The organism is Paracoccus versutus (assembly GCF_029909795.1).
GTDB classification, from domain to species: Bacteria; Pseudomonadota; Alphaproteobacteria; order Rhodobacterales; family Rhodobacteraceae; genus Paracoccus; species Paracoccus versutus.
Window position 1 is genome coordinate 115,343 of sequence record NZ_CP038197.1, and the last position, 111,028, is coordinate 226,370.

At 68.2% G+C, this 111,028-nt stretch carries 107 protein-coding genes, 2 tRNA genes and 3 pseudogenes (2 of these 112 cut by a window edge); 61 read left to right on the forward strand and 51 right to left on the reverse strand.

Features of this window, described 5'->3' with window-relative positions; translation table 11 throughout:
* A protein-coding gene (locus E3U25_RS11580) for a hypothetical protein (protein ID WP_147304538.1) crosses the window boundary here: on the reverse strand, positions 1 to 251 show its start. Its footprint begins 784 nt before the window's first position; the window shows 251 of its 1,035 coding nt (coding positions 1–251); the start codon lies at positions 249 to 251; the stop codon falls past the left edge of the window.
* Between the two features lie 374 nt (positions 252 to 625).
* On the opposite strand from E3U25_RS11580, the gene E3U25_RS11585 reads away from it, so the two are divergent.
* Complete coding sequence (locus E3U25_RS11585) at positions 626 to 1,030, forward strand: hypothetical protein (RefSeq protein ID WP_208861635.1); 405 nt, start codon at positions 626 to 628, stop codon at positions 1,028 to 1,030.
* 163 nt (positions 1,031 to 1,193) lie between these two features.
* On the opposite strand, the gene chrA is transcribed toward E3U25_RS11585, so the two are convergent.
* The 10 genes and pseudogenes from chrA to E3U25_RS11635 all read right to left on the reverse strand — a co-directional run bounded on the left by chrA (position 1,194) and on the right by E3U25_RS11635 (position 7,176).
* On the reverse strand, positions 1,194 to 2,393 hold the full coding sequence (chrA, locus tag E3U25_RS11590) for a chromate efflux transporter (protein WP_116222546.1): 1,200 nt from the start codon (positions 2,391 to 2,393) through the stop codon (positions 1,194 to 1,196).
* Between the two features lie 71 nt (positions 2,394 to 2,464).
* Positions 2,465 to 3,122 (reverse strand): annotated as a pseudogene (locus tag E3U25_RS11595) (IS5 family transposase); the annotation flags it as partial.
* Between the two features lie 101 nt (positions 3,123 to 3,223).
* Positions 3,224 to 3,370 (reverse strand): hypothetical protein, encoded by a 147-nt coding sequence (locus E3U25_RS11600; protein WP_281029307.1) that lies wholly within the window; start codon positions 3,368 to 3,370, stop codon positions 3,224 to 3,226.
* Between the two features lie 315 nt (positions 3,371 to 3,685).
* Positions 3,686 to 3,808 (reverse strand): hypothetical protein, encoded by a 123-nt coding sequence (locus tag E3U25_RS11605; RefSeq protein ID WP_276315846.1) that lies wholly within the window; start codon positions 3,806 to 3,808, stop codon positions 3,686 to 3,688.
* A 100-nt stretch (positions 3,809 to 3,908) separates the two neighbouring features.
* Positions 3,909 to 4,397, reverse strand: a complete 489-nt coding sequence (locus E3U25_RS11610; RefSeq protein ID WP_116222547.1) for a VOC family protein — start codon at positions 4,395 to 4,397, stop codon at positions 3,909 to 3,911.
* A 107-nt stretch (positions 4,398 to 4,504) separates the two neighbouring features.
* The gene (locus E3U25_RS11615) at positions 4,505 to 4,948 is read right to left on the reverse strand and encodes an SRPBCC family protein (RefSeq protein ID WP_116222548.1); all 444 of its coding nucleotides are present in this window, start codon (positions 4,946 to 4,948) and stop codon (positions 4,505 to 4,507) included.
* Between the two features lies 1 nt (position 4,949).
* On the reverse strand, positions 4,950 to 5,585 hold the full coding sequence (locus E3U25_RS11620; protein WP_116222549.1) for a TetR/AcrR family transcriptional regulator: 636 nt from the start codon (positions 5,583 to 5,585) through the stop codon (positions 4,950 to 4,952).
* A gap of 206 nt (positions 5,586 to 5,791) precedes the next feature.
* On the reverse strand, positions 5,792 to 6,016 hold the full coding sequence (locus E3U25_RS11625) for a hypothetical protein (RefSeq protein WP_147304539.1): 225 nt from the start codon (positions 6,014 to 6,016) through the stop codon (positions 5,792 to 5,794).
* Positions 6,017 to 6,030: 14 nt separating this feature from the next.
* Positions 6,031 to 6,225: a DUF1127 domain-containing protein gene (locus E3U25_RS11630; RefSeq protein ID WP_036757600.1), complete on the reverse strand. Its 195-nt coding sequence runs from the start codon at positions 6,223 to 6,225 to the stop codon at positions 6,031 to 6,033.
* 252 nt (positions 6,226 to 6,477) lie between these two features.
* A complete protein-coding gene (locus tag E3U25_RS11635; RefSeq protein ID WP_116222550.1) occupies positions 6,478 to 7,176 on the reverse strand; it encodes an ArsR/SmtB family transcription factor in 699 nt (232 codons plus the stop codon).
* 120 nt (positions 7,177 to 7,296) lie between these two features.
* Here E3U25_RS11635 and E3U25_RS11640 point away from each other — a divergent pair, with 120 nt between their 5' ends.
* The 3 genes from E3U25_RS11640 to E3U25_RS11650 all read left to right on the forward strand — a co-directional run bounded on the left by E3U25_RS11640 (position 7,297) and on the right by E3U25_RS11650 (position 8,748).
* On the forward strand, positions 7,297 to 7,995 hold the full coding sequence (locus E3U25_RS11640; RefSeq protein ID WP_208861636.1) for an MFS transporter: 699 nt from the start codon (positions 7,297 to 7,299) through the stop codon (positions 7,993 to 7,995).
* Positions 7,986 to 8,309 (forward strand): hypothetical protein, encoded by a 324-nt coding sequence (locus E3U25_RS11645; RefSeq protein WP_208861637.1) that lies wholly within the window; start codon positions 7,986 to 7,988, stop codon positions 8,307 to 8,309. The genes E3U25_RS11640 and E3U25_RS11645 overlap by 10 nt, the downstream gene beginning before the upstream one ends.
* A gap of 160 nt (positions 8,310 to 8,469) precedes the next feature.
* On the forward strand, positions 8,470 to 8,748 hold the full coding sequence (locus E3U25_RS11650) for an SH3 domain-containing protein (protein WP_116222551.1): 279 nt from the start codon (positions 8,470 to 8,472) through the stop codon (positions 8,746 to 8,748).
* A 315-nt stretch (positions 8,749 to 9,063) separates the two neighbouring features.
* Here E3U25_RS11650 and E3U25_RS11655 read toward each other — a convergent pair whose 3' ends face one another.
* Positions 9,064 to 9,309, reverse strand: coding sequence for a DUF6985 domain-containing protein (locus E3U25_RS11655; protein ID WP_420872916.1), 246 nt, complete (start codon positions 9,307 to 9,309; stop codon positions 9,064 to 9,066).
* On the opposite strand from E3U25_RS11655, the gene E3U25_RS11660 reads away from it, so the two are divergent.
* Entirely contained in the window at positions 9,297 to 9,671 is a 375-nt protein-coding gene (locus E3U25_RS11660) for a TOBE domain-containing protein (RefSeq protein WP_166435576.1), read from the forward strand. The two genes, E3U25_RS11655 and E3U25_RS11660, sit on opposite strands and share 13 nt — an antisense overlap.
* A 141-nt stretch (positions 9,672 to 9,812) precedes the next feature.
* Here E3U25_RS11660 and E3U25_RS11665 read toward each other — a convergent pair whose 3' ends face one another.
* Genes E3U25_RS11665 through E3U25_RS11675 form a run of 3 tightly spaced genes read right to left on the reverse strand, consistent with a single transcriptional unit; the run spans position 9,813 to position 13,017 of the window.
* Positions 9,813 to 11,195, reverse strand: coding sequence for a tripartite tricarboxylate transporter permease (locus E3U25_RS11665; protein WP_116222554.1), 1,383 nt, complete (start codon positions 11,193 to 11,195; stop codon positions 9,813 to 9,815).
* 1 nt (position 11,196) lies between these two features.
* Entirely contained in the window at positions 11,197 to 11,655 is a 459-nt protein-coding gene (locus tag E3U25_RS11670) for a hypothetical protein (protein ID WP_116222555.1), read from the reverse strand.
* 57 nt (positions 11,656 to 11,712) lie between these two features.
* Complete coding sequence (locus tag E3U25_RS11675; RefSeq protein ID WP_276330426.1) at positions 11,713 to 13,017, reverse strand: hydroxymethylglutaryl-CoA reductase, degradative; 1,305 nt, start codon at positions 13,015 to 13,017, stop codon at positions 11,713 to 11,715.
* Between the two features lie 141 nt (positions 13,018 to 13,158).
* Between E3U25_RS11675 and E3U25_RS11680 the strand changes: the two genes are divergently transcribed.
* Together E3U25_RS11680 and E3U25_RS11685 are read left to right on the forward strand one after the other, a co-directional pair.
* Positions 13,159 to 14,532: an aminotransferase-like domain-containing protein gene (locus E3U25_RS11680; protein WP_114536312.1), complete on the forward strand. Its 1,374-nt coding sequence runs from the start codon at positions 13,159 to 13,161 to the stop codon at positions 14,530 to 14,532.
* 53 nt (positions 14,533 to 14,585) lie between these two features.
* Positions 14,586 to 15,038, forward strand: a pseudogene (locus tag E3U25_RS11685) (beta/alpha barrel domain-containing protein); the annotation flags it as partial.
* A gap of 8 nt (positions 15,039 to 15,046) precedes the next feature.
* Here E3U25_RS11685 and E3U25_RS11690 read toward each other — a convergent pair.
* The 3 genes and pseudogenes from E3U25_RS11690 to E3U25_RS11700 form a co-directional block, all read right to left on the reverse strand.
* Positions 15,047 to 15,970: a BCCT family transporter gene (locus E3U25_RS11690; protein ID WP_338117760.1), complete on the reverse strand. Its 924-nt coding sequence runs from the start codon at positions 15,968 to 15,970 to the stop codon at positions 15,047 to 15,049.
* A 40-nt stretch (positions 15,971 to 16,010) separates the two neighbouring features.
* Entirely contained in the window at positions 16,011 to 17,027 is a 1,017-nt protein-coding gene (locus E3U25_RS11695; protein WP_116222558.1) for a membrane dipeptidase, read from the reverse strand.
* A pseudogene (locus E3U25_RS11700) lies at positions 17,024 to 18,463 on the reverse strand (aldehyde dehydrogenase family protein). Before E3U25_RS11700 ends, E3U25_RS11695 begins: the two are co-directional and overlap by 4 nt.
* Before the next feature lie 95 nt (positions 18,464 to 18,558).
* Between E3U25_RS11700 and E3U25_RS11705 the strand changes: the two are divergent.
* Positions 18,559 to 19,425, forward strand: a complete 867-nt coding sequence (locus tag E3U25_RS11705; RefSeq protein ID WP_116222559.1) for a LysR family transcriptional regulator — start codon at positions 18,559 to 18,561, stop codon at positions 19,423 to 19,425.
* Between the two features lie 1,023 nt (positions 19,426 to 20,448).
* Here the strand turns inward: E3U25_RS11705 and E3U25_RS11710 are convergent.
* Both E3U25_RS11710 and E3U25_RS11715 read right to left on the reverse strand, forming a co-directional pair.
* The gene (locus tag E3U25_RS11710; RefSeq protein ID WP_116222560.1) at positions 20,449 to 21,843 is read right to left on the reverse strand and encodes an HlyD family type I secretion periplasmic adaptor subunit; all 1,395 of its coding nucleotides are present in this window, start codon (positions 21,841 to 21,843) and stop codon (positions 20,449 to 20,451) included.
* On the reverse strand, positions 21,840 to 23,582 hold the full coding sequence (locus E3U25_RS11715; protein ID WP_116222561.1) for a type I secretion system permease/ATPase: 1,743 nt from the start codon (positions 23,580 to 23,582) through the stop codon (positions 21,840 to 21,842). Before E3U25_RS11715 ends, E3U25_RS11710 begins: the two co-directional genes overlap by 4 nt.
* A 160-nt stretch (positions 23,583 to 23,742) precedes the next feature.
* On the opposite strand from E3U25_RS11715, the gene E3U25_RS11720 reads away from it, so the two are divergent.
* Together E3U25_RS11720 and E3U25_RS11725 are read left to right on the forward strand one after the other, a co-directional pair.
* Positions 23,743 to 24,480, forward strand: a complete 738-nt coding sequence (locus E3U25_RS11720; RefSeq protein WP_116222562.1) for an MlaA family lipoprotein — start codon at positions 23,743 to 23,745, stop codon at positions 24,478 to 24,480.
* Positions 24,470 to 25,066: an MlaC/ttg2D family ABC transporter substrate-binding protein gene (locus E3U25_RS11725; RefSeq protein ID WP_072461900.1), complete on the forward strand. Its 597-nt coding sequence runs from the start codon at positions 24,470 to 24,472 to the stop codon at positions 25,064 to 25,066. The genes E3U25_RS11720 and E3U25_RS11725 overlap by 11 nt, the downstream gene beginning before the upstream one ends.
* A 148-nt stretch (positions 25,067 to 25,214) precedes the next feature.
* On the opposite strand, the gene E3U25_RS11730 is transcribed toward E3U25_RS11725, so the two are convergent.
* On the reverse strand, positions 25,215 to 27,545 hold the full coding sequence (locus E3U25_RS11730) for a transglycosylase domain-containing protein (RefSeq protein WP_072461901.1): 2,331 nt from the start codon (positions 27,543 to 27,545) through the stop codon (positions 25,215 to 25,217).
* A 259-nt stretch (positions 27,546 to 27,804) separates the two neighbouring features.
* Here E3U25_RS11730 and E3U25_RS11735 point away from each other — a divergent pair, with 259 nt between their 5' ends.
* Positions 27,805 to 29,250, forward strand: a complete 1,446-nt coding sequence (locus tag E3U25_RS11735; RefSeq protein WP_208861638.1) for an ammonium transporter — start codon at positions 27,805 to 27,807, stop codon at positions 29,248 to 29,250.
* A gap of 70 nt (positions 29,251 to 29,320) precedes the next feature.
* Here E3U25_RS11735 and E3U25_RS11740 read toward each other — a convergent pair whose 3' ends face one another.
* A complete protein-coding gene (locus tag E3U25_RS11740) occupies positions 29,321 to 30,322 on the reverse strand; it encodes a polyprenyl synthetase family protein (RefSeq protein ID WP_116222843.1) in 1,002 nt (333 codons plus the stop codon).
* A gap of 75 nt (positions 30,323 to 30,397) precedes the next feature.
* On the opposite strand from E3U25_RS11740, the gene E3U25_RS11745 reads away from it, so the two are divergent.
* The 3 genes from E3U25_RS11745 to E3U25_RS11755 are packed head-to-tail and all read left to right on the forward strand — an operon-like array spanning position 30,398 to position 31,584.
* A complete protein-coding gene (locus E3U25_RS11745; protein ID WP_024845043.1) occupies positions 30,398 to 30,610 on the forward strand; it encodes a putative signal transducing protein in 213 nt (70 codons plus the stop codon).
* Complete coding sequence (locus E3U25_RS11750; protein WP_116222563.1) at positions 30,603 to 31,361, forward strand: tRNA1(Val) (adenine(37)-N6)-methyltransferase; 759 nt, start codon at positions 30,603 to 30,605, stop codon at positions 31,359 to 31,361. The genes E3U25_RS11745 and E3U25_RS11750 overlap by 8 nt, the downstream gene beginning before the upstream one ends.
* A gap of 58 nt (positions 31,362 to 31,419) precedes the next feature.
* Positions 31,420 to 31,584: a YdcH family protein gene (locus E3U25_RS11755; protein WP_072461905.1), complete on the forward strand. Its 165-nt coding sequence runs from the start codon at positions 31,420 to 31,422 to the stop codon at positions 31,582 to 31,584.
* 99 nt (positions 31,585 to 31,683) lie between these two features.
* On the opposite strand, the gene phbB is transcribed toward E3U25_RS11755, so the two are convergent.
* The 3 genes from phbB to E3U25_RS11770 form a co-directional block, all read right to left on the reverse strand.
* On the reverse strand, positions 31,684 to 32,409 hold the full coding sequence (gene phbB / locus E3U25_RS11760; RefSeq protein WP_114536322.1) for a beta-ketoacyl-ACP reductase: 726 nt from the start codon (positions 32,407 to 32,409) through the stop codon (positions 31,684 to 31,686).
* Positions 32,410 to 32,495: 86 nt separating this feature from the next.
* On the reverse strand, positions 32,496 to 33,671 hold the full coding sequence (locus tag E3U25_RS11765) for an acetyl-CoA C-acetyltransferase (RefSeq protein ID WP_036758375.1): 1,176 nt from the start codon (positions 33,669 to 33,671) through the stop codon (positions 32,496 to 32,498).
* 289 nt (positions 33,672 to 33,960) lie between these two features.
* On the reverse strand, positions 33,961 to 34,788 hold the full coding sequence (locus E3U25_RS11770; RefSeq protein ID WP_072461906.1) for an EAL domain-containing protein: 828 nt from the start codon (positions 34,786 to 34,788) through the stop codon (positions 33,961 to 33,963).
* Between the two features lie 92 nt (positions 34,789 to 34,880).
* Here E3U25_RS11770 and E3U25_RS11775 point away from each other — a divergent pair, with 92 nt between their 5' ends.
* Positions 34,881 to 35,465: a DNA-3-methyladenine glycosylase I gene (locus tag E3U25_RS11775; protein ID WP_036758380.1), complete on the forward strand. Its 585-nt coding sequence runs from the start codon at positions 34,881 to 34,883 to the stop codon at positions 35,463 to 35,465.
* Here E3U25_RS11775 and E3U25_RS11780 read toward each other — a convergent pair.
* The gene (locus tag E3U25_RS11780; RefSeq protein ID WP_116222564.1) at positions 35,443 to 35,997 is read right to left on the reverse strand and encodes a TlpA family protein disulfide reductase; all 555 of its coding nucleotides are present in this window, start codon (positions 35,995 to 35,997) and stop codon (positions 35,443 to 35,445) included. The genes E3U25_RS11775 and E3U25_RS11780 overlap by 23 nt on opposite strands.
* A 22-nt stretch (positions 35,998 to 36,019) precedes the next feature.
* Between E3U25_RS11780 and argH the strand changes: the two genes are divergently transcribed.
* The 5 genes from argH to E3U25_RS11805 all read left to right on the forward strand — a co-directional run bounded on the left by argH (position 36,020) and on the right by E3U25_RS11805 (position 41,718).
* Positions 36,020 to 37,429, forward strand: coding sequence for an argininosuccinate lyase (argH, locus tag E3U25_RS11785; RefSeq protein WP_116222565.1), 1,410 nt, complete (start codon positions 36,020 to 36,022; stop codon positions 37,427 to 37,429).
* On the forward strand, positions 37,426 to 37,593 hold the full coding sequence (locus E3U25_RS11790) for a hypothetical protein (RefSeq protein WP_166435577.1): 168 nt from the start codon (positions 37,426 to 37,428) through the stop codon (positions 37,591 to 37,593). The genes argH and E3U25_RS11790 overlap by 4 nt, the downstream gene beginning before the upstream one ends.
* Complete coding sequence (locus E3U25_RS11795) at positions 37,574 to 37,849, forward strand: DUF2834 domain-containing protein (RefSeq protein ID WP_036758391.1); 276 nt, start codon at positions 37,574 to 37,576, stop codon at positions 37,847 to 37,849. The genes E3U25_RS11790 and E3U25_RS11795 overlap by 20 nt, the downstream gene beginning before the upstream one ends.
* The gene (gene lysA / locus E3U25_RS11800) at positions 37,849 to 39,114 is read left to right on the forward strand and encodes a diaminopimelate decarboxylase (RefSeq protein ID WP_116222566.1); all 1,266 of its coding nucleotides are present in this window, start codon (positions 37,849 to 37,851) and stop codon (positions 39,112 to 39,114) included. The genes E3U25_RS11795 and lysA overlap by 1 nt, the downstream gene beginning before the upstream one ends.
* A gap of 90 nt (positions 39,115 to 39,204) precedes the next feature.
* On the forward strand, positions 39,205 to 41,718 hold the full coding sequence (locus tag E3U25_RS11805) for a DUF4175 domain-containing protein (protein WP_116222567.1): 2,514 nt from the start codon (positions 39,205 to 39,207) through the stop codon (positions 41,716 to 41,718).
* A 56-nt stretch (positions 41,719 to 41,774) separates the two neighbouring features.
* Here E3U25_RS11805 and E3U25_RS11810 read toward each other — a convergent pair whose 3' ends face one another.
* Positions 41,775 to 42,758: a zinc-ribbon domain-containing protein gene (locus E3U25_RS11810; protein WP_116222568.1), complete on the reverse strand. Its 984-nt coding sequence runs from the start codon at positions 42,756 to 42,758 to the stop codon at positions 41,775 to 41,777.
* A gap of 124 nt (positions 42,759 to 42,882) precedes the next feature.
* Between E3U25_RS11810 and E3U25_RS11815 the strand changes: the two genes are divergently transcribed.
* From E3U25_RS11815 to E3U25_RS11835, 5 genes are all read left to right on the forward strand, one after another.
* The gene (locus E3U25_RS11815) at positions 42,883 to 43,557 is read left to right on the forward strand and encodes a cell division ATP-binding protein FtsE (protein WP_036760710.1); all 675 of its coding nucleotides are present in this window, start codon (positions 42,883 to 42,885) and stop codon (positions 43,555 to 43,557) included.
* Positions 43,554 to 44,483 carry a cell division protein FtsX gene (locus E3U25_RS11820; protein ID WP_072461914.1) on the forward strand — a complete coding sequence of 310 codons (930 nt, stop codon included), beginning with the start codon at positions 43,554 to 43,556 and terminating at the stop codon, positions 44,481 to 44,483. Before E3U25_RS11815 ends, E3U25_RS11820 begins: the two co-directional genes overlap by 4 nt.
* On the forward strand, positions 44,483 to 45,247 hold the full coding sequence (locus E3U25_RS11825) for a lysophospholipid acyltransferase family protein (protein ID WP_116222569.1): 765 nt from the start codon (positions 44,483 to 44,485) through the stop codon (positions 45,245 to 45,247). The genes E3U25_RS11820 and E3U25_RS11825 overlap by 1 nt, the downstream gene beginning before the upstream one ends.
* A 106-nt stretch (positions 45,248 to 45,353) precedes the next feature.
* Entirely contained in the window at positions 45,354 to 46,283 is a 930-nt protein-coding gene (locus tag E3U25_RS11830) for an ABC transporter ATP-binding protein (protein WP_114535742.1), read from the forward strand.
* A complete protein-coding gene (locus E3U25_RS11835; RefSeq protein WP_036760703.1) occupies positions 46,280 to 47,041 on the forward strand; it encodes an ABC transporter permease in 762 nt (253 codons plus the stop codon). The genes E3U25_RS11830 and E3U25_RS11835 overlap by 4 nt, the downstream gene beginning before the upstream one ends.
* A gap of 4 nt (positions 47,042 to 47,045) precedes the next feature.
* Here the strand turns inward: E3U25_RS11835 and E3U25_RS11840 are convergent, their stop codons facing one another.
* Together E3U25_RS11840 and E3U25_RS11845 are read right to left on the reverse strand one after the other, a co-directional pair.
* On the reverse strand, positions 47,046 to 47,354 hold the full coding sequence (locus tag E3U25_RS11840) for a hypothetical protein (RefSeq protein ID WP_116222570.1): 309 nt from the start codon (positions 47,352 to 47,354) through the stop codon (positions 47,046 to 47,048).
* Positions 47,355 to 47,402: 48 nt separating this feature from the next.
* Complete coding sequence (locus E3U25_RS11845; protein ID WP_116222571.1) at positions 47,403 to 47,876, reverse strand: hypothetical protein; 474 nt, start codon at positions 47,874 to 47,876, stop codon at positions 47,403 to 47,405.
* Between the two features lie 100 nt (positions 47,877 to 47,976).
* Here E3U25_RS11845 and rimO point away from each other — a divergent pair, with 100 nt between their 5' ends.
* The 3 genes from rimO to ettA all read left to right on the forward strand — a co-directional run bounded on the left by rimO (position 47,977) and on the right by ettA (position 52,009).
* Entirely contained in the window at positions 47,977 to 49,344 is a 1,368-nt protein-coding gene (gene rimO / locus E3U25_RS11850; RefSeq protein ID WP_036760716.1) for a 30S ribosomal protein S12 methylthiotransferase RimO, read from the forward strand.
* A gap of 75 nt (positions 49,345 to 49,419) precedes the next feature.
* The gene (locus E3U25_RS11855; RefSeq protein ID WP_243784952.1) at positions 49,420 to 50,280 is read left to right on the forward strand and encodes a sulfotransferase family protein; all 861 of its coding nucleotides are present in this window, start codon (positions 49,420 to 49,422) and stop codon (positions 50,278 to 50,280) included.
* 73 nt (positions 50,281 to 50,353) lie between these two features.
* A complete protein-coding gene (ettA, locus tag E3U25_RS11860) occupies positions 50,354 to 52,009 on the forward strand; it encodes an energy-dependent translational throttle protein EttA (protein ID WP_116222572.1) in 1,656 nt (551 codons plus the stop codon).
* 47 nt (positions 52,010 to 52,056) lie between these two features.
* Here the strand turns inward: ettA and E3U25_RS11865 are convergent, their stop codons facing one another.
* The 4 genes from E3U25_RS11865 to lysM form a co-directional block, all read right to left on the reverse strand.
* Entirely contained in the window at positions 52,057 to 52,875 is an 819-nt protein-coding gene (locus E3U25_RS11865; RefSeq protein ID WP_116222844.1) for a glycosyltransferase, read from the reverse strand.
* Between the two features lie 8 nt (positions 52,876 to 52,883).
* A complete protein-coding gene (locus tag E3U25_RS11870; protein ID WP_208861639.1) occupies positions 52,884 to 53,975 on the reverse strand; it encodes a glycosyltransferase family 61 protein in 1,092 nt (363 codons plus the stop codon).
* A 149-nt stretch (positions 53,976 to 54,124) separates the two neighbouring features.
* On the reverse strand, positions 54,125 to 56,011 hold the full coding sequence (locus E3U25_RS11875) for an acyl-CoA synthetase (protein ID WP_072461920.1): 1,887 nt from the start codon (positions 56,009 to 56,011) through the stop codon (positions 54,125 to 54,127).
* A gap of 139 nt (positions 56,012 to 56,150) precedes the next feature.
* Positions 56,151 to 56,675 carry a peptidoglycan-binding protein LysM gene (lysM, locus tag E3U25_RS11880; RefSeq protein ID WP_116222574.1) on the reverse strand — a complete coding sequence of 175 codons (525 nt, stop codon included), beginning with the start codon at positions 56,673 to 56,675 and terminating at the stop codon, positions 56,151 to 56,153.
* Between the two features lie 135 nt (positions 56,676 to 56,810).
* Between lysM and E3U25_RS11885 the strand changes: the two genes are divergently transcribed.
* Positions 56,811 to 57,350, forward strand: coding sequence for a CAP domain-containing protein (locus E3U25_RS11885; protein ID WP_243784454.1), 540 nt, complete (start codon positions 56,811 to 56,813; stop codon positions 57,348 to 57,350).
* Positions 57,351 to 57,488: 138 nt separating this feature from the next.
* Here the strand turns inward: E3U25_RS11885 and E3U25_RS11890 are convergent, their stop codons facing one another.
* Genes E3U25_RS11890 through tsaD form a run of 5 tightly spaced genes read right to left on the reverse strand, consistent with a single transcriptional unit; the run spans position 57,489 to position 62,041 of the window.
* Positions 57,489 to 59,291: an ABC transporter transmembrane domain-containing protein gene (locus E3U25_RS11890; RefSeq protein WP_116222575.1), complete on the reverse strand. Its 1,803-nt coding sequence runs from the start codon at positions 59,289 to 59,291 to the stop codon at positions 57,489 to 57,491.
* Between the two features lie 41 nt (positions 59,292 to 59,332).
* Entirely contained in the window at positions 59,333 to 59,758 is a 426-nt protein-coding gene (locus E3U25_RS11895; RefSeq protein WP_036756762.1) for an EVE domain-containing protein, read from the reverse strand.
* Positions 59,758 to 60,030, reverse strand: a complete 273-nt coding sequence (locus E3U25_RS11900; RefSeq protein WP_166435578.1) for a YciI family protein — start codon at positions 60,028 to 60,030, stop codon at positions 59,758 to 59,760. The genes E3U25_RS11895 and E3U25_RS11900 overlap by 1 nt, the downstream gene beginning before the upstream one ends.
* A complete protein-coding gene (locus E3U25_RS11905) occupies positions 60,030 to 60,974 on the reverse strand; it encodes an NAD(P)H-dependent glycerol-3-phosphate dehydrogenase (RefSeq protein ID WP_116222576.1) in 945 nt (314 codons plus the stop codon). Before E3U25_RS11905 ends, E3U25_RS11900 begins: the two co-directional genes overlap by 1 nt.
* A complete protein-coding gene (gene tsaD, locus E3U25_RS11910; protein WP_116222577.1) occupies positions 60,971 to 62,041 on the reverse strand; it encodes a tRNA (adenosine(37)-N6)-threonylcarbamoyltransferase complex transferase subunit TsaD in 1,071 nt (356 codons plus the stop codon). The genes E3U25_RS11905 and tsaD overlap by 4 nt, the downstream gene beginning before the upstream one ends.
* Before the next feature lie 64 nt (positions 62,042 to 62,105).
* On the opposite strand from tsaD, the gene E3U25_RS11915 reads away from it, so the two are divergent.
* The 6 genes from E3U25_RS11915 to E3U25_RS11940 all read left to right on the forward strand — a co-directional run bounded on the left by E3U25_RS11915 (position 62,106) and on the right by E3U25_RS11940 (position 69,453).
* Entirely contained in the window at positions 62,106 to 62,780 is a 675-nt protein-coding gene (locus E3U25_RS11915) for a uroporphyrinogen-III synthase (protein WP_036756754.1), read from the forward strand.
* A gap of 128 nt (positions 62,781 to 62,908) precedes the next feature.
* Positions 62,909 to 64,375 (forward strand): hypothetical protein, encoded by a 1,467-nt coding sequence (locus E3U25_RS11920; protein ID WP_166435579.1) that lies wholly within the window; start codon positions 62,909 to 62,911, stop codon positions 64,373 to 64,375.
* 10 nt (positions 64,376 to 64,385) lie between these two features.
* Positions 64,386 to 66,128 (forward strand): heme biosynthesis protein HemY, encoded by a 1,743-nt coding sequence (locus E3U25_RS11925; RefSeq protein ID WP_036756746.1) that lies wholly within the window; start codon positions 64,386 to 64,388, stop codon positions 66,126 to 66,128.
* A gap of 52 nt (positions 66,129 to 66,180) precedes the next feature.
* Positions 66,181 to 66,256, forward strand: a tRNA-Thr gene (locus E3U25_RS11930).
* Between the two features lie 178 nt (positions 66,257 to 66,434).
* Positions 66,435 to 67,949 (forward strand): hypothetical protein, encoded by a 1,515-nt coding sequence (locus tag E3U25_RS11935; protein WP_244295281.1) that lies wholly within the window; start codon positions 66,435 to 66,437, stop codon positions 67,947 to 67,949.
* A gap of 193 nt (positions 67,950 to 68,142) precedes the next feature.
* Complete coding sequence (locus tag E3U25_RS11940; protein ID WP_116222580.1) at positions 68,143 to 69,453, forward strand: MFS transporter; 1,311 nt, start codon at positions 68,143 to 68,145, stop codon at positions 69,451 to 69,453.
* On the opposite strand, the gene E3U25_RS11945 is transcribed toward E3U25_RS11940, so the two are convergent.
* The gene (locus E3U25_RS11945) at positions 69,450 to 70,841 is read right to left on the reverse strand and encodes a coniferyl aldehyde dehydrogenase (RefSeq protein WP_116222581.1); all 1,392 of its coding nucleotides are present in this window, start codon (positions 70,839 to 70,841) and stop codon (positions 69,450 to 69,452) included. The genes E3U25_RS11940 and E3U25_RS11945 overlap by 4 nt on opposite strands.
* Positions 70,842 to 71,045: 204 nt before the next feature.
* Here E3U25_RS11945 and E3U25_RS11950 point away from each other — a divergent pair, with 204 nt between their 5' ends.
* Together E3U25_RS11950 and zapE are read left to right on the forward strand one after the other, a co-directional pair.
* Entirely contained in the window at positions 71,046 to 71,651 is a 606-nt protein-coding gene (locus E3U25_RS11950; RefSeq protein ID WP_116222582.1) for a DUF6778 family protein, read from the forward strand.
* Positions 71,652 to 71,722: 71 nt separating this feature from the next.
* Positions 71,723 to 72,823 carry a cell division protein ZapE gene (zapE, locus tag E3U25_RS11955; protein ID WP_116222583.1) on the forward strand — a complete coding sequence of 367 codons (1,101 nt, stop codon included), beginning with the start codon at positions 71,723 to 71,725 and terminating at the stop codon, positions 72,821 to 72,823.
* Here the strand turns inward: zapE and pdxR are convergent, their stop codons facing one another.
* A complete protein-coding gene (gene pdxR / locus E3U25_RS11960; RefSeq protein WP_116222584.1) occupies positions 72,824 to 74,311 on the reverse strand; it encodes a MocR-like pyridoxine biosynthesis transcription factor PdxR in 1,488 nt (495 codons plus the stop codon).
* Between the two features lie 62 nt (positions 74,312 to 74,373).
* Positions 74,374 to 75,753, reverse strand: coding sequence for a hypotaurine--pyruvate aminotransferase Tpa (gene tpa, locus E3U25_RS11965; protein WP_116222845.1), 1,380 nt, complete (start codon positions 75,751 to 75,753; stop codon positions 74,374 to 74,376).
* A gap of 334 nt (positions 75,754 to 76,087) precedes the next feature.
* Here tpa and E3U25_RS11970 point away from each other — a divergent pair, with 334 nt between their 5' ends.
* The 8 genes from E3U25_RS11970 (at position 76,088) to E3U25_RS12005 (ending at position 84,193) form a co-directional block, all read left to right on the forward strand.
* Positions 76,088 to 77,299, forward strand: a complete 1,212-nt coding sequence (locus tag E3U25_RS11970) for an ABC transporter substrate-binding protein (protein ID WP_116222585.1) — start codon at positions 76,088 to 76,090, stop codon at positions 77,297 to 77,299.
* A 64-nt stretch (positions 77,300 to 77,363) separates the two neighbouring features.
* Positions 77,364 to 78,218, forward strand: a complete 855-nt coding sequence (locus E3U25_RS11975) for a branched-chain amino acid ABC transporter permease (protein WP_036756728.1) — start codon at positions 77,364 to 77,366, stop codon at positions 78,216 to 78,218.
* A 2-nt stretch (positions 78,219 to 78,220) separates the two neighbouring features.
* On the forward strand, positions 78,221 to 79,192 hold the full coding sequence (locus tag E3U25_RS11980) for a branched-chain amino acid ABC transporter permease (RefSeq protein WP_244295284.1): 972 nt from the start codon (positions 78,221 to 78,223) through the stop codon (positions 79,190 to 79,192).
* 1 nt (position 79,193) lies between these two features.
* Positions 79,194 to 79,961, forward strand: a complete 768-nt coding sequence (locus E3U25_RS11985) for an ABC transporter ATP-binding protein (RefSeq protein ID WP_036756714.1) — start codon at positions 79,194 to 79,196, stop codon at positions 79,959 to 79,961.
* Positions 79,958 to 80,662, forward strand: coding sequence for an ABC transporter ATP-binding protein (locus tag E3U25_RS11990; protein ID WP_072461935.1), 705 nt, complete (start codon positions 79,958 to 79,960; stop codon positions 80,660 to 80,662). The genes E3U25_RS11985 and E3U25_RS11990 overlap by 4 nt, the downstream gene beginning before the upstream one ends.
* A gap of 11 nt (positions 80,663 to 80,673) precedes the next feature.
* Positions 80,674 to 81,933, forward strand: coding sequence for a Zn-dependent hydrolase (locus E3U25_RS11995; protein ID WP_166435580.1), 1,260 nt, complete (start codon positions 80,674 to 80,676; stop codon positions 81,931 to 81,933).
* Complete coding sequence (locus E3U25_RS12000) at positions 81,930 to 83,414, forward strand: M81 family metallopeptidase (RefSeq protein ID WP_116222588.1); 1,485 nt, start codon at positions 81,930 to 81,932, stop codon at positions 83,412 to 83,414. Before E3U25_RS11995 ends, E3U25_RS12000 begins: the two co-directional genes overlap by 4 nt.
* An 8-nt stretch (positions 83,415 to 83,422) precedes the next feature.
* Entirely contained in the window at positions 83,423 to 84,193 is a 771-nt protein-coding gene (locus E3U25_RS12005; protein ID WP_072461938.1) for a FadR/GntR family transcriptional regulator, read from the forward strand.
* A 73-nt stretch (positions 84,194 to 84,266) separates the two neighbouring features.
* Here E3U25_RS12005 and ssb read toward each other — a convergent pair whose 3' ends face one another.
* A complete protein-coding gene (gene ssb, locus E3U25_RS12010; protein ID WP_116222589.1) occupies positions 84,267 to 84,773 on the reverse strand; it encodes a single-stranded DNA-binding protein in 507 nt (168 codons plus the stop codon).
* A gap of 209 nt (positions 84,774 to 84,982) precedes the next feature.
* On the opposite strand from ssb, the gene E3U25_RS12015 reads away from it, so the two are divergent.
* Positions 84,983 to 85,630 carry a lytic transglycosylase domain-containing protein gene (locus tag E3U25_RS12015; protein ID WP_036756703.1) on the forward strand — a complete coding sequence of 216 codons (648 nt, stop codon included), beginning with the start codon at positions 84,983 to 84,985 and terminating at the stop codon, positions 85,628 to 85,630.
* Positions 85,631 to 85,686: 56 nt separating this feature from the next.
* Here E3U25_RS12015 and E3U25_RS12020 read toward each other — a convergent pair whose 3' ends face one another.
* Together E3U25_RS12020 and hemB are read right to left on the reverse strand one after the other, a co-directional pair.
* Positions 85,687 to 86,259, reverse strand: a complete 573-nt coding sequence (locus E3U25_RS12020; RefSeq protein WP_084197151.1) for a lipid-binding SYLF domain-containing protein — start codon at positions 86,257 to 86,259, stop codon at positions 85,687 to 85,689.
* Between the two features lie 70 nt (positions 86,260 to 86,329).
* On the reverse strand, positions 86,330 to 87,328 hold the full coding sequence (gene hemB, locus E3U25_RS12025; protein ID WP_116222590.1) for a porphobilinogen synthase: 999 nt from the start codon (positions 87,326 to 87,328) through the stop codon (positions 86,330 to 86,332).
* 151 nt (positions 87,329 to 87,479) lie between these two features.
* Here hemB and E3U25_RS12030 point away from each other — a divergent pair, with 151 nt between their 5' ends.
* Positions 87,480 to 88,046 carry a hypothetical protein gene (locus E3U25_RS12030; protein ID WP_116222591.1) on the forward strand — a complete coding sequence of 189 codons (567 nt, stop codon included), beginning with the start codon at positions 87,480 to 87,482 and terminating at the stop codon, positions 88,044 to 88,046.
* 42 nt (positions 88,047 to 88,088) lie between these two features.
* Positions 88,089 to 91,553 carry a transcription-repair coupling factor gene (gene mfd, locus E3U25_RS12035; protein ID WP_116222592.1) on the forward strand — a complete coding sequence of 1,155 codons (3,465 nt, stop codon included), beginning with the start codon at positions 88,089 to 88,091 and terminating at the stop codon, positions 91,551 to 91,553.
* Positions 91,554 to 91,756: 203 nt separating this feature from the next.
* Here mfd and clpA read toward each other — a convergent pair whose 3' ends face one another.
* Positions 91,757 to 94,078 (reverse strand): ATP-dependent Clp protease ATP-binding subunit ClpA, encoded by a 2,322-nt coding sequence (clpA, locus tag E3U25_RS12040; RefSeq protein WP_036756693.1) that lies wholly within the window; start codon positions 94,076 to 94,078, stop codon positions 91,757 to 91,759.
* Between the two features lie 262 nt (positions 94,079 to 94,340).
* Positions 94,341 to 95,087, reverse strand: a complete 747-nt coding sequence (gene gloB / locus E3U25_RS12045) for a hydroxyacylglutathione hydrolase (RefSeq protein ID WP_116222593.1) — start codon at positions 95,085 to 95,087, stop codon at positions 94,341 to 94,343.
* Between the two features lie 51 nt (positions 95,088 to 95,138).
* Here gloB and E3U25_RS12050 point away from each other — a divergent pair, with 51 nt between their 5' ends.
* From E3U25_RS12050 to E3U25_RS12080, 7 genes are all read left to right on the forward strand, one after another.
* A complete protein-coding gene (locus E3U25_RS12050) occupies positions 95,139 to 95,921 on the forward strand; it encodes a methyltransferase domain-containing protein (protein WP_036756690.1) in 783 nt (260 codons plus the stop codon).
* A gap of 315 nt (positions 95,922 to 96,236) precedes the next feature.
* Positions 96,237 to 96,797, forward strand: coding sequence for a F0F1 ATP synthase subunit delta (locus E3U25_RS12055; RefSeq protein ID WP_181180853.1), 561 nt, complete (start codon positions 96,237 to 96,239; stop codon positions 96,795 to 96,797).
* Positions 96,797 to 98,332, forward strand: a complete 1,536-nt coding sequence (gene atpA / locus E3U25_RS12060; protein ID WP_036756687.1) for a F0F1 ATP synthase subunit alpha — start codon at positions 96,797 to 96,799, stop codon at positions 98,330 to 98,332. The genes E3U25_RS12055 and atpA overlap by 1 nt, the downstream gene beginning before the upstream one ends.
* A gap of 12 nt (positions 98,333 to 98,344) precedes the next feature.
* A complete protein-coding gene (locus E3U25_RS12065) occupies positions 98,345 to 99,217 on the forward strand; it encodes a F0F1 ATP synthase subunit gamma (protein ID WP_036756686.1) in 873 nt (290 codons plus the stop codon).
* Positions 99,218 to 99,234: 17 nt separating this feature from the next.
* Complete coding sequence (gene atpD, locus E3U25_RS12070; RefSeq protein WP_036756685.1) at positions 99,235 to 100,659, forward strand: F0F1 ATP synthase subunit beta; 1,425 nt, start codon at positions 99,235 to 99,237, stop codon at positions 100,657 to 100,659.
* 9 nt (positions 100,660 to 100,668) lie between these two features.
* Entirely contained in the window at positions 100,669 to 101,115 is a 447-nt protein-coding gene (locus tag E3U25_RS12075; protein WP_036756682.1) for a F0F1 ATP synthase subunit epsilon, read from the forward strand.
* 94 nt (positions 101,116 to 101,209) lie between these two features.
* The gene (locus E3U25_RS12080; protein WP_036756679.1) at positions 101,210 to 101,560 is read left to right on the forward strand and encodes an H-type lectin domain-containing protein; all 351 of its coding nucleotides are present in this window, start codon (positions 101,210 to 101,212) and stop codon (positions 101,558 to 101,560) included.
* Between the two features lie 6 nt (positions 101,561 to 101,566).
* Here E3U25_RS12080 and E3U25_RS12085 read toward each other — a convergent pair whose 3' ends face one another.
* Together E3U25_RS12085 and E3U25_RS12090 are read right to left on the reverse strand one after the other, a co-directional pair.
* Positions 101,567 to 102,337: an alpha/beta fold hydrolase gene (locus E3U25_RS12085; protein ID WP_116222594.1), complete on the reverse strand. Its 771-nt coding sequence runs from the start codon at positions 102,335 to 102,337 to the stop codon at positions 101,567 to 101,569.
* Complete coding sequence (locus tag E3U25_RS12090; RefSeq protein ID WP_036756673.1) at positions 102,334 to 102,933, reverse strand: 2-hydroxychromene-2-carboxylate isomerase; 600 nt, start codon at positions 102,931 to 102,933, stop codon at positions 102,334 to 102,336. The genes E3U25_RS12085 and E3U25_RS12090 overlap by 4 nt, the downstream gene beginning before the upstream one ends.
* 81 nt (positions 102,934 to 103,014) lie before the next feature.
* On the opposite strand from E3U25_RS12090, the gene E3U25_RS12095 reads away from it, so the two are divergent.
* Positions 103,015 to 104,034 carry a ribose-phosphate pyrophosphokinase gene (locus E3U25_RS12095; RefSeq protein WP_036756670.1) on the forward strand — a complete coding sequence of 340 codons (1,020 nt, stop codon included), beginning with the start codon at positions 103,015 to 103,017 and terminating at the stop codon, positions 104,032 to 104,034.
* A gap of 66 nt (positions 104,035 to 104,100) precedes the next feature.
* On the opposite strand, the gene E3U25_RS12100 is transcribed toward E3U25_RS12095, so the two are convergent.
* The 3 genes from E3U25_RS12100 to rlmB form a co-directional block, all read right to left on the reverse strand.
* Positions 104,101 to 104,553: a CoA-binding protein gene (locus E3U25_RS12100; protein ID WP_036756667.1), complete on the reverse strand. Its 453-nt coding sequence runs from the start codon at positions 104,551 to 104,553 to the stop codon at positions 104,101 to 104,103.
* Between the two features lie 184 nt (positions 104,554 to 104,737).
* Positions 104,738 to 105,079, reverse strand: coding sequence for a YHS domain-containing (seleno)protein (locus E3U25_RS12105; protein WP_275600366.1), 342 nt, complete (start codon positions 105,077 to 105,079; stop codon positions 104,738 to 104,740).
* 171 nt (positions 105,080 to 105,250) lie between these two features.
* Positions 105,251 to 106,048, reverse strand: a complete 798-nt coding sequence (gene rlmB, locus E3U25_RS12110; RefSeq protein WP_116222595.1) for a 23S rRNA (guanosine(2251)-2'-O)-methyltransferase RlmB — start codon at positions 106,046 to 106,048, stop codon at positions 105,251 to 105,253.
* Between the two features lie 174 nt (positions 106,049 to 106,222).
* Between rlmB and E3U25_RS12115 the strand changes: the two genes are divergently transcribed.
* From E3U25_RS12115 to E3U25_RS12135, 5 genes are all read left to right on the forward strand, one after another.
* A tRNA-Tyr gene (locus E3U25_RS12115) sits at positions 106,223 to 106,306 on the forward strand.
* A gap of 354 nt (positions 106,307 to 106,660) precedes the next feature.
* A complete protein-coding gene (locus tag E3U25_RS12120) occupies positions 106,661 to 107,656 on the forward strand; it encodes an ABC transporter substrate-binding protein (RefSeq protein WP_036756658.1) in 996 nt (331 codons plus the stop codon).
* Positions 107,657 to 107,730: 74 nt separating this feature from the next.
* On the forward strand, positions 107,731 to 108,612 hold the full coding sequence (locus E3U25_RS12125) for an ABC transporter permease (RefSeq protein ID WP_036756655.1): 882 nt from the start codon (positions 107,731 to 107,733) through the stop codon (positions 108,610 to 108,612).
* On the forward strand, positions 108,609 to 109,655 hold the full coding sequence (locus E3U25_RS12130; RefSeq protein WP_036756652.1) for a quaternary amine ABC transporter ATP-binding protein: 1,047 nt from the start codon (positions 108,609 to 108,611) through the stop codon (positions 109,653 to 109,655). Before E3U25_RS12125 ends, E3U25_RS12130 begins: the two co-directional genes overlap by 4 nt.
* Before the next feature lie 215 nt (positions 109,656 to 109,870).
* On the forward strand, positions 109,871 to 111,028 hold the 5' portion of the coding sequence (locus tag E3U25_RS12135; RefSeq protein WP_116222596.1) for a nucleobase:cation symporter-2 family protein. It continues 315 nt past the right edge of the window; the window shows 1,158 of its 1,473 coding nt (coding positions 1–1,158); its start codon is at positions 109,871 to 109,873; its stop codon lies off the right edge, out of view.

Consider the following 111,028-nt stretch of genomic DNA (forward strand, 5'->3'; position numbering starts at 1 on the left):
TTCGTTAAACGGTATCGCATCGGCGGTATGCTCAGGAAAGCCAACATTCTTGGCAGGTTTGCCGTACATTCGGAGGGTAGCACCAAAATGTGGAACCTTCCCGACCTTTTCTTCGTACCCTTTGATACAGGCGCCATCTTGCGCCGCGCGTCGCTGCCGGTTGGCGCCCAGCCTGAGCTCGAGGCGATCACGCTGGAAGAGGCCGAGACGGTGCGGAGGCCAACCCGGCGGGTGGGGCGGTTCCGCAGCATTCCTGCATCTCCTGTTGGCTTACCGGTTGATCGCCTGTTGGAGTGCCGCAATCCTAACAAGAATTTCACCGAACGATGGCGGAGCCTGATTGAACATCATCGGCGCCATCGCCCGATAGTCCGCGCGCAAGTCCTTGATCCGGGCGTCGTCCGGCATAAGCCGCAGCGTCCCCGGCCGAGCCGTGTCGTAGCTGGATCAGCCTGACCGAAAGAAGGTCGCCTTGTGCTTCGCCACCTGCGCCAACAGATCGAAGTTGCTGACAGCGGCCTGACCCTCCCCTGTGTCGAGGAGCATGGCCAGGTCGTAATAGTGCCGCGAGAAATACTGCGGCGTTGGCAACTGGGCCGGACGATGCGCTTCCGTGTGGAGGGCAGTGGCCTTCTATTATCATTTCCGCAGCAAGGACGATCTGATCGCCGCCTGGCTGGAGATGCGGGACCAGCCCAATCTGGCGGCTTTCCAGCATTGGTTCGCGAGGGCCAAGGGCGATCTGGCCGACAAGGTCCAGGTCATCTTCGACAATCTGGCCCGTTCCGCCCGCCGCCGCGCATGGAAGGGCTGCGGTTTCGGCCACATGCTCGGCCACGGCCTGCCACAGCGTTTCCTTGGTCGGAAAATGTCGAAACAGCGCAGCCTGCGTCTCACCCCAATTGCCGATGCGACCGCTCCTGTCGTCACCCGGTCCGGGCCGATCCCGTCGGCTAAATCCAGGACGGCAGCAACAATCTCGGCCTTGCGAAGCTCCGCTGACTTGCGCACGCGGCACCTCTTTATTTAGCGATCAATCACAAACATACTCAGGCGGACTCATGCGATGCGTCAATCATCGGGCATCTTCTTCTGCAAGAAAGAGGCCGGCCCGCCTCGGCCCTCGACGTGGCGAGTATTCAGCTTTGTTCGATCCATGCCCTCGGGCCTGACAGAATGAGCACGCCATCGCCTTACGTCGTCAGGCCAAGGGCAGCTCCACCCATGGCCGCCAGCAAAACCACAACCCACGGCGGAGCTTCCCAGGCCATCAGCGCCACGAAGCAGATCATGGCCAGTGCGAAGTCAGGCATGCCGCCGATCGCGCTTGTGAAGACAGGTGAATAAAGCGCAGCGCCGAGGATTCCGACGACGGCGGCATTGGCGCCCTGCATGGCCGACTGCGCCCATGTCGTACGGCGCAACTGATCCCAGAAAGGAAGTGCCCCGATCAGGATGAGGAAGCCCGGAAGGAAAAGTGCGGCAAGAGCGATTGCCGCGCCAGTGACGCCGTTCGGGGCCGGTCCCATGACCGCTCCGAGCCAGGCGGCAAAGGTGAAGAGCGGCCCCGGCACCGCCTGCGTGGCGCCATAGCCCGCGAGGAAGGCGTCATCCGACACCCACCCCGGCGTGACGGTTTCGGCCTGCAACAACGGCAGCACGACATGCCCGCCGCCAAACACCAGCGAGCCGGCGCGATAGAAGCTGTCGGCCAGCGCCCATCCCTGCGCCTGCCCGGCCAGGAGCGGGAGACCAAGCAGCAAGATGGCGAAGAGTAGAACGACCATGAGGCCGGCTGTCCGTGAAACCGGCACAGGCAGATGCCCGCCGGTCGCAACCTGCCCCTTGCTCAAGGCGAGCCCGGCGATCGCGCCAAGGAGAATGGCGGCCATCATACCCATGGCGCCCGGCGCCCAAGCGAGCAGAAGCACGGCTGCGACCGCGATCGTGGCGCGCTCTTTGTCGGGGCAGAGGTTTTTGGCCATGCCCCACACGGCCTGCGCGACGATGGCGACGGCGACGATCTTGAGGCCATGCAGGACGCCGAGCGCAAGCGGGCCTTCGAGGCGTGTTGCGGTCATGGCGAGGCCGAGAAGGATCAGGGCAGATGGCAAGGTGAAGGCGAGGAAAGCCGCAAAGGCGCCGCCCCAACCCGCCCGCGTCAGGCCAAGTGCAAAGCCAACCTGGCTGGAGGCGGGACCCGGCAGGAACTGGCATAGTGCCACCAGATCGGCATAGGCGCTTTCGCTCAGCCATTTTCGCCGTGTCACCAGTTCGTCGCGAAAATAGCCCAGATGCGCGATCGGGCCGCCGAAGGAGGTGAGCCCCAGCTTCAGGAAGACGCGGAACACTTCGGAGACGCTTGCCTGCGATTGCCGGGGGCTGTGGTTCATTCGGAAGGCCTCGTTGGTTGACCATTTTTGCGAGCGATGATGCATGATCGGCACGGTGGGCGTATTCAGGTGATCGTTATCCGGTTGCGCCGCCGATAGCGACGCCTGTCGTAGCGGATCGTCTTGCCGCGCGACTTCCGGCCGGGAATGCAGGGCTTTATCCCTTTGTCTTGCAATGCATCCCTGAACCGGCCGGCGTCATGGCCGCGGTCGGCGATCAGCCATTTGGCGGCGGGCAAGCGGTCCAGGAGCGCCGCTGCACCGGTGTAGTTGCCGACTTGGCCAGCAGTCATGAAGAAGCCGGGGGGGCGATCTTTTGCGTCCGCGACGGCGTGCAGCGTCGTGTTCAGCCCGCCTTTAGTCCGCCCGACCAGACGCCCGCGTTGATCGTCGAGCCCCCTTTTTCCGACCGCAGGCTCGAAGCCGTGCGATGCGCCTTCAGGCAGGTCGCGTCCATCATCACGACCTTCTCCTCGCCCCCTCGGAGGCTGATCCCTCCGTCATCCGGCCGAACACCCCCCTGTCGCCCCACCGTTTCCAGCGGTTGTAGAGCGTCTTGGGCGGGCCATGCTCCCGTGGAGCATCACGCCGCCGCAACCCATTGCGATTGATGAAGATTATCCCGCTCAGCACCCGCCGATCATCAACCCGCGGCTTGCCATGGCTCTTCGGAAAAAACGGCCGGGGCCGCTTCATCTGCTCGTCGGTCAGCCGGAAAAGGTTGCTCATCAGCACCCCGTCAGCTCGGGTGCTTGAATCATCCAGGCCCGGCGGCATCAAGAAGATCAATGGGGCCTGACCCTATGAGCGGGCGATGGTCCTATCTGGCCCTAGGCCCGCAATTCGCGAGCGGCCTGCAGCCGATCGCCATCGTGGTGGCGATGCCATTGTTGCTGATCGGCGTCATCCTGGGACTGATGATCGGATGCATCATGCTGATGGGGCTGGTGACCAAGAAAGGCATCCTGCTGGGCCATTTCGCCAATCAGGAGCTAGCACGGGCTGGAACGGATCGCTGCGCTGGTCAGCGCCGGCGTGGCGCGGTTCCGGCCGATCATCATGACGGCGCTCGCAATGATCTTCGGGATGATTCCCCCTGGGCATCGCCATTACGGGCGGCGGCGCACAGTGTGCACCGATGGGCCCATGTAGTGATCGGCGGGCTCATCAGTTCCACCACCCTGGCGCTGGTCGTGATGCCGGTGATCCTGTCCTATCGACAGCGTCCCGGTTCATCCGGCCTTGCCCGTCGAAAGCGCTTGATGATCACGAGCATGAGCAGGGTGGGATGTTCACCCGCGCCGCAAACCGTCCCGCCCTTGCGCATCGGGACAGCCCAGAACCCGACCGCCCATGTCCATGCCCAGGGCCGAACTCGACCCGGCCTTGCCGTCCTCGCCGGTCCAGATCGCCATCCTCAGGGCCTGCGGGCTGGCGTGCCGAAGCCGGCAGGGTTCGGTTTCGTGCCGCGGCAGGACAGCGATGCACGGTCGTTCGTCGCCGTCCCTTGCCCTGCTATTCCGTCCCGGCAGACGCGGCCGCCTCGATCCGGGCGATGTCGATTCTCCGCATCGTCATCATCGCCTCCATCGCGCGCTTGGCCTTGGCGCGGTCGGGATCGGTCGTCAGCTCCATCAGCCGCTTCGGGGTGATCTGCCAGGAGTGACCCCAGCGGTCCTTGCACCAGCCGCAATCGCTCTCCTGGCCGCCGTTTCCGACGATCGCGTTCCAGTAGCGATCGGTCTCTTCCTGGTCTTCGGTCAGAACCATGAAGCTGACCGCCTCGTTCGGCGTGAAGGCAGGACCGCCGTTGAGGCCGATGAACCTTCGGTTGAGGACGGTGAACTCGACGGTCAGCTCGTTGCCCGCCTGGCCGCCGGGATAGTCGGAGGGAGAGGCGTTCACCCGGTCGACATGGCTCTCGGGAAAGGTGGCGGCATAGAATGCGGCCGCCTTTCCGGCTTCGCCATGGTCGAACCACAGGCATGTCACGAGATCGGTCATCTCTGGTCTCCTTTGGTCTAGGGGTGTCGCGCAGGATCGAACGGGGTTTTCGTTTCCGGCGCCGCACGGTTTGCGCATGACGCTTTGCCGACGGCGATCCGTCGTCGCTATTGGTCGATTTCGGGCTGAACCAGGCTCGCAAGCTTGCGCAGGCTCTGCTGCCAGCCAAGGTAACAGGCCTCGGCCGGGATCAGGTCCGGCACCCCGGCCTGCTCGACGATCATCTTGGTGCCCACCGACACGGGCTTCAGCGTGACGGTGACCCGCATCTCGCCCGGCAGGTTCGCATCGTCGAACCTGTCCGTGTAGACCAGCCGCTCGCCGGGAACGAGCTCGACATATTCGCCGCCGAAGGAATGGCTGTCCCCGGTGGTGAAGTTCCGAAAGGACATCCTGTGCTTGCCGCCGACCCTGGCATCCAGCTCATGCACGGTGCAGAGGAAGCCGAAGGGCGGAAGCCAGCTGGCAATGGCATCCGGTTCGATGAAGGCCCGATAAACCTTTTCGGGCTTCGCCGCGATGACGCGGTGCAGGTTGATGGTGCTGGGCATGTCAGTCTCCTTTCGGGTTCGGGGTGTCGCCGCCTGCGCAGAACAGCAGCGTCAGGTAGCGGGTCAGATGGTCCATGCTGTCGGCGGCGACCTGTGGCCCGCCCTTCGCCTTGGCGAGGATGAAGGCGCCTTGCAGGACCGCCTGGATGTGGAGGGCGAGCGATTCGGGCGTCCAATCGGGCGACATGGCCCGGTCACGCATCGCCGCCTCGATATCGGCCTCGAGTGTCCTGGCATGGGTGCTGATGCTGCGGTCGCAGGCGTCGCGAATGGCTGGAGCCGTCTCATAGGTTTCCTGCACCATGGTGCCGACGAGGCAGGTGAAATCGGGCACGCCGCCTTGCAGCAAGGCCTTGCGGAAGGCGAGATAGCCGAGCACGCGGTCGAGCGGATCGGCATGGTCGTGATAGGGCGCAGCGGCGAACAGGGCGCCTGTCACCTCGGACCAATGCCCGGCAGCTGCGACGCCCAATTCGTCCTTGTTCCTGAAATGATGGAAGAAGGCGCCCTTGGTCACACCGGCGGCGGCGCAGAGCTCGTCGACCGTCGTGGCGGAATAGCCCTTGGCGCGGATCATCGACAGGGCGGCATCGAGCAGCTTGGAACGGGCATTGGGTTTCGCGGTCGGGGCGGGCATGTCACTCTCCTTGAGGATTAAAGATACCGACTGGTTGGTATGTAATCAAGGGTGAAGTGACGACGTGATGATGGAGAGACACCATGATGCGTTCACGAGCCGACTGATCAGGCGCATCACCTTCTCTCGGCCAGCATTCCAGAAAGGGGTTGCTTGGACTCGCTGCAGCGAGATCCTTGCCGAAACAGTGGCAATGCGGACTGGGGTTATCGCCGCAAGGACAGGGTGCCGCCGCCCACAATCAGCAACATCCCGAGGATCGAAATCGCATCCGCACCTCCGAAAAGAGCGGTGAACCCTGCATAGGCGAAGTCGAAGGCTCCGATCATCGCTGATGCGGCGATGGCGATGACAATGAGCGGGCCCAGCTTCGGATTTCCATCACCCGCGCATGAAAAAACCCCGCAGCCACCGCCGCGGGGTCGGTTCATCGATGGGGATGGCTTCAGAGGCCGCGGGCGACGCGCTCGATATCGCCGCGGGTCAGGCCGATGTCGGTCAATTCGCGATCCGTCAGCCGGTTCAGTTCGCTGCGGGTGATGCGGGCGTCGTTCCATGCGGCGACCATCGCGGTCACGCGGGCAAAGACCTGGCCCAGGCCACGGGCAGCATGGCTATGGCTCATTTCGACAGCGGACATCTCGGCACCTTTTTCATCTTGCCCATTTGGCGGGCATGTTTCGGACAAGGCGGATATAGGCCGGGCACCGGATGGGAAGTAGCCGTGATCCCGGCAAACCGGCCATGCATTCCGCGCTGCAGCATGGGCGGCCAGTCGGACGGATAGGAGCGCATCCCGACCCATTCCGCCCACTCGCGAGCAGCCCCTTGCCGCGGTGCGGCCCCCCGCCGCGGCCATGCGGATATGCCGGAGGCGAGCGGCCAGCCCTGATCAGCCGGCAGCGTCCGTGACCCCGAACGCCTGCCGAAAGCCGATCCTGCCCGCCGGGGTGATCTCCAGCGCCCGCGTTCCGATGCGGCGCCGCACCCAGCCCCGATCCAGGGCATGGGTGCAGATGGCGGCGCCCAGAGCCCCGGCCAGATGCGGGCGGCGCTCGCTCCAGTCCAGGCAGGGACGGCAGAGCGGGCGGCGGCCGTGCATGTCGCGATCCGCCGCCAGAATGCCGAGGGCCTGCATCCTGGCCCGGCCGGCCTCGGTGAGGGCTGCAGCATCGCCGGCGATCTCGACCGCGCCGCTGGCCTGCAGCGCATCGGCGATGCCGACGCCCAATCGACCGGCCAGGTGGTCGTAGCAGGCGCGGGCATGGCGCAGCGCCGCGTCCTTCGGGCCGGTGCGGGGCGCGGACAGCGCGAGACCGCCGGCGATCTGCATCACGCTTTCGATCATCCGCGCGACCTTGGGGCTGGCGAGGCGGTGATAGCGGTGGCGGCCCTGCTTTTCGGCGGCGACCAGCCCCACGGCCGCCAGTCGCGCGAGATGGCCGCTGGCGGTCTGCGACGTGATCGCGGCGACCTCGGCCAATTCGGTCGCGGTCAGCGCCCGGCCATCCATCAGCGCCCCCAGCATGGCGGCGCGGGCGGGCTCGCCCACGGCGGCGGCGACCTCGGCGATGCGGTTCGATGTGGCCATGGCGATCCCTCCGGCTGGCCTGCATCCTAGCGCAGGGATGCGGCGAATGCTTCGGCCTTTACCGAAGCATCGCCGGCGGGTTCGCGGCCATAAGCGGCAGGACATCATCGAGAGCGTCCCATGAGCCTGCCTGCATCCCCCGCCCCACCTTTCTTCGGCTGGCATGTCGTCGCCGCAACCTTCCTGCTGGCCGCTTTCGGCTGGGGCACCGGCTTCTACGGCCCGCCTGTGTTCCTCTATGCCGTCGTGGCGCGGACCGGCTGGCCGGTGCCGATGGTCTCGGCGGCGGTGACGGTGCATTTCCTGACGGGGGCGGTCGTCGTCGCCAATCTGCCGCAGCTGTATCGGCGCTTCGGTGTGCCGGTGGTGACAGTGCTGGGCGCCGTGCTGCTGGCGCTTGGCATCGCAGGCTGGGCGCTGGCGGCCGAATTCTGGCAGCTGTTCGCGGCGGCGCTGGCCAGCGGCGCCGGCTGGGTCGCGATGGGGGCCGCCGCCGTGAATGCGCTAATCGCGCCCTGGTTCATCCTGCACCGACCCGCCGCGCTCGGCATGGCCCATAACGGCGCCAGCCTGGGCGGGGTGATCTTCTCGCCGCCGTGGATCGCGCTGATCGCGGGCATCGGCTTTCTGCCGGCGGCCCTGGCCGTCGGTGGCGTCATGGTGGCCGTGGTCGCGACCCTGCCGGTGCTGGTGTTCCGGCACACGCCCGAAAGCATGGGGCAAAGCCCGGACGGCGTGGAGGGGGGCGATCCCCGGCCACGAGCGCCGCAAGGCAGCAGGGGTTCACCCCGGTCGAGGCGGCCCGCGTCGTGCCGCTGATCGTCGCCATGGGCCAGGCCGGCTATGCCTTTGCGCCGGCGGCGTTCGGCCTGCTGCGCGGGGGTGGCATGATCGGCGGATCCGGTTCCGCGCTGCTGTTCGCCTGCGCTGCGGCGATACAACTGGCCGCGATCGGCTGCTTTCTGGCGGGGCGGGGGGGGAAGGCCGTGCCGCCGGGAGCAGGGGTGACGAGGATCGAGGTCGGGTCCGATGCTCCGCGCAGGACTTCCATGCGCAGTCATCGCACGCGGCCCATAGCGGCCGGTCTGGCTCATCCCATGCTGCGTGGCTGCATTCTCCGAAGCTGCCGCTGACTGGCGCCGCGGCGAAATCCTGGCCAAAATCACCGCTCTATGGGACGGAACGGGCCTTCGATGGCAGGTCTTGTGCAACCCCTTATCCGCGTCCGGCACCTGCCTGCTGTCATTTCGCGCGATGGTGTCGTAGTGATGGCAAAACGATTCAGGTCAGATCATGCGCACTCATTTTGCCGCTCTTCTCGCTCTCGCTATCGCTACCGGCTGCGCGGTCGGTTCTGGTGCAGTGGTCAAGGGCGTCGGGCCGGACGATCTCCTGAAGCTGCGCGAAGGCCCTGGCCTCAACCACAACATCATCATCGGCCTGCCCGACGGAACGCGCCTTACCCGCCAGAACTGCGTCACGAATAACGGCAAGGTCTGGTGCAGAGTCTCGCTCACCGACAGGCCCGGTATCTCGGGTTACGTTTCAGCGGATTATCTGGCGCATCGCTGACAGCAATATTTCGCCCCGACGCTGCCGGTCGGCCTCGATGAATGCTGCACGCAAGGTTCCCGAAACCGCCACCCAGACGAGAGTACGGCGTTGTCCGCACATTAGGGTAAAGATGCGGGATAACCTGTCACCGACGGCATGTCGGATGGTTGTGCAAAGCTGAGACCTCCACTAGGCGACGTCCTGCCATGCAATGCCGGCGGACTGGTATAGCAGGATAGGGTCAAACATATAGGCAGACCTGCTGCGGATGATCGAGAATGGCAGCAGACGGCACGCGATTTCCCCAAGGTCTAGGGAGATACCTTAGCCAATTCACCCTGCGTTGGTGGTCCTCGTGGTGTGGTTCGGATTCGTTGCCACGTAAACGACGTCGCGAAGGCCATCGTCCGCATAGGCGTTCGCATTGGTGACATGGCCGTCATAGCCACCGACCTTGGTCAGCGTCCGGCCGTCGCGCCAGACCAGCAACAGGCCATGCTCTTCTTCCCAGGCGCAATTCGCTTCGACCATGACATACCAGCTGCTGTCGTCGCCCCGAGATGAACATGCTGGATGCAGAGCTGTCCGGCGACGGCCTTGGCTTCGGCGCCAATGCGGGCCGGGTGACGCTGGTCCCGGATGCGCTGCCGCCGGGGCTGCGCCAGGCGTCCTCGCCGCGCGTTGCCGTCGGTATCCGCCCGCAGGATCTGGCGCCGCTCGATGCGGGGACGACCGGCGCGGCGCTGGTGCTGCACGGCACGGTCCGCGTGGCCGAGCCGCATGGGTCCGAGACCTTCGTGCATCTCGACCTGCCCTCGGGCAGCGTGATCGCGCGGGCCCCGGCGGCGGCGAGCTATCGGCCGGGCGACGCGGCCAGCTTCAAGGCGGATCGGGACAGTATCCGCTATTTCGACCGCGAGACCGAAAAGCTGGTCGCCTGAGGCCCGGCTTTCGGTTTGATAGCCATCAGGCGGTGATGATCGCCCGGTGGTGCCGAAGGCCCGGCGCATCGAAGGCATGCCCGAGCATTTGCTTGCCGCGACGTGGTGATGCCGCCCCGTGATGGCGGGGCGGCGCGGTGCTTATCCAAGCAGCTTGAGGATCGCCGGCACGCTGAGAACGGCGGCGTAGTAGCCCATGAACTGCACCCCGGTATTCATCCCCAGCACGCGATAGAGCAGCCCGCCGACCAGGCCCACCGTCAGGATGACCAGCAGCGCGATCACGCCGCCCTCCCATAGGCCGATCACCAGGATAAGCCCGACGAAGGTGGCGATGATGGCTTCGTGGCTGATGCGCTTGGCGACGAAGGCGGCGGCGCTGCGGGCATGGTTCATGGCGAAGGGATAGGCGATCAGGGTCGCGATCACCACCGAGACCAGGCCCCAGATCAGGAACTCCGACACCGACATCAGCGTATGCAGGTTGTTGACCGCGCCCGTCTCGGAATTGACGGTGAAGCGCGGCGGCGCGTTGAACAGCGGCGCGGCAGGGCCGGCAGCCACCGGGCTGAGCGGCAGGCCGAATGCGATCAGCGGGATGAGCGCCTCGGCGATATAGGTCGATTCCGTCACGCCGTTGCGCACCGCCAGAACCGAGGTCAGCCGGTGATAGGCGTGCTTGATGCGCGCGCCGACGATTTCTCCGGCGATGACGGTCATCGCCACCGGGCTGAAGACGAAGGTTCCGCTGGTGATCGCGGCGGCGGTCGCCGTCGCCCGCACCTGGCTGCGATCCAGGACGCGGAACGGGTTCGGGAAGTATCCGCCCCAGCCCTTCACGTCGGGGGCCAGCGTCGTTTCGCGCGGCTCGCTGCGGTTCATGCGCTTGCGCTCCAGCGGCGAGGCCGCGGAGATGAGTTCCGCGACAAGCGGGCCGATCGCGATGCCCAGGAAATAGCTGACACCCAGCTTGACCTCGTGCGCGCCGGTGAAGCTTTGCAGCGCGACGATGAGCAGGGTGAACGGGACAAGCGCGATGACCGAAGCCCAGCGGCCGGCCGAGAAATAGGCGATCAGCACCGAGGCCGCGATGAAGAGCCACGGGGCCGAGGCGGTGATATAGGTGCCGAAGGGGGCCAGGATGACCGCGAAGAGCACGGCAAGCGGCACGGCGATGAAGGCCGAGATGACCGAGCCGGCCAGCATCTTGCGCAAGGCGATATGCGGGGCGCCCAGGTTGCGCAGGGCCGAGGCCTGCTGCAACAGGGGCAGCGCCATCGTGTCGCCGGGAATACCAAGCAGCGCGGTCGGGACCGCATGGGTCATGTGCTTCGAGATGGCGGCGCACATCCAGAAGGTGAACACCCCCGCCGGCGGCGCGCCCAGCAGAACGACCAGCAAGGTCACGGGCGCGATGGTGGTGGTCTCGTCCGTCCCCGAGATCAGGCCGATGGCCGAGAACAGCACCGCGCCAAGCAGCCCCAGTCCCAGGGCGACCAGGATATCGTAAAGCAAGGGGTCCATCTCAGCCGGCCTCCCGGTTGCGCGCGCGGTCTTGCTCATAGTCCTGGAAGACGGAATAAAGCCCGACCTCCCGCATTTCCTGCGCGACGGCGGGCGGCAGATCCTCGACGCTGCCGATGGCACCGCCCTCGATCGCGATCTGGTCGAGGACTTCGGTCTGCCAGATGGCGCCCGGCGCGATCTGTTCGACCACCCGGCGCTTGGGCTGGAAAAGGCGGGCGCAGATCGCCCCGCCCAGGATGCAGCCGATGATCCCTGCCAGCATGGCAAGCGCCTTGCCGATGGCCGGCGTGCTGGCCAGGGGCGTGATGGTGGCCAGGGCTACGGCATAGACGGCCAGGCTGACGACCGCGCCGATCAGAATGGCATTGCCAAGCTGGGGCCGCGAAACGACATCGCCCCAGATCTCGGCAAGCTGCCCGTCCGGCCCCGAAGCGGGCGCCGGGGTTGGATTGTTCATGATGTCCTCCCAGATACGAACCCCCGGCGAGGTGTCATCCCCGCCGGTGTTGGATGTTCAGCCCTTGCGGATCTCCGCCAGGATTTCCTCGGCGCGCGCCGCGCGCACATCGTGGTCGGCCGCCAGGCGACGGGCGACGATGTCGATCTCCTCGCCGGTCGCGCCGGCGCCGATGGCGATATTGCGCGCATGCAGCGCCATGTGGCCGCGCTGGATGCCCTCGGTCGCCAGCGCCCGCAAAGCCGCCATGTTCTGTGCCAGCCCCACGGCGACCGTCACCTCGGCCAGTTCGACGGCCGAGCCGACGTTCAGGATCTTCAGCGCCGCCTGCGCAGAGGGATGGGTCTTGGTCGCCCCCCCGACCAGGCCAAGCGCCATCGGCATCTCGATGGTCCCGACCAGGGTTCCCCTGGTGCTGATTTCCCAGGTCGTCAGCGAGGTATAACGCCCCCCGCGCGCGGCATAGGCATGTGCCCCGGCCTCGATGGCGCGCCAGTCGTTCCCGGTGGCCACGACCACGGGGTCGATGCCGTTCATGATGCCCTTGTTGTGGGTGGCGGCGCGATAGGGATCGACGGCGGCGAATTCATAGGCATCGACGATGCCTTCCATCATGCGGTGTCCCGAGAAATCCTTGGTGGCAAGCGCCTCTTCGGTCACTTCAAGCCGGGCGCGGGCGATGCGCAGGTCGGCGAGGTTCGACAGGATGCGCAGCCGCACCTCGCTGCCGGCGACCCGCTCGACGATCGGCGCGATGGCCTCGGCCATGGTGTTGACGGTGTTGGCCCCCATGGCGTCGCGCACGTCGACCAGAAGGTGCAGGACCACCATCGCCCCGCGTGAGGTCTTGGGGAAGACATGCACCTCGATGTCGCGGCAACCGCCGCCGAACTTGACCAGGACGGGGTCTTTCGCGTTCGCGGCCGCGATGATCTCGTCGCGCGCGGCAAGGATCGCCAGCCGTGCGCCGAAGGGATCGGTCGTGCCGACCAGTTGCACCTGCGCCCGCATCACCGGGGCCGTGGACGAGGTCTGGAACCCGCCGCAATCGCGCACGATCCGCGCCATGTAGGAGGCGGCCGCGACGACCGAAGGCTCTTCGACCGCCATCGGGACCAGGTATTCGCGGCCGTTGACCAGGAAGTTCGTGGCAACGCCCAGGGGCAGTTGGAACGTGCCGATCACGTTCTCGATCATGCCGTTGGCACGCTCGACCGGCAGGGCGTCGGCCGAGGCCAGGACCGCGCGCGCCTGCTCGTCCAGCCCACTCGCGGCCGCCACCTTCTCCAGCCGCTCGGCGGGCAAGAGATTGCGCATGTTTTCAATCCGCGACGTTGCGGTTTGTTTCGTTCCGGTCGTCAAGGGATCCTCCCAAATTCACGGCAGATTGCGCAGGCTGGGCTTGCGCTGGCCATAAACTGTCTTAAAATTCATAATGTCATCAAGGGACAGTTGCCGATTTTATGGCCGGGACTGTCCCAGTAAAACTTCCGGGACGGGACCATGAGCAGGGTGGACGCTATCGTCGCGCAGATCAGCGGGCAGATCGCCTCGGGCTTCTATCGTGCCGGGCAGAAGCTGCCATCGGTGCGTGGCGGCGCCGGGCAGTTCGGCGTCTCGAAGAACACCATGGCCGAGGCTTACGACCGTCTGGTGGCGCAGGGACTGGCGGTCGCCCGACAGGGATCGGGCTATTTCATCACCGGCAATCGTCCCCCTCCCGCGCCTCGACCTCGCCCGGATGTGACCGAGGCGACCAGCATCGTCTCGCTTTTGCGCGAACAGCTCGACCAGCATTACGAGACCCGCCCCGGCGACGGGCGTCCACCCGCCACATGGACCGAAGTCGCCGAGATGCGTCGCATCCTGCGTGCCGGACGGCGCAGCGACGGGGCGATCGACTTCGGCTATGGCAGTTCCTGGGGGCTTGGCGCGCTAAGGGATTGGCTGCGCATGTCGCTTGCGGAACGCTCGATCCTGACCGAGCCGGACGGCATCATGCTGACCAGCGGCGTGAACCACGGGCTGGACCTGATCATCCGCCAGCTGCTTGAGCCTGGCGACACGGTGTTCGTGGACAGCCCCGGCTATTATCCCCTGTTCGCCAAGCTGCGCCTGGCCAAGGTCACGGTCGTCCCCGTGCGCCGGATCGAAGACGGGCCCGACCTGGACGATCTTCGGGACAAGCTTGCCGGCCATCGTCCCAAGGTTTTCTTCACCCAAAGCCAGGCGCATAATCCGACCGGCGGGACATTGTCGCCGGCCACGGCCTTCGGCCTGCTGCAACTGGCCGACTTGCACGACTTCCGCATCGTCGAGGACGATATCTTCGCCGACCTGCTTGCGCCGACCCTGCCCAGGCTTGCCGCCTTCGGTCGGCAAGAGCGCGTGCTTTATGTCGGCTCGTTTTCCAAGACGCTGTCGGCCAGCCTGCGCTGCGGCTATATCGCGGGCTCGCCGGATCTGGTCCGCGGTCTCGTCGACCTGAAGATGATCACGACCGTCGCCACCTCGGCGCATGTCGAGCGCCTGGTGACGGACATGATCGAGAGCGGGCAGTATATCAAGCATTTGCGCCGGCTGCGAACCCGAATGCAGGAGGGGGCGAAGGCGACGGTCCAGGCGTTGTCCGAGGTCGGGCTGGATGTGAGCCTGCCGCGGGTGCAAGGCTTCTACCTTTGGGTCCCCCTTCCTGAGACGCTGGACGAAGCCGCCTTTTGCCGCCGTGCGGCCGCGGCAGACATCTTCATCGCCCCGGCCAGCGTCTTCCATACCGAGCGGGATGCCTGCAGAAGGCCCGCCATGCGGGTCAACGTGGCTTATGGGGCTGATCCACGTTTCTGCGCTTTCCTGCGCCGAGAACTCAAATCTGACTGAAAGAGGCATTTCATGACACTATCCGCATCGTCGAGGTCGGTCCTCGCGACGGTTTGCAGAACGAGGCGCGGCCCCTTGGCGTTGATGACCGCGTGGCCATGATCGAGGGCCTGATTTCCGCGGGTCTGAACACCATCGAAGCCGGCAGCTTCGTTTCGCCGAAATGGGTGCCGCAGATGGCCGGCTCGGCCGAGGTGCTGGCGCGCCTGCCACGTCGCCCCGGCCTGACATATCCGATGCTGGTGCCGAACCCCAAGGGCCGGGAAGCGGCGCTGGCTGCCGGTGCCGAGGAAATCGCGATCTTCGCCTCGGCATCCGAGAGCTTTTCGCAAAGGAACATCAACTGTTCCATCGACGAAAGCTTCCAGCGGTTTGCGCCGGTGATGGACGGGGCGCGTGCGGCAGGGGTGCGCGTGCGCGGCTATGTCTCCTGCGCGCTGGGTTGCCCATACGAGGGCAAGGTAGCCCTTTCCGCCGTTCTCGGCGTGTCCCGGCGCCTGTATGATCTCGGCTGCTATGAGCTGTCCCTGAGCGACACCATCGGCATCGGCACGCCTAGCGTCGCCCAGGTCGGGCCGAAGAGCAGGATGAAGACCAGAAGGCCGAAGGCGAGGATCAGGTTCCAGCGCGACATGAACTGGATGCCGCGCTCGAGCCCGGTGATGGCCGAGATGGTGTAGAGCGTCACCAGCAGCAGGATCAGCGTGCTTTGCGTGGCGAAGCTGTCGGGCAGGCCGAACAGCGCGTTCAGGCCATAGGACAGCTGCAGGCCCAGGAAGCCGATGGGTCCGACCGTGCCGGCCACCACGGCGATCACGCAGCAGGTATCCGCCACGATGCCGATCCAGCCGTGGATCGCACGCTGGCCAAAGACCGGATAAAGCAGGGTGCGCGGCGCCAACGGCAGGCCCTTGTCGTAACGGTAATGCATCAGCAGCACCGCGGTCAGCGACCCCAGGATCGCCCAGGCCAGGAAGCCCCAATGCAGATAGGCCTGCGCCAGGCCGATGGTGGCGAGCGATTGCGGATCGGCGTCTGGCCCGGCAAAATAGGGCGGGGTCGAGATGAAATGCGCGATCGGCTCTCCTGCCGCCCAGAACACGCCGCCGCCGGTAAGCAGCGTGGTCATGATCATGGCCGCCCATTGGAAGGTGGTGAGTTCCGGCTTGTCGAGCCCGCCCAGCTTGACGCCGCTGCCCGGCATGAACAGCAGCACGATGCTGATCGCCAGCGTCGCGAACAGCAGGACCTGCCAGTAAACGCCGAACAGCCGGGCCGAGACGGCGAAGCCCCAGTCGATCATCGCGCTGAGCCGCGCCAGATCGGCGACGGCCAGCAGGCAGAACAGCAGGATGAAGCCTGCCGTGATGCCCAGAAGCGGCAGGTTGATCCGGCGCCAGGCACCGGAGATCCCCCGTGGAATGTCGAGATTGCTCATGTCCTTCCTCCCTCGGACAAAGAAATCCGGGCCGGCGGCGCTATTCGGCCGCCCGCCGGATCGGTGTGCGGGCGTCGAGCGGCCCGAAGCTTTCGGCATAGAAACGCGGCCAGTTGCCGCCCATCACGCCGTCGATCTCGGGCTGGGACAGGCCGGCCTTGCGCAGCCCCTCGGCAAAGCCCGCCAGATCGCGATTGTCGCTGTGCCAGGTCACCGGCGCGGGAAAGCCCGGCGCCTCGGCGCCGCCTTCGCCGTAATCCATGCCCTTGGTCCAGCGCCCGACCCGCATCCATTCGACGATGGAATCCGGCTGGTCCTGGCACAGGTCGGTGCCGATGCCGATGTTCTGCGGGCCGGTGATCTCGGCGGTGCGGGCGATCATGTCGCAGAAATCCTGCAATGTGCAGGCGCTGCCGTTGCGCAGGTGATGCGGATAGGTCGACACCCCCAGCATGCCCCCTGATTGGCCAAGCGCCCGCAGCACCTCGTCGGTCTTGTTGCGCAGCGCCGGATGCCAGCTTTTCGCATTGGCATGGGTGATGGCGATGGGGCGGCTGGAATGCTCGATGGCCTCCAGCGTCGAGCGGTCGCCGGAATGGCTCATGTCCACGACCAGGCCGACCCGGTTCATCTCGGCCACCACCTCGCGGCCCATGCGGGTCAGGCCGGTATCCTCGGCCTCGTAGCAGCCCGAGGCGAGCAGCGACTGGTTGTTGTAGCTCAGCTGCATGAAGCGCAGGCCCAGCGTATGCAGGATCTCGACCAGGCCGATATCGTCCTCGATGCAGGACGGGTTTTGCGCGCCGAAAAAGATCGCCGTGCGCCCGGTTTCTTGCGCCAGCCAGATGTCCGCGGCGCTGCGGCCGTGCAGGATCAGTTCGGGGAAACGCTCGAACCAGCGGTTCCAGCGCTCGATGTTCAGCACCGTCTCGCGGAAGGTCTCGTGATAGGTGATGGTGACATGCGCGGCGTCCAGCCCGCCCTGGCGCATCTGGCGGAAGATGCCTTCCGACCAGTTGGCATATTGCAGCCCGTCGATCAGCGGCGCGCGACTCATTCCGGCACCCCCGCCGCGACATAGGCGGTCTTCACCGTGGTATAGAACTCGGCGGCATAGCGGCCCTGTTCGCGCGGGCCGAAGCTGGAGGCGCCGCGACCGCCGAACGGGACGTGGTAGTCGGTGCCTGCCGTCGGCAGGTTCACCATCACGCAGCCCGCCCGCATGTTGGCGCGGAAATGGCTGGCGCGAGCGAGGCTGCGGGTCATGATGCCCGCCGTCAGCCCGAAGGCGCTGTCATTGGCGATGGCGAGCGCCTCGTCATAGCTGCCGGCGCGGATGACGCAGATGATCGGCGCGAACATCTCCTCGCGGTTGATGCGCATGTCGTTTCGGGTGCCGGCAAGGACGGCGGGGGCCATGTAATGGCCCGGCGTGGCCCGCTCCAGCCGGTCGCCCCCGCAAAGCAGTTCGGCGCCTTCCTGCTGGCCGATGCGGATATAGTCGAGGTTCTGTTGCAACTGTCCTTCGCTGACCACCGGGCCGATCTGCCTGCCCTGGTCCAGCGCATGGCCGACCTTCGGCGCCCTGGCCGCCGCCACCAGCCGCTCGACGAAGGCGTCGTGGACCGCCTCATGCACGATCAGCCGCGAGGCGGCGGTGCATTTCTGCCCGGTGCCGCCGAAGGCCGCGTTGGCCGCATGGGCGACGGCCAGGTCCAGATCGGCATCCTCCATGATGAGCATCGGGTTCTTCGAGCCCATCTCCATCTGCAGCTTGGTCATGTTGGCGGCGGCGGCGATGCCGCGCCCGACCGGGACCGAGCCGGTGAAGCCGATGCATCGACCAGCGCGCTTTCGACCAGCCGCTGCCCGACCTCGCGGCCCGGACCGGCGACAAGATTGAAGACGCCTTTCGGAATGTCCTGCCGGGCGATGATCTCGGCCAGCATGATGGCGCTGGCCGGGGTCAGGTTCGCCGGTTTCCAGACCACGGCATTGCCATAGGCCGGCGCCGGGGCGATCTTCCAGGCCGGCGTGGCGACCGGGAAGTTCCAGGGCGAGATGATCGCCACCACGCCCACCGGCTCGCGCCGCACGTCGATCTCGATGCCCGGCCGGACGCTTTCGGCCAGGTCGCCCTGGTTGCGCAGCCTCGGCCGCCGAATAGGTGAAGAACTGGCCGGCGCGATAGACCTCGCCCTTGCCCTCGGCCAGCGGCTTGCCCTCTTCGCGCGCGATCATGCGGCCGATCTCTTCGGCCCGTGCCATCAGCTCGGTGCCGATGGCCATCAGAACGTCGTGCCGCTTCTGGATGCCGGCCGCCCACCATGCCGGCTGCGCGCGGCGCGCCGCCGCCAGCGCCTCGTCCAGCTGCCCGGCGCTGGCCTGCGCGAACTGGCCGATCACATCGCCCAGGTCAGAGGGATTGCGGTTTTCCACCGTGGTCGCGCCGGACTGCCATTGGCCGTCGATGTAGAGTCTGGTCTCGGTCATGGATCTGTCTCCGGTCTGCATTTGCCGAAAACAGATAGACTTCCGGGTTGTTTCAATTAATCTTAAATAACTGAAGTTTATTTCAGAATTTCTGAATGTCGATCAAGCTGGAGATGCTGCGCGTCTTTCAGGTCGTGGCCGAGGCAGGCTCGCTTGGCTGCGCCTCGGCGGTTCTGGGCCGCACACCCTCGGCGGTCTCGATGATGCTGTCGCAATTGCAGGACAATCTGGGCGCCGAGCTGTTCGAGACCGACCGCAAGAACCGCCTGACGCCCCTGGGCGCGCTGGTGCTGGAAGAGGCGAACCGGGCGCTGGACGCCTTCGACCGCAGCGCCTCGGCGATCCGCCGGCATGCCAAGTCCACGGCGGGCCTGGTGCGCATCGCCGCCGTGCCCTCGGCGACCATGGACCGGCTGCCCGAGATCATCGCTCGCTTCCGCCGCCAGCGGCCCGATGTGCGGCTGGAGATCAGCGATGTCGATACCGCGACCGTCCGCCGCCGCATCAAGCTGGACGAGGCGGATATCGGCATCCTCTCGACCTCGGCCGAGGACCAGCAGATCGGCGAGGTGATCCGGCGCGACGCGCTCGGCATCGTCTGCCGGGCGGGCGGGCCGATCTCGCAGGCGGTCGGCTCGGGTGCCGCCCGGTCATGGGAACTGCTGGAGCTGGAGCCGCTGATCGAGAACCCGCTTTGCCACCTGGTCGCGTCCGAGCTGGTTTTCGGCCTGCTGCTGCATTGCAATCTGGAAGCGCGCAACACTACCGCCCTTCTGGCCTTCGTCCGCAGCGGGCTGGGCGCCACGGTCTTGCCGGAAAGCGCCATCTATCACAGCCCCGAGCAGTTGGAATTCGTTGTCCCACGGGACCCCGAAAGCTGGCGCGAGCTGAGGAAGATGCACAGCAGGGACCGGCACCTCAGCCCCGCCGCACAAGCCTTCTGGAACCTGATCGGCGCCTGACCTGGCTTCGGGCAGGATCCGGGCCTGCGTTCCGGATTTCAGCCGGCGGCAGCCTAGCTCGTGTGGGCAACGCCTCGGTCCTGCGTCGCTGCCGGCCCCGGCGGATGCATCGCTGGTCCCACAGGTCCGGCGGGGCGGGGTTTATCGCCTATGGCGCAAGTGGTAAGTCGGGACCCAGCCCAGCCCGGCGGTCCGGGCCGGGCGTGTGGCGCCGGATTGAGTCCGGGATCGGCCGGCATGAAGTGCCCGAGGGACGGGGCTCGACCAACGATGTGGAACTCACCGCCGCTTCCTTCGCTGACGCAGGCCCGCTGTCACAGGTTTGCGGGGTCGACGGGCAGATCAACCCCGGCGGTCCGGGATGTTTTCCGTCATCGAATGATGGCAGCATTCCCTGGGCCACCGTGAAACCCATCCATATGAGCCGATGTATATCAGAAAGCACCGGGCGGGTCTCCGCAGCGTAACTATGTCCCAATAATCCAAGATTAACCTGGCTTGCATCGATCCTGTCTATCCTGGGCATCACCGCGATCGGCGGTGCAAGGCCGACGCGTGCGAAACGATGCAATCTGCGTGAACGGCCGATAGCCTTCATTATTGGTTACATACAGCGTGGCGCGGATCGATAATTGACCGTAGGCCGATTGTTGAAGAGTTGCGCGTCGACATCGGGCGCGGCGAGGAACGCTTGACCAAAGCGAACCGGCGCAGTCGAGGCAGCGCACGCGACGGCCCAGGGTAGGGCTAGCCTTAACTAGCGGGGAAGGGGGGCAAGTGGGGCCGGAGAATGGTGGCGGTGGAACGGCGGTCTCTGGATGGTTTGGAATTGCCATCACCACCGCCATACGCAGCCCTGACAGGCTGATCCACGCGCCGGACGGCGAAGCAACCGGCAGTTACATCATGCTGATGCCCCTTGCGTTGGCGGCGGGCAAGGCGGGGGCTCTGCCCCCGTCGCGCTGGTGCGCGACTCCCCCGGGATATTTGGGCAAGGAAGAATGACGGGGGTCGGGGGCCTTTTCAATTCTCGCGGAAGGCGCGGGTGAAGTAATCCGTCAGCGGCTTGACCAAATAGGCCATCGGGCTGCGTTCGCCGGTCTGGACATAGACCTCGACCGGCATGCCGGGCACCAGTTCCAGACCCTTCAGCTTTTCGGCCTCGGCGGCGGGGATCGTCACCTCGCCGCGGTAATAGGGCACATGCGTCGCCGGGTCGACCAGCGTGTCGGGCGAGACGCGGCTGAGCATCCCGTCGATCTCGGGCGTGGTGCGCGAGGAGAAGGACGAGAAGCGCAGCACCACCTTTTGTCCGGCGTGGACCTCGTCGATGTTGATGGTGGCGATGCGGGCGGCAACCAGCAGCGGCCGGTCCTGCGGGATGATGAACAGGATCGGATCGGCCGGGCGGATCACCGAGCGCGGGGTGGTGATCTGCAATTCCTGCACCACGCCCGAGACCGGGGCGCGGATGTCCAGCCTGGCGATGCGCTCGGCCAGCGCGCGGCGGCGCTCGGCCAGTTCCAGCTCGCGATAGCCCAGCTCACGCAGCTCGGTTTCGGCGGCTTCGCGGCGGGTCGCGGTCTTTTCCAGCCGCGACAGGTCGATTTCGGCCAGCTGCGTCACCGCGCGGGCGCGCGTCGCCGTCGCCTCGCCCAGAAGCCCGTCGAGCCGGGCGGCCTCGCGTTCCAGCGCCAGCACGCGCGGGGCCTGCGCCAGGCCCTTTTCCAGCAAGGACCGCTGGTCGCGCAATTCCTGGGCGATGAAGCCGCGCTGCTGCTCCAGCGCCTGGGTCTGCGCGTCCACGCCGCCGATCTGCGCCTGCACCTGTTCGGATTGCTTGGCCAACTGGCCCAGCGATTGCTCCAGCGTGTCGAGCCGGGCCCGGAACAGGCTGGCCTGCCCCTCCATCAGCGCGGCGAGTTCGGGGCGGCTGGCGGCGGCCTCGACCAGTTCGGGCGGGAAGGCGATCTGCTTGCGGTCGGCGCGCTCGGCCTCGAGCCGGCCGCGGCGGGCGAGGATCTCGAAATACTGCCCCTCGACGATGGCGAGTTCGGTGCCCAGAAGCGCGCCGTCCAGCCGGATCAGCGGCTGGCCGGCGGTCACGCTTTCGCCGTCATGGATCAGGATCTCGGCCACGACCCCGCCATCGGGGTGCTGGACGACCTGGCGGCGCTGCTCGACCTCGACCTGGCCGGGCGCGACCACGGCGCCGGCGATGCGCGCGGTCCAGGACCAGAGCCCGAATCCGCCGACCAGCACCAGCATCGCCGCCAGGCCCAGGATGACCGGGCCTCGCGCCGACCAGTCGGGGCGCTTGGACGGCGGTGGCGCCGGGGCCGGATGCGGGGCCGGCGCGGCGGTCGGCTGGGCGCGCAGATGCGGCGTGGCCTCGGCGGGCTGATTCGGATCGTTCATGTCACCCCTCCGCCGTGGCCCTGGGCACGGGCGATCTGCTCGGCGTTCTTGACCAGGGATTTCAGCACCTCGTCGCGCGGGCCGAAGGCGCGGCGCAGGCCCTGGTCCAGCACCAGCAACAGGTCGCATTCGGTGATCGCTGCCGGGCGATGCGCCATGATGATGACCGCGCCGCCGCGGGCCTTGATGGTGCGGATGGCGAGGTTCAACGCCGTCGATCCCTCGTTGTCGAGGTTCGAGTTCGGCTCGTCCAGGACGAAGATCACCGGGTCGGCGTAAAGCGCGCGCGCCAGGCCGACGCGCTGGATCTGCCCGCCGGAAAGCTGTCCGCCGGCCTGGCTGACGCGGGTGTCGTAGCCCTGCGGCAGGTCCAGGATCATGCGATGCGCGGCGGCGGCCGTGGCCGCGGCGACGACGCGCTGCGGATCGGGCTGCGGCGAGAGGCGGGCGATGTTTTCCGCGATGGTGCCGTCGAACAGCGTGACCTGCTGCGGCAGATAGCCGATCAGCCGGCCAAGCGCGTCCGGGTCGTATTGGTCCAGCGTCGCGCCCCCGAGCCGGATCGAGCCCGAGGCGACGGGCCAGGCGGCGATCAGCGCCCGCGCCAGCGTGGTCTTGCCGGCGCCCGAGGGGCCGATCACCCCCAGCGCCTGGCCGGGGGCAAGGTCGAAGCTGACCCCGCGCAGCATCGCCGCCCCCTGGCCGGGGGGCACGACGGCCAGGTTGCGCACCTCGAGCCGGGCCTCGGGCCGCGGCAGGGGCGTGCGCTGCACGACAGGCGGGCGGCGCGAGAGCAGTTCGGCCAGCCGCTTCCAGCCGTCCTGGGCGCGCTGGACGATGGACCAGCCGCCCACCACCTGCTCGACCGGGGCCAGCGCCCGGCCCATCAGGATCGACGAGGCGATCATGGCGCCCGGCGTCACCTCCTGGCGCAGCACCAGCCAGGCGCCGGCGGCCAGGAGCGCGCTTTGCAGAAACAGCCGGAAGGTGCGGGAGAAGACGGTGAAGCTGGTGGCGCGATCGCTGGCGCGCAGCGTCGCCTCGGTCGCCTTGTCGCGCGCCGCCTGCCAGCGCCGGAAGGCCGCCGCCCGCATGCCGAGCGAGCCGATCAGCTCGCCCTCGTCGCGGTAGAGGTCGGACATGCGCTCGGCCGACTGGCCGGCGATGCCCGCCTGCTGCAGCAGGTCGCGGCTGAGCCATTGGTTCAGCAGCGTCGCCGCGACCAGCACCGCCATGCCGGCCGTCGCTACCGCGCCCAGGATCGGGTGGAAGATGAAGACCGCCGCCAGGAAGAACGGTGCCCAGGGCAGGTCGAACAGCGCCATCAGCACCGGCGAGGCGATCAGCCGCTGCACCGCCTCGAGATCGCGCATCCCGCCGCGCACCACCAGCTCCGAGCCGGCGGCCTGGCCGTCCTGCAAGGCGGCGGTGAAGACCCGCCCCTCCATCCGTTCCTGGAAGCGGGCGGCGATGCGGGACATGACGCGGTTGCGCGCCAGGTCGATCACCCCCATCAGCGCGAAGAGAAAGGCGACCAGCAGGAACAGCGCCGTCAGCGTCTCGACCGAGCGGCTGGCCAGGACGCGGTCATAGACCTGCATCATGAACAGCGGCCCGGTCAGCATCAGCAGGTTCACCGCGAATGAGAACAGGCCGACCATGGCATAAAGCTGCCAGGCCAGTCCGCGCGCGGATTTCAGCTCGCTTTGGCCGTCATGTCGCATCGGCGGCAAGGCCATGCCGGTTCCTTCCTTGTCATCCTGACCGGGCTTGCCCGGAATCGCCCCAGCGCATATCCCAAAGCGCAGCCGTGAAACAGTCCGCCGCCGCCCCGCCGTCTGCCCCGAGGCGAATCGCCGCTGGTCCGCCGAGTCTTAGCTTCAGAAGGTTATCAAAAGCTTGTCTGCATGGAACTTTTCCCTTCTCCTTGTCGCGACCGTGACGCTGGTGGCCTGTTCGGACCGCGACGGCGACGGCATCCATGACCCCTATGAGCCGATGAACCGCAAGGTCCATGCCTTCAACCGCGGGCTGGATGCGCATGTCGTCAAGCCGCTGGGCGCCGGCCTGTCGGGCGGCGAGGGTGGCGAGGGCGGCGGGATCGGCAGCCATGCCGTTGCGGGGCTTGGCAATTTCGGCGCGAACCTGGCGCAGCCGGGCAGGGTGGTGAACCACCTGCTGCAGGGCAGGCCGGGGCCGGCGGCGCGCAGCACCCTGCGCTTTCTGGTGAACACCACGGTCGGCATGGCGGGTTTCCTCGATCCCGCCGCCAGCGATTTCGCCCTGCCCGAGGAGGATACGGATTTCGGCCAGACGCTTGCCCGCTGGGGGGTCGGCGAGGGGCCCTATCTGGAACTGCCGCTGATCGGCCCCTCGACCGGGCGCGATGCGGTGGGCCGCGTCGTCGACCTGGCCATCGACCCGATGCGCGGCTGGCTCAACCGCGACCAATACCTGATCGGCATGGGGGCGCGGCTTGCCTCAAAAGCCGGTGAACGGGGCCGTTTCGGCGATTCCGTCGATTCCATCCTGCACGAAAGCGCCGATAGTTATGCCCAGACGCGGCTGATCTGGTTGCAGCATCGCCGCCACGAACTGGGCGAGGAAGGAGAACACATTGACCCTTATGCCGAATGACACCCGCCGCGGGTTCCTGGGCCTGGTCGGCGCGGGACTGGCCATCGCCGCCCGGCCCGCCTGGGCGCTCGACACCGGCGAGGCGCGGGCACTGATCGAGAAATCCCTGGCCGAAGTCTATGCCGTCATCAACTCCGGCCAACCCCCGGCGCAGATGTATCGCGCCTTCGAGGCGATCTTCGCGCGCTATGCGGATGTCGAGATCATCGCCCGCTCGGCGCTGGGACCGGCGGCGCGCCAGGCGGGCGGGGCCGAGTTCGCCGCCTATCGCCAGGCGTTCCAGGGCTATATCGGCCGCAAATACGGCAAGCGCTTCCGCGAGTTCATCGGCTCGAAGATCGAGGTGACGGGCGCCAAGCCGGTAAAATCCTTCTTTGCCGTGACCTCGGTCGCCTATCTCAAGGGTCGCAGCCCGATGGAGGTGGAGTGGCATGTCTCGGACAAGTCCGGGAAAAGCCGGTATTTCAACATCATCATCGAGGGGGTGAACATGCTCGCCTCGGAACGGGCCGAGATCGGGGCGATGCTGGCGCGGCGCAAGGGCGATCTGGCGGCGCTGACCGCCGACCTGCAACAGGCGGGCTGAGCCCCCCGCCGCCCAGGATCATGAAAAAGCGCTTCTTCGTTCCTTAAATACTCGCTGCAACGGTGCAAACCCGCGCAAGCGCGGCAGAAAGGGGCCAAACCCCATCCACCAAAGGAAAAGGCCGGTCCCCCAGGGGCCGGCCTTCCTGCTATTGCTGATAGACCCCTTCGATGCCGCGCAGCGCCTGGGTCAGCGCGTCGTCGGTGCCGGGCGGCGGCATCTCGGCCTCGGGGCCGCTGGTGACGGTCTCGGCCGGGAAGGTCGGCGGGCCGCCGGGCGTCTGCACGCCGGGGTCGGGCAGGGCGCGTCCGGCCTCGGCCGAGGGCTGGGCCTGGCCGCCTTGCGGCGAAGGCTGGCCAAGCGCCTCGGAAAGCGCGGCGGCCAGCGGATCGGCCGCGCCCTCGCCGCCGGTGCTGACCACCTGCGGCACGGCGCTGTCGGGATCGAAGGCGAAATTGCCCAGGGGCTCGACCGGCAGGCCCTCGTGGATCTCGGTCATCACCGCCTGCCAGATCTCGGCCGGCAGCCCGCCGCCGGTCACGCCCTTCAGCGGCGTGTTGTCGTCATAGCCCATCCAGACCCCGGTCACATATTGGCCGGTGAAGCCGATGAACCAGGCGTCGCGATAGCTCGAGGTGGTGCCGGTCTTGCCTGCCGCCGGACGGCCGGGCAGCCTGGCGCGGGTGCCGGTGCCGCGCTCGATCACCTGCTGCATCATGCCGATCAGCTCGCGCGACGCCTTTTGCGAGATCACGCGCTGGCCCATGCCGCCGACCTGGCCGATCAGCGCCTGGTCGTCGCCCTTGATGCGCAGCTCGACCAGGCCATAGGGGCTGACGGCGGTGCCGCCGTTGCGGATGCCGGCATAGGCGCCGGTCATCGCCAGCAGCGTCGATTCCGACACGCCGAGCCCCAGCGAGGGGCCGCTGGCCAGGTCGCTGGCAAAGCCGAAATCCTGCGCCACGCGGCGCACGGCATCGCGGCCGGCGATTTCCTGCAGGCGGATGGTGGCGGTGTTCAGCGATTGCGACAGGGCGCGGGTCAGCGTCACCTCGCCCGAATAGCGGCGGGTGTAGTTCTGCGGCGACCACGGCCCCGAGCCGCGCACGTTGATGGTCAGCGGTGCGTCCAGCACCGTGTCGTTCGGGCTGTAGCCCTGGTCCAGCGCGGCGGCATAGACGAAGGGCTTGAAGCTGGAGCCGGTCTGCCGCTTGGCCTGGGTCGCGCGGTTGAAGGTGCCGGTCGCGGTATTGTCGCGCCCGCCGATCATCGCGCGCACCGCGCCGTCGGGCGACATGACCACCACGGCCGCCTGCGCCTTGGAGCCCTCGGCGACCTTTTCGTCGAAGATGCGCTTCAGCGCACGCTCGGCGGCGCGTTGCACGCGCTGGTCGAAGGTGGTGGTGATGGTGACGTCCTCGGTCGTCTCGCTGGTCAGGAAACCGGGGCCGGATTCCATCACCCAATCGGCGAAATAGCCGCCGGCCCGCGCCGCCGCCGCCTTGGACAGCACCGCCGGCTGCGCCTTGGCCTCGGCGAATTGCTTGTCGTCCAGATAGCCCTGGTCGTGCATCAGCCCCAGGATCACCGTGGCCCGGTCTTGCGCCCGCTGCAGGTTCGAGGTCGGCGCGAAATAGCTGGGCGCCTTGAGCAAGCCGGCCAGCATCGCCGCCTCGGCCGCGTTCACCTCGGCCGCCGACTTGTCGAAATAGCGCTGCGCCGCCGCCTCGAAGCCGCGCGCCCCTGCGCCCAGGTACGAGCGGTTCATGTAGATGTTCAGGATGTCCTGCTTGGAGTATTTGAACTCCATCGCCAGCGCATAGGGCACTTCCTTGACCTTGCGCCAGATCGAGGACTTGCGGCATTCCGCCTCGAAATCGGCCTCGGACTTCCAGCGGATCGGGTCGAAGGTCTCGCCCAGGCACAGAAGCTTGGCGACCTGCTGGGTGATGGTCGAGCCGCCGTTGCCCTCCAGCGGGCCGCGGCCGGCGGCCATGTTGATCTTGATCGCGCTGGCGATGCCCTGCGGGTCCACGCCCGGATGGCGATAGAATCGCTTGTCTTCGGTCGCGACCACCGCGTCCTTCAGCACCGGGGCGATCTTGTCGGCGCTGACCATGCCGAAAGTTTCGCCACGCCAGGCAAAGACCCGGCCCTCGGTATCCTGCATGGTGACGGAACCGCGGGCACGGCCGTCGAAAAGCGCCGCAGGTTCGGGCAGCGTGGTGTAGAAATAGAAGCTGGCGGCCAGCAGAATCAGCGCCACCGTCAGCCCCAGCCGCCAGAACGAACCCCAGACCACCCGCCACACCAGCGCGATGATTCCCGCGATTCCCCGCGTCACCACATTGCCGCCGCGCTGCCGCCTGGGCGGCTTGCCAGGGGACGATCCGCCGGTTCGTTTCTGCGCTTTCTGAGGGGCTTGGTCGAAATTGCGCTTGTCCGCGACAATGCGGCCCTTGCCGGTCGGTTTCTTCATGCCTGCTTTCCTGCCCGGCCGATTGCTCCGGCCCGTTGGCGCGCAACATACATCAAAGCCAAGGGCTTGAGAACCGAGATGACCTATCAGTGAACTGCCGCCTCCGGCCGCAAAACCCGGCATTCCTGCCCCAAATTCAGGCAGGAGAGGGGCGGGATGGGCCGAAAGCTGCACAAACCTTGTGCCTGGGCGGGGCCGGCGGGTTTCCTGACCGGGACATGGAACTGCTGCAACGCAGAAAGAAGGTGCAGGAAACATGATGAGACCAACCGCGATCAAACCCATGATCCCGGCGCTCGCCCTCCCGCTGATCGGGCTGGCGGTGCCGGCCCTGGCGCAGGATGCCGAGGCCCCGGCGGCGACCGTCGAAGCCGTCGTCGAGACCCTGGCGCCCATCGTCGACAAGGGCGACACCACCTGGATGATGATTTCGGCCATCCTGGTCATGGCCATGTCCATTCCGGGGCTGGCGCTGTTCTATGGCGGGCTGGTGCGCGCCAAGAACATGCTGTCGGTGCTGATGCAGGTCTTTACCGTCTTCTGCATCATGTCGATCCTGTGGGTCTGCTTCGGCTATTCGCTGGCCTTCACCGGCGCCGGCTCGGCCGAGGAGGCGACCTGGCTGACCCCGTTCATCGGCGGCTTCTCCAAGGCGTTCCTGGCCGGCGTCGACACCTCGTCCCTGGCCGAGACCTTCACGACGAACGTCTATGTGCCGGAATATGTCTTCATCATCTTCCAGATGGCCTTCGCCTGCATCGCGCCGGCGCTGATCGTCGGCGCCACGGTCGAGCGGATGAAATTCGCGGCCATGCTGGCCTTCGTGGTGATCTGGTTCTTCTTCTCCTACCTGCCGATGGCCCATATGGTCTGGTGGTGGGGCGGCCCCTCGGCCTTCGACGCGCCCGGCGGCTTCCTCTTCGGCCATGGCGACCTGGACTTCGCGGGCGGCACGGTCATCCACATCAACGCCGGCGTCGCCGGTCTGGTCGCCGCGCTGGTCGTCGGCCCGCGGCTGGGCTACGGCAAGGAGCTGATGGCGCCGCACAACCTGCCCTTCACCTTCCTGGGCGGCTGCCTGCTGTGGATTGGCTGGTTCGGCTTCAACGCCGGCTCGAACATGGAGGCCACCGGCACCGCCGCCATGGCGATCCTGAACACCACCGTCGCCACCGCCGCCGCCGCGCTGGCCTGGGCCTTTGGCGAATGGCTGCTGCGCGGCCATCCCTCGCTGCTGGGCGGGGTCTCGGGCGCCATCGCCGGCCTGGTCGGCATCACGCCCGCCGCCGGTTTCGTCGGCCCCATGGGCGCCATCGTCATCGGCCTGGCCGCGGGCTTCCTGTGCATGTGGTTCGTCATCAGCCTGAAGGCCAAGCTGGGCGTGGACGAAAGCCTGGACGTGTTCGGCATCCACGGCGTGGGCGGCATCGTCGGCGCCATCCTGACCGGCGTCTTCGCCGCGCCCTCGCTGGGCGGCTCGGGCATCTACGACTATGCGACGGAATCGGTCTCGGCCAGCTATGACATCGCCGGCCAGGTGATGACCCAGACGCTGGGCGTGATCGTAGCGGTGGTCTGGTCGGCCGTGGTCTCGTTCATCGCGCTGATGATCGTCAAGGCGGTGATCGGCCTGCGCGTCTCGGGCAATGACGAGCGGCAGGGCCTGGACGTCACCACCCATGGCGAGAACGCCTATAACAACTGAGGCAGCGCTTCAGGCAAAGGAAAAGCCCGGCACATGCGCCGGGCTTTTTCATTTGCGCGGGGGGCCTTGGTCAGGACAGGCGCGAGACCACGAAATCCGCCAGGTCCGCCAGGATGCGGCGCAGGGGCTGGTCGGGCGCGGCTTGCAGCGCGGCCTTGGCACGGCCGGCCCAGGCGATGGCATCGGCGCGGGCGGCCTCCAGCGCCTCGCGGCGGCGCAGGATCTCCAGCGCGGCGGCAAGGTCGGCCTCGTCCTGCCGGCCCTGGCCGATGGTGCGTTCCCAGAAGGCGCGCTCGGCCTCGTCGGCGCGGGCGATGGCCTTGATCACCGGCAGCGTCAGCTTGCGCTCGCGGAAATCGTCGCCGACGTTCTTGCCGATGGTCGTGGTCGAGCCGCCGTAATCCAGCAGGTCGTCCACGATCTGGAAGGCGATCCCCAGCGCATCGCCATAGTCGAACAGCGCCCGCTGCACCGCCGGGTCGGCGCCGGCCACCACCGCCCCCGCCTCGGTCGCGGCGGAAAACAGCGCCGCGGTCTTGCCGCGCACGATCTGGATATAGGTGTCCTCGGTGGTCGAGACGTCCTGCGCGGCGGTCAGCTGCAGCACCTCGCCCTCGGCGATGGTGGCGCTGGCATTGGCCAGGATGCGCATGACCTGCATGCTTTCCGTATCCGCCATCAGCTGGAAGCTGCGCGCGAACAGGTAGTCGCCGACCAGCACGCTGGACTTGTTGTCCCACAGAAGGTTGGCCGTCGGCCGGCCGCGCCGCTGCTGGCTTTCATCGACCACGTCGTCGTGCAGAAGCGTCGCGGTATGGATGAACTCGACCGCCGCGGCCAGCAGCACATGGCTGTCGCCGCCATAGCCGCACAGCCGCGCCGCCGCCAGCACCAGCATCGGCCGCAGCCGCTTGCCGCCGGCCTCGACCAGATGCGCGGTCACTTCCGGAATGCGGGGGGCGTGGCGGCTGGCCATGCGCTCGCGGATCAGCGCATTGACCCGGTCCATATCCCCGGCCAGTTCCACGGAGAGCCGGTCGAGCGGCTTGGAGACGTTTTCGTTCATGCCCATCAGCGATCCCCTTTCGCCGCCAGCCATTGCCACGCCATGGACACATGCGCAACAGCCGCGTAACTTTCCCATGTCATGAAAGAGCTTCTGCGCACCACCGACCCGCTTCTCATCACCCGCGCCGCCGACCTGCTGGCGGCCGAGGGGATCCATGCCTTTCCGCTGGACCAGCACATGAGCGTGCTGGAGGGCTCGCTGGGCATCTTGCCGCGGCGGCTGATGGTGGCGGACCGCGACCTGTTCATGGCGCGCGCCATCCTGCGGGACAATCGCATCCATCATGACTGAGCTGCGCGAGGACGGGTTCCTCGGCGGCCGGCTGCGCATCGCCCAGCCCGCGCGCGGCTATCGCGCCGGGGCGGATGCGGTGATGCTGGCGGCGGCTTGCCCGGCGCGGCCGGGCGACAGCGTGCTGGAACTGGGCTGCGGGGCGGGGGTAGCGATGCTCTGCCTGGGCGTGCGGGTGCCGGGCCTGCGGCTGGCCGGGCTGGAACTGCAGCCAGCCTATGCCGAGCTGGCGCGACGCAATGCCGCAGCCAATGCCATCCCGGCCGAGCTGCATGAGGGCGACCTGGCCCGGATGCCCACCGCCCTGCGCGGCCAAAGCTTCGACCATGTGATCGCCAACCCGCCCTATTTCACCGGCGGTCCGCCGGCGCCCGATGCCGGCCGCGGTCGCGCCCGGCACGAGGCGACGCCCCTGCCGCTGTGGATCGAGGCCGGGCTGCGCCGCCTGCGGCCCGGCGGCTGGCTGACGCTGATCCAGCGCGCCGCCCGGCTGGCCGAGATCCTGGCTGCGCTTTCACCCCTGGCCGGGGCGATCACGATCCTGCCAGTCGCGGCGCGCGAGGGGCGCGAGGCGGGGCGCGTCATCGCCTGCGCCCGCAAGGGCGCGCGCGCGCCGCTGCGCCTGCTGTCGCCCTTTGTCATGCATGCAAAACCGTCACATTCCGGCGACGAAGAGGATCTGACAAAGGCCGCGCAGGCGGTTTTGCGCGAGGGTGCGGCACTTTCGCTCGGCGGGCCGAATTTCCGGTGACAATGTGACGATTCTATGCTGCAATCCCTTGGTTCGATCAATCCAAGAGGAGGACGGAATGTCGGTTGAATCCCATGTGCAGGAGCTTCGCCGCAAACATCAGTCACTTTCGAACGCCATCGAGGCCGCGCATCGCAGCCCCGGCACGGATGACCTCACCATCGCCCGGATGAAGAAGGAAAAACTTCGCCTCAAGGAAGAGATCACGCGCCTGTCGCATTGACCTGCGGCACGGGCGGGCCTGGCCCGCCCGAAGGCCACGACCATGGAATGAGAAACGGCCCGCGACATCTCGCGGGCCGTTGCCTGTCGGGGGGGCGGCTCAGACGAAGAACTGGCCGCCGTTCGCGCTGATGGTCGAGCCGGTGATGAAGCCGGCATCCTCCGAGGCCAGGAAGACCACGCAGCGCGCGATCTCTTCGGGCTCGCCCAGGCGGCCGACCGGGATCTGGGGGATGATGCGCTCGTTCAGCACCTTCTCGTCGATGGCGCGGACCATCTCGGTGCCGATATAGCCGGGGCAGATCGCGTTCACGGTGATGCCGGCGCGCGCGCCTTCCTGGGCCAGCGCCTTGGTAAAGCCCAGGTCGCCCGCCTTGGCCGCCGAATAGTTCGCCTGGCCGGCCTGGCCCTTCTGGCCGTTGATCGAGCTGATGTTGACGATGCGGCCGTATTTGCGGTCGCGCATGCCCGACCAGACCGGATGGGTCATGTTGAACAGGCCCGTCAGGTTGGTGTCGATGACCTCTTTCCACTGCTGCGGCGTCATCTTGTGGAACATCGAGTCGCGGGTGATGCCGGCATTGTTGACCAGCACGGCGATGGGGCCAAGCTCTTCCTCGACCTGCTTGATGCCCGCCGCGCAGGCGTCGTAATCCGCCACCGACCATTTGTAGGTCTTGATGCCGGTTTCTTCGGTAAAGGCGCGGGCGGCATCGTCATTGCCGGCGTAATTCGCCGCGACCGTATAGCCGGCCTCCTTCAACGCCTTCGAGATCGCCGCGCCGATGCCGCGCGACCCGCCGGTCACAAGGGCCACTTTTGCCATTTTTCGTCCCCCTTTGAAAATGGTCGTGAAATTGTGTTACCGAACTGGCGTGGCGCGCGCAAGATAGTTGCGCGCGCCTTTTCGGCTCAGGGACGCTCGAGGCACAGGGCGACGCCCATGCCGCCGCCGATGCACAGCGTGGCCAGGCCCTTTTTCGCGTCGCGGCGCTGCATTTCGAACAGCAGCGTGTTCAGGATGCGGCAGCCCGAGGCGCCGATGGGGTGGCCGATGGCGATGGCGCCGCCGTTCACGTTCACGATCGAGGGATCCCAGCCCATGTCGCGGTTCACGGCGATGGCCTGGGCGGCAAAGGCCTCGTTCGCCTCGACCAGGTCCAGGTCGCCGACCGACCAGCCGGCCTTTTCCAGCGCCTTGCGGCTGGCGGGGATCGGGCCGGTGCCCATGATCTGCGGGTCCACCCCGGCGGTCGCGTAGGAGGCGATGCGCGCCAGCGGCGTCAGCCCGCGCCGCGCCGCCTCGTCCTCGGTCATGACCAGCACGGCGGCGGCGCCGTCGTTCAGCCCCGAGGCATTGGCGGCGGTCACGCTGCCCTCCTTGCTGAAGGCGGGGCGCAGCTTTTCCATCGCGTCCAGCGTGGCGCCGTGGCGGATGTATTCGTCGGCATCGACCACGGTCTCGCCCTTGCGGGACTTGATGGTCACGGGCACGATCTCGTCGGCGAACTTGCCGGCCTTCTGCGCGGCCTCGGCCTTGTTCTGCGAGGCGACGGCGAACTGGTCCTGCTCGGCCCGCGCGATCTCCCATTTCGCGGCGACGTTCTCGGCGGTAGTGCCCATGTGGTAGTCGTGGAAGGCGTCCCAGAGCCCGTCCTTGATCATGGTGTCGAGCATCTTCATGTCGCCCATCTTCTGCCCGGCGCGGATATAGGCGGCATGGGGCGCCAGCGACATGGATTCCTGGCCGCCGGCCACGACGATCCGGGCGTCGCCCAGCAGCACCTGCTGCGCCGCCAGCGCCACCGTGCGCAGGCCCGAGCCGCAGACCTGGTTGATGACCCAGGCCGCCGATTCCTGCGGGAAGCCGGCCTTGATATGCGCCTGGCGGGCGGGGTTCTGGCCCTGGGCGGCGGTCAGCACCTGGCCCAGGATGGTTTCGGACACTTCGGAAGGATCGACCCCGGCGCGTTCGACGACCGCCTTCAGGACGATGGCGCCAAGCTCATGCGCCGGCAGGTTCGCAAAGGACCCCAGAAAGCTGCCGACGGGGGTGCGGGCGGCTGAAACGATTACGGCTTTGGTCATGACGGGGCTCCTTCCCAGATAGGCCGATAATATCGGTGACAGGAAGACTGTTTGCCGTTTCGTTACCCGAGGTCAAGCGGACTTGCGGCTGCGTCGCCCCCGACAGGCCCCGTCGCCGCGGCGGCTGAGCGCCCGTCCGCCCAGGCGGGCCACGCGGCGGCGCCGGCAAGCCCGCCTGCCGATCCGCGCAGGCCGGCCGATCGGTCGGGAAATCCCCACCCCCGCCGGCGGGGCCGCGGGAACGGTTGTCGCGGGGGCCAGGGCGTTTCTACTGCCGGGTGAATCGGGTTTAGCTGCGCCGGGCGGCTGTGTTGGGCGATTTCCAGGGCGGCACGATGGTCGGGGCGCCGAAATAATAGCCCTGCAGGCAGTCGATGCCCATGTCGATCAGGAAGGCGGCGTCCTCGGCCGTCTCGACCGATTCCGCGACGGTGAACATGTCGAAATGCCGGGCAATGGATTGCAGCGCCCGCGTCAGCACCTGGTTGTCGCGCTGCATGGCGATGTCGCGGACGAACTGCCCGTCGATCTTGACCATGTCGAAGCAGAAATCGCGCAGGTAGCGGAACGAGGTATAGCCGGCGCCGAAATCGTCCAGCGCGAAGCTGACGCCCTGGGCCTGCAACTCCTGCATGAATTGCTCGACCAGTTCGGGCATGCCCATGGCCGAGCTTTCGGTGATTTCCAGGATCAGCCGCTCGGCGATGCTGACATCCCCGGCGATGCCTTCGTGCAGCGTGCGCAGCCAGGCCGGATAGCCGATGGAACGCGCCGACATGTTGATCGAAAGTCTCAGCGAGGGCTCCTCGGCCAGGGATTTCAGCCCCAGCGACAGCGCCAGGCAGTCGATCTGCCGCCCCAGTTCCGTCGTCTCGGCCAGCGGCAGGAAGTCGCGCAGCGGCACGATGCGCCCGGTTTCGTCGATGATTCGGATCAGCCCTTCGTGGAAGGCCGCGTGGTCGGTGCGATCCGCCTGCACCACCGGCTGATAGGCCAGGACGGCGTCGCCGCGCGATACTGCGCGCCGCACCGTCGCCATTGTCACCCGCGACTGCCGGTCCACGGCGAAATCCAGCGGAGAGCCCATTTCCAGTCGCGAATCGATATTGTCGGTCATGCCAAGACTCCTGTCATCGACGGCACTCTGGCGATCATGTCCTAAGATCGCGTAAACTGGAGCCGCATTCTCGACTCGAGGTTAACGGATCCTTGCCCGACCTGACCGAACGCTGCGCCTGGTGCGGCTCCGACCCGCTTTACGTCGCCTATCACGACCATGAATGGGGCGTGCCGGAATATGATTCGCGCGCGCTTTGGGAAAAGCTGGTGCTGGACGGTTTCCAGGCCGGGCTGAGCTGGATCACCATCCTGCGCAAGCGCGAGGCCTTTCGCGAGACCTTCGAGGGCTTCGACCCCGAGCGCGTCGCCGCCTGGGGCGAGGCCGAGGTGGGGCAGGCCCTGCAAAACCCCGGCATCATCCGCCATCGCGGCAAGATCGAGGCGGCCGTCAAGGGCGCGCGGCTGTTTCTGGAGATCGAGGGATCGCAGGGGTTTTCGCCCTTCATCTGGTCCTTCGTCGGCGGCCGGCCGATCCAGAACCGCTTCACTGCCCTGAGCCAGGTTCCCGCCAGGACGCCGCAATCCGAAGCCATGGCCAAGGCGTTGAAAAAGCGCGGCTTCAACTTTTGCGGACCGGTGATCACCTATGCCTTCATGCAGGCCTGCGGGCTGGTCAACGACCACGTGACCCATTGCCCGGCCCATGCCCGCGTCAGGGCGCTGTCGCCTGCCTGACCAGTTCCTTCGCCGCCTCCGAGGACCAGTCGGCGCCGCCGATCAGCCGCGCGATCTCGTTGCCGTCGCGGTCGATCAGCACCGTCACCGGCATGCCCATCACCCCCATCTCGCGCGCCAGCTGCTGGCGCGGGTCCAGATGCACCGGCAGATGGGCGATGCCTTCCTCGTCCAGGAATTTCCTGACCGCGGGTGGCGGGTTGTGGCCGGCGGCGATGGCCAGCACCTCGAAATCCGCGCCGCCCATCTCGGCCTGCAGGGCGTCGAGCGAGGGCATTTCCTCGCGGCAGGGGGCGCACCAGGTCGCCCAGAAATTCAGCAGCACCACCTTGCCCCGCCAGTCGGCCAGGCTGTGGGTGCCGCCCTCGGGGTCGGTGAAGGTCGTGGCGGGCACCGGGGTCGGATCGGTCGGCGCCAGCTTGGCCAGCCCGCCGTCATGCGCGGCCTGCCAGTCGATTTCGCCGGAAAATGCCGGGCCGAAACCCGCATTTGCACCGATCAGCAGCGCCGTATAAAGAACCAGCCAACGCATTCCACCCCCCGAAGGACAAGTCATGACCGAGCAGCCCACCACCGCCAACCAGATGTGGGGCGGACGTTTCGCCGCAGGCCCGGACGCGATCATGGAGGCGATCAACGCCTCGATCGGCTTCGACCGGCGGCTTTATGCCCAGGACATCCGGGGCAGCCGCGCCCATGCCGCGATGCTTGCGGCACAAGGCATCATCAGCACTAGCGATGCCGAGGCGATCGGGGAAGGGCTGCTCACGGTCTTGTCAGAGATCGAGGCGGGCGAGTTTCCCTTTTCCACCGCGCTGGAAGACATCCACATGAACGTGGAATCGCGGCTCAAGGAGATCGTCGGCGAGCCGGCGGGGCGGCTGCACACGGCGCGAAGCCGCAACGACCAGGTGGCGACCGACTTCCGGCTGTGGGTGCGCGACCAATGCGACGCGGCCATCGCCGGCCTCGACGCGCTGATCCGCGTCGCCCTGTCGCAGGCCGAGCGCGGCGCGGATTGGGTCATGCCGGGCTTTACCCATCTGCAGACCGCGCAGCCGGTGACCTGGGGCCATCACATGATGGCCTATGTCGAGATGTTCGGCCGCGACCTGTCGCGTTTCCGGGACGCGCGCAAGCGCATGAACGAATCGCCCCTGGGCGCCGCCGCCCTGGCCGGCACCGGCTTTCCCATCGACCGCGAGGCGACGGCGCGCGCGCTGGGCTTCGACCGGCCGATGGCCAACAGCCTCGATGCGGTCAGCGACCGCGATTTCGCGCTGGAGTTCCTGTCCTCGGCCGCGATCTGCGCCGTCCACCTGTCGCGGCTGGCCGAGGAGCTGGTGATCTGGTCCTCGGCCCAGTTCCGCTTCGTCACCATGTCGGACCGCTTCTCGACCGGCTCGTCGATCATGCCACAGAAGAAGAACCCCGACGCGGCCGAGCTGATCCGGGCCAAGATCGGCCGCATCCTGGGTGCGGCGGTGGCGCTGTTCGTGGTGATGAAGGGCCTGCCGCTCGCCTATTCCAAGGACATGCAGGAGGACAAGGAGCAGGTCTTCGACGCCGCCGACAACCTCATGCTGGCGCTGGCCGCGATGGCGGGCATGCTGTCGGACCTGACGGCCAACCGCGAGCGGCTGGAGGCGGCGGCGGGCTCGGGGTTTTCGACCGCGACCGACCTGGCCGACTGGCTGGTGCGCGAGGCCGGGCTGCCCTTCCGCGACGCCCATCACGTCACCGGCGCGCTGGTCGCCCTGGCCGAGAAGGCCGGGATCGACCTGCCGGAGTTGACTCTGGCGCAGATGCAATCGGTCCATCCGGCGATCACCGCGGATGTCTATAACGTGCTGGGCGTGCATAACTCGGTCGCCTCGCGCATGTCCTATGGCGGCACCGCGCCCCAGCAGGTCCGCGCCCAGATCGCCCGTTGGAAACAGAAACTGGAGGAGAAATCCGCATGACGCAGCACCTGCTTTTGGCCGCCTTCGCGCTGATCCTGGCCACCCTGGCCGCCTGTGGGGTCGATGGTGCGCCGACCCGCCCCGAGCCTGCCCGTGAAGCCATCCGCGAACCCGGCGTGCATATCAGCGGCGAGGCGCGTTTCGGTGTCATCAAGCAGCTCTGAGCTGACGCCCCTGCGGCTGGCCTGGGCGGCGCTTGCGCTGGCCGGCCTGGCCGTGGCGCTGTGGCGGGGCGAGGCGCTGTGGCAGGGCGCCGGCGGGTCCGAGCTGCTGGCGCAGGCCACGCTGGCGCTATGGTGCCTGGTCGAGACCATGCTGCGCCGCAACTGGGCGGCGCTGCTGACGCTGCCGGCGCTGGCGCTGGGGATCGGCTTTGCGCTGCCGCTTTATCTGTTCATCCGCTCTCGCAGGATCACCTGATGGATCACTTCAACTATGTCGACGGCTGGCTTCATGCCGAGGAGGTGCCGCTGGCCCGCATCGCGGCCGAGGTCGGCACCCCGGTCTATGTCTATTCCACCGCCACGCTGACCCGGCATTTCAGGCTGTTTCAGCAGGCGCTGGATTGGACCGATCACCTGGTCTGCTTTGCGGTCAAGGCCAATTCGAACATCGCCGTGCTGAAGCTTCTGGGCGACCTGGGCGCGGGCATGGACATCGTCTCGGGTGGCGAATACGCGCGGGCGAAGGCGGCGGGCGTGCCGGGCGAGCGGATCGTGTTCTCCGGCGTCGGCAAGACCGAGCCCGAGATGCGCATGGCGCTGGAAGGCGGCATCCGCCAGTTCAACGTCGAATCCGAGCCGGAACTGGAACTGCTGTCGCGCGTGGCCGCCGCGATGGGGGTCGAGGCGCCGGTCGCCGTGCGGGTGAACCCCGACGTCGATGCAAGGACGCATGAGAAGATCGCCACCGGCAAGTCCGAGAACAAGTTCGGCATCCCCATCGCGCGCGCGCGCGGGGTCTATGCCCATGCCGCGCGGCTGCCCGGCATCAAGGTGGTCGGCATCGACATGCATATCGGCAGCCAGCTGACCGACCTGGAGCCCTATCGGCTGGCCTATGCCAAGATGGCCGAGCTGACCCGCGCCCTGCGCGCCGACGGGCATGCGATCACCCGGCTCGACATGGGCGGCGGCCTGGGCATTCCCTACCGGCGCGACAACAATGCGCCGCCCTTGCCGATCGAATACGGCCAGGTGATCCGCGATGCCGTGGGCGACCTGGGCTGCGAGATCGAGATCGAGCCGGGACGCAACATTGCCGGCAATGCCGGCATCCTGCTGTCCTCGGTGATCTATCTGAAACAGGGCGAGGGGCGGGATTTCCTGATCCTCGATGCGGCGATGAACGACCTGATCCGGCCGGCGATGTACTCGGCGCATCACGACATCGTGCCGGTGCGCGAACCCGCGCCGGGGGCCGAGGTCGCGCCCCATGACGTGGTCGGCCCGGTCTGCGAGACCGGCGACACCTTCCAGAAGGCGGTCGATCTGCCGGTGCTGGGTCCGGGCGACCTGGTGGCGCTGCGCTCGGCCGGGGCCTATGGCGCGGTGATGGCCTCGGAATACAATTCCCGGCCGCTGGTGCCCGAGGTTCTGGTCAGCGGCGATCAATTCGCCGTCATTCGGGCGCGACCGACGCTTGAGGAAATGCTGGGACGCGATACCATCCCGGAATGGCTTTAGGTATCGCTTCCTGCTGCGTGGTCGCCGGGGGTTTCACACCCCCGGACCCCCGTGGGATATTTGTCCACGGAAGAACGAGGGGGCGGGGCCATGGATCCCGCTGAGCCGCGCCGGATCCGCTGGGCGGTCGGGCTGACCCGCGCCGGCATGTGGTGGGAGGCGCTGGCCGCCGCCTTCTGGCCTCTGGGCGTGGTTCTGGCGCTGGTGCTGGCGGCGCTGGCCTTTGGCGCGACCGATCTTTTTTCCTCGCGGGCGCTGATCTGGCTGATGGGCCTGGTGGCCCTGGTCGCGGTGCTGGCCTTCGGCTGGGGGGTGCGGCGGTTCCGGCGGCCCTCGGCCGCGGCGGCGCGGCTGCGGGTCGACCTGACCCTGCCGGGGCGGCCCCTTTCGGCGCTGCGCGACCGTCTGGTCCTGGGAGCCGGGGACGGCGGCGCGGATGCGCTGTGGCGCGCGCATCTGGCGCGGATGGAGCAGGTGGCCTCTGCCGCGCGTCCGGTTGCGCCCGATGCGCGGCTGCGCTGGCGCGATCCGGTCGCCTTGCGGCTGGCCGGCATGGTGGCGCTGGTCATGGCGCTGGTCTTTGCGCCGGCGGGGCAGCTGGGGCAGGGCCTTGCCACCCTGGGCGCGACCTTCCGGCCCCTGCCCGAGGCGCGTCCCGGCGCCGAGGCCGGGCCGTCATGGGAGGGCTGGGCCGCGCCCCCCGCCTATACCCGGCGCCCGACGCTTTACCTGAACGCCCTGCCCGAGGGGCAGGGGTTGGAGTTGCCCAAGGGTTCGAAGCTGAGCTTCCGGCTTTACGGCGAAGGCGCCGAAATAGCGCAGGACATCGGCGCGGCGGTTCCGGGCGGCGATCCCGCGGCGCCCGAGTTCATGGCCGAGCGCGACGGGGCGATCGAGGTCGCCGGGCGGCGCTTCGACGTGACCGTGCTGCCGGATGCGGTGCCGGTGGTGGCGCCCGGCAAGGCGCCCGAGCGGCGCGCCGACGGAAGGCTGATGCAGGAATTCACCGCCAGCGACGACAATGGCATCGCGGCGGGCCATGCGGTCATCGCGCTGGACCTGGATGCGGTGGACCGCCGCTTTGGCCTGGCCCTCGATCCCGAACCGCGCGAGGCGGTGGAGCTGGAACTGCCCCTGCCCGCGACCGGCAGCCGCAAGCAGATCCGCGGCCGGCTGGTGGGCGATCTGGCGCGCCATCCCTGGGCCAACCTGCCGGTGACGGTTTCGCTGAAGGTCGAGGACGGGATCGAGCAGCAGGGCGTCTCGGCCCCGATGCGCATGGTGCTGCCGGGGCGGCGCTTCTTCGACCCGCTGGCGGCGGCGCTGATCGAGGTGCGGCGCGACCTGCTGTGGTCGCGCGACAATGCCGCCCGCAGCGCCCAGATCCTGCGTGCGGCGAGCTGGCAGCCCGAGGGCTTCATGGAGGAGGAGCTGTATCACGGCCTGCGCGGTGCCGTCGGCACGCTGGAATCCGGCAACCTGGGCGAGGTGGCGCGCAACAAGCTGGCGCAGCTGCTGTGGGATGCGGCCGTCGCGCTGGAGGATGGCGGGCTGGCCGATGCGCTGGAGCGCATGCAGCAGGCGCAGGAACGGCTGTCCGAGGCGATCCGCAACGGCGCCAGCCCCGACGAGATCCAGCGCCTGATGGACGAGCTGAAGCAGGCCACCGACGATTACCTCGACATGCTGGCCCAGCAGCAGGGGCAGGATCCGGCCGAGCGTTTCGACCGCTCGCCCCAGAACCGCCAGCAGATCACCGGCGACCAGATCCAGCAGATGATGGACGAGATCCAGCGCCTGATGAACGAGGGCCGCATGGCCGAGGCACAGGAATTGCTGGAGCAGTTCAACCGCATGATGCAGAACATGCGGGTGACGCAATCCGAGGGCGGCGAGGGCGGCCGCCAGCGGCCGATGAACCGGCTGGCCGAGACCCTGCGCGACCAGCAGAAGCTGGCCGACGAGGCCATGCGCCAGATGCAGGACCGGTTCGGCCAATGGCAGCCGGGCGAGGAGGGGCAGGAGGGCCAGGGCGACCAGCAGGGCCAGCAGCTTGCCGACCGCCAGCGCGAGTTGCGCGAGGATCTGGGCCGGCAGCGCGGCTTGCTGCCCGGCCGCGGCACCCCGCAGGGCGAGGAGGCGCGGCGCCAGCTGGACGAGGCCGGCCGCGCCATGGAGGATGCCGAGCAGGCGCTGCGCGAGGGCGATGCCGCCGGCGCGATGGAGCGCCAGGCCCAGGCGATCCAGTCCATGCGCGAGGGGATGCGGGCGCTGGGCGACATGATGGCGCAGGACCAGCAGCAGGGCCAGGACGGCCAGCCGCAGCAGGGCGGGCAGCAGGACGGCCCCGAGGGCCCCTCGGGCGATCCGCGCGGGCAGCGCGGGCTGGCGCAGCCCTATGATCGCCAGCCGCAGACCGATCCCTTGGGCCGGGCGCTGTCGGGCGACGGCGGTTCGATCACCTCGGGCGATCCCCTGGCCGAGGGCGGCGATCCCTCGCGCAAGGCCCGCGAATTGCAGGACGAGATCCGCCGGCGCAGCGGCGAGCGCGAGCGGCCGCGCGACGAGCGCGACTATCTGGGGCGGCTGCTGGAGAATTTCTGAAAAAGGGGGGCCGCCGGCCCTGGCGGCGCGCCGTTCGGATTGCGCGGCGAGGCCCCCTATCGGCCCAGGATGCGGTCGTGGAGCCAGAGCCGGCCCTGGTCGACCTGCTGGCGCCAGTCGGCGAGCCAGCCGCCGCCTTCCTCGGCTGGGATCTGCGGCGCCAGCGCATAGAGGATCACCGCCCCCAGCGCCAGCATCGCGGCAAGGCCGAAGCCCATGCCGTAGCCGCCGCTACGCTGTCGGCGCACCGGCACCAGGGCGGGAACCGGCGCCTCGCGCGGGGCGGGGGTTGCGGCGGGCTCGGCCGGGTTGGCCGCGGCCGGGGTTTCCGGCAGGGCGGGACGGATCAGCGGCGCGATGGCCGGGGGCGCTTCCCCCGCCTCGGGGGCCGGGTCGGGCAGCGGCGGACCGCTGCGGGTCAGGGTCGCGGCCAGTTCCTCGGCATCGGGCAGGGCGGGGGCGACCGGTTCGGGCCATTCCGGCAGCGCGGGCCTGGCGGCAGGGGCTTCCGCGACCGGGCTTTCGGGCTGGGGCCGGGGCGGCGTTTGCGGGCTGGCGGGGGCCGGCTCGGCGGGAGCGGTTTCGGGGGGGGCGGTTTCGGCGGGCGCCGGGGCGATGCCCGGCTCGGTCACGGTGGCGGCCGGCCAGTCGATCGGCGGTTCGGCCGGGGCGCGGCCGTCGCTGGCGGCGGGCTCGGTCGTCGCGGGCGCCGCCTCCGGGGCCGCCGTGGCGGCGGCCGTCGCGGGAATGTGATCGGGGGCGGGCTTTCGCGCCGGCGCCTCGCGGGCGCGCAGCTCGCGGGCGGCTTCCTCGCGCAGGATGGCCAGCACCGATTCGTCCAGCGGCCGGTTCAGGACCGGGCGCGCCTGCGGATCATAGGGGCGGCGCGGGGCGGGATCGGCGGCCTGGGCGGATTTTCCCGTTCCGGGCTGGCGCCACACATGGCCGCAGGCCGAGCATTCGACCTCGCGCCCCGAGGCGGGAATGGCGGATTCCGCGATCTCGTATTGGGCAGCGCAGCGGGGGCAGGTCAGGCGCATGGGCTGGTCTTTCGGCTCCGGTCGGGGGTGGTTTCGATCATGCGGGCGTCTCGCATTCGCCGCGCGACTGTTCTATCAAGCCACGAACCGCGCGCCAAGCAGCCCGCTCGGAAAGGGACCACCAGTGATCGAGATGCAGAACCTGTCCTTCGGCTACAGCGGCAACGATCCGCTGCTTGCCGACATGTCGCTGACGCTTCAGCCGGGTTCCTTCCATTTCCTGACCGGCCCCTCGGGCGCGGGCAAGACCACCTTCCTGCGGCTGTGCTATGCCGACCTGCTGCCCAGCGGCGGGCGGATGACCGCCTTTGGCCAGGATGTGCAGGGGCTGTCGCGCGACGGCATCGCCGGGCTGCGGCGGCGGGTGGGGGTGGTGCATCAGGACACGCAATTCCTGGACCACCTGCCGGTGGCGGAAAACATCGCCCTGCCGTTGCTGGTCTCGGGCGAGCAGGTGGACATGCCGGCCCTGGGCGAGTTGCTGGCCTGGGTGCAGCTGTCCGGCCATGCCCGCGCCATGCCCCCCGAACTGTCGGGGGGCGAGCGGCAGCGCGCCGCGCTGGCCCGCGCCGTCATCATGTCGCCCGACTTGATCCTGGCGGACGAGCCGACCGGGAACCTGGACTGGGACATGTCGATGCGGCTTTTGCAGCTGCTGATCGAACTGAACCGTTCTGGCAAGGCGGTGCTGATCGCCACCCATGACCTGAACCTGATCCGTGCCGCCAAGCAGCAGGTGCAGGCGCGGGTGCTGCGCATCGCGGGCAAGAGGCTGCAACTGGCGGGGGCGGACCTGTGAAGAAAGCCGATCTGAAATCGCTCGACCTGGCGACGCTGTGGCGCGGGCTGACCCGACCCGACCCGGCGGGGACGGACCGCGTGGTGCCGCCGACCGGCTTTACCGCGCAGCTGACCGTGTTCTCGGCCGCGGCCATGGCCTTCCTGGCGGTCTTTGCCCTGGCGCTGGCGCTGGCCACCGGCCGGCTGGCCGAACGCTGGTCCAGCGAGCTGGCCCAGACCGTGACCGTGCGCATCTCGGCCCCCGAGGATCAGATCGACGAGCAGACCCTCACGGTGATGGAGGCGCTGAAGACCACCCCCGGCATCGCCGAGGCGCGGCTCTTGCCCGATGACGAGGTGGAAGGGCTGCTGGAGCCCTGGTTCGGCCCCGATGTCCCGGTCGAGGCCCTGCCGGTGCCGCGCCTGATCGAGATCACCGAGGCGGCCGAGGGTTTCGACGCCGAGGCGCTGCGCCTGCGGCTGGAGGGCGAGGCGCCGGGCGCGGTGCTGGACGACCATACCCGCTGGCGCCAGCCGCTGGTCTCGGCCGCGAACCGGCTGCGGGTGCTGGGCCTCGTCTCGCTGTTGCTGATCGCCGCCGCCTCGGGGGCGATGATCACGCTGGCGGCCAAGGCGGCGCTGGCGGCGAACGGGCAGGTGATCCGCGTCCTGCGCCTGATCGGCGCGCGCGACATCACCATCGCCACCGCCTTCGTGCGCCGCTTTACCCGCCGCGCCGCCATGGGTGCGGCCGGCGGCACCGCGCTGGGGATGGCGGCGATCTGGGCGCTGCCCGCGATGGACCAGGCGGGCAGCTTCCTGACCGGGCTGGGATTCCAGGGCTGGGGCTGGCTCTGGCCCTTGCTGATCCCGCCGCTCGCCGCCGCGATCGGCTTCGTCGCGACCCGCTGGGCGGCGCTGAAGATGCTGCGCGAGGTGCGCTGATGGCCCTCTATCATCCGCGCCGGGCCTCGGTCCTGGATTGGCCGCGCACGGTGCTTTATTACCTTTATGCGGCGCTGGTGACGCTGGTGCTGGGGCTGTGGGGCCTGCCGCAGGTGCTGGTCCACCCCGAGCGCGCGCATCGCGTGGCCAGCCTGTGGCTGGACCAGATGCTGGGCGCGGCACGGCTGATCCTGGGCGTCCGGGTCGAATACCGCGGCACGCCGCCCGCCGGCGACTGCATCGTCGCCTCCAAGCATCACAGCTTTCTCGACATCCTGGCGCTGGCCCGCGCCTGCCCGCGCCGCGCCTTCGTGATGAAGCGCGAGGTGCTGCGGGTGCCGGTGATGGGCTGGTTCGCGCGCAAGGTCGGCTGCATCCCCATCGACCGCGCCCGCGGCAAGGAGGCGATGAAGCAGATCATCGCCGGGATCGAGGCCGCCCGCGCCCGCCCCGGCGGGCTGGGCCAGCTGATCATCTATCCCGAGGGCACCCGCACCCGGCCGGGGCAGAAACTGCCCTACAAGCACGGCGCCGGCACCATCCAGCGCGCGACCGGCCTGCCCATCCACCCGGTGGCGGTCAATTGCGGCCTGTTCTGGCCCCGGCAGGGCATCCCGGTCCGCGGCGGCACGGCGGTGATCGAGTTCCTGCCGCCGATCACCGCCGGCCCGCGGTCGGGGGCGGTGATGGAATTGCTGGAGGACCGGATCGAGAGCGCCAGCGACCGCCTGCTGGCCGAGGCGGGCGGCCTGCCGCCGGCCTGAGCCCTGACGCAAGGTCAGGGGCGTTTTCGCCATTGCGCCCGCCTGCGGTTGCGGTCCAACCTGCCCGGCGGATTCGCGGGCCTTCGGGCCAGAACAGGGGGACGGTATGCGTCCGATCATCGACATCGACCATGTTTCCAAACGCTACGGCAGCGGCACGGTGGCGCTGAAAGAGGTCTCGCTGCAGATCGAGGAGGGCGAGATCCTGGCGCTGCTCGGCCCGAACGGGGCGGGCAAGACCACGCTGATCTCGATCATCTGCGGCCTGGTGGTGCCGACCGGCGGCACGGTGCGCGTCGGCGGCCATGACATCCGCACGGACTGGCGCGCGGCGCGCAAGCTGATCGGCCTTGTCCCGCAGGAGATCGCGCTGGAGCCCTTCGAGACGGTCATCGACTGCGTGCGCTTTACCCGCGGGCTCTACGGCGAGCCGCCGGACGACGCCTATATCGAGCAATTGCTGCGCAGCCTGGCGCTGTGGGACAAGCGCGATGCCAAGACGCGCGAGCTGTCGGGCGGCATGAAGCGGCGGGTGCTGATCGCCAAGGCGCTGTCGCACCGGCCCAAGGTGCTGTTCCTGGACGAGCCGACCGCCGGGGTGGACGTGACCCTGCGGCGCGAGATGTGGCAGGTGGTGCGCGAATTGCGCGCCGAGGGCGTGACTATCATCCTGACCACCCACTACCTGGAAGAGGCCGAGGACATGGCCGACCGCATCGGCGTCATCAACCGCGGCGAATTGCTGCTGGTCCGGTCCAAGGACGCGCTGATGGGCGAATTCGGCAAGAAGCACCTGACCATCTCGCTTTACGAGCCGCTGGCGGCGCTGCCGGCTGACCTGGCCGGGCGCGGGCTGGTGCTTTCGGCCGACGGGCGCGAACTGGGCTATGACTACGACACCAGGGCCGAGCGCACCGGCATCGCCCACCTGCTGGCCGAGCTGGCCGAGCGCGGCCTTGCCGTGCGAGACGTCTCGACCAAGCAGAGCAGCCTGGAAGAGATCTTCATGTCGCTGGTCGAGGAGGAAACCGCATGAACTGGCGTTCCGCCCGCGCCGTCTTCGGCCATGAGATGGCGCGTTTCTTCCGCACGGTCTGGCAATCGCTGGCCTCGCCGGTGCTGTCCACGGTGCTTTACTTCGTCGTCTTCGGCGCGGCCATCGGCGGGCGCATCCAGGCGGTCGAGGGCGTGCCCTACGGCGCCTTCATCGTGCCGGGGCTGATGATGCTGACCGTGTTGCAGCAATCCGTGGCCAATGCCAGCTTCGGCATCTATTTCCCGAAATTCTCGGGCACGATCTATGAAATCCTCGTGGCGCCGACCGGCTGGATCGAGGTCACGCTGGGCTTCGTCGGCGCCGCCGCCGCCAAGGCGGTGATGATCGCGCTGGTGATCCTGGCGACCAGCTTCTGGTTCACCGGCGTCCATATCGCCCATCCGTTCTGGATGCTGGCGTTTCTGCTGCTGACCGCCGTGGCCTTTTCGCTGCTGGGCTTCATCATCGGCCTGTGGGCCAAGAATTTCGAGCAGTTGCAGATCGTGCCGATGATGGTCATCACGCCCCTGGTGTTTCTGGGCGGGGCCTTCTATTCGGCCTCGATGCTGCCGCCCTTCTGGGAGGGCGTGGCCAAGCTCAACCCGGTGCTTTACCTGATCTCGGGCTTCCGCTGGAGCTTCTTCGGCTTTGCCGACGTGCCGGTCGGGCTGTCGCTGGGCGCGGTCGCGCTGATGATCCTGGTCTGCATGGGCGCGATCCGCTGGATCTTCCTGACCGGATGGCGGCTGCGCGAATGACGGCTCAGGCCGGGCAGGGCGCCGCCGCCTTGCCCATCCGGGCCGCGTGCAGGTTGTAGGCGGTGGTCTGCTGCCGCAGCCAGCTTTCCGCCGTGTCGCGGCCATGCGTCTGCGCCAGCTGCCGATAGGCCGGGGCAAGCCGCTCGCGGTCGGCCCAGATCGCGCAGCCGAGCAGCCCCGGCGCCGCCTGCGCCGCGCTGCTGGCGCCTTGCCGCAGCGGCTGCGGGGTCTCGGTTGCCGCGTCCTGCGCCCCGGCCGCCGTCGCCCAGAAAAGGGCTGTGGCGGAAATGAAAATGCAATGTCGAATCATCATGGCTCCTCCCTTGCAGACAAATGTGACATATGGCCGCTGAGCTGTCATCTAGTTCCGGCACAGCCGCGTCTGCGGATCAAGCCGGACATATTCGCGGGCCGAGATCTTTTGCATCTTCAACGAATGTTTCCAGCGCGCGTTCCACATGTGCAGGATGCCGTTGCGGTAATATTGCGCCATCAGCTCGTCCACGATGGGCGGGATGATGGTGGTGCCGGGGATGCGGGGCGCGTGGAAGCCCACCGTCGCCCTGGGCCCCAGGCAGGCATTGGGCAGGGTGATATAGATCGTGCAGGCCGAGCGGCAATAGCCGCGCACCTCGACCGGGCGGCCGCTGGCGGCCAGCTTGTTGCGCTGGCGGATCGCCTCGACGACATTGCCACCGCGGTTGTTCATGATGACGATGGGCTTGCCGCGCGGCTGCGCCTCGGCCGTCGCGGGCAGGCTGGTGACGCCGGCGCCAAGGGCCAGCGCCAGGACAAGCGCCGAAGAAAGGCGGGTCAGGAGGGAAGGCATGCTCATGTCCCCTGCTATGCCTTGGCGAACGCACAAGTCCAAATGACGTTCCGGCGAGCCGCGCTTGCCGCTTAACAAGCGCCGCGACCCGCATTATATGCCGGCCATGAGCCAGAACCCGCCCCTGTTGCGCCCCGATCTAGCCCCCAGCCCGATCTTCGACACCACGCGAAGGGACGGGCAGCCCACCATCGGCATGGTCAGCCTCGGCTGTCCCAAGGCGCTGGTGGACAGCGAACGCATCCTGACCCGCCTGCGGGCCGAGGGCTATGCGATCAGCCCCGACTACAAGGGCGCCGGCGCGGTGATCGTGAACACCTGCGGTTTCCTGGACAGCGCCAAGGCGGAAAGCCTGCAGGCCATCGGCGAGGCGCTGGCGGAAAACGGCAAGGTGATCGTCACCGGCTGCCTTGGCGCCGAGCCGGAATACATCACCGGCGCGCATCCCTCGGTCCTGGCGGTGACGGGGCCGCAGCAATACGAGCAGGTGCTGGACGCGGTGCATCACGCCGTGCCGCCCAGCCCCGATCCCTTCGTCGACCTGCTGCCGGCCTCGGGCGTCAAGCTGACGCCGCGCCATTACAGCTACCTGAAGATCTCCGAGGGCTGCAACCACGCCTGCAAGTTCTGCATCATCCCCGACATGCGCGGCAAGCTGGTCAGCCGCCCCGCCCATGCTGTGATCCGCGAGGCGGAAAAGCTGGTCGAGGCGGGGGTGCGCGAGCTGCTGGTGATTTCGCAGGACACCTCGGCCTACGGGCTCGACCGCAAATTCGCCGAGGAGCGTGGGCATCGGGCGCATATCACCGACCTGGCCCGCGACCTGGGGTCGCTGGGGGCATGGGTGCGGCTGCATTACGTCTATCCCTATCCGCATGTGCGCGACCTGATCCCGCTGATGGCCGAGGGGTTGGTGCTGCCCTATCTCGACATCCCCTTCCAGCATGCCCATCCCGACACGCTGAAGCGCATGGCCCGGCCGGCGGCGGCGGCCCGGACGCTGGACGAGATTGCCGCCTGGCGCGCCGCCTGCCCCGAGATCACCCTGCGCTCGACCTTCATCGTCGGCTATCCCGGCGAGACCGAGGCCGAGTTCCAGACCCTGCTGGACTGGCTGGACGAGGCGCAACTGGATCGCGTCGGCTGCTTCCAATACGAAAACGTCAAGGGCGCGCGCGCGAACGACCTGCCCGACCACGTCCCGGACGAGGTCAAGCAGGACCGCTGGGACCGCTTCATGCAGAAGGCGCAGGCGATTTCCGAGGCCAAGCTGGCGGCCAAGGTCGGCCGGCGTATCGAGGTGATCGTGGACAGCGTGGACGACGAGGGCGCGACCTGCCGCACCCAGGCCGATGCGCCGGAGATCGACGGCAACCTGTTCATCGACCAGGGTTTCGAGGCGCTGGCGCCGGGCGACATCGTCACCGTCACCGTGGACGAGGCCGGCGAATACGACCTTTGGGGCCGGCTCTAGGCGGCGACAATCGCGCAGGTTGTGGCGCCCGCGCCGCTGGCTTAATCAGGCGGCAGCGCGACGCAGCAAGGCGGCATGATGAACTGGGATCCCGAAGGCAAACCCCGTAAACCCGATTTCCTGGGCATCGGCGCGCAAAAGGCCGGCACCACATGGCTCTCGCAGATGCTGGGCCAGCATCCCGACGTCTGGACGCCTCCGTTCAAGGAGGTGCAGTTCTTCAACCACCGCTTCATCGAGGAGCATCGCAAATGGCTGCCCTGGCATTTCCGCCGCGGCCGCCAGAACATCGAGAAACGCTGGGCCGCCCGCGGCGAAGAGATGCCGCGCGAGATGGTGCGCTACCTGGACCGCGTTACCCGCGAGCCGATGTTCACCAACCATTGGTACAAGCTGGTCTTCGCCCCGGCGCCCCAGGGGGCCAGGACCATCGACGTGACCCCGGAATATTCGACCCTGCCGGCCGAGGGCGTGGAGTTCCTGGCGAAATTCCTGCCGCAGGCGAAGTTCATCTATATCATCCGCCACCCGGTCGATCGGGCCGTCTCGCAGCTCAAGATGAACCTGACCCGCGCGCGCCGCAAGCCCGCCACCATCGAGGACTGGCTGGCCGAGGTCGAGGCCCCCGAGCTGATGGATCGCGGCGACTACATGACCTATGTGCCGCGCTGGAACGCGCATTTCGGCCCCGACCGGCTGCTTTACCTGCCCTTCGGCATGATCGCCCGCGATCCCCTGGGCTTGCTGCGCCGGGTCGAGGACTTCCTGGACCTGCGGCCGCATGACTATCGCGACCTCGGCAAGAAGGTCTTTGCCTCGGACAATGCGCTGGTGGTGCCCGACCAGGCCCGCGCCCGGCTGCGCGACAAGCTCGAGCCGCAATTCGCCTTTCTGGAACAAAGCTTCGGCCCGGAATTCACCAAGGCTTTCCGCTGAGCCTTCCCCTTTCGTTCCCGCTCGACTACATAGCGGCCAAGTTTCACACGGATTTCAGAGACGGGGAAAGATCATGGCCTCCTACCAGTTCGTTTACCACATGGACGGGGTGTCCAAGACCTATCCGGGCGGCAAGAAGACCTTCGAGAATATCCGCCTGAACTTCCTGCCCGGCGTCAAGATCGGCGTCGTCGGCGTCAACGGCGCCGGCAAATCGACGCTGCTGCGCATCATGGCCGGCATCGACAAGGACTTCACCGGCGAGGCCTGGGCCGCCAAGGGCGCGACCGTCGGCTACCTGCCGCAGGAGCCGCAGCTGGACTCGGCGCTGAACGTGCGCGGCAACGTCATGGAAGGGGTCAAGGCCAAGCAGGCCAAGCTGGACCGCTACAACGAACTTGCCATGAACTACTCGGACGAGACCGCCGAGGAAATGGCGAAGCTGCAGGACGAGATCGACGCCGAGAACCTGTGGGATCTGGACAGCCAGATCGACGTGGCCATGGAGGCGCTGCGCTGCCCGCCGGATGACGCCGACGTGGAAAGCCTGTCGGGCGGTGAACGCCGCCGGGTGGCGCTGTGCAAGCTGCTGCTGGAACAGCCCGACATGCTGTTGCTGGACGAACCCACCAACCACCTGGATGCCGAGACCATCGCCTGGCTGCAAAAGCACCTGATCGAATATCCCGGCACCATCCTGATCGTCACCCACGACCGTTATTTCCTGGACGACATCACCGGCTGGATCCTGGAACTCGACCGCGGCCGCGGCATCCCCTACGAGGGCAATTATTCCGCCTGGCTGGAGCAGAAGGCCAAGCGGCTGGAACAGGAAGCGCGCGAGGACAAGGCCAAGCAGAAGACGCTGGAGCGCGAACTGGAATGGATCCGCGCCGGCGCCAAGGCGCGCCAGGCCAAGCAGAAGGCCCGGATCAACGCCTATAACGAACTGGCCAGCCAGTCCGAGCGCGAAAAGCTGACCCGCGCCCAGATCATCATCCCCAACGGCGAGCGGCTGGGCAGCAAGGTGATCGAGGTCGACGGCCTGAAGAAGGCCATGGGCGACAAGCTGCTGATCGAGGATCTGACCTTCAGCCTGCCGCCGGGCGGCATCGTCGGCGTGATCGGCCCGAACGGTGCCGGCAAGTCGACGCTGTTTCGGATGCTGACCGGGCAGGAACAGGCGGACGCGGGCGAGATCAGCTATGGCGACACGGTGAAGCTGTCCTACGTGGACCAGTCGCGCGATGCGCTGGACCCGAACAAGACCGTCTGGGAGGAAATCTCGGGCGGGGCGGAGCAGATCGAGCTGGGCGATGCCACGATGAACAGCCGCGCCTACTGCTCGGCCTTCAACTTCAAGGGCGGCGACCAGCAGAAAAAGGTCGGCCTGCTCTCGGGCGGCGAGCGCAACCGGGTGCATATGGCCAAGCTGCTGAAATCCGGCGGCAACGTGCTGCTGCTCGACGAACCGACCAACGACCTGGACGTGGAAACCCTGCAGGCGCTGGAAGCGGCGCTGGAGGATTTCGCCGGCTGCGCCGTCATCATCTCGCACGACCGTTTCTTCCTCGATCGGCTTTGCACGCATATCCTGGCCTTCGAGGGCGATGCGCATGTGGAATGGTTCGAGGGCAACTTCGAGGATTACGAGGCCGACAAGATCCGCCGCCTCGGCCCGGATTCGGTCGAGCCGAAGCGGGTGAAATACAAGAAGTTCACGCGGTAAGATGAAGGAAAGGGGGCGGATCTGCCCCCTTTTTTCTTCGCAGGCTGTTATCGAAACCCGGCGGCCTGCATGCCCGTTTCCGACAGGTAGTCGAAATGCCGCGTGATCAGGCGATCCAATTCGTCGCGCGGCGCTTTCTTCATGCCCCTTTTGGCCAGGATTTCCTTAGCGTGCCGCGGCGTGTCGTTCATCCCATAATGGGTCACGATGCTGGGAACCGAGGGGTCGGTCAGGGCGACCATGACCGTCGGGATGCGATAATGGGCAAAGCCGAACACCGTGCGTTGCGGATGGCGCACGGCGACACCCACGCCGAGGAAGGGGTTGAACCAGCGGTAAAGCCCTTGCGTCGGCCCGTCGATGACCGAATAGATCACCGTGGGGAAGCTGACGGCGAAGGCGCCATGCGCCTTCCACAGGGTATCGCCATGCTTGCGCAGCTTCCTGATATAATCCTTTGAAAGGCAATCGTCGTCGTCGAGGCGGAATTGCAGGCAATCCTGCAATTCCAGCCCGATTTCCCTGAGCGTCTGGACCTGGGCATCGGCGACATGCATCGGCGGGACAAAGCGCAGCACCACATAGGGGCGCGCGTCGCAAAGCCTTTGCAGCTGGTCGCGATAGACCTTGGGCATCCGGTCCGAAGAGATGACGAGCAGCTTGAAATCGGGGTCGGTCTGCGCGTCCAGGGACGCCAGCGTCAACTGCTCGAACGTCACGAAACGGGCCTTCATCCGCTCGTCGCCGAAAAGCTCCTGCTCCTTTTGCTTGTAGATCGGTTCGAGGTCGTTCTCTTCGACGTTGCGATAGGCTTTCCAATCGCCGCGGCCGATCATGGAAAAGCGGCAAATCCCGACTATGGTCATGGTGTTCTTCATTGTGCGAACCGTTTCGTGACCGGCGTGTAGGCAAGGCTTCCCTTTGCGCGCCGCTCGGCCTCGGCGACGTCGGCCTGAATGATTTCGTCCGAAGGAATGTCCCAGGCCGCATCCGCGTCCAGATAGCCATGCTCCAGCAATGTCGCATGGATTTCCCTGAAATCCACCTGGCCCCAGCTGTTGTGGTTCGGCTTCTTGCCGGGCACCAGATATTCGGCGACCAGACTGTTGATCAGCAAGGGATCCTTTCCCATCATTCCCCTGAGCTGCAGGCGCATGCTGTGGTGTTCGGCATTGTTCCTGCGCAGGATGACGGCAATATCCTTGTCCGGGTCGGCCGCCATCCCGGCCATGTGAAGGGCGGATGTGTCCAGGCTGATGATTTTCCGGGCGGCACGGTAAAGCGCGAACTGATCCTTCCAGGACAGCTGCTCGGGGAAGACGGGGACATAGCCCGAGCGCCTCAGGTTTTCCTCGAGGATCGCTTCAGCCAGCAGCCCGCCGTTTGCAATATATTTCGTTCTGGAGATATAGATCTTTTCCGGCCCGTTGGCGGGAAGCTTTCCTACGGTCTCGCGCAGGAAATTTCGGAACTCTTCCGTGCCGGCGGCGATGTCACCAAGGCCAAATCCCTGGCCGGGGATGGTAAGGGTTTCGACCAGCGAAGGCTGCTTGATGACCAGGGTCGGGCATTTGATGCCGAAAATCTCGAAAATCTCTCGATGCGGCTTCTTGAAATGCGTCAGGGTCGGATGCTTGGGAGTAAACAAGACCCCGTCATAATCGTTGTTTACCGCCCAAAGCCTGCTGATCGTTTCGGTAATGAAATGCCCGAAATGACCATAGAACATCCCCGCGAAGAGGAAATGCCCTTCGAGTTTTTCAACCGGCTCGGGGGCCTCTTCAACCGCAAGCGACATGCGTCCGGCGCCACGCCAGATGGCGGCCTCGGCAATGTCGCCGTCCTTCCAGACACCGCTTGGTGTCCGGGGGCGGGATTCCCGCGGAGGGACCACAATCGCATCTTGCAGGGTAATCGTTTTTCTGGACCAGCCCTGATCGGGCAATGGAGGACAAGGCTCGTTCAATTTACACTCTCAAACACATACACGGCGATTCGCCTGTCAGGCGAACACTCCCAATCTTGGCCTTGTTTGGCAACACCTCCTTGACGATGCAAGCTAAACCGGCCTGCGACGGCATTCCGCCGAAGGCCGGTTGAAAGAGCCGGCGGGCCCTATTCCCATTCCCAGGGCAGGGCGTATTGGCCAAGCAGCTGGGCGACGGCGTCGCGGTCGACCTCGCCCCTGGGCCGGATGCGGGCGACCAGGCCGCGCTTGCGGTCGTCGACCACCTCGGCCACCTCGGCGGCCAGCCCGGCCTCGGCCAGAGCGGCGTCATAGACGCGGCGGATCGCCAGCTTGCGCAGGTCGGGCTTGAAGATCTTGCCCACCGCGGTCTTGGGCAGTTCGGGCAGGATCCCGATATGCTTGGGCACCGCGGCGCGTTCGTGGATATGGGCGCGGGCATGGTCCATCAGCTCGTCCAGCGAGACCTCGGCGCCGGCGATCAGCTCGACATAGGCGCAGGGCAGCTCGCCCGCAAAGGAGTCGGGCTGGCCGATGGCGGCGGCGGCGGCGACCTTGGGATGGGACAGCAGCGCGTCCTCGATCTCGGCGGGGTCGATGTTGTGGCCGCCGCGGATGATCAGATCCTTGGCGCGCCCGGTGATCCACAGATAGCCGTCGCCGTCCATCCGGCCCAGGTCGCCGGTGCGCAGGAAGCGGCTTTCGGCGAAAAGGTCGTGGTTCTTGTCGGCCTCGGTATAGGTCGAGCCCTCGAAGACGCCGGGATTGGCCACGCAGATCTCGCCGATCTCGTCGATGGCGCATTCGTGGAAGCCGCCGTTGCGGCGCTGCAGGATGCGCACATGGGTATAGGGCAGGGGGATGCCGACCGAGCCGACCTTCTTGAGCCCGTCCATCGGGTTGCAGGAGACGAGGCAGGTCGCCTCGGTCAGCCCGTAGCCCTCGGCGATCTCGACCCCGGTCGCGGCCTTGAAGCGGTTGTAAAGCTCGATCGGCAGAGGCGCCGAGCCCGAGATCGCGGTCTTGAGCGACGAGACATCGGCATCGACCGGCCGCTGCATCAGCGCGGCGATGGCGGTGGGCACGGTGATCAGGAAGGTCGCCTGCCAGCGTTCGATCAGCTTCCAGAAATTGTCGAACACCCCCTCGCCGCGATAGCCGGCCGGCGTCGGCATGATGAGCTGCGCGCCCGAGATCAGGCAGGACATCAGCACCGGATAGGCCGCGAAGACGTGAAACATCGGCAAGGGGCACATCAGCACGTCGGTTTCGCTGAACAGCAGCGTGCCGCCCAGCCAGCCGTTGTAGATCATGCCCGATTGCTTGTGCTGGGCGACCTTGGGCATGCCGGTGGTGCCGCCGGTGTGGAAGAAGGCGGCGACGCGGTCCTCGGCCGGTTCGTCGAAGGTCAGGCGGTTGTGCTTGCAGGCGCTGGCGGCGGCCTCGAAATCCATGACCTTGGCATGGTGGCGGGCAGGCACCTTGGGCCGCATCAGCGGCACCAGCATGCGCTTGAGCCCGGTCAGGTAGCCGCGCAGGTCGACCTCCAGCACGGTTTGCACGTTCGGGGCCTGCGCCACCGCCTCGGCCGCCTTCTGCGCGACCTCGGACTTGGGGAAGCTCTTCAGCGTCACCAGCACCTTGGCGCCGGTCTCGCGCAGGATGGCGGCGATGTGGTCGGGCTCCAGAAGCGGGTTGATCGGGTTCACGATGCCCGCCGTCGCGCCCGCCAGCAGCACGATCGGCGCCTCGATGCAATTGGGCAGCAGGTAGGCCACCACGTCCCCCGGCCCGACGCCGAGGCTGCGAAACAGGTTCGCGGTCTCGGTCACGCGCTCGTGCAGCTCGGTCCAGGTCAGGGTGCGGGCCGGCGCCTTGGGGTCCGAGAACAGCTGGAAGCTGATCGCCGGGCGCTGGGGATGGCGGTCGCGGGTCTGGGTCAGCGCCTCATAGACGGTGCGCGGCACCTGACGCTGCGCATAGGGCATCTCCGCCTCGACCGCATCGCGGTCTGCGACGCTCGCGAACCTGGCCATTCCTTACCTCCCGTTCTCCCTTTCGGGGTCGTGCCCCGCCGACAGGCAGAATGGTCCAACAATCAGCATGCTGGCAAGCATTCCGCCACGCCACGCCGGGGCCAAAACGCAGCGTCGCGCCCTGGGTTCAGCCCTGGGCTCAGCCCTGGGGGATGCGCAGGGTCTGGCCGGGATAGATCTTGTCGGGATGGCTGAGCATGGGCTTGTTGGCTTCGAAGATCTCGGGGTAGCGGCTGGCCTTGCCCAGGTATTGCTGCGCGATGGCCGAAAGCGTCTCGCCCTTCCTGACGGTATGGAACAGGGGCTGCGCCGCCGCTGCTGCGGGGGCTTCGGTGCCGGCACCCTCGGCCAGCTCGACATGGGCGATGCCCTTGATGTTGCCGACCGCCAGGATCAGCTTTTCCAGGGTTTCCTGGTCGCGCGCCTTGCCCGAGATGACCACGGTGTCGCCGCGCAGCGTCAGATGCACGTCTTTGCCGGTCAGGCCCAGGGCGGACAGCTCGGCCTTGAGCGCGGCCACCTTGCGGTCGGTGTCGCTTTGCGGGGCTTGGGCGGCGGTAGGGGCGGGGGCAGCGGCGGGGGCCTGGGCGGGTGCTTCCTGCGCCTCGGCCTCGGATCCGAAAAGCGATTTGCCGGCGTCCTTCACGAAATCCCAGATAGCCATGATCTCTCCTTTCAGGCGGTGTCTGGGGCGGCAACGATTCGCCGAAAGCGGCGGTTCCAGACAAATTTCAGCAATCGGAGGTTGAGGAATACCCGCCCGATCCCTAATTTTCGCAGGTCTTAGGGGATAGAGAAGTTGAACAAATCCTGCAAATCACTGATCCTGGCGTCTTTTCTTGGCTTGGCGGCGCTGCCCGCCCTGGCCGAGGACGGGGTGCGAATCTCGACGAAGTCCGTCGCGGGGGATGCGGCCCGTCCGGGAACCGTCACCTGCTTCCAGACCTCGATGCGCGAAAATGAGGCAGCGGTCCGCGCCACCAATGCCACGCGCCAGGCGCGCGGCCTGGCGCCGCTGCGATCGAACCGCGACCTGGCCGAGGCCGCGGCGCGCCATGCCTGCGACATGGCCAAGCGCGGGGTGATGTCGCATCAGGGCAGCAAGACCAAGGGGCCGATGCAGCGCCTGAAGAAGGAAGGCTACCGCCCCAGCATCGCGGCCGAGAACATCGCCGCCGGTCCCTGGGGACAGGACCGCGTGCTGGTGGAATGGGCGCGTTCCAGCGGGCACCTGGCCAATATCCTGATCCCGCAGACCCGCCATTACGGCATCGGCAAGGCGCTGGGGGCGGATGGCAAGACCGTCTTCTGGGCGGCGGTCTATAGCGCGCCGCGCTGAGCACCGGCACGCTGAGGCCCTTCGCGGCGTCCTGCGTCCCCGAGGCACCTGCCGGGGCGGGGTCGCGTCGTCCGTTGCCTGTTCAGGGCGGCCCGCAGTCGGGGCCGGGCCGCGATTCCTGCTCGCGCCCGCCGCCCGTCAGGCGACGCCTTCCGCCGCTTCCATGGCGCCTTCGGTGAATTGCAGCCGCGCCAGCCGGGCGTAGAGGCCGCCCTGCGCCACCAGTTCCTCGTGCCGGCCCTGGGCCACGATGCGGCCATGGTCGAAGACGACGATGCGGTCGGCCTTCTTCACCGTGGCCAGCCGGTGCGCGATGATGATCGTGGTGCGGGTGCGCGCCAGTTCGTCCACCGCATGCTGCACCAGCCGCTCGGATTCGGCGTCCAGCGCCGAGGTCGCCTCGTCCAGAAGCAGGATCGGCGCGTCGCGCAGGATGGCGCGGGCGATGGCGATGCGCTGCTTCTGCCCGCCCGACAGCATCACGCCGCGCTCGCCGACGAAACTGTCATAGCCTTCCGGCAGCAGGTTCAGGAACTCGTCGGCATGGGCGGCGCGGGCGGCGGCCTCGACCTCGGCATCCGAGGCATCGGGCCGGCCGAAGCGGATGTTCTCGCGCGCGGTGGCGGCAAAGATCACCGGATCCTGCGGCACCAGCGCGATGGCCTGGCGGAAATCGCCCCGCGCCATGTCGCGCAGGTCGATGCCGTCGATGCGCACCGCCCCGGAATCGGGATCCCAGAAGCGCAGCAGCAGCTGGATCACCGTAGTCTTGCCGGCGCCCGAAGGCCCGACCAGCGCCACCGTCTCGCCGGGGCGGATGTCCAGCGTGACCCCCTCCAGCGCCGAGCGGTCGGGGCGCGAGGGATAGTGGAAGGTCACGTCGTCAAGCCGGATCGCCCCCCTGACCGGCCGGGGCAGGGCCAGGGGCTGGGGCGGATCGGCCAGCATGTCCTGCGCGGACAGCAGTTCCGTCAGCCGCTCGGTCGCGCCGGCGGCGCGCTGCAATTCGCCCCAGATCTCGGACAGTGCGCCCACGGCGCCGGCGACCAGCACGGCGTAGATGACGAACTGCACGAGCTCGCCCACGGTCATGATCTCCAGCCGCACGTCGCGGGCGCCGATCCACAGCACCCCCAGCACGCCCGAGAAGATCAGGAAGATGACGATCACCGTCATCACCGTCCGCGTCCTGACCCGGTTCAGCGCCGAATCGAAGGACCGCTCGGTCACGTCGTCGAAGCGCGCCCGCGTCGGCCCCTCTTGCGTGAAGGCCTGCACGGTCTGCGCCGAAAGCAGGCTTTCCGAGGCCGCGCCCGAGGACAGCGCGATCCAGTCCTGGTTCTCGCGCGACAGCTTGCGCAGCCGCCGGCCCAGCACGACGATGGGCACCACGACCAGCGGCACCAGCAGCAGCACCAGCCCCGACAGCTTGGCCGAGGTCCAGACCAGCATCACCATGCCGCCGACCAGGATCAGGAAATTGCGCAGCGCGATCGAGACGGAAGAGCCGATCACCGACTGGATGAGCGTGGTGTCGGTGGTGATGCGGCTGATGATCTCGCCGGTCAGCACGCGCTCGTAGAAGGCCGGGCTCATGGCGATGACGCGGCTGAACACGGCCTTGCGGATGTCGGCCACCACCCGCTCGCCCAGCCGGGTGACGAGGTAGTAGCGCATCCCCGTCCCCAGCGCGAGCAGCGCCACGATGGCCAGCGCCGCGCCGAAATACTGGTCCAGCAGATGCGCGCCGGCGTCGAACCCGTCCACCACCCGACGCACCGCCAACGGCAGGACCAGGCTGATCGCCGCCGTCACCGCCAGCGCGACCAGCGCCGCGGCCAGCAGCCCGCGATAGGGGCGCAGGAAGGGCCAGAGCGCCCGCAGCGCGCCGATGCGTTTCGTCGTCGGCCGATCCACGATGGGTTTGGGTCCGCGTGCCATATGTCCTCCCTGGGTGGCCGGTTGGCTGCCTGATGGCGCGTTCACAGCGGCTCGCTGCCGCCGGCCAGCTCCAGAATGATCTCCCATTCCGCATCCGAGACCGGCTGCACCGAGAGGCGCGAATTATTGACCAGCACCATGTCCTTCAGCCGCGGCTCGGCCTTGGCCTCGTCCAGCGAGATCGGGCGCTTGATGCGGGCGACGGCGCGGACATCGACGCATTCCCATTTCGGGTCGGCGGCGGTCGTGTCGGGATGCGCCTCGGCCACCACCTCGCAGATGCCGACGATCTCCTTGCCGATGTTCGAGTGATAGAAGAAGCCGCGCTCGCCCTTCTTCATGGCACGCATGTTGTTGCGGGCCTGGTAGTTGCGCACGCCGTCCCATTGCTCGCCCGTCTCGCCCCTGGCGATCAGGTCGTCGAAGCTGAAGACGTCCGGCTCGGATTTGAACAGCCAATGCGCCATCAGCCGATTACCTTCTTCCACTCGATCACCTCGACCGAGGCGAACAGTCCGGCCGCGTTGTAGGGATCCTGCGCCGTCCATTCCTTGACCTCTGTCAAGCCGTCGCCCTCGACCACCAGCAGCGAGCCGCAGGGCTGGCCGTTCTCGATCAGGGGGCCGGCCAGCTTGACGCCGGGCTGCGCGCCCAGGAAGGCCAGGTGGCTTTCGCGGGTGTCGAGACGGGTTTGCAGCTTGCCGGGATGGTCGCGGCAGATGACGGCGAAAAGGGGCATCATTCCTCCTTGAGCGGGCGGTTGAGCAGAAAATCCAGCGCATGTTCCATGGCGATGCTGCCTTGGGCAAGCCCCGCGACCAGATTCGAGATCGGCATCTCGATCCCCAGCCTTTCGGCGAGCCGGGTGACGGCGCGGGCGGTGGCGGCGCCCTCGACCGTGGTGCCGGCGGCGAAGTCGCGCCCCGTCCCCAGCGCCAGCCCATAGCGGAAGTTGCGCGATTGTTCCGAGGTGCAGGTCAGCACCAGGTCGCCCAGGCCCGACAGGCCCGGCAGCGTCTCGGGCCGGGCGCCGAGCGCGGTGGCCAGGCGCAGCATCTCGGCAAAGCCGCGCGTCACGATGCTGGCGCGCGCGCTGTCGCCATAGCCCGCGCCGATGGCGGCGCCGGCGGCGATGGCGATGATGTTCTTCAGCGCCCCGCCCAGCTCCGCCCCGGTGACGTCGGTGGTGCGGTAAAGCCGCAGCGTGGCGGTCGAGAGCCGGCGTTGCAGCGCCTCGGCCGTGCCGGCATCGGCGCAGGCGAGCGTCAGCGCCGTGGGCAGGCCGCGGGCGATGTCGGCGGCAAAGCTGGGGCCGGTCAGCACCGCCACCCGCGCCTGCGGACAGGCGGCGGCGATCAGCGCCGAGGGGCCGGTCAGCGTGGCCAGGTCGATGCCCTTGGCGCAGCTGACCAGGTTGCGGCGGTCGAAGCGTGCGCTATGCTCGGCCAGGAACCCGCCCAGCACCTGCGCCGGCAGGGCCAGCAGCACGGTCTCGGCCGCGATCTCGTCCAGCCGGTCGGTGACGTGCAGCGCCGGCGGCAGGGTCACGCCGGGCAGGCGGGGGTTCTCGCGCGCCTCGGCCCAGCCGATGTCGCGGCCCCACAGCGTGACTGGGCCCTTGCTGGCCAGCGAAACCGCCAGCGCCGTGCCGAAGGCGCCCGCGCCGATGATCGCCACGCTCATGCCTTGGCCCCCCGCTTGCCGGCGCCCAGCATCGGCGCGGCGCCCTGGTCCAGCGGCCAGCGCGGGCGCGCGGCCAGCTCCATCCCGTCGCGCCGGCCGGCCTGGTAGGCCTCGATCCCGGTCCAGGCGATCATCGCGGCATTGTCGGTGCAAAGCCGCAGCGGCGGCGCCAGGAAGGTCGCGCTGGCCTCGGCCGCGACCCGCTGCAAGGCTACGCGCAGGGATTCGTTGGCCGCGACGCCGCCGGCCACCGCCAGCACCGGAGCGGGGGCCAGCGCCAGGGCGCGGCGGGTCTTTTCGGCCAGCACCTCGGCCACCGCCGCCTGGAAGCCGGCGCAAAGATCGGCGCGGTCCTGTTCGTGCAAGCCCCCTTGCGCCGCCACCAGCGCGTCACGCTGGCGCAGCACGGCGGTCTTGAGCCCGGAAAAGCTGAGGTCGCAGCCCGGCCGGTCCAGCAGCGGCCGGGGCAGGGCAAAGCGGCGCGGATCGCCCGCGCGCGCCGCCGCCTCGACCGCGGGACCGCCGGGCTGCGGCAGGCCCAGAAGCTTTGCCACCTTGTCGAAAGCCTCGCCCGGCGCGTCGTCGATGGTGCCGCCGAGCCGGGTGAAATCCGCCGGGCCCTCCACGCGCAGGAACTGGCAATGCCCGCCCGAGACCAGCAGCATCAGATAGGGAAAGGGAATGCCGTCGGTCAGCCGCGGCGTCAGCGCATGGCCGGCCAGGTGGTTGACGCCGACCAGCGGCAGCCCGCTGCCCGCCGCCAGCCCCTTGGCCAGCATGACGCCCGACAGCACGCCGCCGATCAGCCCCGGCCCGGCGGTGACGGCGATCCCGTCCAGGTCGGACAGCCGCAGCCCGGCCTGGGCCAGCGCCTCCTCGACGCAAAGATCCAGCTTCTCGGCATGGGCGCGGGCGGCGATTTCCGGCACCACGCCGCCGAAATCGGCATGCAGCGCCGCCTGGCCGGCCACGACCGAGGCCAGGATGCTGCGGTCGTCGCGCACCACCGCCGCGGCACTGTCGTCGCAGCTGCTTTCGATGCCCAGAAAGGTCAGTCCCATGCTCATCCTTGTTCCCGCGCCGCCAAGGGCCTAGGCAAGGGGGGAGTAGCATCTTGTCAGGCCGATTGCCATGCCGCCGAACCCCGCGCCCATCCTGCTTCTGACCCGGCCCGAGCCGGCCTCGCGGCGATTTGCCGCAGGTCTGGCGCATCTGGGGCTTGAGGTGCTGATCTCGCCCGTGCTGCGCATCCGGCCGGTCGCGCATGATGCCGCGCGGCTGGCGGCGGCGCGGGGGCTGGTCTTCACCTCGGTCAATGCCGTGCCGGCGGCGGGGGCGGGGCGCGGGCGGCCGGCGATCTGCGTCGGCCCGGCCACGGCCGAGGCGGCGCGGGCGGCAGGCTTCGACGTGACCGAGGGTCCCGGCGACGCGGCGCGGATGCTGCCGCTGCTCAAGGGGCTGGGGCAGGGCTGGCTGCATCCGCATGGCGCCCATGTCGCCAAGGAACTGCCGGTGCCGGACATGGTGGTCTATGACCAATTGCCCGAACCGCTGAACGCGGCGGCGCTGGCGGCGCTGGCGGGGGCCAGGCCGGTGATCCTGCCGCTGTTCTCGCCCCGCTCGGCGCGGCTTCTGTCCGGCCAGGCGGCGGGTGCGCGCGCGCCCCTGTGGCTGGCGCCGATCAGCGCCGCGGCGCAGCAGGCCTGGCAGGGCCCGGCCGCGCGCAGCGTGCCGGCGCCCACCCCGGATGCCGAAGGGGTGCTTTGCGCCGTCGAGCGGTTGCTGGCCACGGAACAATCCATATGAGGGCGGGTTGAGGCGCCACGCACCGCCGACTAGACTGCCTGCGGGAGCCAATCATGATTGCGGGCGGAAGGGGCGGATCTTGCCCCGTGGCAGCCGGGCCGCGATGCGAAAGGGAACGGGGAAGAATTGTGAAGAAGCCAGAAACCAATTCCAGCGAGAACAAGGCAAGCCCCGGAAAAGACGGCAAGAAGAAGGCGGTTTCCGGCTCGGTCATCGACAGCCGCCCGGTCAGCGCCGGTGAGGGCGCCCCGGCGGCACGGCCCGAGCCCAAGCCGCAGGTCGAATCAAGGCTGGTCGGTTCCGGCACCGGCCCCGAAGCCGCCGCGCCCAAGCGCGATGCCGGCAAGACGGCGGCCGAATCGAAGCCCGCCCCCTCCCAGCCCGCCGCCGAGGTGAAGCAGGGCGGCGTGCCGCCCGTCGCCAAGCCCGAGGCCGCGCCCGCGCAGCCCCAGCCGGCCAAGGTCGAGACCCGCGTGGTCGAGGTGCGCAAGGCCGGCTTCATGCCGACCTTCCTGGGCGGCGTCGTCGCCGCCGGCCTGGGTGCGGCCGCGGCCTGGTGGGCGATCCCGCATCTGCCGCCGGCCTGGCAGCCGCTGGGCGCCGACCCCGCCCCGACCGAGGCGCAGATCGCCGCCGCCCGCGAGGCTGCCGTCGAGGCGGCGCGCGAAGAGATCCAGACCCAGGCCGAGGCCTTTGCCAACCGCGCCTCGGAGGCGGGTGCGGATGCGGCGCGGCAGGCCCTGGCCGATACCGAGGCGCAGGGCGGCGACGCCGAGGCGTTGCGGGCGCAGCAGGAAAAGCTGGCCGCGCTGGAAAAGGCCGTGGCCGATCTGGCCGCGCGGCCCGTGGTGGCGCCCGTGGTCTCGGGCGAGAACAGCGACGGGCTGCAGCAGGTGCTGAACGAGCTGACCGCGCGGCTGGCGGCGCAGCAAGGCCGCATCGACGCGCTGGCCGCGCGCCCTGACGCGCAGGCGGCGGCCGGGCAGGTCCAGGAACTGGCCGCGCAGGCCGAGGCGCTGCAAGCCCGCATCGCCGCCGCGGCGGACGAGGCCGAAAAGCGCATCGCCGCCGCCCAGGCGCAGGCATCCGCATTGCAGGAGACGGCCGAGGCGGCGAACCGCCGCGCCCAGGCCGCCACCGCCGCCGCCGCGCTGCAAGCCGCGATCGAGACCGGGGGCGCCCGCGACCAGGCGCTGGCCGACCTGCGCGCCGCCGGGGTCGAGCCGCCGGCCGCGCTGACCGGCGAGGTGCCGACGCTGGCCCAACTGCGCAGCGGCTTTCCCGCCGCCGCGCGCGAGGCGCTGGCCGCCGCCCGCCAGGAGGCGCCGCAGGACGGCGCGCTGGGGGCCATCGGGAACTTCCTGCGCGTGCAGACCGGCGCCCGCTCGGTCGAGCCGCGCGAGGGCAGCGATCCCGACGCCATCCTGTCGCGCGCCGATGCCGCGGTGAATGCCGGCGACATCAAGGGCGCGCTGGCCGAAATCGCCGCCCTGCCGCAATCCGGCCAGGCGGCGATGGCCGGCTGGACTGCCGCGGCCCAGGCCTGGGTCGAAGCCAATGCCGCGCTGGCCGCCCTGGCCGCGGGCAGCATGTAAGGGGTGCGCCATGCTGCTTTCGGCACTGAAAATCCTGATCTTCTTCGCCATCGTGCTGGTGCTGACGCTGGGCGCGATGCAGCTTTCGGAAACCGGCCAGGGCCTGAGCATGGTCTATGGCGGCACCGAATACACGCTGGGGCCGGTGCAGCTCGTCATCGCGGCGCTGGTCGTCGTGCTGCTGGGCTGGATCACCGTGCGCCTGCTGGGGCTGCTTTTGGCCTTCATGCGCTTCCTTCTGGGCGACGAGACGGCGATCAACCGCTATTTCGCCCGCTCGCGCGAGCGCAAGGGCTATGACGCGCTGTCCGAGGGCATGCTGGCCGTCGCCTCGGGCGAGGGCAGGCTGGCCCAGGACAAGGCCGCGAAGGCGGCCAAGCTTCTCGACAAGCCGCATGTCACCGACCTTCTGGCCGCGCAGGCCGCCGAGGTCGCGGGCGACCGCCGCAAGGCCGCCGAGGTCTATCGCCGCCTGCTCTCGGACGAGCGGACGCGTTTTGTCGGCATCCGCGGGTTGATGCGGCAGAAACTGGACGAAGGCGACACCGCCACCGCCTTGAAGCTGGCCGAGAAAGCCTATGCGCTGAAGCCCAAGCATACCGAGTTGCAGGACACGCTCCTGCAATTGCAGACCCGCGAGGGCGACTGGAAGGGTGCGCGCGCCGTGCTCAAGGACAAGCGCCAGCAGGGCCAGCTGCCCAAGGACGTGCATGTCCGCCGCGACGCGGTCCTGGCGTTGAAGGAGGCTTCCGAGGTGCTGGCGCATGGCAATTCCATCAGCGCCCGCGAGGCGGCGATTTCCGCCAACCGCGCCAGCCCCGACCTGATCCCGGCCGCCGTTCTGGCCGCGCGCAGCTACATCGCGCAGAACGATCCCCGCAACGCCAGCCGGGTGCTGCAAAAGACCTGGAGCGTGCGCCCGCATCCTTCGGTCGCCGCGACCTATGCCGAGATCGTGCCGGACGAAAAGCCGGCCGCGCGGCTGCGCCGCTTCGAGGATCTGATGCGGCAGAACCCCGAGCACGAGGAAACCCGGCTGCTGCGCGCCGAGCTGCTGCTGGCGGCCGAGGATTTCCCCGGCGCCCGCCGCGCGCTCGGCGATCTGGCCGAGAAGCATCCGACGGTGCGCTCGCTGTCGATCCTGGCCGCCGTCGAGCGGGGCGAGGGCTCGGACGACGCGGTGGTGCGCGGCATCCTGGCGCGGGCGCTGGTCGCCAGCCGCGGCCCGCAATGGGTCTGCGACAAATGCCACAACGTCATGGCGGACTGGTCGCCGACCTGCGACAGCTGCGGCGGCTTCGACACGCTGACCTGGCGCGAGCCGGACACCCCGGCCTGGGGCGCCACCGCTTCGAACGGGGTCGAGATGCTGCCGCTGCTGGTCGGCACCGCGCATGGCGAGGGGGCGACCGGGGTGGCCACGCCGGCCGCGCCCCCTGCCTCCACCTCCGGCACGGTGGGTTCGCAGCCCGAACCGCGCAAGCCGGACGAGGACGCGGGTCCGGTCGAGATCGCCGATGTCTCGCCCGGCATGGTGCCGCGCGAATCGGATTATCGCCGCGTCTCTCCGGCCGTGGCCGGGTCCGAGCCGGCGATGACCGTCACCGACCCCGAGCCGGTGGTGGCCGCGCCCGCAGCACCCCAGCCGGCGCCCCGGCCGGTGCCTGGCGGCGAGGGCGATCTGCTGCCCGTGCGGCCCGATGTCGAGCCGATCGACCGGGAAGAAGTGAAGATTGCGGGGAAAAATCGCTGATCCCCCCTTTTCGCCCGCGCCGGAACCTGCTATCCGGCGCGGCACATGAGAGGCCGGTGTAGCTCAGCTGGTAGAGCACGTCATTCGTAATGATGGGGTCGGGGGTTCGAGTCCCTTCACCGGCACCAGAAACCCCAGAGAAATCGACGCATTGCGCTGATTTCTCTGGGGTTTTTGCGTTTCCGCCCCGCGACCTGCCCGTTTTGCCGGCCTGATCCCCTGACAGCGGCCGTTGCGGCCGGCCTTGGCGCAACGGCTTTTCCCCTCCCCGATAATGCGGCGCCATTCGGATGAGGAGAGGGTGAGATGCCGAACAAAGCCACAGTCAGGGGCGTTCTGATGGATGCGACGCTTGCGCCGATCGCGGCGGGCAAGATCGTCGCGACGCTTCAGGGCTCGGACATATTCGACGGCGGGCTGCGGGTGGTGACGCAGAAGGTCGAGGCGACGACGGATGCGCAGGGCGGCTGGTCGCTGGATCTGATCGTGAACGGCGAGGGCGAGCGGGCGGGCACGACTTGGACCATCGAGGGCTACAACCACTATGTCGCCAAGGTGTTCGAGGCGAAATCGCTGTTCCTGGCCTCGGCGCTGGCGACGACGCTGGGCGAGCTGGAGCGGACCAGCGCGCAGAACCTGCGGGCCGCGCGCGAGGGCAACGTGGCGCGGCTGATCACGGTTTCGGACCATGACCGCTACCTCGCCCTGCCCGAAAGCCAGCGCCGCCCGAACGACCTGCTGGTCCTGGACGGGCGGGACGCGCCGCCGGTGATCCATGGCACCATCGAGGGCAGCCTGTTCCAGGGGGTGCAGCAGATCTATCTGGGCGGCGAGCCGGCGGCCTTGCTGGACGCAAGCGGCGCGGTGCTGATCGGGGCGCAACCCCCCGAGCCCGCGGTGGCCCCGACGATCACCCGCCAGCCCGCGCTGCTGCCCGAAGGGGCCGGGCTGGGCGACAGCATCACCCTGGACCTGGGCGCGGCCGAGGGCGCGCCGCCGCCGGCCGCGGCATGGGATCTGACTCTGGGCGACAGCTCGATTCGCGACCAGGTCGACCCGGACCAGCTGAGCATGGAACTGTCCGAGCCCGGCGAATATGCGCTGGCGGTCAACTGGAGCAATGCCTCGGGCACGGCCGTCGCCGCCCCGGCGCTGCTGACGGTCGCCGAACCGGGGGCGCCGGGCCTGGATTACGCGCGGGCGGCGGGGTATTTCCACGCCGGTTCCGCGTTTTCCGGCACGGCCGATGCCGTCTCGGGGCTGGTGAACGGCGGCAATGGCGGCTGGGATCTGGCGCGGGTCGGCTCGGGGCAGGCCATTGCCATGACGCCCGCGGGCATCCGCTTCGACGGCGGCGGCTTCCTGCAGGCCTCGGGGATCTCGACCAGCGGCATCGGCGGGATGTTCGTCGTCCTGCGCCTGGCGATCGAGCATCACAACTCCGGGGTGGCGCAGCTTTTCGCGACCAATCCCGCCGGCGGCCCCGTCTCGATCACCAGCAACAAGGGCAAGCTGCAGTCCTATTACCACGACGGGGAAACCTCGCGCGTGGTCAATCTCGGGGGGGCGCCCGCCACGCCCGAGGCCTTCGTGGTGGGGATCGAGATCGACAATGCGGCGCAGATGGTGCGTGCCTATACGCGGGGGGGAAGCATCGCGACCTTCAGCGTGCCGGGCATTCCGGGCGTGGAATACGCAACCGTCGCCATCGGCCAGAGGTTGCATGGCACGGTGATGCGCGCGGCGCTGTTCGGCCGCCCGGCGGGCGGCAGCTTTGCCGCCAGCTTCGAGCAGGTGATCGAGGATTTTCTGTCCGCCTGACGGTCCCGCGGCCCCGTCCGCCCCGCCAGAGGTCGCCCCGCCGGGGCGGCCTTTTTTCATGCCCGCTTTTCATGCCTGCGTCGTCCGCCCCGCATCGCCTTGCGCAAAACCGCTTGTCGGCGGGCGTTTTCCTGTGGGACATGGCGGTGATCGCCGCAAGACCGCGGCGCAGGCGTCAAGGCGGAGAAGACCCATGAACCTGACCATCGACGAGGCCCTGACCCAGGGTGGCGCGGGCCGTTTCCAGCAGCGGCTGCTGGGCATCTTCGGCCTGGTCTGGGCGGCGGATGCGATGCAGGTCATCGCCATCGGCTTCACCGCCGCCTCGATCGCGGCCAGCTTCGGGCTGACCGTGCCGCAGGCCCTGCAGACCGGCACGCTGTTCTTCCTGGGCATGTTCGCGGGCGCAACGCTGTTCGGGCGCATCGCCGACCGGATCGGGCGGCGCAACGTGCTGCTCTTGACGGTGGGCTGCGATGCGGTCTTCGGCCTGGCCTCGGTCTTTGCGCCAGACATCTGGTCGCTGATGCTGCTGCGCTTCCTGACCGGCATGGCGGTGGGCGGCACGCTGCCGGTCGATTACGCCATGATGGCCGAGTTCCTGCCGCCCAGGAACCGCGGCCGCTGGCTGGTCTGGCTCGAGGGGTTCTGGGCCATCGGCACCATCGCCATCGCCTTGACCGCCTGGATCGCGCATCTGGCCGGCGCGGCCGAGCCCTGGCGCTGGATCTTTGCCGTCGCCGCGCTGCCGGCGCTGATCGGCATCTGGCTGCGGCTCTGGGTGCCGGAATCGCCGATGTACCTGCTGCGCAAGGGCGACGAGCCGGGCGCGCGGGCGGTCGTGGACCGGGTGCTGACCGCGAACGGCGCCCGCGCGTTGCCGCAGGGCGCCCGGCTGACCGCGCCGCCCGTCACCGCCGAGGCGCGGCTGTTCGGCCCCGAGCTGCGCAACCGCAGCCTGGGCATCTTTGCCGCCTGGTTCCTGGTCTCGCTGTCCTATTACGGCGTCTTCGTCTGGCTGCCGGCGGAGCTGGCCAAGGGCGGTTTCGGCTTCGTGCGCGGCTATGGCTTCCTGGTGCTGATGGCGCTGGCGCAGTTGCCCGGCTATGCGCTGGCGGCGCATGGCGTGGAAAGCTGGGGCAGGAAGCCCACCTTGCAGGTCTTCCTGCTGCTCAGCGCGGCGGGCTGTTTCCTGTTCACCGTCGCAGGCAGCCCCTGGCTGGTCGCCGCCTCGCTGCTGCTGATGAGCTTTGCGCTGCTGGGCACCTGGGGGGCGCTTTACGCCTTCACCCCCGAGCTTTACCCGACCGGCCTGCGCGGCACCGGCATGGGCACGGCCAGCGCGGTGGCACGGGTGGGCGGGCTGCTGGCGCCCTCGCTCATGGGCTATGTCGTGGCGCGCGGCTTCGGCGTCGCCATCGGCGTCTTTGCCGCGCTGCTGCTCCTGGCCGCCATCGGCACGCTGTTCATCCGGGCCGAGACCCGCAACCAGTCCATCGTCTAGAGCCGCAGAATCCAGCGCATCAGCATGCGGAACCGCGCGCCATAGGGCGGCGCCAGCAGCCCGGCGCCGTTCGGCCGCGCCTGCCGGAACACCGGCATCAGGTGCGACAGGCGGTCGAACCCCGCCTTGCCGTGCCAGGCGCCCATGCCGCTGGCGCCGATACCGCCAAAGGGCAGGCCGGGCTGGGCGACGTGCATCAGCGTGTCGTTCACCGTCACCCCGCCCGCTGCGACGGTCCCCAGCAGCAGCGCCAGCGTCTCGTCGTCCTGGGTGAAGGGATAGAAGGCCAGCGGGCGCGGCCGGGCCAGGATGTGGTCCACCGCCTCGCGCAGCCTGTCATAGGGGACCAGCGGCAGGATGGGGCCGAAGATCTCCTGCTCGGCCAGCGGGCCTTGCGCATCGGTCACGATCAGCGGCGGCATCAGCCGGCTGGCGGGATCGGGGGCCGCGTCGCTTAGCGGGTGCAGGGCGGCGCCGGCGGCGCCGGCGTCGCGGGCCTGCGCGATCCAGTCGTCCAGGCGCCGGAACTGCGCGTCGTTGATGATGCGGCTGTAATCGGCATTCCCCTCCAGCCGAGGATAGTGCCGGGCGACCCAGGTGCGGGCCTCGGCGATGAACGGCTCGATCCCGGCGCGCGGCAGCAGCACGTAATCGGGTGCGATGCAGGTCTGGCCGGCGTTCAGCAGCTTGCCGGTCATGATCCGGTCCACCGCATGGGCCAGCGGCGCATCGGGCGCGACGAGGGCCGGGGACTTGCCGCCCAGCTCCAGCGTGACCGGGGTCAGGTTCGCCGCGGCCGCCTGCATCACCTGCCGCCCGACGCGGCCCGAGCCGGTGAACAGCAGATGGTCGAAGGGCAGGGCGGCGAACTCGGCCGCGACCTCGGGCCCGCCGGTCACGACCGCCAGCACATCCGCGTCGAAATGCCGCGCCGCCGCCTCGGCGAAGGCCTCGGCAAAGCCGGGGGCATGTTCGGACAGCTTGAGCATGACCCGGTTGCCGGCCGCCAGCGCATCGGTCAGCGGCCCGATGCTGAGAAACAGCGGATAGTTCCACGGCACCACGATCCCCACCACGCCCAGCGGCCGCGGCTGGACCCATGAGCGCGCGGGCCAGAACCATGGCCCGGTCCGCGCCGGGCGGCGGCGCATCCAGCCGCGGCCGTGGCGCAGCGCGTGGCGGATGCCGGCGCGCGCCGGAAAGACCTCGGCCAGGTCGGTCTCGGCCTGGGGGCGCTGGCCGAAATCGCGGGCGATGGCCTGGCCGAGGCGGCGGCGGTTCTCGTCCAGCATCTGCCGCAGGGTGCGCAGCCTTGCCGCACGCAGGGGCCAGTCGGGACAGGGTTCGGCGCGGGCGGCGGCCTGTATGGAATCGAATCTCTTGCGCATTGGAAAACCAGGACTATCCTTCCATCGGTTTGCGGGATTGTTCCCGCGACCTAAGGGCGGCGCAAGCCGGCCCGTTTGCGAAAGGCGCTTTTCTGATCCATCCGATTTTCCAGGCCACGATCATGCCCAAAGACCCTGGCGCAATTTCAGCGGCCGGCCTGTCGCCGGCCTTCCATTCATTCGATTTTAACGAGGAACCACCCCATGTTGAAACCTGCGCTTCTGGCGCTTGGCCTGGCCCTTGGGCTCTCGGGCTGCGCCAGCACCTGGGAAACCGCCTACGAACAGCTTGATCCGGCGCAGACCGCCGGCTGGCGCCTTGCCGCGGTCGAGGTCGCGGTGCCGGACGAGCTGACCACCTCCGAGGCGAACAGCTACATGCCCAATGCCGACATCGTCTGGCATGGCGAGCCGGCGGGCGACCGGCGCGCCCAGGTGGCCGCCATCCTAGAGGAAGGCATCGAACGGGGTGCCGCCGGGCTGAAGGGCAAGACGGGCGTGCGCATCGTCGCCACCCTCGACCGCTTCCACGCCATCACCCCGGTGGTGCGCCAGCGGTTGCAGAACTCGGGCGTCCACAACATCCACTATACCGTGCAGGTCTTCGACGCCCGCAGCGGGGCCGCGCTGAGCCAGCCGCAACTGGTCAAGGCCGAGTTTCCCGCCCTCGTCGGCCGGGCCGGGGACGAGGCCGATGCCAAGGGCCTGACCCAGCGGGTGCAGATCGTGAACCAGATCGCCGCGGTGACGCAGAACTGGCTGGGCCGCGGCACCGATCCGCGCGGCAGTTTCCAGCGCCGCGGGCGCTGAACCCGACGAAATTCATGGGAATTGCCGGGCCGGCCCTTGCGGGCCGGTCCTTTCTTTGGCAGGGGGCGGATATGGCAAGCGTATCCGAACTCTACGAGGCCCGCGTGGCGGCGGGGCGGCTGGAACCCGACGCGGCGCAGCGCGGCGTCCTGCCGGTGCTGGACCGGCTGGTGCGGGAATTGGCCGCAGCCCCGGCGCCCGCGCCGCAGAAGAACGGCTGGCTCGCGCGGTTGCGGGGCGCGGCCCCTGCGCCTGCGCCGGCGGTGCGGGGCCTTTACCTGTGGGGCGGCGTCGGCCGCGGCAAGTCGATGCTGATGGACCTGGTGATGGAGGCGGCGCCGGTCGCCGCCAAGCGCCGGGTGCATTTCCACGAATTCATGCAAGAGATCCAGGGCGCGCTGGAGGGCGTGCGCAAGACCGGCCAGCAGGACGCCGTCCGCCCGGTCGCCAAGGCGGTGGCGCAGCAGGCGCGGCTGCTGTGTTTCGACGAGATGCAGATCACCGACATCGCCGATGCGATGATCGTCGGCCGGCTGTTCCAGGTGCTGTTCGAAGAGGGCGTGACCGTCGTCACCACCTCGAACCGGGTGCCCGAGGATCTTTACAAGAACGGCCTCAACCGCCAGCTTTTCCTGCCCTTCATCGCGCTGATCCGCGAGCGGCTGGAAGTGGTCGAGCTGGCCAGCGCCACCGATCACCGCCAGAATCGCGACGAGGGCGGGCAGGTCTGGTTCATCCCCGCCGATGCGGCGGCGCGGGCGCAGATGGATGCGCTGTGGCAGGCCGAAACCGGCGGCGCGGCGGCCGCGCCCCTGCTGCTCGAGATCAAGGGCCGCAAGGTCGAGATCCCGCGGCATGTCGGCCGCATCGGCCGCGCGGGCTTCTGGGATATTTGCGGCAAGCCCCTGGGCCCGGCCGATTACCTGGCCATGGCCGAGGCGCTGGACCTGCTCTTCATCGACGCCATCCCCCGCCTTGGCCAATCGAACTACAACGAGGCCAAGCGCTTCGTCACCCTGATCGACGCGCTTTACGAGGCCAGGGTCCGGCTGATCGCCAGCGCCGCCGACGAGCCCGAACAGCTTTACGCCGAGGGCGAGGGCGCCTTCGAGTTCGAGCGCACCGCCAGCCGGCTGCGCGAGATGCGCGACGCCGATTGGGGCCGGGGCTAGCTAACTCTCGGGCGGCGGCGCTCCCCGGTCCTGCTCTTGCAGGGCCTCGGCGATGCGGCGGATGCCTTCGGGAATGCGCTCGGCCGAGATCGAGGAATAGGCGAGGCGAAAGAAGCCCCGCCCCCGCGCCGGCTGGGCAAAGAAGGCCGCGCCGCCCTCGATCAGCACGCCGCGCGCCTTGAGCCGGAGTGCAAGCGCCGAGGAATCCACCCCCTCGGGCGTCGCCAGCCAGAAGCTGGAGCCCCCGGTCGCCTCGGGCGAGGCGAGCCGCAGCCCCTCGCGCGCGATGGCGGCCAGCATCACCTCGCGCCGCCGGGCATAGGCGCGGCGCATGCGGTTCGCCTGCGCGTCGTAATGGCCCAGCGACAGGAAATGCGCCAGCGTGCGCTGCATATGGCCCGGCGGGTGGCGCAGCACCATGCCGCGCAGGGCGCGGGCCTCGGCGATGACGCGCGGATCGGCCACGACATAGCCCAGCCGCACGCCGGGAAACACCGATTTCGAGAAGGAGCCGATATAGATCACCGCCCCCGCCCGGTCGATGGCCTTGAGCGCGGGCGAGGGCGCGCCGGCAAAGGACATCTCGAATTCGTAGTCGTCCTCGACCACGGCGAAGCCTTGCGCCTGGGCGCGGGCCAGCAGTTCCTTGCGCCGGGCCAGCGGCATGGTGGAATTGGTCGGGCACTGGTGGCTGGCAGTGGTGAAGACCGCCGCGACGCCGGGCGGGATGGCATCGGGGAGCAGGCCGCGCGCATCGACGGGAACCGGCAGGATGCGTGCGCGGCTGGCCAGCAGGATTTCGCGCTGGCCGGGATAGGAGGGGTCTTCCACGGCGCAGGAGGCGCCGGGGCGCAGCAGCACCTGCGCCACCAGCCACAGCGCGTTCTGCGCCCCCATGGTCAGCAGGATCTCGTCGCGCCCGGCGCTGATGCCGCGGCGGGGCAGGATCTGGCGGGCGATATGGTCGACCAGTTCCGGGTCGTCGGCGTCGTAGAGATCGCCGGTCAGGCTGTCGAACTCGCGCCGGCCAAGCGCGCGCATGGCGCAGTCGCGCCAGGCGGCGTGGTCGACCAGCGCCGGATCGGCCTGGCCATAGACGAAGGGATAGGCAAAGCGGCGCCAGTCGCGTTCGCGATCCGTGCGTTGGGCGCGGGCAAAGCGGCCCTCGATCTGGCTGTCCCAGTCGAAGCGCGGCGTCGCCGGGGCGGGAGCCTCGGCCTCCAGCCGCCGCTCGATGCTGTCCGAGATGTAATGGCCCGAGCGGTCGCGGCTGGCCAGGTAGTCGGTCGAGACCAGCTCGGCGAAAGCCTGCGCCACCGTCACCCGCGCCACGCCCAGGTGCCGGGCCAGCGCGCGGGTCGAGGGCAGCTTCTCGCCCGCGCGAAAGCGGCCGGCCGTCACCGCGGCGATGATCTGGCGCCGCAGCTGGACCTGAAGCGGCAGGCCGGCGGCGTGGTCCAGGAAGAAGGCGTCGGGGGGAATCGGCATGGGGTGATCCGCGGCGGCTGGCGGGGTCCATCACTCCCCCGAATGCCGCCGCGGATCAAGGGTCAGGCAAAGACCCTGGTCAGCGCGTTGTCGATGGCATCGGTGATGCGGTCGATGTCGTCCGCCGTGGCGATCAGCGCCGGCGACAGGCAAAGCGTGTTGTTGAAGCCCGGCAGCGAGCGGTTGGTGGCGCCGATGATGACGCCCTGCGCCAGGCAGTCGGCGACCACGGCCTGCACCTTCTTCTCGTCCATCGGCTCCTTGCTGGCGCGGTCGGCGACCAGTTCGGCGCCGCAGAACAAGCCCTTGCCGCGCACGTCGCCGATGACCGCGTGCTTCTCCATCAGCGCGCGCAGGTTCGCCAGCGTGCGCTCGCCCATGGCGACGGTATTCGCCAGCAGCCCCTCGTCCTCGATGATGCGCATGTTCTCGATCGCCGCCACCGGCCCCGAGGTGCAGCCGCCGAAGGTCGAGATGTCGCGGAAGAAGCTCATGCCGTCCTCGGGCGCGTCCTTGAACATGTCGAAGACGCGCTCGGTGGTGACGGTGCAGGAGATCGCCGCATAGCCCGAGGCGACGCCCTTGGCCATGGTCACGAAATCCGGCTCGATGCCGTATTGCTGATAGCCGAACCAGGTGCCGGTGCGGCCAAGCCCGCAGACCACCTCGTCGATATGCAGCAGGATGTCGTATTTGCGGCAGATCTCCTGCACGCGCTGCCAATAGCCCTCGGGCGGGGTGATGACGCCGCCGCCGGCCGTCACCGGCTCCAGCACGATGGCGCCGACGGTATCGGGGCCCTCGCGCAGGATCACCTCCTCGATGGCGTCGGCGGCGCGCTCGCCATAGTTCTCCACGTCCCATTGCTTGCGGTATTCCAGGCAATGCGGCACGCGCACGAAGCCGTCGGGGAAGGGACCATAGGCCGCGGCGCGCTGGTCCTGGCCCGAGGTCGCGAGCGTGGCGATGGTGGTGCCGTGATAATCGCGGTCGCGATACAGGATCTTCCACTTCTTGCCGCCGTGATGGCGCGCGGCGATCTGGCGCACCATCTTGTAGACCTTCTCGTTCGCTTCCGAGCCCGAGTTCGAGTAATAGACCCGGCTCATGCCCGGCATCTTCTCGATCAGCTTCTGGGCGAAGATCGCGCCCGGCACGGTGCCGGCGGCGCCGGCGTAATAGTTCAGCTTGACCAGCTGGTCGCGGATCGCATCGGCGATGCTTTCGCGGCCGTAGCCCACGTTCACGGTCCAGACCCCGCCCGAAACCGCATCGAGGAACTCGCGCCCGGTGGCATCCCAGAGCCGCATCCCCTTGCCCTCGACGAAGACGCGCGGGTCGATGGTCTCATATTGCTTGTGCTGGCTCAGGTGGTGCCAGACATGGGCGCGGTCGGCCGCGACCACATGGGACATGTCGTTGGGGTTCAGATCGAGCGTCATGGCCGGACTCCTGCGGGCAAAGGGCGTTTCCTCCTGACTGCGCCCGAATGCGGAAAAGGGATAGAGCCAGATCGCGCCCATAGATGGGGCCAGTTCGGCGCAAGCAGGGCCGAATCGGGCTGGGTCGCGCGCCCTTGCCGCGGGTTTTGCCGCTGCCCTTTCTGCGGGCGCGAAGCTATCGCTGCGATGCAGAAACGATCAGATCGATGATTTCAAAGGGAAATATTCGGAAGGCGAGGCGAAGCCGCTTATAGACAGATAATCCTATCTATACGTATAGTTTTGAAAGTTGCCTCCCCTAGAACCAATGCAACGCCAACAACAGGGTTTCCCCATGATCAATCGTCGTCGTTTCCTGACCACATCCACGCTGGCCGCGGCCGCGCTTGCCGCGCCGGGGCTTGTCACCCGCGCCCTTGCCCAGGGCGAGGCGCTGAAGATCGGCGTGCCGGTGCCGATCTCGGGCGCCTTTGCCGCCAACGGCAAGTTCGCCACCATCGGCGCGGTGATGGCCGCCGAAGAGGTCGCGGCCGCGCATGGCGTGCAGGTCTCGACCCTCGACCTGGATACCGAGGGCAAGCCTGCGACCGCGGTGCGCAAGGTGCAGGACGCGCTGGCGCAGGACGGGGTCAAGCTGTTCGCCGGCGGCATCCTGTCGTCGGAATCGCTGGCCATGGGCAAGGAGGTCGAGCGCGGCGGCGGCGCCTTCATGACCACCGCCGGCGCCGACGAGATCACCGGCGTCGATTGCAACAAGGCCACCTTCCGCTGGTCGGTGCCGACCTATGGCGCCATCAACGAGACCGTGCGCCCGATCATCGACGCGCTGCCCGATGCCAAGAAATGGTATACGATCACCCCGCAATACGTCTTTGGCGACGGGCTGCTGAACGCCGCCAAGGATGTGTTCGCGGAAAAGGGCATCGAGCATGTCGGCAACAGCTATCATTCGCTGACCGACAAGGAATTTTCCGGCTACCTGACCAATGCCATCGCCGCCCAGCCCCACGTGCTGCTGCTCTTGAACTTCGGCGCGCAAAGCTCGGATACGCTGCGCCAGGCGGTCAGCTTTGGCCTCAAGCAGCGCATGACCATCGTCGTTGCCTGGGCCTCGGGGCTCGAGCAGTTCGAGGCGCTGGGGCCGGACATCTGCGAGGGCGTCTATTTCGGCGCGCAATACTGGCATGGCGCCGATACGGCCCTGAACCGCGAGTTGGTGGCCAAGGTGCAGGAAAAGCACGGCTTCAACCCGAACTATTCCTTTGCCGGCAGCTATATCTGCGCGAAACTGCTGCTGGAAGCCGCGGTCAAGGCCGGCTCGCCGGATGGCGCGGGCGTCGCCGCGGCGCTGAGCGGGTTGAAATACCAGGGCCTGACCGGCGAGGAGGAGATCCGCGCCGCCGACCACCAGGTCATCAAGGACTATTACCTGCTCAAGGGCAAGGCCAAGGCCGACATGGCCGACAAGGACGATTACGCCGAGGTCATCAGCGCCGGCAAGTCGTTCCTGTCGCCCGAGGATGCCGGCTGCAAGATGCCCGCCTGAACCCCCGCCTCCCCGCGCGACCCCTGTCGCGCGGGGCCTTTTCGCCCGGTTTCAGGAGAAGCCCGTGATCTACCTATTCCAGGTTCTGAACGGCATCGGTCTGGGGATGCTGTATTTCCTGCTCGCCGTCGGCCTCAGCGTCATCTTCGGCCTGTTGCAGTTCGTGAACTTCGCCCATGGCGCCTTCTACCTGCTGGGCGCCTATCTGACCTATGACCTGACCATGCGCGGCTTCAGCTTCTGGGCCGCCATGCCGCTGGCCACGCTGATCGTGGCCGGCATCGCCGCGCTGATCGAGGCGGTGCTGCTGCATCGCATCTACAAGCTGCCGCATACCTTCCACATCCTGGTGACGGTCGGCCTGGCCCTGGTCGTGCAGGAGCTGGTCATCATCGCCTGGGGGCCGCTGGGCGGCTCGGTTCCCGCGCCGGACGGGTTGCAGGGCGTCGTCATCCTGGGCGATTTCATCTATCCGCAATACCGGCTCTTCACCATCGGCTTCACCGCCGTCCTGGCCGGGCTGCTCTGGTGGCTGCTCGAAGGCACGCGGCTGGGCGCCATCGTGCGCGGCGGGTCCGAATCGCCGGCGAACATGGCGCTCTTGGGCTACAACACGCTGCGCATCAACACCGCCGTCTTCGGCTTCGGCGCCGGGCTTGCCGGGCTTGCGGGCGCGCTTGCCGCGCCGATCCGGGGCGTCGAGCCCTTCATGGGGATCGAGGCGCTTTCCGTCGCCTTCGTCGTCGTCGTGATCGGCGGCATGGGCAGCTATACCGGCGCGCTGGTCGCGGGCCTGCTGGTCGGCGTGGTGCAAAGCGTCATGACCACGCTCTGGCCCGAGGGCGCGCGGCTGATGATCTATGTCGGCATGGCGCTGGTCATCGCGCTGATGCCCCGCGGCCTGTTGGGGAGGGCATGAGCATGAACCCGCTCGACAAACCCTATGCGCAGCTCGCGCTGGCGCTGCTGACCGTGCTGGTGCTGCCGCTGTTCCTGAAATCCGGCATCCTGGCGACCGAGATCCTGATCTTCGCCATGGTCGTCGCGGCTTGCAACCTGCTTCTGGGCTACACCGGCCTGCTGTCCTTCGGCCAGGGCATCTTCTTCGGCATCGGCACCTATGTCGCCGGCATCTGCCTGACGCGCTGGTCGGTCCCGGTGCCCCTGGTGCTGGCTGGCGCGGCGGTGCTGGGCGCGGCCACGGCGACGCTGGTCGGCTGGCTGTCGATCCGCCGGCAGGGGGTCTATTTCGTCATGCTGACGCTGGCCTTCTCGCAGCTGTTCTACTTCGTCGCCTATACGTTCAGCGGCGTGACCGGCGGCGACAACGGCCTTTTGGGCGTGCCGCGTCCTTCGGTCGGCGGCACGGCGCTGAACAGCCCGTGGTCCTATTACACCTTCGTCGCCGTCTGCTTCGTTGCGGTCTTCGCGGTGCTGGTCATGGTCACGCAATCGACCTTCGGCCGCACCCTGCTGGCGATCCGCGAGAACGAGGGGCGGGCGGCCGCCATCGGCTTCCCGACCAAGCTGTTCAAGCTTGAGGCTTTCGCCATCTCGGGCGCGGTCACGGCCTTCGGCGGTGCGCTGCATGCCATGCTGATCGGCGTCGCGCCCCTGTCGAACATCGAATACCACACCAGCGAGCTGATCCTGATCATGACCATCATCGGCGGCAGCTCCAGCCTGTTCGGCTCGGTGCTGGGGGCGGGGTTCTACCTGCTCTTGGCCGATGCGCTCTCGACGGTCTGGCCGCGCTGGCTGCTGCTCTTGGGCCTGGTGCTTGTGACGGTGGCGCTGTTCCTGCAACGCGGGCTCTGGGGGCTGGTCGAGCGCGGCTACGACCTGGTCTTCCGCCGCGAGCGCGCGCCCGAAACCCCGGCCGAGGAGCATTGAGATGACCGACATCGCATTGCAGACCCGCGGCCTGGGCGTCAAATACGGCAACTTCCACGCGCTGGCCGAGGTCGACCTGCAGATCCGCCGCAACTCGGTCCATTCGATCATCGGGCCGAACGGCGCGGGCAAGACCACGCTGTTCCATGCGCTGACCGGGCGGGTGCGGGCATCCTCGGGCCGGATCGAGCTGGACGGGCGCGACATCACCGACACCTCGGACGACGACCGGGTGCGGCTGGGGATCGCGCGCTCGTTCCAGGTCACGAGCCTGTTCCCGAACCTGGCCCTGCGCGAGAACCTGCGCCTGGCCGCCCAGGGCCGCACGCCCTGGCAGGCGCTGGCGCCCTGGCGGCGGGCGGAAGCCAATGCCGAGGCGCTGGCCATCGCCGACGAGGTGATCGAGCGGCTGGCGCTTGCCCCCGTGTCGAACCGGCTGGCGGGCGAGCTGTCGCATGGCCAGCAGCGCCGGCTGGAGGTCGGCATGGCCATGGCGGCGCGGCCGCGCGTCATCCTGCTGGACGAGCCGACATCCGGCATGGGCATCGACGACATCGAGGCGATGAAGCAGCTGATCCGCGACCTGGGCCGCGACCATACCGTGCTGTTCATCGAGCATAACATGGGCATCGTCATGAACATCTCGGACATGGTCACGGTGATGCGGCTGGGCCGCAAGCTGGTCGAGGGGCCGCCCGCCCAGGTCCGCGACGACCCCGAGGTGCAGCGCGCCTATCTGGGCAACATGATCACGGGGGACATCGCATGAGCGCCGCGCTGCGACTGACCGATCTGCACAGCTATTACGGCAAGAGCCACATCCTGCAAGGCGTTACGCTGGAGGTCGGGCCGGGCGAGATCGTCACCCTGCTGGGCCGCAACGGCGCCGGCAAAAGCACGACGCTGAAGACCGCCGTGGGGCTGATCGCGCCGCGGCAGGGCCGGGTGGAACTGGCGGGCCGCGACGTGACCGGCCAGCCCGCGCATCGCATCGCCGCGGCCGGGCTGTCGCTGGTGCCCGAGGACCGCGGCATCTTCCAGCTGCTCAGCGTCGAGGAGAACCTGCGCATCGCCGTGCGCCGCGGCTCGCCCTGGTCGCTTGGCGACATCTACCGCATCTTTCCGCGGCTCGAGGAGCGCAGGAAGAACGGCGGCGGCCAGCTTTCGGGGGGCGAGCAGCAGATGCTGTCGATCGCCCGCGCGCTGCTGAACGGCCCCAAGGTGCTGATGCTCGACGAGCCGGTCGAGGGCCTGGCCCCGATCATCGTCGAGGAGATCGTGGCCCAGATCCGCCTGATCCGCGAGGCCGGCGTGCCGATCCTGCTGGTCGAGCAGAACCTGGCCGTGTGCAGCCAACTGGCCGACCGGCACTACATCCTGGAACTGGGCCGCATCGTGCATTGCGCCAGCGCCGAGCAGTTCCGCAGCGACCCCGATACCATCGACCGCTATCTGGGCGTGAAGGCATGAAGGAAACCACCATGTCCAACCTGACGATCGACGCCGAAAGGCTGTGGGACAGCCTGATGGAGACGGCGCGCATCGGCGCCACGCCCGACGGCGGCATCGCCCGGCTGACGCTGTCCGAGGACGACCGCCGCGTGCGCGACTGGCTTGGGGCGCAATGCGACGCGCTGGGGCTGAGCATGACCGTGGACGAGGCCGGCAACATGTTCGCCACCCGCCCCGGCGCCCGCGCGGACCTGCCCGCCATCGCCATGGGCAGCCACCTGGACACCCAGCCGACCGGCGGCAAGTTCGACGGCGTGCTGGGGGTGCTGGCGGGGCTCGAGGTGCTGCGCACGCTCGACGCAGCCGGCTACCAGACCGAGGCGCCGCTGATGCTGGTCAACTGGACCAACGAGGAGGGCTCGCGCTTTTCGCCGGCCATGCTTGGCTCGGGGATCTGGGCCGGGGTCTATAGCCGCGAATACGGCGACGGGCGGGCGGACGCCCGCGGCGACACCTTCGGCGCCAGCCTGGACCGCATCGGCTATCGCGGCGAGGCCAAGGCGGGCGCCGTCCGCTTCGGCGCCATGTTCGAGCTGCATATCGAGCAGGGCCCGATCCTGGAGGCCGAGGGCATCCAGATCGGCGTGGTGCAGGGCATCCAGGGCATGCGCTGGTTCGAACTGACCCTGACCGGCACGGCGGCGCATACTGGCTCGACCCCCATGGGCATGCGCCGCAACGCGCTTCTGGGCATGGCGCGGGTGATCGAGGGCATCGACCGCATCGCCAAGGCGCATCAGGACGCGGTGGGCACCATCGGCTTCCTGGAGATCAGCCCCAATTCGCACAACGTCATCCCCGGCGAGGTGCGCGCCACCATCGACCTGCGCCACCCCTCGGATGCGGTGCTGGACCGGATGCAGGCTGAGGTCGAGGCACTGGTGCAGGATGCCGCCGGGGCGGTCGGGCTGGAAAGCCGACTGGAGCAGATCTCGCGCACCGCGCCGGTGGTGTTCGACGCCGAATGCATCGCCTCGGTCAGGGCGGGGGCGCAGGCGGCGGGCTATTCCACGCGCGACATCATCTCGGGCGCCGGCCATGACGCCGCCCATGCCGCGGCCAAGGCGCCGACGACGATGATCTTCGTGCCCTGCAAGGACGGGCTGAGCCACAACCCCGCCGAATCGACCGAACCCGCGGAATGCGCCGCCGGCGCGCAGGTGTTGCTGGAGGCGGTGCTGGACTATGACCGCCGCATGGCCGAGACCCGCAAGGGGGCCGCCGCATGACCCGCCTTGTCCTGGCCCGGCTGAACCACGAGACCAACACCTTCTCGCCGCTCAAGACCCCGCTGGCCGCCTTTGCCCCGAAATGGGGCGAGGACGCGCTGGCCGCGGCCGAGACCTATCCCGCCGCCATCGGCGCCTTTTACGCCTTCGCCCGCCGCATCGGCGCCGAGGTCGAGGTGCCGCTGATAGCCCATGCCATGCCCTCGGGGCCCGTCGAGGACGATGCCTTCGAGGCCATGGCGCAGGCGATCCTGGCGGCGGTGGAAAAAGGCTGCGACGGCATCCTGCTGGACCTGCACGGCGCCATGGTCACGCGCAGCCATGACGACGGCGAGGGCGAACTGCTGCGCCGCGTCCGCGCCGCCGCGCCGGGCGTGCCCATCGGCGTGGCGCTGGACCTGCATGGCAATATCACCCAAGCCACGCTGGACCATTGCGACGTGATCGCCGGCTTCAAGACCTATCCGCATGTGGACATGGTCGAGACCGGCGAACATGTCGTGCGCCTGTTCGAACCGCTGCTTTCCGGCGCCCCGCGCCCGGCAATGGCGCTGTGCCACCCGCCGATGCTGGCGGCGACGCTGTGCATGAACACGACGACCGACTGCGCCATGACCGACCTGATCGCGCTGGCGCGGCAGGCCGAGGCGCGGCCGGGCGTGCAGGCGGTGACGGTCTTTGGCGGCTTTCCCATCGCCGACCTGGCCGAGACCGGCCTGTCCATCGTCACCGTCGCCGACACGCCCGAGCTTGCGCGCGCGGTCGCGCAGGAGCTTGGCCGCGAGGCATGGCACCGGCGCGCCGAATATGTCTATGCCGAGGAACCCCTGGCGCAATCCATCGCCCGCGCCGCCGCGCTGGCCGATGGCTCGGCCCCGGTGCTGCTGCTGGACCATGGCGACAATTGCATGTCGGGCGGCAGCTGCGACGTGATGGACGTGCTGGAGGAACTGCTGGCCGCCGGGCAGCAGGGCATCCTGGTCGGTCCCGTCGCCGATCCCGAGACCGTGGCGCAGCTTTTGGCCGCGGGCGAGGGAACCGAGGCCGAGATCCGGCTGGGCAACAAGACCCCGGCCGAGGGCCTGCCCGCGCCGCGCCCGCCGCTGCGGCTGTCGGGCCGGGTCACGGCGCTGTCGGACGGGCGCTATCGCGTGGCCGGCCCGATCTATCACGGGCAGGGGCTGTCGATGGGCCGCGCCGCCGCCTTCGACACCGGCGCCGCGCGCATCGTGATCTGCGAGGAACCGCACGAGCCACTGGACCTGGGCTGCTTTTCCTGCCTCGGCCTCGACGCCGGCAAGGCGCGGTTCCTGCACCTGAAATCGCGCATGTATTGCCGTCCGGTCTTCGAGCCGCTGGCCAAGGCGGTGGTGGAATGCGCCAGCTCGGGCGTAACCGCCTCGGATTACGATCTGTTTGCTTTCAAAAAACTCGCCCGGCCCATATATCCGCTGGACCTGGGGACAACCTGGCAGGATTGAAGGACCGCATGGATCAGGACGCGCCGGCAGGCAAGGAACGCAGGCTTACCCGCATCAAGCTGTCGGACCAGGTGGCCGAGGACATCCGCCGCCGCATCGCCCGCGACGGCATGCACCCCGGCGACCGATTGCCGCATGAGCGCGCGCTGATGGAGCATTACGGCTGCTCGAAAGGCACCATCCGCGAGGCGCTGAAGGCGCTGGAGGTCGAGGGGCTGGTGCGCATGCTCTCGGGTCCGAACGGCGGGCCCGAGATCCAGCCGGCCTCGATCGACATCGTCACCCAGCAGCTGCGGCAATACCTGCATTTCCAGAAGATCGACTTCGCCCAGGTCTACGAGCTGCGCCAGTCGCTGGAGGTCAGCCTGGCGCGCAACGTCATCGGCAAGCTGACGCCCGCGCATTTCCGCCGGCTCGAGGAAAACATCCGCATCTGCGAAGAGGCGAACGCGGCCCAGGACCGCGCCGTGGTGCGCCGGGCCGAGACCGAGTTCCACGACATCCTCTGCGAGGCCTCGGACAACGTGATCCTGGTCTTCATGTGCCGCTTTCTGAACAGCATGCTGCGCGACCTGGTCAGCTATCGCAGCGAAAGCATGCGCGAGCACGAGATCTTCGGCGAGGCGAATATCGAAAGCCACCGGCAATTGCTGGCCGCCTTTCGTGCCGAGGACGGCGATGCCGCCGCCCGCATCATGCACGACCACATGTGCTGCGCCGAAAGCTACATGCGGCGGCTGGACGCCTCGTTCCGCTCGGACCTGCTGAGCCGGTTCTGAACGCAAGATCCCGGCCGCGAGGGGCCGGGATCGGGATTCGTGGGGCCAGGTTCGCGGGCCCAGGATTCGCGGATCAGAACGGGATGTCGTCGTCGAAATCGGGACGGTTCTGCGACTGCCCGCCGCCTGAGGAACTGCCGCCCGAAGAGCCGCCGCCGCCATAGCCGCCGCCCCCGTAACCGCCGCCGCCATAGCCGTCATCGCGGCCGCCGCCCGCCGCACCGCCGCCGCGGCTGTCGAGCATGTGCAGCTCGCTGCGGAAGGGGCGCAGCGCCACCTCGGTCGAATAGCGGTCGTTGCCGCTCTGGTCCTGCCATTTGCGGGTCTCCAGCTGGCCCTCGACATAGACCTTGGAGCCCTTTTTCAGGTATTGCTCGGCCACGCGGACCAGGGGCTCGGAATAGATGGCGACCGTGTGCCATTCCGTGCGCTCCTTGCGCTCGCCGGTGTTGCGGTCCTTCCAGGTCTCCGAGGTCGCGATACGCAGGTTGGCGACCTTGCCGCCGCTGGGAAAGCTGCGGATCTCCGGGTCTTGGCCCAGGTTGCCGACCAGGATCACCTTGTTCACGCTGCCAGCCATGCTGCGGTCCCTTTCGTTGGCTTCGTTCCCGCGGGGGTGTAGCGCGTGAGGGGGCGGGGGGGCAAGCGGAATGGCGTCACCCCGGCCATGGGCGGAAATCCGCCGATGGCGGTGCCGCCCGGCGCGCGGCAAAATCCTCTTGCGGCGCGCGGCCCGCTTTGCGCTATAGTGCCGGCAAAAAAGAAGACGCCATGCATGAGGGACCAAGGATGCTTTCACGCGATCGGGCGATGATGCGCCAGCTGGGCCGGGCCGTGATGGCCCTGGCGCTTTCGGCCGGGCTGGCCGCCCCCGCCACGGCCGACGGGCTGCGGCTGCAGGCGAAAAGCGGCAAGTCGCGGCTGGCCCAGTTCGAGCGCCAGACCCGGCTGATGGATTCGCGCCTGGCCGCGCAATACCAGCAATCGGCGCGGCTGCGCCCCGGCGGCACCTCGACCAAGAGCGTGGTGGAGCTGGACATTCCCACCGCCATCCCCGCCTATCGCGGCAACCGGCGCAGCCAGTACCTGCCCCATGCCCGTGCCGTCGCGCGCAAGCACGGCATCCCCGAGGATCTGTTCCTGCGCCTGGTGCAGCAGGAATCGGGCTGGAACCCCTCGGCCCGCTCGCACAAGGGGGCGCAGGGGCTGGCGCAGCTGATGCCGGGCACGGCGGCCAAGCTGGGCGTCGATCCCAACGACCCGATGCAGAACCTGGAAGGCGGCGCGCGCTACCTGCGCATGATGTACAACACCTTCGGCAGCTGGCGGCTGGCGCTGGCGGCCTATAACGCCGGGCCGGCGGCGGTGGCGAAATACGGCGGCGTGCCGCCCTATCGCGAGACGCGCAACTACGTCCGCATCATCCACGGCAGCTGAAAGGCTGGGCCGGGCAGGGCGTCCGGCCTTGGCGCGCGCCCTCAGAAGGTCGAGGGTCAGAAGGTCGAGGGGATGACGCGGCTGTATTTCGTCCCGGCGATCGAGGCGCCGGCCATCAGACCCGACTGGCCGAAGATCATCGCCACCACCGGCTGCTGCGCGGTGATGGTGTCGGTGCCCATCGAGACGCCCCCGGCGGGCAGCGCGTAATAGGCCCCGGCCTCGGCCACCCAGCCCGGCGCGCGGCGGAAATCGGCCAGCGCGGCATCGGTCTGGAAGATCAGCACATGGGCATATTGCTGCGCGCCGATCTGGAAGCCGACGCTGGCCTGCGCCGCCGAATAGTAGTCCACCGTCACGTCGTTGATGCGCAGCGCGCCCTGGCCATAGGCGCCGCCGACGCCGAAGCCTGCCTCGGTCATCAGCGGCATGTAGAGCACGCCCTTGGCGTTCTGCACCATGGGCGCGACATTGGGATAGCTGCGCAGCAGGAAGTCCCGCGTCGCATCGACGCGCGCGTCCAGCCGCGAGGGCGCATCCTGCCCGATCGCGTTCGAACAGCCCGCCAGCCCCAGCGCCGCGCCGCCCAGCAGCAGCAGGCGCCGGCTCATCCCGTTGGAATACATCATCCTAGCCCTCGTTCCCTGTTCGGCGGTTGCCCCGCCTGTCAAGGCCGCGATGATAGACGGGCGCGCGCCCTCACGCCAGCCTTTCGGCCACCTGCGGCGCGTAATAGGTCAGGATGCCGTCGCAGCCGGCGCGGCGAAAGGCCAGCAGGCTTTCCACCACCACCTCGCGCGACAGCCAGCCGTTGCGGATCGCGCCCTCGATCATCGCATATTCGCCGCTGACCTGATAGGCAAAGGTCGGCGCCGCGAACTGGTCGCGGACCATGCGGCAGATGTCCAGATAGGGCATGCCCGGCTTGACCATGACCATGTCGGCGCCCTCGGCCAGGTCGCGGGCGACGCAGCGCATTGCCTCTTCGCGGTTGGCGGGGTTCACCTGATAGGTCTTCTTGTCGCCCACCAGCCGCCCCGAGGCGCCCACCGCGTCGCGGAACGGGCCATAGAAGCCGCTGGCGAATTTCGCCGCATAGGACAGGATCGCCACGTCCTTGTGGCCGTTTTGCTCCAGCAGCCCGCGCAGCGCGCCGATCCTCCCGTCCATCATGTCCGAGGGGCCCAGGATGTCCGCCCCCGCCTCGGCCTGGACCAGCGCCATGCGGCCAAGCGCCTCGACGGTCTCGTCGTTCAGGATCACCCCGTCGCGCACCAGCCCGTCATGGCCGTTGGCGTTATAGGGGTCCAGCGCGATGTCAGTCATCACCGCCAGTTCGGGCGCGACCTCCTTGATGGCGCGGATGGCGCGGTTGCCGATGTTGTCGGGATCCCAGGCGCGCTCGCAGCTTTCGGTCTTCAGCTCCGGGTCGGAGTGGGGAAAGATGCAGATCGCCGGGATGCCCAGCCGCATCGCGGTTTCCGCCGCGCGCTTGGCGCCGTTCAGCGTCAGCCGCTCGACGCCCGGCATCGAGGGGATCTCGCCCTCGCCGCCGGCGATCTCGGTCACGAAGATCGGCCAGATCAGGTTGGCGGGGGTCAGGGTCGTTTCCGTCACCATCGCGCGCAGCGCGGGCGTGCGGCGCAGCCGGCGCAGGCGGCTGGCGGGGAAGGGGGCGGTGATCGGGGTCGGGGACATGGGCGGGGCCTGTGGCTTGCAAGGATCTGGCCCGAACCTGCACCCATGCCCCGCGCCGCGCAACCCCTTGCCGCCCGGCGGCGAAAATCGAGGTTTTCCTTTGCCCCAGGCCCGGTTAGTTTGCCCTGCGCAACCGCTGCAAGGAGAAGACGTGCCCCGACCCGAGGGAATCCTCGCCCTGCTGGACAGCCGGTCCTTCGGCTCGATCTGGTTCTGGGTGATCCTGACTCTGGCCTGGACCATGGCGGGGCGCCGCATCCTGGGCGTGCCCTCGGACGTGATTTCCGGGGCCGTCGGCGCCGAGCCGGGCCCCAGGGACGACCCGGCCGCCCTGGCGCTGCTCGACTGGCTGTCGCTGACCCTGCCGCGCTGGCGCATCGACCGGCGCGAGGGCGCGATCCTGCTGGGGCTGGGCTCGTTCCTGCTGACCACGTTGGCCATCCTGGGCTTTGGCTACGGGCTGGAGATGGCGCAGGCGCTGGTGCTGCTGGTCCTGCCCTTCGCCCTGCTTTTCGGGCTGGAGCTGCGGCTGGCGCGGCGCCTGCGCGCGGTGCTGGCCCGCGCCGAGGTGGGCCAGCCGGTCAACGAGGCCGGGGCCGAGGCCGCGCGGCTGATGCGCCGGCACCGGATGGTGATCCTGGCCATGTCGGTCCTTGTGGTGGCGCTGACCGCCTTTTACGGCGCGCTCTGGATGATCGTGCATCCCTTCGGCTTCTGAACCGCTCTTGACTTCGCCGATGCCGGCTTTACCTCGGGGCGCATGGCACCGCTTCCCGAACACCTGACCCTGTCCGGCGCGCCCGAGGGCATGGACGCCGCGCTGGTCGCGCGCGAACTGGCCCGCGGCAATCCCGTCATCCACATCGCCCGCGACGACCGGCGCATGGCCGCGATGCGGGCGGCGCTGGGCTTCTTTGCGCCCTCGGCCGCGATGCTGGAGTTCCCGGCCTGGGACACCACGCCCTATGACCGCGTCTCGCCCGCGGGGGCGGTGATGGCCGCGCGCATGGCGGTGCTGACGGCGCTGGCGCATGGCGCGCTGAAGGGGCCGTTCGTGGTGCTGACCACGCTTTCGGCCGCCATGCAGCGCGTGCCCGCGCGCGAGGTGCTGCGCGGCGCCGGCTTCTCGGCCGCGGTGGGCGACCGCATGGACGAAGGCGCCTTGCGCGCCTTCCTGGCCCGCATGGGATTCTCGCAGGCCCCGACCGTGACCGAGCCGGGCGATTTCGCCGTCCGCGGCGGCATCATCGACATCTTCCCGCCAGGCGAATCCGGGCCGATCCGGCTGGACATGTTCGGCGACGTCCTGGACGGTGCGCGCAGATTCGACGCAGAAACACAGCGTTCCATCGAAAAGCTCGACCGCGTCGAGCTTGCGCCCATGTCCGAGGTGATCCTGGACGAAGCCGCCATCACCCGCTTTCGCCAGAACTACCGCGCCGAATATGGCGGCGGCGCCAACGATCCGCTTTACGAGGGCATCAGCGCCGGCCGCAAGATGGCCGGCATGGAGCATTGGCTGCCCTGGTTCCATGCGCGGCTGGAAAGCCTGTTCGACTATCTGCCCGGCGCTTCGGTGGTGGCGGACGACCATCTGGAGCAGGTGCGCGACGCGCGCTGGCACACGATCACCGAGCAGTTCGCGGCGCGGCGCGAGGCGCTGGCCCGCAAGGGCGGCACCGACACGGTCTATCGCCCCGTGCCGCCCTCCGGCATGTTCCCGGACGAGGCCGAATGGGCGCGCTGGCTGGCCGCGCATCGGGTGCTGCGCCTTTCGGTTCTGCCGCAGCCGCCGGGTCCGGGCGTGCTGGATGCCGGCGGTCGCGTCGGGCGCAATTTCGCTCCCGAGCGCCAGGCCGAGAAGGGAAATCTTTTCAAGGCTCTTGCCGATCATATTCGAAATCTTCAAGCCTCGCGCAGGGTGATCATCGCCAGCTTCTCGGAAGGGGCGCGCGAACGCCTGGCCGGGCTGATCGCCGATGAGGGCATCAAGGGCGCCCAGCCCATCGCCGACCTGCGCGAGCTGCCCGACCAGCCCGGTGCGCTTGGCCTGGCGGTCTGGCCGCTGGAGGAGGGCTTTACCTCGGACGGCGCGGCCACCGGGGCGCTGGCGGTGATCTCGGAACAGGACGTGCTGGGCGACCGGCTGATCCGGGGGGCCAAGCGCCGCCGCAAGGCCGAGAATTTCCTGCGCGATACCACGATGCTGAGCCCCGGCGACCTGGTCGTGCATGTCGAACACGGCATCGGCCGCTATACCGGGCTGGAGACCGTCCAGGCGCTTGGCGTGCCGCATGATTGCGTGGCGCTGGAATATGCCGGCGGCGACCGGCTTTACCTGCCGGTCGAGAATATCGAGCTGCTCAGCCGCTACGGGCACGAGGAAGGGTTGCTCGACAAGCTGGGCGGCGGCGCCTGGCAGGCGCGGAAAGCGCGCCTCAAGGAACGCATCAAGCTGATCGCCGACCGGCTGATGCGCGTCGCGGCCGAACGCCTGCTGCGGCCCGCCCCGGTGCTGGAGCCCGAGCATCACGAGATCGAAAGCTTCGCCGCCCGCTTCCCCTATGCCGAGACCGAGGATCAGGCCGCCGCCATCGCCGACGTGGCCGAGGATCTGGCCGCCGGCCGGCCCATGGACCGGCTGGTCGTGGGCGACGTGGGCTTCGGCAAGACCGAGGTCGCCATGCGCGCGGCCTTCATCGCCGCCTCGCAGGGCCGGCAGGTCGCCGTGGTGGCGCCGACCACGCTGCTGGCGCGCCAGCACTTCCGCACCTTTGCCGAGCGCTTCCGCGGCACGGCGATCAATGTCCGGCCGCTGTCGCGCTTCGTCTCCGCCAAGGACGCGGCCGAGACCCGCAAGGGCCTGGCCGAGGGCACGGTGGACATCGTCGTCGGCACCCATGCCGTGCTGGCGAAACAGGTGCGCTTCAAGACCCTGGGCCTGCTGATCGTCGACGAGGAGCAGCATTTCGGCGTCGGGCACAAGGAGCGGCTGAAGGAGCTGCGCAGCGACATCCACGTCCTGACCCTGACCGCGACGCCGATCCCGCGCACCTTGCAGCTGTCGCTGACCGGGGTGCGGGATCTGTCGATCATCGGCACGCCGCCGGTGGACCGCCTGGCGATCCGCACCTATGTGTCCGAGTTCGACGGCGTGACCATCCGCGAGGCGCTGCTGCGCGAGAAATATCGCGGCGGGCAGAGCTTCTTCGTCGTGCCGCGGCTGGCCGACCTGCCCGACGTCGAGGAATGGCTGCGCGAGCATGTGCCGGAGGCCAGCACCATCGTCGCCCATGGCCAGCTGGCGGCGGGCGACCTGGACCAGCGGATGAATGCCTTCTACGACCGCGGCGCCGATGTGCTGCTGGCGACCAGCATCGTCGAATCGGGGCTGGACATCCCGACCGCGAACACCATGGTGGTCTGGCGCGCCGACATGTTCGGCCTGGCGCAGCTTTACCAGATCCGCGGCCGGGTCGGGCGCTCCAAGACGCGGGCTTATTGCTACCTGACCACCAAGCCGCGGGTGCCCTTGACCCCGCAGGCGATGCGGCGGCTGAAATTCCTGGGCGCCATCGACAGCCTGGGCGCCGGCTTCAACCTGGCCTCGCAGGACCTGGACCTGCGCGGTGCCGGCAACCTTCTGGGCGAGGAGCAGTCGGGCCATATCAAGGAGGTCGGCTTCGAGCTTTACCAGCAGATGCTGGAGGAGACCATCGCCAAGCTGAAATCCGGCGAGATCGAGGGCACGCCCGAGGACGAATGGGCGCCGCAGCTGAACCTGGGCGTGCCGGTGACGATCCCGGAAAGCTATGTTCCCGACCTGGACGTGCGGCTGGGGCTTTATCGCCGCCTGGCCGAGCTGACCAGCAAGGTCGAGCTGGAGGGTTTCGCGGCCGAGCTGATCGACCGTTTCGGCCCCTTGCCGCGCGAGGTGAACACGCTTTTGCTGGTCATCCGCATCAAGGCCATGGCCAAGCGGGCGAATATCGCCCGGCTGGATGCCGGGCCCAAGGGCGCGACCATCCAGTTCCACGGCGACAAGTTCCCGAACCCGGCCGGGCTGGTCGAGTTCATCCACGACCAGCGCGGCCAGGCCAAGGTGACGGATAACCGCATCGTCGTCCTGCGCGACTGGCCGACCGACGCCGAGCGCATCAAGGGCAGCTTCGCCATCGCCAAGGAGCTGGCGGCGAAGATCAAGGAAGGCAGGGCCAAGGGGTAGAAGGCCGGGGCGGTCGGGATCGGGCCTGGCGGAGGATCGGGTGCGGCCGAACGGCGCGGCTGCGCCGGGGGCGCTGCCCCCGGACCCCCGGGATATTTCCACACGGAAGAAAAGCCGGGCGGCCCCTGCGACGCAGAGGACTTGCGACGCAGAGGAAAGGCGGCGCGAGGGGTGCGCCGCCTTTGTCTTTCCGGGATCGGCGATCAGTCCGCCGTCAGCAGCGGCGGCTTGGAGTTGCTGATCCTGGGCGTCTCGGGGCCGGTGATGTCGAAGACGGGCTTGTCGTCCTCGATCCGCACCCGGACCACGCCGCCCTTGGTCAGGCGGCCGAACAGGAGTTCCTCGGCCAGGGGCTTCTTGATCGATTCCTGGATCACCCGGCCGAGGGGGCGCGCGCCCATCTTTTCGTCATAGCCGCGTTCGGCCAGCCAGTCGGCGGCCTCGGGGCTCAGTTCGATATGGACGCCGCGGTCGATCAGCTGGGCCTCGAGCTGGAGGACGAATTTCTCGACCACCTGCACGATCACCTCGCGCGAGAGCGGCGCGAAGCTGATGACCGCATCCAGCCGGTTGCGGAACTCGGGCGTGAAGGTGCGCTCGATGGCGGCGGTATCCTCGCCCTCGCGGCGTTCGCGGCCGAAGCCGAAGGCGGCCTTGGCCTGGTCCGCCGCGCCCGCATTCGAGGTCATGATCAGGATCACGTTGCGGAAATCCACCTGCCGGCCGTTATGGTCGGTGAGCTTGCCGTGGTCCATGACCTGCAGCAGGATGTTGTAGACATCCGGGTGCGCCTTTTCGATCTCGTCGAGCAGCAGCACGCAATGCGGATGCTGGTCCACCCCGTCGGTCAGAAGCCCGCCCTGGTCGAAGCCGACATAGCCCGGAGGTGCGCCGATCAGCCGGCTGACCGCGTGCTTTTCCATGTATTCCGACATGTCGAAGCGCAGCAGCTCCACCCCCAGCGTCGAGGCGAGCTGCTTGGCCACCTCGGTCTTGCCGACGCCGGTGGGGCCGGCGAAGAGATAGTTGCCGATCGGCTTTTCGGGTTCGCGCAGGCCCGCCCGCGCCAGCTTGATCGCCGAGGACAGCGCCTCGATCGCCGCGTCCTGGCCGAAGACCAGCCGCTTGAGCGTCGCGTCCAGATCCTTCAGCACCGCCGCATCGTCCTTGGAGACGCTTTTGGGCGGGATGCGGGCGATCTTGGCCACCACCGCCTCGATCTCCTTGGGGCCGATGGTCTTGCGGCGCTTGCTTTCCGCGACCAGATGCTGCGCCGCACCGGCCTCGTCGATCACGTCGATGGCCTTGTCGGGCAGCTTGCGGTCGTGGATGTAGCGCGCCGAAAGCTCGACCGCCATCTTGATCGCGTCATTGGTATAGCGCAGGTCGTGGTGCTTTTCGAAACTGGGCTTCAGCCCCATCAGGATCTTGATCGTGTCGGGCACGGTCGGCTCGTTCACGTCGATCTTCTGGAAGCGGCGCGACAGCGCCCGGTCCTTTTCGAAATGCTGGCGGAACTCCTTGTAGGTGGTCGAGCCCATGCAGCGCAGCTTGCCGCCGGCCAGCGCCGGCTTGAGCAGGTTCGAGGCGTCCATGGCGCCGCCCGAGGTGGCACCGGCGCCGATCACCGTATGGATCTCGTCGATGAAGAGGATGGCGTCGGGATGGTCCTCGAGTTCCTTGACGACGGCCTTCAGCCGTTCCTCGAAATCGCCGCGATAGCGGGTGCCGGCCAGCAGCGCCCCCATGTCGAGCGAGAAGATGGTCGAGCCGGCCAGCACGTCCGGCGTCTCGCCGCGGGTGATCTTGAGCGCCAGCCCCTCGGCGATGGCGGTCTTGCCGACGCCGGGATCGCCGACCAGCAGCGGGTTGTTCTTGCGACGCCGGCACAGCACCTGGATGCAGCGCTCGACCTCGTCGGCGCGGCCGATCAGCGGATCGACGTCGCCCTTGGCGGCCTTCTTGTTCAGGTCGACGCAATATTTCGCCAGCGCCGATTCGTCCTTGGGCTGGGCGGTTTCGGCCTGGGCCTGCTCGGCCTGCTGCTCGGCGCCCTGGACCGGGCGGTTTTCCGAGAAGGAGGGGTTCTTGGCGACGCCATGGGCGATGAAATTCACCGCGTCATAGCGCGTCATGTCCAGCTCTTGCAGGAAGAAGGCGGCGTTGGATTCGCGCTCGGCGAAGATGGCGACAAGGACGTTCGCCCCCGTCACCTCGGTCCGGCCCGAGCTTTGCACATGGATCGCGGCGCGCTGGATCACGCGCTGGAAGGCGGCGGTGGGGACGGCCTCGGAACCCTCGACATCGGTGATGAGGGTCGAAAGGTCGTCCTCGATGAACTCGACCAGCATGCGGCGCAACTCGTCCAGATCGACATTGCATGCCCGCATCACCTTCACGGCATCGGGTTCTTCCGTCAGCGCGAGCAGGAGGTGTTCAAGCGTGGCAAGCTCATGGCGATGTTCGTTGGCCAGCGCAAGCGCGGCATGGATGGCCTGTTCCAGCGAGGTCGAAAAGGACGGCACTTCAAGCTCCTGTCAGTCGGCTGGCGGTATGGGCCGCCAGATTTAGCGGTCCACCTGACCAGACTGTCACGATACAGTTAAGATTTGGTGGATTGCGGCGCAGTTCAAGCGGTATTTGCGTCCGCCCCTGCCGAATTTCCCGTGGTTGAGGCAGATGTGATGTTCCCCTGGCCGAATTTCAAGCATGTCGCCCTGGGCGAACGCCATGGCGGGACAGGGGGCCGGTTCCGGCCCTTTGTCCTTGCTGCGTTGCGAAAACACCTCAGAACCGATCCTTCCTGGCGCGCAGCTCGGCAAAGACCGCGGCCTCGGGCGCGCCGGCAAGGCCAAGGGAATCCGCCAGTTCCGCGACCCGCAGGAAGGGGTTGGTCGCCCGTTCCTCGGCCAGGGTCGAGGGGGCGCAGGGCCGCCCGCCGGCCGCCGTGTCGGCCAGCCTTTCGCGCAGCGCCGCATTGCCGGGATCGACCGACAGGGCGAAGGCGCCGTTGCCGCGGCAATAGTCATGTCCCGAGCAGACCAGGGTTTCCGCCGGCAGGGCGTTCAGGCGCGAGAGGCTGGCCCACATCATCGCGGCATCGCCCTCGAACAGCCGGCCGCAGCCGAGCGCCATCAGGCTGTCGGCGGTAAAGACCATGGCCGAGCCGGGCAGGTGGAAGGCGACATGGCCGACGGTATGGCCCGAGACGTCGATCACCTCGGCCTCCTCACCGCAAAGCGCGAAGCGTTCGCCGGGCCGCACGGCGTGGTCCAGCGGCGGCAGCCGGGCGGCATCCTCGGCATTGCCGATCACCGCGGCGCCGGTCTGCGCGACCAGTTCGGGCACCGCCTGGATGTGGTCGGCATGGTGGTGGGTCAGCGCGATCTGGTCCAGCGACCAGCCGCGCGCCGCCAGTTCCGCCAGGATGGGCGCGGCCTCGGGCGCATCGACCAGCGCGGTCCGCCCGTTGCCATGCACGAGCCAGGCATAGTTGTCGGTCAGGCAGCGGACGGGGACCAGTTCCAGCGGCATTGGCAAATTCCTCTCTTTGCCGCAGTCTGGCCTCGCGAGGCGGGAGGCGCAATGCATCACGACGTCTATGAGCTGCGGAAATTCTATTACAACCGCCCCCTGGGCCGGGTGGTGCAGCGGGTGCTGCGCGACCGGCTGACCGGGCTGTGGCCGACCGAGCAGGTGCAGGGCATGACCGTGGCCGGCTATGGCTTTGCCGCGCCGCTGCTGCGGCCCTGGCTGGGGCGGGCGCGGCGGGTCGTCTCGCTGATGCCGGGGCCGCAGGGGGTGATGGCCTGGCCGGCCGGACTGCCCAATTGCTCGGTCCTGTGCGAGGAGACGGCCTGGCCGCTGGACACCGGCAGCGTGGACCGGCTGGTGCTGCTGCATGCGCTGGAGACGGCGGACCATCCCTTCGTCCTGCTGGACGAGGCCTGGCGCGTGCTGGGTCCGGGCGGGCGGCTGCTGGTGATGGTGCCGAACCGCGCCGGGCTGTGGGCGCGGTCCGAGACGACGCCCTTCGGCTTCGGGCGCAGCTATACCGCGGGGCAGCTGGAGGTGCAGGCCCGCGAGGCCGGCTTCGTGACCGAGCGCACGGGGGCCGCGCTCTACATCCCGCCCTCGGACCGGCGGTTCTGGCTGAAGAGCGCGCAGATGTGGGAACGTGCCGGGCTCCGCATCAGCCAGGTCCTGGTCGCGGGCGTGGTGCTGACCGAGTTCAGCAAGCAGGTGCAGGCCCCGGTCGGGCCGGGGCGGCGCGTCAGCGTGCCCAGCCCGCTCGACGTGCTGGGAGGCATCGCCCGGCCGCGGCCGGCGGGGCAAGGCGCCGGGCGCACGGCGCGGGGCTCGGGCTGACTCGGGCTGAGCGGACGGGCGGGCGAATCCCCCCGGCTGCCGGCACCGCGTCGCGGCTCTGCGCACGCGCGAGCGGCCGGAGGGGCGGGCTGTTTGCGCAATCGGTCGCAGGCTGTCCTCGGCCAAGGGCCGCAAACGCTCATTTTTCCGTGTTCAAGGCGGTTGCGGCAGGGAAAATCACCTGCTAGAGACGCCGCAGATTTCGGGAAGGCTCCAGCCGTATTGTGCCAGGGCCTGCCCTTGACCCGCGCTCCGCGACAGACCGGCCCGCCCGCCGGCCCGCCTGCGGAGCTTGCGCTAACCGGAAGGATGACCGTGGCCAATTCCGCTTCGATTTCCGCTGATATCGCCGGGCGTTACGCGCAGGCCCTGTTCGATCTGGTCAGGGACTCGGGCGGCATCGACGCCCTGTCCGCCCAGATCGACGATCTGGCCTCGGCCTATGACGCCAGCCAGGATCTGCGCGATCTGACCCTCTCGCCCCTCTACGACCGCCAGCAGCAGGAAACTGCGATCGGCGCGCTTGCCGGCCGCATGGGGCTTTCGCCCGAACTGGCCAACACGCTGCGCCTGATGGCCCGCAACCGCCGGCTGTTCGCCCTGCCGCAGCTGCTGGCCAAGCTGCGCAGCCTGATCGCCGATGCGAAGGGCGAAGTCACCGCCGACGTGGTCAGCGCCCAGGCGCTGACGGACGAACAGAAGGCCCGCCTTGCGGATACGCTGGCCGTGAAATCGGGCAAGAAGGTGAAACTGAACGCGCGTGTCGATGAAAGCCTCATCGGCGGCATGATCGTCAAACTGGGCTCGCAGATGATCGACAGCTCGATCCGCTCGAAGCTCGCCTCCCTCCAGAATGCTATGAAAGAGGTCGGATAATGGGAATCCAGGCAGCCGAAATCTCGGCCATCCTCAAGGATCAGATCAAGAATTTCGGTCAGGACGCCGAGGTGGCCGAGGTCGGGCAGGTGCTGTCCGTCGGTGACGGCATCGCCCGCGTCTATGGCCTGGACAAGGTTCAGGCCGGCGAGATGGTCGAGTTCCCCGGCGGCATCCGCGGCATGGTGCTGAACCTTGAAACCGACAACGTCGGCGTCGTGATCTTCGGCGACGACCGCGACATCAAGGAAGGCGACACCGTCAAGCGCACCGGCGCCATCGTGGAAGTCCCCGCAGGCAAGGAACTGCTGGGCCGCGTCGTGGACGCGCTGGGCAACCCGATCGACGGCAAGGGCCCGCTGAACGCCTCCGAGCGCCGCGTCGCCGACGTGAAGGCCCCCGGCATCATGCCGCGCAAGTCGGTGCACGAGCCGATGGCGACCGGCCTGAAGTCGGTGGACGCCATGATCCCGGTCGGCCGCGGCCAGCGCGAGCTGATCATCGGCGACCGCCAGACCGGCAAGACCGCCATCGCGCTGGACACCATCCTGAACCAGGCGAACTACAACGGCCGCGAGGCCGATGGCATGAAGACCCTGCACTGCATCTATGTCGCCGTCGGCCAGAAGCGCTCGACCGTGGCCCAGCTGGTGAAGAAGCTGGAAGAGACCGGCGCCATGGCCTACACCACCGTCGTGGCCGCGACCGCCTCGGACCCGGCGCCGATGCAGTATCTCGCGCCCTATTCGGCGACCGCCATGGGCGAATATTTCCGCGACAACGGCATGGATGCGCTGATCATCTATGACGACCTGTCCAAGCAGGCCGTGGCCTATCGCCAGATGTCGCTGCTGCTGCGCCGTCCGCCGGGGCGCGAAGCCTATCCGGGCGACGTCTTCTACCTGCACTCGCGCCTGCTGGAGCGTTCGGCCAAGCTGAACGAGGCCAACGGTGCCGGCTCGCTGACCGCGCTGCCGATCATCGAGACCCAGGCGGGCGACGTGTCGGCCTATATCCCGACCAACGTGATCTCGATCACCGACGGCCAGATCTTCCTGGAAACCGAACTGTTCTTCCAGGGCATCCGCCCGGCCGTGAACACCGGCCTTTCGGTGTCGCGCGTGGGCTCGGCCGCCCAGACCAAGGCGATGAAGTCGGTCGCGGGCCCGGTCAAGCTGGAGCTGGCGCAGTATCGCGAGATGGCGGCCTTCGCGCAGTTCGGCTCGGACCTCGACGCGGCGACGCAGAAGCTGCTGAACCGCGGCGCGCGCCTGACCGAGCTGATGAAGCAGCCGCAATATTCGCCGCTGACCAATGCCGAGATCGTCATCGTCATCTATGCCGGCACCAAGGGCTACCTGGACGGCATCCCGGTCCGCGACGTGACCAAATGGGAGCAGGGGCTGATCCAGTATCTGCGCAACCAGAAGGCCGATCTGCTTGAGGACATGACCAGGAACGACCGCAAGGTGGCGGGCGAGCTTGAGGATGCGATCAAGGCAGCGCTGGACGGCTACGCCAAGACCTACGCCTGAGAGGAGGGATAGATGCCCAGCCTCAAGGATCTCAAGAACCGGATCGGCAGCGTCAAGAACACGCGCAAGATCACCAAGGCGATGCAGATGGTCGCCGCCGCGAAACTGCGCCGCGCGCAGGAAGCGGCGGAGGCTGCGCGTCCCTATGCCGACCGGATGGCCTCGGTGATGGCCGGGCTGACCGCTGCGGCGGCGGGCTCGGACATGGCGCCGCGGCTGCTGGCAGGGACCGGCGAAGACCGCCGCCACCTGCTGGTGGTGATGACCTCGGAGCGCGGGCTTGCGGGCGGGTTCAACTCGTCCATCGTCAAGCTCGCCCGCCAGCGCCTGCAAGAGTTGCTGGCGCAGGGCAAGCAGGTGTCGATCCTGACCGTCGGCAAGAAGGGCCGCGAGCAGCTGAAGCGCGAATACAGCGACCTCTTCGTCCATCACGTCGACATGAGCGAGGTCAAGCGCATCGGCTACGAGAACGCGCGCCAGATCGCGGACGAGATCCTCGACCGCTTCGACGCCGGCGAGTTCGACGTGGCGACGCTGTTCTACAACCGCTTCGAAACGGTGATCAGCCAGGTTCCGACCGCAAGGCAGATCATCCCCGCCGTGGTCGAGGAGGGCGAGGCCGCGGCCTCGGCGCTCTACGATTACGAGCCGGATGAAAGCGCGATCCTGAACGACCTTCTGCCGCGCTCGGTCGCGACGCAGGTCTTTGCGGCGCTGCTGGAGAATGCCGCGTCCGAACAGGGCGCGCGGATGACCGCCATGGACAACGCCACGCGCAACGCCGGCGACATGATCGACAGGCTGACGACGGAATACAACCGTTCGCGTCAGGCCGCGATCACCAAGGAACTGATTGAAATCATCTCGGGCGCAGAGGCGCTCTGACACGTAGAGGTAGAGACATGGCAGAGGCCAATGGAAAAATCACGCAGGTGATCGGCGCCGTCGTCGACGTGCAGTTCGACGGCCAGCTTCCTGCGATTCTGAACGCTCTGGAAACCGAGAACAACGGCAAGCGCCTGGTGCTGGAAGTAGCCCAGCACCTGGGCGAGAACACCGTCCGCACCATCGCCATGGACGCGACCGAAGGTCTGGTCCGCGGCCTGCCGGTGCGTGACACCGGCGGCCCGATCATGGTTCCGGTCGGCGACGTGACGCTCGGCCGCATCCTGAACGTCGTCGGCGAGCCGGTGGACGAAGGCGAGCCGCTGGTCGCAACGGACAAGCGCGCCATCCACCAGCCGGCCCCGGACTTCGCCGCCCAGGCGACCGCGTCCGAGATCCTGGTGACGGGCATCAAGGTGATCGACCTGCTGGCCCCCTATTCCAAGGGCGGCAAGATCGGCCTGTTCGGCGGCGCCGGCGTGGGCAAGACGGTTCTGATCATGGAACTGATCAACAACATCGCCAAGGTGCACTCGGGCTATTCGGTGTTCGCCGGCGTCGGCGAGCGGACCCGCGAAGGCAACGACCTCTATCACGAGATGGTGGAATCGGGCGTCATCAAGCCGGACAACCTGGCGGAATCGCAGGTGGCGCTGGTCTATGGCCAGATGAACGAGCCTCCGGGGGCGCGGATGCGCGTGGCGCTGACCGGCCTGACCCTGGCCGAGCAGTTCCGCGACGCGACCGGCACCGACGTTCTGTTCTTCGTCGACAACATCTTCCGCTTCACCCAGGCGGGTTCGGAAGTGTCGGCGCTTCTGGGCCGCATCCCCTCGGCCGTGGGCTACCAGCCGACGCTGGCCACGGACATGGGCGCGATGCAGGAACGCATCACCTCGACCAAGAACGGCTCGATCACCTCGATCCAGGCCGTCTATGTTCCGGCCGACGACCTGACCGACCCGGCGCCGGCCACGACCTTTGCCCACCTGGACGCCACGACCGTTCTGTCGCGCGCGATCTCGGAACTGGGCATCTATCCGGCCGTGGACCCGCTCGACTCGAACTCGCGGATCCTCGATCCGGCGATCGTCGGCGAAGAGCATTACCAGGTCGCCCGCGACGTCCAGGGGATCCTGCAGAAATACAAATCGCTGCAGGACATCATCGCCATTCTCGGCATGGACGAACTGTCGGAAGAGGACAAGCTGACCGTGGCCCGCGCCCGGAAGATCCAGCGTTTCCTGTCGCAGCCCTTCGACGTGGCCAAGGTCTTCACCGGCTCGGACGGGGTGCAGGTGCCGCTGGAGGATACCATCGCCTCGTTCAAGGCGGTCGTGGCCGGCGAATACGATCACCTGCCGGAAGCGGCCTTCTACATGGTCGGCGGCATCGAGGAAGTGAAAGCCAAGGCTCAGCGTCTCGCCGCTGACGCGGCGTAAGGGGGCGACATGGCCGACACGATGCAGTTCGACCTCGTCTCGCCGGAACGGAACCTGGTTTCCGTCCCGGTGCGCGAGGTGCGCCTGCCCGGCGCCGATGGCGACCTGACGGCGATGCCCGGCCATGCGCCGGCCATCGTCAACCTGCGCCCCGGTCTGGTGACCGTGGTGGCAGGGGACGGGTCCGCGACGGAATTCGCAGTGACCGGCGGCTTCGCCGAGATCAACAACGACTCCGTCACCCTGCTGGCCGAACGCGGGCATCCCCGCGCCGAGATGACGCAGGCGGTCTTCAACGAGATGATGGCCCAGGCCCGTCGTCGCGTCGAAGTCGCCAAGGAACGCGAAACTGCCGGCGAGGAATTGGTCGCCGCGGCGGTCAAGCTTCTGGCCGACATGGAGGCGCTTGGCACGCATATCGGGCTTGACCCGAACCAGGCGAATTTCCCGCATTAACCGGGAATTGATGAAAACTATGGTAAGCCCCGGTTTTCCGGGGCTTTATCTACTTGTGCCATCATTTTTTCATGGCATGGGGGAGGGGTAAGGGGTGCGACGTTTCGGATATTTCGCCGTCGGTGTCGCCAATGGCTCGACCGAGATGTTCTCGGCCTTCGAGAGCGGCGGGCCGATGTGGACAGGGCAGGGGCCGCGGGTCGAGCTGCGTTCCGTGCGCTTCGACGAACGCTTCGTCGAGCCGCCCGTGGTGCATGTCTCGCTGAGCATGTGGGACGTGGACGGCAATGCCAACCAGCGCGCCGACATTCAGGCGGTGAACATCACCGCCGAGGGGTTCGAGCTGCAGTTCAGCACCTGGGGCGATACCCGCGTCGCCCGCGTGCGCGCCAGCTGGATGGCCATCGGCCCCTTGCGGCACGAGGACGACTGGAATCTGGACTGACCCCGGTCAGGCGCGGTCCAGGTTCAGCCCGATCAGCTCGGCCACCTGCCGCGGATGGGTGATCGGCAACATATGGCCGGCGCCGGGAACGCGCGCGCGCGCGACATCGGGCAGCCGTGCCGCCAGCGCATCGGCGATGGCCGGGATCACGGCGGGCGAATCCTCGCCCATGACGATCAGCACGGGCGCGTCGATGGCCTCCAGCCCCTCGGACCGCAGGATATTGGCGCTGTCCTGGCGCAGCGCTTGGTTGCTGGCCTGGACCAGGTGGATCTGCCGTGCCAGGCGGGCCTTGCCCGCGGCGGTCTGCGAATCCCAGTCGATCCCGCCCCAGATGCCAAGAAAGGCGCGTGCCGCCTCGGCATCCTCCCCGGCGGCGAGCCGGGCCGCGACATCCTCCATCAGCGCGTCGTTCTGCGCCTCGGGGGCGGCGGCGAACAGCACAGGCTCGATCAGGGTCAGGCTGCGCACGGCCTCGGGCGCGGCGACGGCGATGCGCAGCGCCACGGTCGCGCCCATGCTGTGGCCGATCAGGTCCAGCGGCCGGTCGATCAGCGCCGCGGCCGCGCGGGTGACGGCGGTGTGATAATCCGGCGTGCCGCCCGGCCAGTCCGGGCTTTGCCCATGGCCCGGCAGGTCCGGCGCGCTGATCCGCACACGGTCGCGCAGCGCCTCGGCGATCGGCCCCCAATAGACCGCGTTGCCCATCATGCAATGCAGCGCCAGGGCCGGGCGGTCCTCGTTGCCCGGCCAGCGCCTCAGGTGCAGCGCGCTCACAGGCTTGCCAGGTGCCGGTCGAGGAAATCCAGCCGGTCCTGGCCCCAGAACCGCTCGCCCGTCTCGCGCACGATATAGAAGGGCGCGCCGAAGGCCCCGGCCTCGACCGCCTGTTCCAGGTTGCGGCCGAAGGTCTCGGCGCCGACGAACAGGCCCTTGTCGGCCAGGTCCGGGTCGAAGCCCGCCGCGGCCAGCGTCCGGCGGATCACCGCGTCGTCGGCGATGTCGGCGTCCTCGGCCCAGACGGCGCGCAGAAAGCCCTGCACCAGCCCGGCCAGGTCGCCGCCGCCCGCCTCTTGCGCGGCGATGATGGCATAGGACGAGGGGGCGGGATTCACCGGCCAGAAGGCGGGCTTCGGGTTCAGCGCCATGCCCAGGTGCTGGGACCAGCGGCGCAGTTCCTGCGCGCGGTATTCCATGCGCGAGGGGTGGCGGTTCGCGGGGCGCACCCCGCCGGTGCGGTCGAAAAGTTGCAGCAGATCGACGGGCTTGTAGCGGATCGTCGCCCCATGGCGGGCGGCGATTTCCTCCAGCCGGTTGCCGGCAAGATAGCTCCAGGGGCTGGGTGTGCCGAAGTAATAGTCGATATGCGCCATGGTTTCGTCCTCGGGGTTTGCGGGCAGGCTAGCCCGGTGCTAAGCGGGGTGCAATCGCACGAATCCAGACAGGGAAAGCCCATGCCGGCCATGACCGAACCCAAGCTCATCGCGGGAAATGCGAACCGGCCTCTGGCCAATGCCATTGCCCGGCGCATGTCGATGCATCGCGGGATGAACGTCGCTCCCGTCGAGGCGCGGGTCGAGCGTTTCAACGACCAGGAAATTTTCGTCGAGGTCTATGAGAACGTCCGCGGCGAGGACATGTTCATCATCCAGCCGACCTCGAACCCGGCCAATGACAACCTGATGGAACTGCTGATCATGACCGATGCGCTGAAGCGGTCCTCGGCGGCGCGCATCACCGCGGTCATCCCCTATTTCGGCTATGCCCGCCAGGATCGCCGCGCCAAGGCCCGCACGCCGATCAGCGCCAAGCTGGTCGCGAACCTGCTGACCGAGGCGGGCGTGGACCGGGTGCTGACGCTTGACCTGCATGCGGCGCAGATCCAGGGCTTCTTCGACATCCCGGTGGACAACCTTTATGCCGCGCCGGTCTTTGCGCTGGACATCAAGCATCACTTCCGCGAGCGGCTGTCGGACCTGATGGTGATCTCGCCCGACGTGGGCGGGGTGGCGCGGGCGCGGGAACTGGCGCAGCGCATCGGCGCGCCGCTGGCCATCGTGGACAAGCGCCGCGAAAAGCCGGGCGAGGTGGCCGAGATGACGGTGATCGGCGACGTGACCGGCAAGACCTGCATCATCGTCGACGACATCTGCGACACCGCCGGCACGCTGTGCAAGGCGGCGCAGGTGCTGACCGAACACGGCGCGACCGAGGTGCATGCCTATATCACCCATGGCGTCCTGTCCGGCCCCGCGGTCGAGCGGGTGCAGGCCTCGGTGATGAAATCGCTGGTCATCACCGATTCGATCGAGCCGAGCGACAAGGTGAAATCCGCCTCGAACATTCGCATCGTGCCGACGGCGCCGATGTTCGCCCAGGCGATCCTGAACATCTGGAACGGCACCTCGGTCAGCTCGCTGTTCGAGGTGGACACGCTGGGCCCGATCTACGAAGGGCTCTATTCGGGCGTTTGATCGCCGGCGGCGCAAAAGAAAGGCCCCGATCCTCTGGACCGGGGCCTTTTTCGTATCGCCATGGCCTTAAAGAAAGCGCGGGAACTCGATCTTCGGGCAACGATCCTCGATCACCGTCAGGCCGCGGGCGCGGGCGCGTGCGGCCGCCTGCGGATGGCGGACGCCCAGCTGCATCCAGATCGTGCCAGGCCGGGGCAGATGCGCCAGCGCCTGGTCGACGATGGCGGGCACGGCCTCGGCCCGGCGGAAGATGTCCACCATGTCCACCACCACCTCGGGCGGAATCGCCCGCAGGTCGGGATAGACCCGTTCATCCAGGATGGTGCTGCCCGCATGGCCCGGATTGACCGGGATGATGCGATAGCCCTGCGATTTCAGGTAACGGGCCACGCCCCAGGATGGTCGCGCTTCGTTCGGCGACAGGCCCACGATGGCAATGCAGCGCACCGTGCGGGCGATGCGCGCAATGTCGTCGTCGACCGGCGAGGTGCCGATGTCGCGAAGTACTGCCAGGTTCATCTGATCCTCCCCCAGATCTCAACCGAAAGTGGCATGGAAAAAGCGCCCGGTCCAGAGGTCTGGCCGGGCGCAAGTCGCGGAACGAGGGACAGTGATCTGAACATGACCGTTCCGTGGCCATGTTCAGTAAATAAATGGGAACCGTGGCTAAAAAGTTCCACCCCGCTCGCAAAAAAGTGAAATTTTAGGGATTCATGCGGGTCCAGACGGCCTTGGCGCGCATCAGGATCTGCTGCGGATCGGCAAGAAGTCGCTCACGTGCGCGTTCCGAGCGCAGGAAATAGGTGCGTTGGCCGATCACCACGAAATAGCGCGGATTGCCCGGCTCGGAACGGCCTTCGGACAGGGCCAGGACGCAAAGCCCGCCCAGGCCGGGGGCGTAAGCCTTTGGATTGGCTTCGAAAAGGTTGCGGTTCTGTTCGCTGGCGAAATGCCAGGCCTGGCCGCGCCAGACCGTCACCAGGTCGGTGCGCCCCGGAACCGCGGCGTTTTCGGTGCCGTATGAGACCGGATCCATGCCGTCCAATGCCCAATCCTGCGCCAACGCCGCCGAAACGGGCAGGGCAAGCATCAGGCTGGCGAGAATCGGACGAATCATGGTGCGGCGGGGTTTGGTTGGACTGCTTTCGATCTGGCAAATCGGTTGGCGATTCTCAACCGGGGCGGGCTGGTTCTAGCGCCGATGTGAAGGCCGGGTTCAACTCTGTGAAGCCGCGTAAAGCGCCACCGCCGCCGCGTTCGAGACGTTGAGCGAGCCGAAATCTGCGGCGAAGGGAATGCGCAGGATACGGTCGCAGGTCTCGCGCGTGCGTTCGCGCAGGCCGGGGCCCTCGGCGCCGAGGACCAGGCAGATCGCCCGGCCCGAAAGTTCCGCCAGCGCCTGCGGCAGGGTTTCCGTGCCGGTGCCGTCCAGGCCCAGCACGACATATCCCATGGATTGCAGCTCGATCAGCGCATCGGCCAGGTTGACGATGCGCAGGTAGGGCTGTCGTTCCAGCGCGCCCGAGGCGGTCTTGGCCAGCGCCCCGGTCTCGGGCGCGGAATGGCGCGCCGGCGCGATGACCGCGCGGGCGCCAAAGACCTCGGCCGAGCGCAGGATGGCGCCGACGTTATGCGGGTCCGTCACCCGGTCCAGCGCCACCAGCAGCGGCCGGCCCGGCCCGGACAGCGCCAGGTCGGCCAGGCTGTCCCATTTCAGCGGCCTGACCTCCAGCGCCGCGCCCTGGTGGACGCTTTCGGGCGACAGCGGCACCGTCCGGTCGAAGACGCGGGCATCGATGATCTCGGGCGTCAGTTCCGCGGGCAGGGGGCCCAGCCGGTCCAGCGCGTTGCGCGTCACCACCAGCCGCAGCTTTTCGCGCCGGGGGTTGGCCAGCGCGTCGCGCACCGCATGCAGGCCGAACAGCCAGACGGTTTCGGCCGCGGCGGCGCGGCGGGCGCGTTCCTTGTCGATGACCCAGGCGGGTTTCTTGGATTTCTGTGGTTTCTCGGCCATGTCGCATTCCCGGTTGCTGTTTCGACTGCGCAGAAAATGCCGCCGAATGCAACCTTGGCGGCGGGGTGGCGGCGGGTTGGCGGTGGGGCAAGGAAGTGCGACTTTTCCGCGGTTCCCTGCTTGACGCCCCCCGACGGTCGGGATAATCACCGCTTCACGCCGAAAGCGCTCGGCGGGCGACGTGCTGCAAGGTGCGGCAGCGGACTGTAACTCCGCCGGGGAGACCCATGCCTGGTTCGATTCCAGGGTCGCCCACCACTTCTTCCAGATCAGCGACTTGGGTGGTGAGCTTCGCGGCTTGGGCAAGATGCCGGCTGCGGCGCGCAGGGTAGCGGCCGGCCGGTGGGCCACAAGGCGCCCCCTGGCCTTGCCAGGACGCTTTTGCGGTCCCGAAAATGCGGCGCAAATCCCCTGCCGGCAGAAAATCCTGAAGCGGATTTGAACTTTTCTCACAGAACTGTATAGTATCGCCCACCGAAATCGGGGCGCATGCCCCATTCCACGCAACAGGGTCGCAATCGACCCGCGGAGGTGACCGGCGTCGCGCGTCGGTTGGTTTCGCCCCCTGCGCCGCGTCACGCGTGCGCGTTGAAAATCCGGAGATCATGTTTGATGGGCAAATTTCTTGCTTCGACTACGCTTGCCTTCGTGGCGCTGACCGTCCCCGCCTTTGCTGCGGATGAAGAATGCGGCAGCATCACCGTCGCCGAAATGAACTGGGCCTCGGCGGGGTTGGCGGCTTGGGTCGACAAGATCATTCTTGAAGAGGGCTATGGATGCGACGTGGGGCTGGTCGCGGGCGATACCATGCCGACCTTCGCCTCGATGAACGAAAAGGGCGAGCCGGACATGGCGCCCGAACTGTGGGTCAACGCCGTCAAGGAACCGCTGGACCAGGCGGTGGAAGAGGGGCGGATCGTCATCGCCTCGAAGATCCTGTCCGACGGCGGGGTCGAGGGCATCTGGGTGCCGACCTGGCTGGCCGAGGAACACGACATCCGCACGCTCGAGGACGCGCTGGAGCATCCCGAGCTGTTCCCCGGTGCCGAGGACGGCAGCAAGGGCGCCTGGTTCGGCTGCCCCTCGGGCTGGGCCTGCCAGGCGATCAACCGCAACCAGTTCGTCGGATCGGGCGCGGCGGAAAAGGGGTTCGAGCTGGTCGATTCCGGCTCGGCCGCGGCGCTGGACGGCTCGATCGCGCGGGCGGCGAACCGCAACGAGGGCTGGCTGGGCTATTACTGGGCGCCCACCGCCATCCTGGGCCAGCATGACATGACCCGGCTGGAGCTGGAGGCCGATTTCGACCGCGAGCGCTGGGACAGCTGCATGGTCAAGCCCGATTGCGCCGAGCCCGAGGTCACGGAATGGCCGGTCTCGGACGTCTATACCGCCGTGACCAGGGAATTCGCCGACAAGGCCGGCGTGGCCATGGACTATGTCGAGTCCCGCGCCTGGAGCAACGACACCGTCAACGAGATGCTGGCCTGGATGGTCGAGAACCAGGCCAGCAACGAGGACGCCGCCTATGAGTTCCTGGAACGGCACGAGGAGATCTGGACCCGCTGGGTGCCCGCCGAGGTCGCCGACAAGGTCAAGGCCGCCCTGTAACCCGCGCCTTCGCGCCTGACGGGCAAGGCCGCCGCCGCGGTCTTGCCCCTTTCCATTTCCAAAGGACGAACGACATGGACCTGATCCGTTTCCCGGAGATGAGCCGCGGGAGCCTGCGCGCGATGCGCCAGACCATCGACGGCGGCTTCCGGGACTTTACCCGCGCCTGGGGCGACACGCTGGAGGCGATCTTCGCGCCGCTGCAAGACCTGCTGACCCTGATCGAGAACCTGCTGATCCGCTCGCCCTGGATCCTGGTGCTGGCGGTGCTGGCGGCCGGGATCTGGCTGCTGAGCCGAAGCTGGAAGATCGCGCTGGGTTCGGTGCTGGCGCTGCTGGTGGTCGGCTATTTCGGCATGTGGGAGGACACGATGCGCACCATCGCCATGGTCGCGGTCTGCACCCTGATCGCCGTGGTGGTGGGCATTCCCATCGGCATCCTGATGGCGCAGTCGAACCGCATGAACGCCATGGTGACGCCGATCCTCGACATGATGCAGACCATGCCGAGCTTCGTCTACCTGATCCCGGTGGTGATGATCTTTGGCCTGGGCAAGGTGCCCGGCGTGATCGCGGTGGTGATCTATGCCATCCCGCCGGTGATCCGGCTGACCAACCTGGGCATCCGGCAGGTGGCGGCGGACGTGCTGGAGGCGGCCGAGGCCTTTGGCTCGTCGAGCTGGCAGAAGCTGCGTGACGTGCAACTGCCGCTGGCGCTGCCGACGATCATGGCGGGCGTCAACCAGACCATCATGATGAGCCTCGCGATGGTCGTCGTCGCCTCGATGATCGGGGTGCGGGGCCTGGGCCAGCCGGTGCTGCAGGCGATCAACCAGCAATATTTCACCATGGGGGTGATGAACGGCCTGGCCATCGTCGCCATCGCCATCATCATGGACCGCACCACGCAGGCCTATGGCAAGCGGCTGCAAAAGCACACGGAGGCCGGCAAATGACCGAGGCGGGCACGCATGACATCGAGATCCGCGACCTTTACAAGATCTTCGGCCCCGAGGCCGGCCGCCATGTCGAGGCGGTCAAGGCCGGGCTGACCAAGACCGAGCTGAACGACCGGCACAATCACGTCCTGGGCCTGCAGGACATCAACCTGACCATCCCGCATGGCCGGATCACGGTCATCATGGGGCTGTCGGGTTCGGGCAAGTCGACGCTGATCCGGCACATCAACGGGCTGATCCGGCCGACCGCGGGGCAGGTGCTCTATGACGGGCTGGACGTGGTGACGATGACGCCGGCGCAGCTGCGCGACTTCCGCCGGCAAAAGACGGCGATGGTGTTCCAGAAATTCGCGCTGCTGCCGCATCGCACCGTGCTGCGCAACGTGGCCTACGGGCTGGACATCCGCGGCATCGCCGAGGCCGAGGAGCGCGCCCGGCACTGGATCGGCCGCGTCGGCCTGCAGGGCTACGAGGAATATTATCCCCGCCAGCTTTCCGGCGGCATGCAGCAGCGCGTGGGCCTGGCGCGGGCCCTGGCCAACGATGCCGAGATCCTGCTGATGGACGAGGCGTTTTCGGCGCTGGACCCGCTGATCCGCATGGACATGCAGTCGATCCTGCTGGAATTGCAGCAGGAACTGCGCAAGACTATCATCTTCATCACCCATGACCTCGACGAGGCGCTGCGGCTGGGCGACAAGATCGCCATCCTGCGCGACGGCGCCATGGAGCAGGTGGGCGACGGGCAGGAGATCGTGCTGCGCCCCGCCAACGCCTATATCGCCGAATTCGTGCGCGAGGTGAATCGCGGCCGCATCATCGAGGCGCGCACCATCGCCGCGCCCGCCGCCGAGGGGCGCGAACTGCCCGGCTTTGCCGTCAAGGCGCGTTCGCGGCTGGACCTGGTCGCGCGCCGCATGACCAAGGCCGGCGTGTCCGAGGCGCAGGTCCGCGACGGCGACAGGCTGGTCGGGATCATCGACCTGCCCTCGATCCTGGAGGCGATGGTCAACCCGGCCGATGCGGCCAGCGACGACTGAGGCCCTGCACCCCTGACCCAGGCCCGCGGCAGGGTGGAAATCCTGCCGCGGGTCTGGCCTGCTGCCCCACCTGCCGCGCCTCCCGTGTCGATTTTATATCAGATTTTAAGTCAGCATATAGCTTTCTGTAAAAGTCACCCCCGGCTTATCCCGATAAGTTCCGCCAATCTTGAGGGGAGAGAGCCTGCTTGCGAAGAGAGAAGGGGGAGACGACCATGCAAACGGCAACGAATGCAGAAGCGGGGCCGGTCCGGCCCGAGGACGAACGGCTGGGCCTTGCCGCCAATCTGGCCTATGGCATGCAGCATATCCTGACCATGTATGGCGGCATCGTGGCGGTGCCGCTGATCGTCGGCCAGGCCGCCGGCCTGTCGCCCGCCGACATCGGGCTGCTGATCACGGCATCCCTGTTCGCCGGCGGCGTCGCGACCATCCTGCAAACCATCGGCCTGCCATTCTTTGGCTGCCAGTTGCCGCTGGTGCAGGGGGTTTCCTTTGCCGGGGTGGCGACGATGATCGCCATCTCGGGGAATGGCGGCATACAGGCGATCTTCGGCGCGGTCATCGTCTCGTCGCTGCTGGGCCTGCTGATCACGCCGATATTCTCGCGCATCACCCGCTTCTTTCCGCCGCTGGTGGCGGGAATCGTGATCACCACCATCGGTCTGACGCTGATGCCGGTCGCGGGGTCCTGGGCGATGGGCGGCGACCGCAACGCGGCCGATTACGGCAGCCCGGCCAACATCCTGCTGGCGGGCCTGACGCTGGCCATCGTGCTGCTGCTCAGCAAGGTCGGCAATGCCGCCATATCCCGGCTGTCGATCCTGCTGGCGCTGGTGATCGGCACGGCCATCGCCTATGCGACCGGCATGACCGATTTTTCCCAGGTCGGGCAGGGGCCGGTCTTCGCGCTGCCGCAGATCTTTCATTTCGGCTATCCGACCTTCGGCGTCGCGGCCACCATCTCGATGTTCATCGTCATCCTCGTGACCCTGGTCGAGACCTCGGCGGATATTTTCGCCGTGGGCGAGATCGTCGAGACCAAGGTGGACGGGCGGCGGCTGGGCGACGGGCTACGCGCCGACATGCTGTCGAGCATGCTGGCGCCGGTCGTCGGCTCGTTCACGCAAAGCGCCTTTGCCCAGAACGTCGGCCTGGTGGCCGTGACCGGCGTCAAGAGCCGCTATGTCGTGGCGACGGGCGGGCTGATCCTGGTGGCGCTGGGGCTGTTCCCGGTCATGGGCCGGATCGTCGCGGCGATTCCCAGCCCGGTGCTTGGCGGTGCCGGCATCGTCCTGTTCGGGACGGTCGCGGCAAGCGGCATCCGCACCCTGTCCAAGGTCGATTACGCCAACAACATGAACCTGATCATC

Bases quoted from the DNA above. Each gene is read 5' to 3' on its own strand.
- E3U25_RS11780 (WP_116222564.1), bottom strand. From the start codon at position 35,997: ATGCGTTGGCTGGTTCTTTATACGGCGCTGCTGATCGGTGCAAATGCG.
- E3U25_RS11935 (WP_244295281.1), top strand. From the start codon at position 66,435: ATGCCGAACAAAGCCACAGTCAGGGGCGTTCTGATGGATGCGACGCTT.
- E3U25_RS12130 (WP_036756652.1), top strand. From the start codon at position 108,609: ATGACCGAGGCGGGCACGCATGACATCGAGATCCGCGACCTTTACAAG.
- E3U25_RS12120 (WP_036756658.1), top strand. From the start codon at position 106,661: ATGGGCAAATTTCTTGCTTCGACTACGCTTGCCTTCGTGGCGCTGACC.
- E3U25_RS11985 (WP_036756714.1), top strand. From the start codon at position 79,194: ATGACCGACATCGCATTGCAGACCCGCGGCCTGGGCGTCAAATACGGC.
- E3U25_RS11620 (WP_116222549.1), bottom strand. From the start codon at position 5,585: ATGCCCGCCCCGACCGCGAAACCCAATGCCCGTTCCAAGCTGCTCGAT.
- E3U25_RS11665 (WP_116222554.1), bottom strand. From the start codon at position 11,195: ATGGACCCCTTGCTTTACGATATCCTGGTCGCCCTGGGACTGGGGCTG.
- E3U25_RS11830 (WP_114535742.1), top strand. From the start codon at position 45,354: ATGCGTCCGATCATCGACATCGACCATGTTTCCAAACGCTACGGCAGC.
- E3U25_RS12015 (WP_036756703.1), top strand. From the start codon at position 84,983: ATGCTTTCACGCGATCGGGCGATGATGCGCCAGCTGGGCCGGGCCGTG.
- zapE (WP_116222583.1), top strand. From the start codon at position 71,723: ATGGCAAGCGTATCCGAACTCTACGAGGCCCGCGTGGCGGCGGGGCGG.
- E3U25_RS11875 (WP_072461920.1), bottom strand. From the start codon at position 56,011: ATGGCCAGGTTCGCGAGCGTCGCAGACCGCGATGCGGTCGAGGCGGAG.
- E3U25_RS11680 (WP_114536312.1), top strand. From the start codon at position 13,159: ATGAGCAGGGTGGACGCTATCGTCGCGCAGATCAGCGGGCAGATCGCC.
- pdxR (WP_116222584.1), bottom strand. From the start codon at position 74,311: ATGCCGATTCCCCCCGACGCCTTCTTCCTGGACCACGCCGCCGGCCTG.
- E3U25_RS12000 (WP_116222588.1), top strand. From the start codon at position 81,930: ATGACCCGCCTTGTCCTGGCCCGGCTGAACCACGAGACCAACACCTTC.
- E3U25_RS11615 (WP_116222548.1), bottom strand. From the start codon at position 4,948: ATGCCCAGCACCATCAACCTGCACCGCGTCATCGCGGCGAAGCCCGAA.
- E3U25_RS11805 (WP_116222567.1), top strand. From the start codon at position 39,205: ATGGATCCCGCTGAGCCGCGCCGGATCCGCTGGGCGGTCGGGCTGACC.
- E3U25_RS11895 (WP_036756762.1), bottom strand. From the start codon at position 59,758: ATGGCGCATTGGCTGTTCAAATCCGAGCCGGACGTCTTCAGCTTCGAC.
- argH (WP_116222565.1), top strand. From the start codon at position 36,020: ATGACCGAGCAGCCCACCACCGCCAACCAGATGTGGGGCGGACGTTTC.
- E3U25_RS11690 (WP_338117760.1), bottom strand. From the start codon at position 15,970: ATGAGCAATCTCGACATTCCACGGGGGATCTCCGGTGCCTGGCGCCGG.
- E3U25_RS11715 (WP_116222561.1), bottom strand. From the start codon at position 23,582: ATGGCCTTGCCGCCGATGCGACATGACGGCCAAAGCGAGCTGAAATCC.
- ssb (WP_116222589.1), bottom strand. From the start codon at position 84,773: ATGGCTGGCAGCGTGAACAAGGTGATCCTGGTCGGCAACCTGGGCCAA.
- E3U25_RS12050 (WP_036756690.1), top strand. From the start codon at position 95,139: ATGCATCACGACGTCTATGAGCTGCGGAAATTCTATTACAACCGCCCC.
- phbB (WP_114536322.1), bottom strand. From the start codon at position 32,409: ATGGCAAAAGTGGCCCTTGTGACCGGCGGGTCGCGCGGCATCGGCGCG.
- E3U25_RS11705 (WP_116222559.1), top strand. From the start codon at position 18,559: ATGTCGATCAAGCTGGAGATGCTGCGCGTCTTTCAGGTCGTGGCCGAG.
- E3U25_RS11600 (WP_281029307.1), bottom strand. From the start codon at position 3,370: ATGGCCCAGCAGGATGCCTTTCTTGGTCACCAGCCCCATCAGCATGAT.
- tsaD (WP_116222577.1), bottom strand. From the start codon at position 62,041: ATGAGCATGGGACTGACCTTTCTGGGCATCGAAAGCAGCTGCGACGAC.
- E3U25_RS11970 (WP_116222585.1), top strand. From the start codon at position 76,088: ATGATCAATCGTCGTCGTTTCCTGACCACATCCACGCTGGCCGCGGCC.
- E3U25_RS11695 (WP_116222558.1), bottom strand. From the start codon at position 17,027: ATGAGTCGCGCGCCGCTGATCGACGGGCTGCAATATGCCAACTGGTCG.
- E3U25_RS11610 (WP_116222547.1), bottom strand. From the start codon at position 4,397: ATGACCGATCTCGTGACATGCCTGTGGTTCGACCATGGCGAAGCCGGA.
- E3U25_RS11730 (WP_072461901.1), bottom strand. From the start codon at position 27,545: ATGAAGAAACCGACCGGCAAGGGCCGCATTGTCGCGGACAAGCGCAAT.
- E3U25_RS11670 (WP_116222555.1), bottom strand. From the start codon at position 11,655: ATGAACAATCCAACCCCGGCGCCCGCTTCGGGGCCGGACGGGCAGCTT.
- E3U25_RS11825 (WP_116222569.1), top strand. From the start codon at position 44,483: ATGGCCCTCTATCATCCGCGCCGGGCCTCGGTCCTGGATTGGCCGCGC.
- E3U25_RS12125 (WP_036756655.1), top strand. From the start codon at position 107,731: ATGGACCTGATCCGTTTCCCGGAGATGAGCCGCGGGAGCCTGCGCGCG.
- E3U25_RS12020 (WP_084197151.1), bottom strand. From the start codon at position 86,259: ATGATGTATTCCAACGGGATGAGCCGGCGCCTGCTGCTGCTGGGCGGC.
- E3U25_RS11765 (WP_036758375.1), bottom strand. From the start codon at position 33,671: ATGACCAAAGCCGTAATCGTTTCAGCCGCCCGCACCCCCGTCGGCAGC.
- E3U25_RS11635 (WP_116222550.1), bottom strand. From the start codon at position 7,176: ATGGCCACATCGAACCGCATCGCCGAGGTCGCCGCCGCCGTGGGCGAG.
- tpa (WP_116222845.1), bottom strand. From the start codon at position 75,753: ATGACGCTCGATCTGAACCCCAACGACATGTCCCATGTGGTCGCGGCC.
- E3U25_RS11625 (WP_147304539.1), bottom strand. From the start codon at position 6,016: ATGAACCGACCCCGCGGCGGTGGCTGCGGGGTTTTTTCATGCGCGGGT.
- E3U25_RS11980 (WP_244295284.1), top strand. From the start codon at position 78,221: ATGAACCCGCTCGACAAACCCTATGCGCAGCTCGCGCTGGCGCTGCTG.
- E3U25_RS12100 (WP_036756667.1), bottom strand. From the start codon at position 104,553: ATGAACCTGGCAGTACTTCGCGACATCGGCACCTCGCCGGTCGACGAC.
- E3U25_RS11995 (WP_166435580.1), top strand. From the start codon at position 80,674: ATGTCCAACCTGACGATCGACGCCGAAAGGCTGTGGGACAGCCTGATG.
- E3U25_RS11790 (WP_166435577.1), top strand. From the start codon at position 37,426: ATGACGCAGCACCTGCTTTTGGCCGCCTTCGCGCTGATCCTGGCCACC.
- E3U25_RS11925 (WP_036756746.1), top strand. From the start codon at position 64,386: ATGCTGCTTTCGGCACTGAAAATCCTGATCTTCTTCGCCATCGTGCTG.
- atpD (WP_036756685.1), top strand. From the start codon at position 99,235: ATGGCAGAGGCCAATGGAAAAATCACGCAGGTGATCGGCGCCGTCGTC.
- hemB (WP_116222590.1), bottom strand. From the start codon at position 87,328: ATGTCCCCGACCCCGATCACCGCCCCCTTCCCCGCCAGCCGCCTGCGC.
- gloB (WP_116222593.1), bottom strand. From the start codon at position 95,087: ATGCCGCTGGAACTGGTCCCCGTCCGCTGCCTGACCGACAACTATGCC.
- atpA (WP_036756687.1), top strand. From the start codon at position 96,797: ATGGGAATCCAGGCAGCCGAAATCTCGGCCATCCTCAAGGATCAGATC.
- E3U25_RS11845 (WP_116222571.1), bottom strand. From the start codon at position 47,876: ATGAGCATGCCTTCCCTCCTGACCCGCCTTTCTTCGGCGCTTGTCCTG.
- E3U25_RS11650 (WP_116222551.1), top strand. From the start codon at position 8,470: ATGCGCACTCATTTTGCCGCTCTTCTCGCTCTCGCTATCGCTACCGGC.
- E3U25_RS12075 (WP_036756682.1), top strand. From the start codon at position 100,669: ATGGCCGACACGATGCAGTTCGACCTCGTCTCGCCGGAACGGAACCTG.
- E3U25_RS11915 (WP_036756754.1), top strand. From the start codon at position 62,106: ATGCCGCCGAACCCCGCGCCCATCCTGCTTCTGACCCGGCCCGAGCCG.
- lysM (WP_116222574.1), bottom strand. From the start codon at position 56,675: ATGGCTATCTGGGATTTCGTGAAGGACGCCGGCAAATCGCTTTTCGGA.
- E3U25_RS11835 (WP_036760703.1), top strand. From the start codon at position 46,280: ATGAACTGGCGTTCCGCCCGCGCCGTCTTCGGCCATGAGATGGCGCGT.
- E3U25_RS11735 (WP_208861638.1), top strand. From the start codon at position 27,805: ATGAGACCAACCGCGATCAAACCCATGATCCCGGCGCTCGCCCTCCCG.
- E3U25_RS11660 (WP_166435576.1), top strand. From the start codon at position 9,297: ATGCTGGATGCAGAGCTGTCCGGCGACGGCCTTGGCTTCGGCGCCAAT.
- rimO (WP_036760716.1), top strand. From the start codon at position 47,977: ATGAGCCAGAACCCGCCCCTGTTGCGCCCCGATCTAGCCCCCAGCCCG.
- E3U25_RS11940 (WP_116222580.1), top strand. From the start codon at position 68,143: ATGAACCTGACCATCGACGAGGCCCTGACCCAGGGTGGCGCGGGCCGT.
- E3U25_RS11950 (WP_116222582.1), top strand. From the start codon at position 71,046: ATGTTGAAACCTGCGCTTCTGGCGCTTGGCCTGGCCCTTGGGCTCTCG.
- E3U25_RS12095 (WP_036756670.1), top strand. From the start codon at position 103,015: ATGCCGGCCATGACCGAACCCAAGCTCATCGCGGGAAATGCGAACCGG.
- lysA (WP_116222566.1), top strand. From the start codon at position 37,849: ATGGATCACTTCAACTATGTCGACGGCTGGCTTCATGCCGAGGAGGTG.
- E3U25_RS11750 (WP_116222563.1), top strand. From the start codon at position 30,603: ATGACTGAGCTGCGCGAGGACGGGTTCCTCGGCGGCCGGCTGCGCATC.
- E3U25_RS11640 (WP_208861636.1), top strand. From the start codon at position 7,297: ATGAGCCTGCCTGCATCCCCCGCCCCACCTTTCTTCGGCTGGCATGTC.
- E3U25_RS11900 (WP_166435578.1), bottom strand. From the start codon at position 60,030: ATGCCCCTTTTCGCCGTCATCTGCCGCGACCATCCCGGCAAGCTGCAA.
- E3U25_RS11630 (WP_036757600.1), bottom strand. From the start codon at position 6,225: ATGTCCGCTGTCGAAATGAGCCATAGCCATGCTGCCCGTGGCCTGGGC.
- rlmB (WP_116222595.1), bottom strand. From the start codon at position 106,048: ATGGCCGAGAAACCACAGAAATCCAAGAAACCCGCCTGGGTCATCGAC.
- E3U25_RS11770 (WP_072461906.1), bottom strand. From the start codon at position 34,788: ATGACCGACAATATCGATTCGCGACTGGAAATGGGCTCTCCGCTGGAT.
- E3U25_RS11810 (WP_116222568.1), bottom strand. From the start codon at position 42,758: ATGCGCCTGACCTGCCCCCGCTGCGCTGCCCAATACGAGATCGCGGAA.
- E3U25_RS12090 (WP_036756673.1), bottom strand. From the start codon at position 102,933: ATGGCGCATATCGACTATTACTTCGGCACACCCAGCCCCTGGAGCTAT.
- E3U25_RS12005 (WP_072461938.1), top strand. From the start codon at position 83,423: ATGGATCAGGACGCGCCGGCAGGCAAGGAACGCAGGCTTACCCGCATC.
- mfd (WP_116222592.1), top strand. From the start codon at position 88,089: ATGGCACCGCTTCCCGAACACCTGACCCTGTCCGGCGCGCCCGAGGGC.
- E3U25_RS11890 (WP_116222575.1), bottom strand. From the start codon at position 59,291: ATGGCACGCGGACCCAAACCCATCGTGGATCGGCCGACGACGAAACGC.
- E3U25_RS11865 (WP_116222844.1), bottom strand. From the start codon at position 52,875: ATGACCATAGTCGGGATTTGCCGCTTTTCCATGATCGGCCGCGGCGAT.
- chrA (WP_116222546.1), bottom strand. From the start codon at position 2,393: ATGAACCACAGCCCCCGGCAATCGCAGGCAAGCGTCTCCGAAGTGTTC.
- ettA (WP_116222572.1), top strand. From the start codon at position 50,354: ATGGCCTCCTACCAGTTCGTTTACCACATGGACGGGGTGTCCAAGACC.
- E3U25_RS11990 (WP_072461935.1), top strand. From the start codon at position 79,958: ATGAGCGCCGCGCTGCGACTGACCGATCTGCACAGCTATTACGGCAAG.
- E3U25_RS11905 (WP_116222576.1), bottom strand. From the start codon at position 60,974: ATGAGCGTGGCGATCATCGGCGCGGGCGCCTTCGGCACGGCGCTGGCG.
- E3U25_RS11840 (WP_116222570.1), bottom strand. From the start codon at position 47,354: ATGATGATTCGACATTGCATTTTCATTTCCGCCACAGCCCTTTTCTGG.
- E3U25_RS11710 (WP_116222560.1), bottom strand. From the start codon at position 21,843: ATGAACGATCCGAATCAGCCCGCCGAGGCCACGCCGCATCTGCGCGCC.
- E3U25_RS12065 (WP_036756686.1), top strand. From the start codon at position 98,345: ATGCCCAGCCTCAAGGATCTCAAGAACCGGATCGGCAGCGTCAAGAAC.
- E3U25_RS11740 (WP_116222843.1), bottom strand. From the start codon at position 30,322: ATGGGCATGAACGAAAACGTCTCCAAGCCGCTCGACCGGCTCTCCGTG.
- E3U25_RS11755 (WP_072461905.1), top strand. From the start codon at position 31,420: ATGTCGGTTGAATCCCATGTGCAGGAGCTTCGCCGCAAACATCAGTCA.
- E3U25_RS11725 (WP_072461900.1), top strand. From the start codon at position 24,470: ATGCCGAATGACACCCGCCGCGGGTTCCTGGGCCTGGTCGGCGCGGGA.
- E3U25_RS11745 (WP_024845043.1), top strand. From the start codon at position 30,398: ATGAAAGAGCTTCTGCGCACCACCGACCCGCTTCTCATCACCCGCGCC.
- E3U25_RS11855 (WP_243784952.1), top strand. From the start codon at position 49,420: ATGATGAACTGGGATCCCGAAGGCAAACCCCGTAAACCCGATTTCCTG.
- E3U25_RS11605 (WP_276315846.1), bottom strand. From the start codon at position 3,808: ATGGCGATCTGGACCGGCGAGGACGGCAAGGCCGGGTCGAGTTCGGCC.
- E3U25_RS11945 (WP_116222581.1), bottom strand. From the start codon at position 70,841: ATGCGCAAGAGATTCGATTCCATACAGGCCGCCGCCCGCGCCGAACCC.